Source organism: Streptomyces humidus (assembly GCF_014649655.1).
Taxonomy (GTDB): Bacteria; Actinomycetota; Actinomycetes; order Streptomycetales; family Streptomycetaceae; genus Streptomyces; species Streptomyces humidus.
This window is the reverse complement of record NZ_BMTL01000019.1, coordinates 57672-170918: the sequence shown is the minus strand read 5'-3', so window position 1 is coordinate 170918 and position 113247 is coordinate 57672. Positions and strand designations below refer to the sequence as shown.

Below are 113247 nucleotides of genomic sequence, written 5' to 3'. Positions count from 1 at the left end.
AGCGGAACGCCAGGACCCAGCTGACCGACTTCACCGACCGGGCCCTGACCCGCATGGGCGGCTCCGCTCCCGCGAGCTGGGACTCCGCCCACCCCGGCGCGATGATCTCGACCTCCGCGCTGATCGCCGTGGGCGTCGTGCTGGTGGCCGGCGGGGCGGGGGCCTACACCGTGGTGCGGCGGAGCCGCAGGCGCCGGGCCGAGGAGCGGCGGGCCGCGCTGGACCGGCTGCGGGTCGTCGTGGACGAGGACATCACGGCCTTCGGCGAGGAACTCGACCGGCTCGACTTCCATCCCGCCGAGGCGGGCGCCGACGACATCATGCGCGCCGACTACGAGCGCGCCCTGGACGCCTACGAGCAGGCGAAGACGGCCATGGCAGCGGCGGCCCGGCCGGAGGACGTCCGCGCCGTCACCGAGGCGCTGGAGGACGGCCGCTTCTCGCTCGCCTCCCTGGCCGCCCGCCGGGAGGGAAGGCCGCTGCCCGAGCGCCGTCCGCCCTGCTTCTTCGACCCCCGCCACGGCCCCTCGGTCGCCGACGCCACCTGGACGCCGCCCGGCGGGGCCACCCGTGAGGTCCCGGTCTGCGCGGCGGACGCGACCCGGCTGGCCGACGGCCGCGACCCCGTGATCCGTGAGGTCGACAGCGACTACGGCCGCCGTCCGTACTGGGAGGCCGGCCCCGCCTACGGCCCCTGGGCGGGCGGCTACTTCGGCGGGGGCATCCTGCCCGGCCTCCTCGTCGGCACGATGCTCGGCTCGATGATGGCCACCCCCTCCTACGCGGCGGACTACGGCAGCGGCTACGGCGACTTCGGCGGGTACGAAGGCGGCGACGTCTCCGGCGCCGACTTCGACCCCGGGGACTTCGGCGGCGGCTTCGGCGACGCGGGAGGCGGGGACTTCGGCGGAGGCGGAGGCGGCGGCGACTTCGGCGGGGGGTTCTGACCGGGCGGCCCCGGCGCGCCGGGGCGAGCCGTCAGTCCTGGGCGGCGGCCTTGGCGAAGCCGAGCAGGGCCTCGAAGTCGATCGCCCCCGGGTCTCCGTGGGTGTTCTCGGGCACGTGCATATGGCCGCACACGCCCTTGAACCCGTTCCACCGCTCGCCGCTCATCCGCTGCCCGCCCCCGTTCCCCCAGGACTTCGGGTACGCGGGCCACAGCGTCGGTCCGCGCAGCGGCACGTCGTGGTGGATGTGCATCCAGGCCAGGTACTGGGCGACGGCGCGCAGCGCCCACTCCGGGGCTTTGGGCCAGTAGACGTGGGCCTGGTCGTGGGTCTTCCACTTGGTGTGCAGCTCGGGGTCGCAGGTGCCGACGAGCTCCACCTGGCAGACGTTGAGCGTGTTCGTCTCGACGCCCCCGCGCCGGTTGACCAGCGCGCGCGAGGAGACGTCGATCTGGAAGTGCTGGTACCACTTCAGCCGCTTGGCCGCGAAGTCCGGCACGGCCGTCAGGTTGGGCGCGACCGAGCCGCCCTGGTAGTCGGGCAGCGAGCGGCCCTCCGTGGTGTGCAGGACGACGACGTTGACCTCCATGCGGTCGCCGCCGAAGTCGTCCTGGTACCAGTGGTCGCGGTTGGCTCCGGGGTAGTACTGGGGTCCGGTCTTGGTGCTCATGCTTCGCGACTGTGACACAGGACACACCAAGGGGCCGGAAGTTCTTCGCTTCCGGCCCCTTTCTGCCGGTATTCGCCGTATTCGGCCACGCGCTTACGCGTTCTTGATCGCCGAGATGTCGAAGTTCAGCCGGATCTTGTCGGAGACCAGGACGCCGCCCGTCTCCAGCGCCGCGTTCCAGGTCAGGCCCCAGTCCGAGCGCAGGATCTCGGCCTTGCCCTCGAAGCCCACCCGCTCGTTGCCGAACGGGTCCTTGGCGGAGCCGTTGAACTCCAGGTCGATGCTGAGGGGCTTGGTCACGCCGAGGATGCTCAGCTCGCCGGAGATGCGGTAGTCGTCGCCCCCCAGGGCCTCGGCGGAGGTGGAGCGGAAGGTCATCGTCGGGAACTCGTCGGTCTTGAAGAAGTCGGCGCTCTTCAGGTGGCCGTCGCGGTCGGCGGACCCGGTGTCGATGCTCTCCATCGTGACGTCGATGGAGGCGGTCGACCGGGACGGCTCGGTGCCGTCCAGCACCAGGGAGCCGGTGAAGTCGGTGAACCGGCCCTTGACGTTGGTGACCATCGCGTGGCGGGCGGTGAAGCCGATCGTCGAGTGGGCCGGATCGATCGTGTACTCGCCGGTCAGGGCGGCGAGCTCCGGGTTCACGCCGGCGGCGGAGGCGGTCTCGTCGGTGTTCTTGCGGCCGAAGATGCCCATGACGTGCTCCTTGGGGAACTTGGGGGAGGGGAGTCGAAGATGTTTAATCTTCAATGGATCGACATGGACGACAGTAGCCCCATTCCGTTCAACTTTCAACTTAATCGGGGGAGGGATTTCCGGCCGTCCGCCGCGAGGGAATCATGGCCCCGGACGCGTCGTCGAGGCTTCCGCAGGCCGCCGTCCGGCGCTGCCGGTTCACCCCGGGGAGGGCAGGCGTGGCGCGAAATGTGAGCCGGGTCTCAGTAGTCGGGTTTGTGTGACATCTACAACCCGCCAGTCCTTTGAGCAGTCGGAACGGCCGCATTCCGGCCCGGTTCTGTTCAGGGGTACCAGGAAAACGCTCCGAGGACTGTACGGAGTCGACGTCACTCTTTCCTTGGCGCGCTTCGTAAGGTCACTACATGACCGTTTTGGAAGAGACGACCGGCGAGCCGACCGCGGCGCCCTCGGAGCCCACGGACGCGCGCGGCCGCGTGGCCGAGCTGCACGAGATCCGCGCCCAGGCGCTGGCCGGCCCGAGCGAGAAGGCGACCCAGGCGCAGCACGCCAAGGGCAAGCTGACCGCCCGGGAGCGGATCGAGCTGCTGGTGGACCCGGGATCCTTCCAGGAGGTCGAGCAACTGCGCCGGCACCGGGCGACCGGGTTCGGCCTGGAGGCCAAGAAGCCCTTCACCGACGGCGTCATCACCGGCTGGGGCACGGTCGAGGGCCGGACGGTCTTCGTCTACGCCCATGACTTCCGCATCTTCGGCGGCGCGCTGGGCGAGGCCCACGCCACCAAGATCCACAAGATCATGGACATGGCCATCGCGGCCGGCGCCCCGCTGGTCTCCCTCAACGACGGCGCCGGCGCCCGCATCCAGGAGGGCGTCTCGGCGCTCGCCGGTTACGGCGGCATCTTCCAGCGCAACACCCGGGCGTCCGGCGTCATCCCGCAGATCAGCGTGATGCTGGGCCCCTGTGCGGGCGGCGCGGCCTACAGCCCCGCCCTCACCGACTTCGTCTTCATGGTCCGCGAGACCTCGCAGATGTTCATCACCGGGCCGGACGTGGTCAAGGCCGTCACCGGCGAGGAGATCACCCAGAACGGCCTCGGCGGCGCGGACGTGCACGCCGAGACCTCCGGCGTCTGCCACTTCGCCTACGACGACGAGGAGACCTGCATCGCGGAGGTGCGCTACCTCCTGTCGCTGCTGCCGCAGAACAACCGTGAGAACCCGCCGCGCGTCGACTCCGCCGACCCGGCCGAGCGGCGCGGCGACGTCCTGCTCGACCTGGTCCCGGCCGACGGCAACCGCCCGTACGACATGACCAAGGTCATCGAGGAGATCGTCGACGACGGCGAGTACCTGGAGGTCCACGAGCGCTGGGCGCGCAACATCATCTGCGCCCTGGCCCGGCTCGGCGGCCAGGTCGTCGGCATCGTGGCCAACCAGCCGCAGTCCCTCGCCGGCGTGCTGGACATCGAGGCCAGCGAGAAGGCCGCCCGCTTCGTGCAGATGTGCGACGCCTTCAACATCCCGATCATCACTCTTCTGGACGTCCCCGGCTTCCTGCCCGGCGTCGACCAGGAGCACGGTGGAATCATCCGCCACGGCGCGAAGCTGCTGTACGCCTACTGCAACGCGACCGTGCCCCGGATCTCGCTGATCCTGCGCAAGGCGTACGGAGGTGCCTACATCGTCATGGACAGCCAGTCCATCGGAGCCGACCTCACCTACGCCTGGCCGACGAACGAGATCGCCGTGATGGGCGCCGAGGGCGCAGCCAACGTCATCTTCCGCCGTCAGATCGCCGAGGCGCAGGACCCCGAGGCCATGCGGGCCCGCATGGTCAAGGAGTACAAGTCCGAGCTGATGCACCCGTACTACGCGGCCGAGCGCGGCCTGGTCGACGACGTCATCGACCCCGCCGAGACCCGCGAGGTCCTCGTCAGGTCCCTGGCGATGCTGCAGTCCAAGCACGCGGACCTGCCCTCGCGCAAGCACGGCAACCCCCCGCAGTAACCCGACGGACCCCACGGGTAACCCGGCGGATTCCCTGCGGAAACCTCATCCACGGAGACTGACACCCATGAACGCTCCCGACATCCGAGTCGAGAAGGGCCATGCCGAGCCCGAGGAAGTCGCCGCCATCACGGCGGTCCTCCTGGCTTGCGCGGCCGCCCGCCCCTCCGAGCCCACCGCGCACCGCTCCCGTCCCAGGGCAGGCTGGCGCCGCCTGGAACGCGAGGGCGGTTTCCGCGCCCCGCACAGCTGGCGCTGAACCCTCCTGCGTGTCCCTGAAGGGGCCCACCCGTCCGGGTGGGCCCCTTCGGCGTGGGCGGGCGTGGGCGGAGGCCTCCTCGGCGCGGGCGGAAGCGGGGCGAGCGCCGCCACACGAAAGGCCCCCTCGTCGCCGAGGGGGCCTTCGGTGTCGCGGGGGAGGGCGGCGCTACCGCAGGCGTGCCATCAATGCGTGCTCCACCAGGGTGATCAGCGCGGACTTGGCGTCGGCGCGATGGCGGGCGTCCGTCGTGATGATCGGGGTGTCCGGGCCGATCTGCAGCGCCTCCCGCACCTCGTCGGGGTTGTACGGCTGGTTGCCGTCGAAGCCGTTCAACGCGATGACGAAGGGGAGGCCGCTGTTCTCGAAGTAGTCGACCGCGGGGAAGCAGTCGGCGAGACGGCGGGTGTCGACGAGCACGATCGCGCCGATGGCGCCGCGCACCAGGTCGTCCCACATGAACCAGAAACGGTCCTGGCCCGGCGTGCCGAAGAGGTAGAGGATCAGGTCCTGATCCAGGGTGATGCGGCCGAAGTCCATCGCGACCGTGGTGGTCGTCTTGTCCCCGGTGTGGGTGAGGTCGTCGATGCCCGCCGACGCGGACGTCATGACGGCCTCGGTGCGCAGCGGATTGATCTCCGAAACAGCCCCGACGAACGTGGTCTTGCCCACGCCGAAGCCGCCCGCCACCACGATCTTCGCGGAAGTGGTGGAGCGGGAGGGACCCCCGCTAGAGCTTGCGAAGTCCACTGAGCACCCTTTCGAGCAGTGTCACGTCTGGCTGGCCGCCGGCGGTCTCGTCGCCGCCGGGCTGATGGATGGCGACCAGGCCCGCCTCCGCCAAGTCGGCGACGAGGATCCTGGCCACGCCGAGAGGGATGGTCAGCAGCGCCGAGATCTCGGCGACCGACTTGATCTCCCGGCAGAGGTTGCAGATCCGCTGATGCTCGGGCAGCTGGCCCTGCATCTGGTGCGGCTGCGCGGTGGTGTGCACCAGCGCCTCGATGGCGAGCTGGTAACGCGGGCGGGTCCGGCCACCGGTCATGGCGTACGGACGCACCAGCGGGTTGTTCGCCGCCCCGGCGGGAGCCGCCTCGGGGCTGCGGCGATGCGGCTGCACGGGCTGGATGCGCGGCGCCTGCGGCTGATCGTAGGGGGACGGTCCGGGGCCCTGGGGGGAGTAGGGCCGCTGCTGGCCGGGCGCGGAGGGGAAGCTGTAACGGTTCGGGTTCTGGGAACCGTCGCCCTGGCCCTGGGCGGGCCCGTACGACCAGTTGCCCGAATTGGAACCGCCTGGTGGTGTTGCCACTCTCTCTCCTCCTCCGACTGTGCCTGGCGCTCATCACGTGGAAGCCGCGTCCCGAAACCCTACGGCCTCGGGACGCCAAAACGCACCGTCCCGCTGTTAGTTGAGAAGGCTCCCTTGGAGCTCCGCACGAAGGTCGGGCGTCAGGACCGAGCCCGCCCGGTCCACCAGAAGGGCCATCTCGTACCCAATGAGGCCGATGTCCGCCTCGGGATGAGCGAGAACCGCGAGCGAGGAACCGTCCGAGATGGACATGAGGAAGAGGAATCCCCGCTCCATCTCCACAACCGTCTGGTTCACGCTGCCTCCCTCGAAGATCCGGGAAGCGCCTGCCGTCAAGGACGTCAGGCCGGAGGCGACGGCCGCGAGCTGGTCGGCACGGTCGCGGGGAAAGCCTTCGGACATCGCCAGAAGGAGTCCGTCGGCGGAGACCACCACCGTGTGGGACACCCCCGGGGTGTTGTCCACGAAGTTGGTGATCAACCAGTTCAGGTTCTGTGCCGCCTGGCTCATCGGGCTCACACTAACGCTCCTGGTTGTAGGTGCTGTCAGGACCACCGTGCTGGTTCCTGGTGGCCTGGCCGTTCGTTTCACTGCTGCCTGCGTTGCGCCCGCGCTCGACGCCCCGACGCAGGTTGCTCAACCTGCCGCGGACGTCCTCGGGGGCGCGGGAGACCTGTGGGCCGCCCTGGGGGGTGTTCTCGGCGGCGCCCTCGATCAGGTTGGCCTTGGGCACCCGCCGCGGCAGGCCGGAGGAGGTGACCCCGCCCGCCTTGGGCTTCTTCAGAGCGGAGGCCTGGTGCCAGCGCTCGTCGTTCGCCGATCGCCAGACGTCGCTGCCGCCGCCGTTCTCGGAGGAGGCCGGCGCTTCCTGCCTCGCGGGCCGAGTGCCGTTCGCACCGCTTGCGGTGGATCCGCGGCGAGGCAGACCGGCTTCGGTCAGCGCGTGGGGGGCGGAGGGAGCCGGTCCCGGACGGTCGAAGCCTACGCGGTTCTGCTCATCCGCGTCAGCGGCCTGCGCTGATTCCGCTTCCGGAGCGTACTGGTCCGGATAGCCGTTCTGGTAGCCGTTCGTGTGACCGTTCTGCTGAGGCCAGTCGTCCTGGTAGGACTGCTGCTCCTCGTAGGGGCGGAAGCCCTCGGAGGCGCCGGCGGAGGCCGCCGGCCGCTCCTCCTGGACGGGCTCGGTGTACGCGGGGTCCGGGTAACCGGCGTTCGGCGGGAACGCGTCGCCCTGCGGCAGGCCCCCGTTCGCGGAGAAACCGTCGCCCTGCGGCAGGCCGCCGTTCGACGGGAACGCGTCCCCCTGCGGCAGGCCGCCGTTCTGGGCGTAGTACTGGTCGTCGTACGCCGGGCGCTGCTGCTCCTCGTACGCCGTCTGCTGGTCGAACGTCCCGGGCAGGTCGGCATAGCCGGTGGCGCCGGCGTCGTAACCGCTCTGGGCGCCGTTCTGCGCGGGGTCGTAGCCGTTCTGCCCGGCGTCGTACTCCGGGGTGCGGGCGGCGTCGAAGTCCTCGCCGTAGGAAGGGGTCCCGGCCGGCTGCTGCTGCCCGGGCTGTCCGGACTGGTCGGGCTGTCCGGGCTGCAGGCCGTGCTGGTCCGACTGGTCCGAAGGGCCCTCCAGCGCCGACGCGCGCCGTTCCTCACGCATCAGGGAGCGGCCCACCGGGTCCAGCTCGCGGATGTCGTCGGGGACCTCGTAGCGGCTGTCGTCGAAGCCGAGTTCGGCGGCCGTGCGCATCGGCAGCCCGGTGCTGAAGTCCTCGCCGCCGTAGTTCTGCTGCTCGGGAATGATCTGCGAGACCGTGAAGTCGTCGCGCGACTGCTGCTGCTCGCCGCCGCCACCGTGGGTGATGGCGTCCGGCAGCATGACCAGCGAGGTGGTGCCGGCCTGCTCGCCCGAGGGGCGCAGCTGGACGCGGATGCCGTGCCGGTCGGACAGCCGGCCGACCACGAACAGACCCATGCGCTGCGAGATCGCGGCGTCCACGGTCGGGGGGTTGGCCAGCTTGTGGTTGATGTCCGCGAAGTCCTCGGCGGTGAGACCGATGCCCTTGTCGTGGATCTCGATCATGACGCGACCGTCGGGGAGACGGGTGGCGGTGACGCGAACCTTGGTCTGCGGGGAGGAGAACGTCGTGGCGTTCTCCAGCAGCTCGGCCAGCAGGTGCACGAGGTCGGTCACGGCGCGGCCGTGGATCTCGGCCTCCGGGACGCCCGACAGCTCGATGCGCTCGTACTGCTCCACCTCGGAGGAGGCGGCACGCAGGACGTCGACCAGCGGGACCGGCTGGTCCCAGCGGCGGCCCGGCTCCTCGCCGGCGAGGACCAGGAGGTTCTCGCCGTTGCGGCGCATACGGGTCGCGAGGTGGTCCAGACGGAACAGGTTCTCCAGCTGGTCCGGGTCGGCCTCGTTGTTCTCCAGGTCGGTGATCAGGGTCAGCTGGCCCTCGATCAGCGACTGGTTGCGGCGCGAGAGGTTGGTGAAGATCGCGTTGATGTTGCCCCGCAGCAGCGCCTGCTCGGCGGCGAGCCGGACGGCCTCGCGGTGGACCTGGTCGAAGGCGCGGGCGACCTCGCCGATCTCGTCCGTGGTGGTGATCGGGATGGCCTGGACACGGGTGTCCACGCGCCCGGGGTCCGTGCGCGACAACTGGTCGACCAGCATCGGCAGCCGCTGCTCGGCGATGCCGAAGGCGGCGTTGCGCAGCTGGCGCATCGAGCGGCTCATCTGACGGGCCACGGCGCCGGCGAGGATGAACGCAAGGAGCAGGGCGACGACGACGGCGGCACCGGTGATGATCGCGGAGGTCTTGGCGTCGGCGGCGATGTCCGAGGCGTCGGCCACCGCGCGGTCGATGAGTTCCGTCTCGACCTGGCTGTAGGCCTCGAACTTCGTGGTCGCGGCGGACATCCACGTCGTGGCGGTGATGCCCTGCGTGGCGAGCTGGGAGGGGGTCCGCCCGCTGCTGATCGCCTGGACCATCTTGTCCATCGCGGGCGGAGCGACGAAGTCCTGGTTCGCGGCCTCCGCCTTGGCCTTCGCGTCGGCGATCTGCTTCTGACCCGCCGCGTTCTTCTCCTGCATGACCTGCGTCAGCCGTGCCGAGTCCTGGACGGTGCCGCCGGAGACGTACTCCTGCTGGGCGATGCCCTCGAGATAGGCGTAGGAGGTGAAGGCGGTGACTTGTTGCGCGTAGACCTTCTCGTCGGGGCTCGGCCGGACCAGCAGGTGCATGCCGATGGCGCGTTGCAGGGACTCGGCGCCCTTGGCGAGGGCGATCGCGTAGACGGTGCGTCCGTAGGCGGTGATGTTGCCGGTGCCCAGACCGAGCTCGTTGGAGAACTCCATCAGGAGGTGCTCGACGGCGACGTAACCCTCTTCGGTCTTCACCGGGTCCAGCGCCTTGGTGTAGGCGGCGGCGCGGATCTGCTTCAGTGCCGGCTCTGCCTGCTCCACGAGCTTGAGGCGCCGATTGAGGCCCTCCTTGTCCGGCATCCCGACGACCTGGTCATGGAAGGCGGCGGCGGCGGTGTCGGTGGCGCTGCGGGCCTGCTGGACGATCGGATCGTTCTTCTTGTTCTGCAGCAGCGGCTGGGCGGTGACGTCGCGTTCGTTGAGCAGCGCCTCGGCGTACTCGCCGGAGGCGGCCACGATCCTGGCCACCTTCTCCGCGTCCTCGGCCTCCTGCCAGGTGTCGATCGAGCTCTTCACCTGGAAGCCGCCCATGACCAGGCCGACCACCACGGGTATGAGCAGGATCGCGTTCAGCCGGGTCGGCACCCGCCAGTTGCGCGGCGAGAGACGGCCGCCGCTCTTCGCGGGCGCGGCCGTCGGCTCCGAGCCGGGCACAGGGGCGGTCGCCGCTCCGCGCGGCGGCGGGGTGAAGTTGCCCCGCGCCGCCGGCTCGGGACTTTTCTTGCTTCGCCTCACTCGACCAACAACCTCTCGGCGGTCGGCACCTTCGTCGTGCCGCAGTGTCTCAGAGCCCGGTCAGCCATCGACCATGAGTACGTCATTGACTATTGGGCAGTTCAGGCATTCCAGCACGACGACCAGTCCTCTTCCAAACATGGGAAAGAGAGGGTTCGGCGTGATGTAAACCCCAGATAAAACGGTCAAAAAGAACGAGCCCCGCCAAATGACGGGGCTTTCGTGCGCACAGCGAGACCGAGCGACCGCGACGCGTGGCGGCATCGGTCGATTCCTCTGCCGAAACGTTATGAACACCGGAGCCGGCCGTGTCAAAGGCCACAGCCGGCTCCGAAGCGTCTACGACAACTGCCGTAGGGCACGGGGTTTTTGAAAGCTACCGCAGTCGTGCCATGAGCGCGTGCTCGACCAGTGTGATCAGCGCGCTCTTGGCGTCCGAGCGGTGCCGGGCGTCCGTCGTGATGATCGGGGTGTCCGGGCCGATCTGCAGCGCCTCGCGCACCTCTTCGGGCTGGTACGGCTGCTGGCCGTCGAATCCGTTGAGGGCGACGACGAACGGCAGACCGCTGTTCTCGAAGTAGTCGACCGCGGGGAAGCAGTCGGCCAGCCGCCGCGTGTCCACCAGCACCACGGCGCCGATCGCGCCGCGCACCAGGTCGTCCCACATGAACCAGAAGCGGTCCTGGCCCGGCGTGCCGAACAGGTAGAGGATCAGGTCCTGGTCGAGCGTGATACGGCCGAAGTCCATGGCCACCGTGGTGGTGGTCTTGTCCCCGGTGTGGGTGAGGTCGTCGATGCCCGCGCTCGCGGACGTCATCACGGCCTCCGTGCGCAGCGGGTTGATCTCGGAGACGGCGCCCACGAACGTGGTCTTGCCCACGCCGAAGCCGCCCGCCACCACGATCTTCGCGGAGGTGGTGGCCCGCCCTCCGTCAGAGCTTGCGAAGTCCACTGAGCACCCTTTCGAGCAGCGTCACGTCAGGTGCGCCGCCGTTGTTCTCGTCGCCGCCCGGCTGGTGGATGGCCACCAGGCCGGCCTCGGCGAGGTCCGCGACGAGGATCCGAGCCACACCCAGCGGCATGGCCAGCAGCGCCGAGACCTCGGCGACCGACTTCACCTCACGGCACAGGTGGCAGATGCGCTGGTGCTCGGGAAGCAGCCCCATGAGCGCTGCCGGGTCGGCCGTGGTGCTGATCAGCGCCTCGATGGCGAGCTGATAGCGCGGCCGGGTCCGGCCACCGGTCATCGCGTACGGACGCACCAGCGGCTGGTCGCCCTCATCCCCGTACGGCTCCGCGTACGGGTCATGATGGGCGGTGGGCGGGGTCATGGATCCTCCGGGCGGGACAGCATTCTCGGATTGTCGTGCCGTCCGTCTGGGCCGGTGGGGGGATTGTGTCGGCCGGACGGTGATTTCGTGAGGTGGGTGGTACGCGGGCGGGTCAGTGGAGCAGACTGCCCTGGAGCTCGGCGCGCAGATCGGGTGTGAGCACCGCGCCCGCACGATCGACGAGGAGCGCCATCTCGTAACCGACGAGGCCGATGTCGCACTCGGGGTGCGCGAGCACCGCGAGCGACGAGCCGTCCGAGACGGACATGAGGAAGAGGAACCCTCGCTCCATCTCGACGACGGTCTGCGCCACGCTGCCGCCCTCGAAGATCCGGGACGCGCCGGCGGTCAGCGAGGTGAGTCCCGACGCGACGGCCGCCAGCTGGTCGGCGCGGTCACGCGGGAAGCCCTCGGACATGGCGAGCAGGAGCCCGTCGGCGGAGACCACGACGGTGTGGGACACCCCTGGGGTGTTGTCCACGAAGTTGGTGATCAACCAGTTCAGGTTCTGTGCTGCCTGGCTCATCTGGCTCAACTAACGCTCCTGCTGGTGAGTGGGGCTGGGGAAACTGCCGGTCTGCGGGCCTGTACCGGCCTGTCGACCCTGTGCGATGCCCCGACGGAGATTGGTCAGCCGGCCGCGTACGTCGTCAGGCGAACGCGAGACCTGCGGACCGCTTTGGTGCTGTTGCTGCTGAGCTGTGCCCGGGACGAGGTTCGCCCTGGGCACCCGGCGCGGCAGACCGGAGGTGGTGACGCCGCCCGCGGCCGGCTGCCTGACGCGCTCGGCCTGCCGGACGAGTTCGTCGTTCGGCGAGGTGCGCCAGGAGGCACTGGCGGCAGCGGGACGCTGGGGAGCGGCCGGAGCCTGCTGCGGCTGCTGCTCGTGCTGCTGCGGCTCCGGAGCCGTGCCGCCCGCCTGCTGACCGTGGAACCAGTTGGTCTCCAACGTGTCGTACAGCGGAGTGCGACCGTCGCCGGGGCCTGCCGGCGGCAGGGCCTCCGGCCGGTCCGGAGCGCCGTAGCCGTTGGGCTGCGGCGCGGCGAACCGGTTGCCGGCCGAGGGGTCCTGGCGGTCGGGCAGCGCGTACTGCCCGGTGCCGGAGCCGTCGTAGCCCGGAGCGGCGAACTGGCCGGTGGAGCCGTTGTCGTAGGCCTGCGGCGCGAACTGGTTCGGGTTCGACGGGGCGTTCTGCCCGCCGGGAGCGCCGAAGACGTCGGAGCGGGTGAAGTTGTTGTCGTCCGGACGGCCGGCCGGGCCGGGCCGCTCGAACCGGCCGGTGTCCTGCCGCCCGTTGACGCCGTTCAGGCCCGGGCGCTGGAACTGGCCCGTGTCCTGCTGTCCGTCGTAGCCGCCCTGGGGGTTGCCCACGACCGGGAACTGGCCCGTGCCGTGCAGACCGCCCGCCACCGGGCGGCCGAAGTCGGCGGGACCCGACGGGCCCTGGCGCTCGTCCATCCGCGGGATCGCGGGTATCTCGGCCGTGGCGCCCGGACCCTGCCGGTCGTCGATGCGCGGCAGACGCGACGTCTGGGCGACGTCCGGCTCCTCGTGGCCGCGCGGGGCGTCCAGCGGGGTGCGCGGCACCGGCGGCTGGGCGTTCTCGTCGCCCCAGCTGGTCACGCGCGGCTGCGGGTTGCCGCCGGGCAGCTCGGCCCGCGGACCCCCGCGCGGCGGCAGCTGCGGCTGACGGCCGCGGCCGCCCTGTTCGTTCTTGCCGCCCCGCTGCTGCGGCGGGCGTCCGCCGCCGAACATGTCCGGGCCCTGCGAGCCGGTGCCGGCGGCCTGCAGACCCTGCGGCGCGCCCGGCGTCTGGCCGCCGAAGCCGGCCTGAGCCGGCCGGCCCTGCTGGGGGGAGAGCGGAGGCTGCTGCGGCCCGCGCGGAGGCTGGCCGCCGGGACGGCCACCGCCGTCACGGCCGGGCAGCGCGGCCCGGGGACCCTGGCCCCCGCCGAGCAGGCCGCCCCCTGCGGAGCCGGCGCCGAGAGCGCCGCCGCCGTTCGGGGCGCCCGCGCCGAGGGAACCGCCCTGCGAGCCGCTCTGGCGTCGCGCGGCGGCGACGCCCGCGGCGGCCTGCGCGGCGGCGGGGCCACCGGCCGTGCCGCCCTGACCCGGCTTGGGCTGGGGCTTCTTGCCGCCCTGGGCGACGTCCACGGGCAGCATGACCAGCGCGGTCGTGCCACCGGAGTCGGACGGGCGGAGCTGGATGCGGATGCCGTGACGCTGCGACAGCCGGCCGACCACGAACAGACCCATGCGGCGGGAGACCGACACGTCCACGGTCGGCGGCGAGGCGAGCCGCTCGTTGATCGCGGCGAGGTCCTCGGGGGAGAGGCCGATGCCGGTGTCGTGGATCTCGATCAGCACCCGGCCGTCGGGCAGCGCGTGGCCGGTGACCTTGACCTTGGTCTGCGGAGAGGAGAACGAGGTGGCGTTCTCCAGCAGCTCGGCGAGCAGGTGCACGAGGTCGTTGACGACCCGGCCGGCCACTTCGGTCGTGGGCACGGAGGACAGCTCGATGCGCTCGTACTGCTCCACCTCGGAGGCCGCGGCGCGCAGGACGTCGACCAGCGGGACCGGACGGGTCCAGCGCCGGCCGGGCTCCTCACCGGCGAGGACGAGGAGGTTCTCGCCGTTACGGCGCATGCGGGTCGCGAGGTGGTCGAGCTTGAAGAGCGAGGACAGCTGGTCCGGGTCGGCCTCGCGGGACTCCAGTTCGGAGATGAGCGAGAGCTGACGCTGGATGAGGCCCTGGGAGCGGCGCGAGAGGTTGGTGAACATCGCGTTGACGTTGCCCCGCAGAAGGGCCTGCTCGGCGGCGAGGCGGACCGCCTCGCGGTGCACGTCGTCGAAGGCCGCGGCCACCTGGCCGATCTCGTCCCGGGAGTGCACACCGACCGACTCCACGGACGTGTCGACGTCCTGCGGGTCGGATTCGGACAGCTGCTTGACCAGCTCGGGCAGCCGGTCCTGGGCGACCTTGGTGGCGGTCTCCTGCAGGCGGCGCAGCGAGCGGATCATGGAACGGGCGACGACGAACGCGCCGACCAGCGACACGCCCAGCACGAGCAGGATGAGCGCACCGGAGATGATCGCCTCGCGCTCGGACGCGGCGCGCAGCTCACGCGCCTTCTGCTCCATGTCCTCGAGCAGCGTGTGCTCGATGTTGTTCATCTGCGCGATCTTGGTCGAGCTGTCGTCGATCCAGTCCTGGTACGACCGCTTGTCCAGCGACTGCAGACCGGTCCCGGAGCTGAGCGCACGGGTGGCGTAGGTGTCGGCTTCCTCGATGACCGGGTTGCCCTGCTCGACGGGCTTCAGCAGTTCCTCGGCGCCGTCGTCGCCGTAGATGCTGCGGAAGCTCGCGAGCTCGGAGTCCTGGTTCTCGAGCGCGGCCTGGGCGTACTGCCGGTCGTTCTCGGAGATCTTGCCGTAGACCCGGGCGTTGTCCGGCAGTGCGGCGGACAGGACCGCGCGCTGGACCGAGGCGTACTCCTTGGCGGAGGAGAAGGCGGCCAGGGCACGGGTGCGCTGGATCATCTCCGGGTTGCTCGTGGCCTGGGCCATGTCCTGGGACAGGTCGAGCAGGCTGGTGATCAGACGGTGGTAGGCCTCGACCGTCTGGGTGGAGTTGCCCTTCTCCGTGTACGCCGTGTTGCGGATCTTGGCGAGGTTGCCGAGGTCGCTGAGGAGGCCCACGAGGCTGTCCCGGACGCCCTGCAGGTTGCCGTCCGTGCTGGCGGTGTCGATCTCTTCCGAGGCGTCCTGGAAGGCGATCAGCGCCTTGTCCGTCTTGTCCCGGTAGCCCTTGACGCCGAAGTCGGAGGCCTTGCCGTCGTGCGCCAGCGGACCGGCGGAGCGGTCGCGCTCGTTCTGCAGCTGCACGGCCAGTTCGGTGGCCTGCTTGGTCATGTCCGTCAGCAGCTTCATGTTGTCGAGCTGCTGGATGTCGTCCATCGACTGGTTGATGCGCACCGCGCCGAGCGTGGTGGCCGCGACCACCGGCAGGGTCAGCAGCGCCACCAGACGCGTGGAGATGCGCCAGTTGCGCAGCGCCGCGCGCGAGCCCGTACCGGGGGGACCGGTCGGCGGCTTGACCGTCGGAGGCGGGGGAGGAGAGCCCGGCGGCGTGGACGCGCCGGGTCGCCCGGGGCGCTCACCGCCGTCGCCGGACGCGGCCGTGCCCGGGTTCTGGGCGTGCTGGGGCGAGGAGCCGACTGCCATCGGGCCGGTCCCGCCGTGCGGCTCCGGCTCGGCCGAAGCGCTGCCATCCCTCTTGAAACGTCCCTGCACTAGCGTCGCAACCTCTGGACCAGGCGCCCCTCCGCGTGAACGGAAGGACGGTGTCGGCGTGTTGAAGGGCGTCCTGAATTACGCCCCCCGGAGTCGTGAGTACCGGCGCCGGCTCCCCCAGACCTCGCCGCCGCCGGGCGCTCTGGCGCGCCCTTTGTGCGCCGGCTCGATCCCGCGGCGGTCCGAGGAATTCCAGCACAGTGCAGGATCTCCAACAAGGCCCGTTGTCCAGGCTGTGACATCCGTGACATGAAGTGAGGGTGTTGTCACGGGATGTAGAAACCGATCCCACATAAGGCGGACATAAGCGGGCGAAGCCGCAGGGTGCAGAGGGTGTCCCAGTCGCCATGATCAGGAGCGGAATATATAGTTCAGTCAGTCAATGTCCGCTTCGTCACGTTCGATTGACGGCCCGAATTGACCGTTTCGCCTCTTGATTCGTGAGCAAACTCACACGTCGATCATGTGACCTTCACGCGTTCGGCGGGATTCGCGTGTTTAGCCTGACGTTTTACAGGGATGGCAAATCCGACAAGCCGCGTCCGCGCAGGGTCCCTCGAAGGGCCTTTCCGGCGCCCGGAAACGACAGGGTCGAGTTCGACAGTGAAGACGACGACGATGTTCCACAAGATCGCCAACCCGCGGCGCACGACGCTGGCGCACCTCGCGGGCGCCGACGAACTGCGGCTCCCCGAGCAGCCGGAGCACTCCGTCGACCTCCCGGCCCAGACTGCCAACCCCAAGCGCACCATCCTGATGGAGATTCCGGTCGCGGCGTCCGTCGTGCAGTAGTTCCACCCCGTTGATCCACACGATCCTCACCGATCTTCGTGGAGGGATACGGACACCGGCCGCCGAATGCTCAAGGCGACCTCCACCGATGTCAAGGGCGTCCCCGGCCGGGGACGCCCTTCCGCGTTAGCCTGGAGCGTCACACTCCAGCCAGCTCAGTCAAGGGGCCAACCAACCCGTGCGCATCGCCAGGTTCTCCATCGACGGGAACGTCGCCTTCGGCGCGGTCGAGGGCGACGAGCCGGACGGGCTCGTCCTCGACATCATCAAGGGCATCCCGTTCACGGACTTCGAGCTCTCCGGCACCAAGGTGCCGCTGAGCAAGGTCCGGCTGCTCCCGCCCGTGCTGCCCAACAAGGTCGTGGCCTTCGGCCGCAACTACGCCGAACACGCGCGCGAGCTGGGCAACGAGGTCCCGGACGCCCCGTTCGCCTTCTTCAAGCCGTCCACCTCGGTGATCGGCGACGGCGACGCCATCCAGTACCCGTCCTTCTCCGCCGAGGTCCACCACGAGGCCGAGCTCGCCGTGGTCATCGGCCGGCTGTGCCGCGAGGTCCCCCGCGAGCGCGTCAAGGACGTGATCTTCGGCTACACCTGCGCCAACGACGTCACCGCCCGCGACGTGCAGAAGCGCGAGAAGCAGTGGGCCCGGGCCAAGGGCTTCGACACCTCCTGCCCGCTGGGCCCCTGGGTGGAGACCGGCCTGGACCTGAAGACCGCGGGCGACCTCACCGTCCAGCTCACGGTCAACGGCGGGCAACGGCAGCTCGGCCGCACCAGCGAGATGATCCACTCCATCGAGGATCTGATCGTCAACATCACCGAGGCCATGACGCTGCTCCCCGGCGACGTGATCCTCACGGGCACCCCGGCAGGGGTCGGCCCCCTGGTCGTCGGCGACGAGGTCGCCGTCACCATCGAAGGCATCGGCACTCTCACCAACAAGGTCGTCAAGCGTGGCTAGCGCATCCGCCCCAGCAGTCCGTGTCCGTTTCTGCCCCTCGCCCACCGGCAACCCCCATGTGGGCCTGGTCCGCACCGCCCTGTTCAACTGGGCGTTCGCCAAGCACCACCAGGGCACGCTGGTCTTCCGCATCGAGGACACCGACGCCGCCCGCGACTCGGAGGAGTCCTACACCCAGCTGCTGGACTCGATGCGCTGGCTGGGCTTCGACTGGGACGAGGGCCCCGAGGTCGGCGGCCCGCACGCGCCGTACCGCCAGTCGCAGCGCATGGACATCTACAAGGACGTCGCGGCCAGGCTCCTCGACGCCGGCCACGCCTACCGCTGCTACTGCTCGCAGGAGGAGCTGGACACCCGTCGCGACGCCGCCCGCGCCGCCGGCAAGCCGTCCGGCTACGACGGCCACTGCCGCGACCTGAGCGCCGAGCAGGTCGAGGAGTACACCGCCCGGGGCCGCACCCCGATCGTCCGCTTCCGGATGCCCGACGAGACGATCACGTTCACGGACCTGGTCCGCGGTGAGCTGACGTTCACCCCGGAGAACGTCCCCGACTACGGCATCGTCCGCGCGAACGGCGCACCGCTGTACACGCTGGTCAACCCGGTCGACGACGCGCTGATGGAGATCACGCACGTCCTGCGCGGCGAGGACCTGCTGTCGTCCACCCCCCGCCAGATCGCCCTCTACAAGGCGCTGACCGAGCTGGGCGTCGCGAAGTCCGTGCCCGCCTTCGGGCACCTGCCGTACGTGATGGGCGAGGGCAACAAGAAGCTGTCGAAGCGGGACCCGCAGTCCTCGCTCAACCTCTACCGCGAGCGCGGGTTCCTCCCCGAGGGCCTGCTCAACTACCTCTCCCTCCTGGGCTGGTCGCTCTCGGCCGACCAGGACATCTTCACGATGGACGAGATGGTCGCGGCCTTCGACGTGACCGACGTCAACCCCAACCCGGCGCGCTTCGACCTGAAGAAGTGCGAGGCGATCAACGCCGACCACATCCGTCTGCTGGACGTGAAGGACTTCACCGAGCGCTGCGCCCCCTGGCTGAAGGCCCCGGTCGCCCCCTGGGCGCCGGAGGACTTCGACGAGGCCAAGTGGCAGGCGATCGCCCCGCACGCCCAGACCCGGCTGAAGGTCCTCTCCGAGATCACCGACAACGTCGACTTCCTCTTCCTGCCGGAGCCGGTCCTCGACGAGGCGTCCTGGGCGAAGGCGATGAAGGAGGGCAGCGACGCCCTGCTGACCACGGCGAGGGAGAAGCTGGAGTCGGCCGACTGGAGTTCGGCCGAGTCCCTGAAGGAGGCCGTCCTGGCCGCCGGCGAGACCCACGGCCTCAAGCTCGGCAAGGCCCAGGCCCCGGTCCGGGTCGCCGTCACCGGCCGCACCGTCGGCCTGCCCCTCTTCGAGTCCCTGGAGATCCTGGGCAAGGAGAAGACGCTGGCCCGCATCGACGCGGCGCTGGCGAAGCTCGCGGCGTAACGCCGGAACGCGCGTGAGGGGCGGCTCCCGGACTTCCGGGAGCCGCCCCTCACACAGTCGCCTCAGACGGCGTCGCTCTCGTCGATCAGGTAGGCGAACTCGTCGAAGATCTCCAGCACGACGACGACGAGCACGGCTGCCGCCACCATGTACTCCAGCACGACGCCCGGGGCGACGTACGCCTTGCGCAGGTGCTCGTCGGGGCCGAGCTGTGCGGTCGCGACCTTGCGGAACGGATCGCGCGCCAGTATCCGCACGGCCTTGTCCAACTGAGCTCGACGCTCGCCGGGCAGGCCGTCGTACGCCGCCCGGGCCTCGACGGTGAACTGAACTCGGTACTCGCTCATGTCCTCAGTGTGCCAGCCCGCGATACGGTCGGGGCATGAGCATCCGTGCCGTTGTCTGGGACGTCGACGACACCCTCTTCGACTACACGACCGCCGACCGCGAGGGCATGCGGTCGTACCTCACCACCGAGCGGCTGCTCGACCGCTTCGGCACCGCGGAGGAGGCCCTCGCGCGCTGGCGGGAGGTGACCGACCAGCAGTGGGCGCGGTTCTCCGCGGGCGGGATCACCTTCGAGGACCAGCGCCGCGACCGGGTGCGGGCGTTCCTGGAACGGCCGGAGCTGACCGACGCGGAGACGGACGCCTGGTTCCGGCGGTACATCACCCACTACGAGGCCGCCTGGTCGCTCTTCCCGGACGTCCTGCCCGTGCTCGACGCCCTCGCCGCCAGTCACCGCCACGCGGTGCTCTCCAACTCCAGCATCCACGTCCAGGACCACAAGCTGCGCGTCCTCGGCGTCCATGACCGCTTCGAGGTCATCCTGTGCGCCGCGGAGCTCGGCGTCTCCAAGCCGGAGGCCGGCGCTTTCCTCGCGGCCTGCGAGGCCCTTTCCCTGCCCCCGCACCAGGTGGCCTACGTCGGCGACCACCCGGAGATCGACGGGCGGGGCGCCGCAGACGCCGGACTTCTCTCGGTGTGGATCGACCGCTACGGAGGCGGGGCCACCGTCGAGCTCCCGTCCGGCCGGCACCGCATCGTCAGCCTCGCCGAACTTCCCGCGCTCCTCGGCCCGGATACCCGTTTTGGAGCGCAGTCCACCTTCGGGTAATGTTCTTCCTGCGCCGCCGGAGAGCGGGCCGAAAGGCCGGAACCGGGGGAGCGAAACTAGAACGAGATCCCTTACGGGGCTTGCGTTCCAGTGGCCTATGGTGTAATTGGCAGCACGACTGATTCTGGTTCAGTTAGTCTTGGTTCGAGTCCAGGTAGGCCAGCTCGCAGAGCTCATCTGCGCACGTGGAGTTCGCCTCCACAAAGCCCCCGTTGTGTAGCGGCCTAGCACGCCGCCCTCTCAAGGCGGTAGCGCCGGTTCGAATCCGGTCGGGGGTACAGATCCTTCCCGCGGGGGGAGTTCGGGTAGCTCCCGCTCGCCTCGATGCAGGATCGCTAGGGCCCCCGTTGTGTAGCGGCCTAGCACGCCGCCCTCTCAAGGCGGTAGCGCCGGTTCGAATCCGGTCGGGGGTACAAACTGGTCTAAACCACATTGGTCTATGGTGTAATTGGCAGCACGACTGATTCTGGTTCAGTTAGTCTAGGTTCGAGTCCTGGTAGACCAGCTCGGATCTGCGGAAACGCAAGATCCTCGCCCCCGTTGTGTAGCGGCCTAGCACGCCGCCCTCTCAAGGCGGTAGCGCCGGTTCGAATCCGGTCGGGGGTACGCATCAAGGAAGGCCCTCCACTTCGGTGGGGGGCCTTCGCCGTGCTTCCTCAGGCGGCTCCTGCCCTGTCTCGTCGTGTGTCGGCTCCGGTGCGTCCACCCGGACCGGCCCCGTTCCGCGCGCTCACCGGAAGCCGTGCCGCCGGGCCGACTCCGTTTCCTGAGCCGCCCGGTTGCGGCCGCGGCAGCGGTTCGAACGGGGACCGCGCCGATCGCGGCAGTCCCGGTCCGCTCCGCCTTCGACTGCCGCGCCTCCGTGAAGCGCAGGTCGGGCGAGACCGCCCGGTGCGACAACCAGGCCCAGGACACGAGCAGTTCGGCGTCCCACTCGTAGCCGGCGCAGGTGCTGGACCGGTTAGCGTGCAGGTCGGCGCTCCGGGAGTTCTCTCGTGTGCCGGGCGCGGGCCGCCGCGCGGCCGGTCGCGCCCGCGCGGCGGAGCCGCACGGGGACACGGTCGCGCACCCTGGACAGGCTGTCCTGCCGTGGGGGAGGAGCGTGCCGCGGCGTTGAGGCCCGCTCTTCCCCCCTCACGGTGTCAGCCCGTCCGGCGCAGGGCCTCCGACAGGCGGCCCGCCGCGTCGATCACGGCCTGGGCGTGCATACGGCCCGGATGACGGCTCAGGCGCTCGATGGGGCCGGAGACGGAGACGGCGGCCACCACGCGGTTGGAGGGGCCGCGCACGGGAGCCGACACCGAGGCGACGCCCGGCTCGCGCTCGCCGATCGACTGGGCCCAGCCGCGGCGCCGTACGCCCGACAGGGCCGTCGCCGTGAAGCGGGCGCCCTGCAGGCCGCGGTGCAGCCGCTCGGGCTCCTCCCAGGCCATCAGGATCTGCGCCGACGAGCCGGCCTTCATCGTCAGCGTGGAGCCCACCGGGACCGTGTCCCGCAGCCCGGACAGGCGTTCCGCCGCGGCCACGCAGATGCGCATGTCGCCCTGGCGGCGGTAGAGCTGCGCGCTCTCGCCCGTGATGTCGCGCAGGTGGGTGAGCACCGGGCCGGCGGTGGCCAGCAGGCGGTCCTCGCCGGCGGCCGCGGCCAGCTCGGCGAGCCGGGGGCCCAGGATGAACCGCCCCTGCATGTCCCGCGCGACCATACGGTGGTGTTCCAGTGCCACGGCCAGACGGTGGGCCGTGGGTCGTGCGAGTCCGGTGGCAGCGACCAAGCCTGCGAGGGTGGCCGGGCCGGACTCCAGGGCGCTCAGGACAAGGGCTGCCTTGTCCAGGACGCCGACGCCGCTACTGTTGTCCATGAAACGATACTCCCGTCTCACTCTGTGAAACGCAAGTTCAATTTTCCGTGAGACGCGCAACCCTTGGACACATGGCGGCCCGCAGACCAACGGGCCTGGCGGCGGGTGCCCGGGAACGCGGAGAACACGACCGAGGGCGTCGCCTCCACAAGATCTCTAGTTGGGCCGGTGCGTCTTCGCCGGCCGGAGGGAAAGCGATGGGTAGGACACTCGCGGAGAAGGTCTGGGACGACCATGTCGTCCGGCGCGCCGAGGGCGAGCCCGACCTCCTCTTCATCGATCTGCACCTGCTGCACGAGGTGACCAGCCCCCAGGCCTTCGACGGCCTCCGTCAGAACGGCCGCCCCGTGCGCCGTCTCGACCTCACCATCGCGACCGAGGACCACAACACCCCGACCCTCGACATCGACAAGCCGATCGCCGACCCGGTGTCCCGCGCCCAGCTGGAGACGCTGCGCAGGAACTGTGCCGAGTTCGGTGTGCGGCTGCACCCGCTCGGCGACGTCGAGCAGGGTGTGGTGCACGTCGTGGGCCCGCAGTTGGGTCTGACCCAGCCCGGCATGACCGTCGTCTGCGGCGACTCTCACACCTCCACGCACGGAGCCTTCGGCGCCCTGGCCTTCGGCATCGGCACCTCGCAGGTCGAGCACGTGCTGGCCACCCAGACGCTGCCGCTGGCCCGCCCCAGGACCATGGCGATCACGGTCGAGGGCGAGCTGCCCGACGGCGTCACGGCCAAGGACCTGATCCTGGCGATCATCGCGAAGATCGGCACCGGCGGCGGCCAGGGCTACATCCTGGAGTACCGCGGCTCAGCCATCGAGAAGCTCTCGATGGAGGCCCGGATGACCATCTGCAACATGTCGATCGAGGCCGGCGCCCGCGCGGGCATGATCGCCCCCGACGAGACCACCTTCGCGTACCTCCAGGGCCGCGCCCACGCGCCCGAGGGCGAGGACTGGGACGCGGCCGTCGCGTACTGGAAGACGCTGAGGACGGACGACGACGCCGAGTTCGACGCCGAGGTCGTCATCGACGCCGCCGCGCTGTCGCCGTTCGTCACCTGGGGCACCAACCCGGGCCAGGGCGCGCCGCTTTCGGCCGACGTCCCCGACCCCGCTTCGTACGAAGACGCCTCGGAGCGCCTCGCCGCCGAAAAGGCCCTGGAATACATGGGGTTGGAGGCCGGACAGCCGCTGCGCTCCATCAACGTGGACACCGTCTTCGTAGGTTCGTGCACCAACGGCCGCATCGAGGACCTGCGGGCCGCCGCCGCGATCGTCGAGGGCCGCAAAGTCGCCGACGGCGTGAGGATGCTGGTCGTTCCCGGCTCCGCGCGGGTCGGTCTGCAGGCCGTTTCCGAGGGCCTGGACGTCGTCTTCAAGGAGGCCGGCGCCGAATGGCGGCACGCGGGCTGCTCGATGTGCCTCGGCATGAACCCCGACCAGCTGGCGCCGGGCGAGCGCTCCGCGTCCACCTCCAACCGCAACTTCGAGGGCCGGCAGGGCAAGGGCGGCCGCACCCACCTGGTGTCGCCGCAGGTCGCGGCCGCCACGGCCGTCCTGGGCCACCTGGCATCCCCGGCCGACCTGTCCGACGCCGAGACCCGTACGCCCGCTGGAGTCTGATCAGTCATGGAAGCATTCACCACGCACACCGGCCGGGCCGTCCCGCTGCGCCGTTCCAACGTCGACACCGACCAGATCATCCCTGCTCACTGGCTCAAGAAGGTCACGCGGGACGGTTTCGAGGACGGTCTGTTCGAGGCCTGGCGCAAGGACGCGGACTTCATCCTCAACCGTCCCGAGCGGCAGGGCGCGAGCGTTCTGATCGCCGGCCCCGACTTCGGCACCGGCTCCTCCCGTGAGCACGCCGTCTGGGCGCTGCAGAACTACGGCTTCAAGACCGTGATCTCCTCCCGGTTCGCCGACATCTTCCGCGGCAACTCGCTCAAGAACGGCCTGCTCACGGTCGTTCTGGACCAGAAGACCGTGGAGGCGCTGCAGGAGCTGAGCGAGAAGGACCCGCAGGCCGAGATCACGGTCGACCTCGAGGCGCGCGAGGTGCGCGCCGAGGGGATCACCGCCGCCTTCGAGCTGGACGAGAACTCCCGCTGGCGGCTGCTGAACGGCCTGGACGACATCTCCATCACCCTCCGGAACGAGGGCGACATCGCCGCCTACGAGGCCAAGCGCCCGTCGTACAAGCCGAGGACGCTCCAGGTCTGATCCAAAGGCCCCGGGAAGCCCCGGGCAGGTCGAGTTTCGGCCACCGCGACACCCCCGCCGTACCCCCGATCCCACCGATCGGGGGTACGGCTGCGTCTGCACCCGTTCGGCCCTGCGGGCCTTCGTCGCCGCTGTCAACTGCCCACGTTAGGGGCGCTGTTGCCGGGGTATGCGGCTGGTGAGGACGTGACCGCCGGAAGCGCCCGGACGGCCGTCCGAGGCGGCAGTTGCCCCCTGGACGGGCGACAACTCGCCCCAGATGGCACAATCTGTGCATGGAACACGACGGCCAACTCGAGCTCTATACGGCGGTCGCGAACCAGCTCAAGGAAGCGCACGCGAGAGTGCGCGCACTGCAAGTCCCGGAGGGCGTACGGATGGCGCTGACCCGGAAGCTGCTGGTCATTACGGCCGCGGCCAAGCACGATCTCGCCGATGCGACAAGGCGTCTGGAGCGGTTCATGGTGGACCTCGACGAGGGGCGAACGCCCGAAGAGGACCGTTGACCGCCTCCGGAACAGCCGATTTCGTTGCGGCACAAGGGTGATTAGCCCGTTTCGTGTTTGATTTGCGGTATATATCTGCCTAACGTGCGAAAAAGCTTGAACAGTATCGTTCCGGCTAATGTCTCCGAAGGGGAAGACGTGAACAAGGCGCAGCTCGTAGAAGCGATTGCCGACAAGGTGGGCGGCCGCCAGCAGGCCGCCGACGCGGTCGACGCGGTCCTGGACGCCATCGTCCGCGCTACGGTCGCCGGCGACCGGGTCTCGGTCACCGGTTTCGGTTCGTTCGAGAAGGTCGACCGGCCGGCCCGCTACGCTCGCAACCCCCAGACGGGCGAGCGCGTGCGGGTCAAGAAGACGTCCGTGCCGCGTTTCCGCGCGGGCCAGGGCTTCAAGGACCTGGTGAGCGGGTCGAAGAAGCTCCCGCGCGGCGGTGAGGTCGCCGTCAAGAAGGCCCCCAAGGGCAGCCTGACCGGCGGCGCTTCCGCCACGGTCAAGAAGGCCGCCGCGAAGAAGGCCACCCCCTCGACGAGGGCCGCCGCCGCGAAGAAGACCACGGCCACGGCGAAGAAGACCACGGCCAAGAAGACGACGGCGGCCGCGAAGAAGACCACCGCGAAGAAGACCACGGCCAAGAAGACGACGGCGGCTGCGAAGAAGACCACCGCCGCGAAGTCGGCCACCGCCAAGAAGACGACGGCCAAGAAGGCCCCGGCCGCGAAGAAGGCGACGGCCACCAAGGCCCCCGCCAAGAAGTCGACCGCGCGCAAGACCACCGCCAAGAAGGCCACCGCCCGCAAGGCGTAGGGCACCTGGGGCACTCACACGCCGGGCCGGACTCCCTCTCGGAGCCCGGCCCGCGGCGTGTGCGGAGCCCGCTCAGAAGGTCTGCAGCGTCACCAGGGTGATCCGGGGGCCGGAGCCGTCGCCGCGCTCCTCCGTCTCGATGCGCACCCGCTGTCCGGGCCGCAGCAGCCTCAGCCCGCCCGCGTCGAACGCCGGGGCGTCGAACGGCACCGGTGTGCCGTCGTCCAGCAGCACCTGTCCGCTGCGCGTGGCGGGGTCGTACGTGTATGCGGTCGCCTGCATGGCGGCAGCCTACTGCCCCGGGATGAGCAGCCGCGCGGCCGCCGCGGCCGTCCGGGGCCCCACTCCCAGGACCAGGGCGGCGCGAAGATCCTCGCCGGTGTCCACGTCCTGGCGCACCGAATCCACCGCGTCGAGACGGAGTTCCTCGGCTCCGGACGCGCGATGCCGGGCGCGTGAGTCCGCGCCGAACGCGGGCCGCAACGCCCGGCCGGGAGCGGCGGTGAGAAGCGTGGTGCCGATCGCGGCCGCGTCCGGGAGGAATGCGCGGGGGAATTCGGCGGCCGCGTCCAGCACGCGCGCCAATTCCGGCGGGCGCAGCGCCGGCAGGTCGGCGTTGAGGGCCGCGAGCGGGGAATCGGGACGCAAAGCCCGTACGGCGGCCGCCCCGTGCGCCAGGGCGGCGTTGAGGCCCGCGCGCGGCTCGTCCGGCACGATCCGCACCCCCGGCGCCGCCAGGGTGCGTGCGGCCAGGGCGTCGTCCGTGACCACGGCCACATCCCGCACCGCCGACGAGGCCAGCGCGGCGGCCACGGTGTCCGCGGCGAACGCCAGGGCGAGCCCGGGGCGCAGCCCGTCGGCGGCGGTGTCCGCGAGCCTGCTCTTGGCCAGCGCCAAGGGCTTCAGGGGTATGACCAAGGTCCACTGCACCGGCGTACCGTCTCTCTCTCGTCGCGGCCATTGTCACCCGGCTCGTCCGCAGGTCGGAGGGGCGGGCGTACGGTGTTCTCGACAGACCAGCGGCCCGGGGCGACACTTGTGCGGCCCCGGGTCCAGGAGCAGGCCTTGGGAAGTCCTAGAGGAAGGTGTCCGCGTGCCCCGCCGCAGAATCGGCTTCTGGTACCGCTTCGCAGCGGTCCTCTGCAAACCCTGGCTGGTGGTTCTGATCAAGCGGGACTGGCGCGGAATGGAGCACATTCCGGCCGAGGGCGGATTTATCACCGCGGTGAACCACAATTCACATGTCGACCCGTTCGCGTACGCCCATTTCCAGTACAACAGCGGGCGGGTACCGCGATTTCTCGCGAAGAGCGGGCTTTTCACGCACGGATTCGTCGGGGCCGCGATGCGGGGCACCGGACAGATCCCCGTCTACCGCGAGAGCACGGACGCGTTGAGCGCCTTCCGGGCCGCGATCGACGCCGTGGAGCGCGGTGAGTGCGTCGCCTTCTACCCCGAGGGCACCCTCACCCGCGACCCCGACGGCTGGCCCATGACCGCCAAGACCGGCGCGGCGCGTGTGGCCCTGCAGACCAGGTGCCCGGTGATCCCCGTCGCCCAGTGGGGCGCCAACGAACTGCTGCCGCCCTACGCCAGGAAGCCCCGCCTCCTTCCGCGCAAGACCCACCATGTGCTCGCGGGCCCGCCCGTGGACCTCGCCCGGTTCTACGGCCACGAGATGACCCCCGAGCTCCTGAAGGAGGCGACGGAGGTCATCATGGCGGCCGTGACCGCCCAGCTGGAGGAGATCCGCGGCGAGAAGGCGCCCGACAGGCCCTACGACCCGCGCCGGGAGCGGATCGAGCAGCGCCGTCGTACCCAGGCGGAGACCGGCGCGGAGACCGGCGTCGAGATCAGTCACGAGGGAGAGAACAGCAAGTGAGCAAGTCCGTGAAGGCAGCGGTGTTCAGCGCCGGTTCGTGGGGGACGGCCTTCGGCATGGTGCTCGCCGACGCGGGATGCGACGTCACCCTGTGGGCGCGTCGCCCTGAGGTGGCCGAAGCGATCAACACCACGCGGGCCAACCCCGACTACCTCCCCGGCATCGAGCTCCCGGGGAATCTGCGGGCCACGACGGACCCCGCCGAGGCCGCCGCCGACGCCGACTACACGGTCCTGTCGGTGCCCTCGCAGACGCTGCGCGCCAACCTCGCCGACTGGACCTCCCTGCTCGCCCCGGACACCGTCCTGGTGTCCTTGATGAAGGGCGTCGAGCTGGGCACGACCATGCGGATGAGCGAGGTGATCGAGGACGTCGCCAAGGTGGGCCGGGACCGCATCGCCGTGGTCACCGGACCGAACCTCGCCAGGGAGATCGCCTCCCGCATGCCCGCCGCGGCCGTGGTCGCCTGCACCGACGAGGCCGTCGCCCAGCGGCTCCAGGCCGCCTCCCACACGCCGTACTTCCGTCCCTACACCAACACCGACGTGGTGGGCTGCGAGCTGGGCGGCGCGGTGAAGAACGTCATCGGCCTCGCGGTCGGCATCGCCGACGGCATGGGCCTGGGCGACAACGCCAAGGGCTCGCTGATCACCCGCGGGCTCGCCGAGACCACCCGACTGGGCCTGGCGATGGGTGCGGACCCGCTCACCTTCGCCGGACTCGCCGGACTGGGCGACCTGGTGGCGACCTGTTCCTCGCCCCTGTCCCGCAACCACACCTTCGGCACCAACCTCGGCAAGGGCATGACCCTCCAGGAGACCATCGCGGTCACCCGGCAGACCGCGGAGGGCGTCAAGTCCTGTGAGTCGGTGCTGGATCTGGCCCGCCGGCACGGCGTCGACATGCCGATCACCGAGACGGTCGTCGGCATCGTGCACGAGGGCAAGCCTCCGGTGGTCGCCCTCAAGGAGCTGATGTCGCGCAGCGCGAAGTCCGAACGACGCTGAGCGAACCCGGTGGGCGGACGCTGACTCCTTGCTCTACCACCGGGTACTCTCAAGCCGATATGAGCACCGAGAACCTCCCCCAGAGCCTTCAGCAGCCCGTCCGCAAGCCGCGGGTGGCCGTCGTCTTCGGCGGCCGCAGCTCCGAGCACGGGATCTCCGTGGTCACCGCCGGCGCGGTCCTGCGGGCCATCGACCGGACCAAGTACGAGGTCCTGCCGATCGGCATCACCCGCGAGGGCCGCTGGTTCCTCACCGCCGACGAACCCGAGCGCATGGCGATCACGGACCGCCGTACGCCCGACGTCGACGAGCTCGCCGAGTCGCGGGACGGCGGAGTGGTGCTCCCCGTCGACCCCGCCAACCGCGAAGTCGTGTACCACGAGCCGGGATCGGTGCCGAAGGCGCTCGGCGAGGTCGACGTCGTCTTCCCGGTGCTGCACGGTCCCTACGGCGAGGACGGCACCGTGCAGGGTCTGCTGGAGCTCTCCGGCGTCCCGTACGTGGGCTCGGGTGTGCTCGCCTCGGCCGTCGGCCAGGACAAGGAGTACATGAAGCGGGTGTTCACCTCGTTCGGGCTCAAGGTCGGCCCGTACGTGGTGATCCGCCCCCGCGAGTGGGAGCAGGACGAGCCGGGCGCCCGCAAGAAGATCATCGACTTCGCGGGCGAGCACGGCTGGCCGCTCTTCGTGAAGCCCGCGCGCGCGGGCTCGTCCATCGGCATCACCAAGGTCGACGATCTCTCCGGGCTCGACGAGGCGATCGCCGAGGCCCAGCGCCACGACCCGAAGATCCTCGTCGAGGCGGCGCTGCGGGGCCGCGAGATCGAGTGCGGCGTCCTGGAGTTCGAGGACGGCCCCCGGGCCTCCCTCCCGGCCGAGATCCCGCCGCCGGACGCGCACGCCTACTACGACTTCGACGCCAAGTACATCGACTCCACCCCGGGGATCGTCCCGGCGCCGCTGACCGACGAGGAGACGGCGCGGGTCCGCGAGCTCGCGGTGGACGCCTTCGAGGCGGCGTCCTGCGAGGGCCTGGTCCGCGCGGACTTCTTCCTCACGGAGGACGGCGAGTTCGTCATCAACGAGATCAACACGATGCCGGGCTTCACGCCTATCTCGATGTACCCCAAGATGTGGCAGGAGACCGGGATCGGCTATCCCGAGCTGGTGGACCGCCTGGTGCAGGCGGCGCTGCGCAGGTCCACGGGCCTGCGGTGATCCGGGGCTGACCGGTCCGGAACCGGTCCCGGACAGGTCAGCCGCGGACCGGTCGGACGTCTAGTCGGCGATCCCCTCGGGGATCGCCTTCTTGATGGCCGGCGCCAGATCGATCAGGGCCGCGGAATCGTCCGAACCCTCCGGCACCGTCACCTCGACGTACACGAGCCGGTTGGCCGTGGTGAAGCGGTTGCCCCCGCCGTCGCGCTTCTCCATCAGCCAGCCGACGCCGTTCACCTCGCCCGCCACCGCGTCCGGGTCGGCCCCCTCGGGGACCTTCGGATCGGTCATCTTCGGCGGCCGCGTGACACCGCAGCGCAGTATGATCGCGGAGCCTCCCCAGCCCGCGGTCAGCGCGGAGGCGGGCTCGGGATCGTGGCGGCTCTCACCGTCCACCCTTGACGGCAGCGCCTTGTCCAGGTTCCGGCACAGTTTCGTGGCGTTCGCGCCAGGGCTGGGAACCGCCGTCGGCGCGCTGTCGTCTGCCGAGGAGCAGCCTGCGGCCGCGATCAGCAGGACGAGGGCGGACAGCCCGAGGACAGGGCGACACCGGTGACGGAAAAGGTTCACCGGCCAAGGTTAGACGGGGGCTACAGATGGACCACCGGGCAGGTCAGGGTGCGGGTGATCCCGTCCACCTGCTGGACCCTGGCCACCACCATGCGGCCGAGGTCGTCCACCGTGTCGGCCTGGGCCCGCACGATCACGTCATAGGGTCCCGTCACGTCCTCGGCCTGGACCACGCCAGGGATTTTGCCGATCTCCTCGGCGACGGTCGACGCTTTGCCGACGTCCGTCTGGATCAGGATGTACGCCTGTACCACGGAACCTCCAGGGCGGCCACGAGGATCATGTGGGGAAAAGGAACGCCACGGTATCGCGTCGCCGCGCGCCGCGGGGAGACCTACGCGGACCACGGCTCGCGCGCCGGGGTACGGGGGCAGGACAGAAGTCGACGGCCGTCTCGACCGTATCGAGGACACTGGGTATGCGCGACCGGGCACGGACAGGCACAGAAGGGGCCGAAGGGTAGATGAAGGGCACTGTCGGTGAACTCGGCGAGTTCGGGCTCATCAGGGAGCTCACCTCCCGTCTCACCACCACCAGCGCGGTCCGGGTCGGCCCCGGTGACGACGCCGCGGTGGTCGCCGCGCCCGACCGCCGGGTGGTGGCCAGCACCGACATCCTGCTGGAGGGCCGGCACTTCCGCCGCGACTGGTCGACGGCCTACGACGTGGGCCGCAAGGCCGCCGCGCAGAACCTCGCCGACATCGCAGCCATGGGCGCGGTGCCGACGGCCCTGCTGCTCGGCCTCGTGGTGCCCGCCGAACTGCCCGTGACCTGGCCGTCGGAGATGATGGACGGCCTGCGCGACGAGTGCCAGGTGGCGGGCGCCTCCGTGGTCGGCGGCGACGTCGTGCGGGGCGACACGATCATGGTGTCGATCACCGCGCTCGGCGATCTGCGCAACCAGGAGCCCGTCACCCGGGGCGGCGCCCAGCCCGGCGACCTCGTCGCGGTGACCGGCTGGCTCGGCTGGTCCGCCGCCGGGTACGCGGTCCTCTCCCGAGGGTTCCGCTCGCCCCGCGCCTTCGTGGAGGCCCACCGCCGCCCCGAGCCGCCTTACCATGCGGGTCCGGCGGCCGCCGGGCTCGGCGCGACGGCGATGTGCGACGTGAGCGACGGGCTGATCGCCGACCTCGGGCACATCGCCGAGGCCAGCAAGGTCCGCATCGACATCCGGTCGGGCGCCATAGACATCCCCACCCAGATGAACGACATCGGGCAGGCTGTCGGCGTCGACCCCATCCAGTGGGTGCTCACCGGGGGAGAGGACCACGCCATCGTGGCCACCTTCCCGCCCGACGTGAAACTCCCCGCCCGCTGGAAGGTGATCGGCGAGGTGCTCAACCCCTCCGCGCTGCCCCAGGTGACGGTCGACGGCGCGCCCTGGACCAGCAAGGGCGGCTGGGACCACTTCGGGGAGCTGGAGTCATGACCGTCCACGGGACCCCGCCCCGGGTGCTGACCGTGGCAGGCTCCGACTCCGGCGGCGGGGCCGGGATCCAGGCCGACCTGAAGACGATGCTCGCCCTCGGCGTGCACGGCATGAGCGTCGTCACGGCCGTCACCGCGCAGAACTCCCTTGGCGTGCAAGGGGCTTGGGAGCTGCCGGTGGAGGCGGTCCGCGCCCAGTACCGCAGCGTCGTCGACGACGTCGGGGTCCAGGCGGTCAAGACGGGGATGCTCTCCTCCGCCGAACTCGTCGAGACGGTCGCCGAGTTGCTGGCCGGGACGGACGCCCCCGTCGTCGTCGACCCGGTCGGTGTCTCCAAGCACGGCGACCCGCTGCTGGCCGCCTCCGCGCTGGACTCCGTGCGGACGAAGCTGCTGCCCCTCGCCACCGTCGCCACCCCGAACCTCGACGAGGTGACCCGGCTGACCGGCGTGCGGGTCGAGTCGGAGGAACAGCTCAGGGACGCGGCGGCCGCGGTGCTGGCGTACGGGCCGCGCTGGGCGCTGGTCAAGGGCGGCCATCTGCCCGGCGATGCCCTGGACCTGCTGACGGACGGCGTCGAGGAGCACTGGCTGCGCGCCCCCCGGCACGACAACCGGCACACGCACGGCACCGGCTGCACCCTGGCGTCGGCGATCGCCGCGCAGCTCGCGAAAGGGGGGTCCGTGCCGGAGGCGGTGGCGGCTGCGAAGCGCTACGTCACCGGGGCGATCGCCGCCGGGTTCGCCCTGGGCGCGGGCATCGGCCCCGTGGACCACGGCTGGGCCCTCGTCCGGGACGCCGGGGACGCCTCGGGTGCTCCGGCGGCTTGACGTCCGTCGCCCCGGCCGCGGGCCGGGCGGGAGCGGTTCGGGCGGGCACAGCAAGAAGCCGGCCCACACTTGGTGGACCGGCTCGATGCAGCGAACCAGCAGTGGCCGCGCGCGATGGGGTTCCCCCCGGCTCGAACGGAGTCGAGAGCAGGGGGACGTGCGTCAGCGCGAGACCTTGCCGGCCTTGATGCACGAGGTGCAAGCGTTCACGCGCTTCGGCGTCCCGCCGACCACGGTACGGACGCGCTGGATGTTCGGGTTCCAGCGACGGGACGTACGGCGGTGCGAGTGCGAGATGTTGTTGCCGAAGCTCGGCCCCTTGCCACAGACGTCGCAGTTGGCAGCCACGGGTCACTCCAAAGACTTCAGATGCACTTACGGATGATCCCGGCATGCCGGGATCAGGATCTAGGATCTGAGTGGCGCTGCCAGGGGGATGGCCCGATGCGGATCGGGCAACCGGAGCAGCATACAACGGCTGCGCCGGTACAACGAAACTACCATGGCTGCTCAGGGGCCCGGCCCCCGCCCGGTCGGCCCCCGTCCGCTCCGGCCCGGCCCGCTTTCCACCGGACACCCGCCCGGGGTCTACGCTGCGTCCAGTCCAGCAGCCGGGGAGGCGCAGGTGGCGCAGGTGCCGCAGACATTCTTCGATGCTCTCGCGGTGCGCACCTGGTGCGGCCTCGCCCTCACCGCGCTGGGGCAGGCGCGTGAGGAGATCGACGCGATCAACGTGTACCCGGTCGCGGACGGGGACACCGGCACCAACCTGTACCTGACCGTCGAGTCGGCGGCGACCGCCGTCGAGGCGGTGTTCGCCGGGTACGAGGCCGGGTCCGGCGCCGGTTCCGCGCCCGCCGGGAAGCCGTCCCTCGCCGACGCCGTCCGCGCGATGGCGCACGGCGCGCTCATCGGGGCGCGCGGGAACTCGGGGACGATCCTCGCGCAGCTGCTGCGCGGCATGGCCCAGGTCCTCGCCGCCGAAGGCGAGGCCCCGCACACCGACGGACGGGGGCTGCGGACGGCCCTGCGGCGCGCGGCCGACTCCGCCCGTCAGGCCGTCGCCCACCCCGTGGAGGGCACGGTGCTGTCGGTCGCCTCGGCCGCCGCGGACGCCGCCGCGACGGCGGCGGGAGCACAGGACGCGGAGGGCGACTGCGGGATCGTCGCCCGCGCCGCCTACCAGGGAGCCTGCGCGGCGCTCGCCGCGACCCCGGGGCAGCTGGCCGTCCTGGAGCACGCCGGTGTCGTCGACGCGGGCGGCCGGGGTCTGGTCGCGGTGCTCGCGGCGCTGGTGGAGACGTTCACCGGCGAGGCGCCCGGGTACTCCGCGGTCGCTTCCGGGGGTCCCACGCGCGAGGGGCGCGCGGAGCCGGTCCGGGAGGACGACGGCGCCGGGCGTGCGCAGGACTGCGGCGACGGGCCGGAGGGCGGGGGCGGTCCCGCCTTCGAGGTGATCTACCTGCTGGAGGCCGAGGACGTCGCGGTGGGGCGGCTGCGCCGGCGGCTGGACGCCCTGGGCGACTCGCTCGTCGTGGTCGGCGGCGACGGCCTGTGGAACGTCCACGTGCACGTCGACGACGCCGGCGCCGCCGTGGAGGCCGGCGTCGACGCGGGCCGGCCCTACCGGATCCGGATCACGCACTTCGGCGTCGGCGACGCGCACACGCGCGGGAGCGAGCGTCCGCCCCGCGAGCGCGTCCAGCGGGCGGTAGTCGCCGTCGTGCCCGGTGAGGGACTGGCCGGGCTCTACGCCGAGGCCGGCGCGACCACCGTGCTCGCGCGCCCCGGGGAGCCGCCCGCCAGCGGCGAGCTCGTCGAGGCCGTGCGACGGGCCCACGCGCGCGAGGTCGTGCTGCTGCCCAATGACGCCGACCTGCGCCACACCGCCGCCGCGGCCGCCGAGCAGGCCCGCACGGAGGGCATCCGGGTCGCCCTGATCCCGACCCGCTCCGCGGTCCAGGGGATCGCCGCCCTCGCCGTCCACGAACCGGACCGCCGCTTCGACGAGGACGTCGTCTCGATGACCTCGGCGGCCGGCGCGACCCGCCACGCCGAGGTCGTCGTGGCCGAACGCCAGTCGTGGACCATGGCCGGCATCTGCCAGGCCGGAGACGTCCTGGGGCTCGTCGACGGCGACGTGGCCGTCATCGGCTCCGACGTGACCGCCACCGCCGAGACCGTCCTGAACCGCATGCTGTCGGCCGGCGGCGAACTCGTCACCCTCGTGCTGGGCGACGACGCCCCCGAGGGCGTCGCCGAGCACCTGGAGGCACGGGTGCGGGAGGCGTACCTCGCGGTGGACACGGTGGTGTACCGGGGCGGCCGGCAGGGAGCCCTGCTGCTGATCGGCGTGGAGTAGCCCCGGTCCCGGATCGGTCAGCGGCCCTTCTGCTCCTCCGCCACCTGCAACAACTGCTCCGCCTCGGCCCGCCGGGCCCGCACCGTCTCGTCCTCGCCCTGTTCACCCGCTTCGCCGCCGTGCTCGCCGTGCCCGCCGTGTACGGCGTCGGCGGCCGTCCCCGCGCGCGTCCCGGCGTCGGCGTAGGAGCGCAGCACCGCACGCGCGCGTGCCGCGGCGGCCGCCGGGCGCCCCAGGTCGCTCTCCAGCCAGCCGGCCGCCAGCTCCGCGCTGGTCCGGGCGTGCAGGGCGCTGTCGCCCAGGGCCACGAACACCGCGACGGCCTCGGCCATCTGGGAGAGCGCCTCGTCCAGGGCGGTCCGGATCGAGTCGTCGTCGGCGTCCTCGGCGGCGGAGCGGGCCAGCAGGTCTCCGAACTGGCGGTGGGTGTCGCCCAGTTCGGCGACGAGCCGGCCGCGCACCTCGTCGTCCCGCGCCGCGTCGAACGCGTCCGCGCACTCCTCCAGCGCGGCAGCCATCAGCTCGCGCGCCGTCTCCGTGCCGTCCTCGGTGCGCAACGCCAGCCATGCACGGGCCCGCAGCGAGCGGACCAGGCCATGGACGTTGCCGAGGTCGCGCCACAGTGCGCCCGCGCGCGCGTAAGCCCGGTCCGCCTCGGCGTGCAGGCCGGCCTGGCCGAGCGACTCGGCGGCCAGGTGCGCCAGGGTCGCGTGGTCGTGCTGTTCGGGCCAGTGCCGGGCCAGCTCGGCGGCCTGCAGCCGCCGCTCGGCGGCGTCGCGGTGGTCCCCGAGCTCGCTGAGGCAGTCGCCCAGCCACCACAACGTCTGGACGACCGCGCCGTCGCCGTGCGTCTCGGCGCTCAGGTCCGCGAGCGCCGACTCCAGCACCTCCGCGGCCTCGGCCCAGCGGCCCTGCCGGACCAGGTAACCGCCGAGCTGGTGCCGCGCCCACGCGCCGAACGTCGGTCCCAGACCGGCCTCGTCGGCCCAGTGCGCCGCCTCCAGGGCGTGCTCCGCCGCCTCGGCGGCCTCCCCCCGGCCCCCGACCACCTCGGCGAGCTGCAGATGCAGCTGAGCCCGCCCCACCGCTTCCAGGAACGGTCCGCCGTGCTCCAGCGCCGCCCGCAGCGCCCGCTCCGCCTCCACCATGTCGTCCAGCTGGTGGGCGAGACCGGCCAGCCGGGCCTCGTACTCCACGGCGAACCACGGCAGACCCGCCGCGACGAACTCGCCCGCCGCCCGCGCGAACAACTCCACGCCGCCGTGCGGATCCCCGGACCGCACCGCCACTTCGGCGAGCATCGCGCGGCCCTCGGCGACCCGTGCGGCGAGCCGTACGTCGTCGCCCGCCCGGCCCTCCACCAGCGCCAGCAGTTCCCGCACGGCTGCTTCCGCCGCCGTCAGGACGGCTTCCTCGACCGGTCCCTCGGCCTCGTGGACGCGCCGCATCAGGATCCGGGCCCGCGCCATCAGCACGCCTGCCGCCTGCGGCACCTGCGTGCCGCCGTCGGCGTACAGCGCGAGGACGCGGTCGTAGGGGTCCGCCACCGCCGCGAGCGCCTCGTCGACCTCGCCGGCGAGGGCACGGACGTAGGCCGCACGCGCGCGTGCCGCCAGCGCCTCCCCGGGGTCGCCCGCCCGCGCGTACAGCTCGGCCGCCCGCTCGAACCTCTCGGCGCCCTCGGGGCCCAGGCCTATCGCCTCGTGGTCGGCGATCTCCGCGCGGTCACGCGCCTCCAGCTCCCCGCCCTCCGAGCCCGCGGCCGCGGCCGCCTCGGCCACCCGCGCCCACGCCTCGACGGCATGCGGCTGGAGGGTGTCCGACAGCCGCCGGGCCTCGACCAGCAGAGCCGCCAGGTCCGGCTCGCCGGACTCCCCGGCCGGAGCCTGCGCCCGCGCCGGGGGCGTCGGCGCGGCCGCGGCGGACACCGGTCGCGCGGCCCGTACGCCCAGGGGCAGCCGCTCCGCCAAGGGCCGCTGCGCCATCCGCGCGCGTGCCCGCTCGCCGACGTGCCGCGTGCCGTTGCGCTCGTCGAAGCGCGCGGCCAGCGCGAGCGCCTGTTCGCGCGCATGGTCCGCGAGTTCGACGGCGGTCCACTCCCGGCCGGCCGGCCCGGGCACCCGCCGGCCGCCGAGCCCGAGCCCGGACAGCCGCTCCATGAGCAGCGCCACCACGCTCAGGAACTCCAGCTTGCTGCGGGGATGCCCCTCGTCGGTGAAGTACGCGGGCCGCTCCGCGAGCAGCTCCAGACCGCGCGCCTCGTTGCCGGTCAGCGCGCAGAACTCGACGTGGTCGGCGTAGGCGCCCCGCATCGACTCCATGGGCCGCACCAGCCGCAACCCGCGCAGATGGTGGGCGCGGGCCTCGTCGGTGCGGCCCAGCCGCAGCAGCGGCAGCAGCGAGGAGGCGAGCACGGTGTGCGGCTCGTGCGCGCACGCGTACTCGCCCTCCAGGACCGGCGCCCACACCCGCAGGGCTTCGGCGTCCCGGCCGCGCTCCGCCTGCCACCAGCCCTGCCCGTGCAGCTCGCACGCGTGACAGTCGGCCATGGTGTCCCGGTCCGCGGCCAGCCAGGCGGCGAACGCCCGCTCGGCCCGCTCCACGTCCCCCACGTGCGCGGCGACGCTGAACTCGGCGCTGCGCACCGCCCGCTCGGAGTGCCCGGCGAGGCGGTAGCGGTGCTCCATCTCGCCGAGCCACTTCTCCACCGACGCCAACGGCACGTGCGGCTGGTCGAGCATGCCCGCCGACATCCACTTGAAGACCCAGTGCAGCGAGTGCGTCTCGTACGCGTCGAAGTCCTCGGGCCGCTCGTCCCACATGCGCAGCAGCCGCGCGAACGGGACGAACATCTTCGCCTTCTCGGAGCTGTAGTTGTAGACCTTCAGCTGGTGCCCGAGCGCCTCGATCACGGCCAGCGGGATCTTCAGCTTCTCGGCCTCCAGCAGCAGCTGCTCCGCGCGCGCGTTGCGGGCCGGCCCCTCCGGCTGCTCGCCGTTCTCCGCCATCGCCCGGCGCAGGGAGTCGAAGTCCGTGATCTCACTCATCGTCGGCCGCCCGTCCCTCCGTCGGCGCTCCGTGGGCCGACTCCCCGTGTGTGGCCCATTCCAGAAGGCCGATGAACGCCCGGTTCAGCAGCGCCGAGTCCGCCGGCCGCAGGGGCCGTTGCGCCATCAGCAGCGCCTGCCCGTACAGGGACTCCGTGGCCGTGCCGATCAGCTCGGGATCGTGCAGCGAACCGATCCGCCGGACCAGCGGGTTGAGATGGTTGAGCACCAGACGCGCGCGGGGGGCGCTTCCCCGCAGTGAGCCCAGGATGCCCGCCCACAGGTCGTCGGCCTGCTCCTCGGCGTCGGCGCGCGCCTGCTCGTGCCGGGCCGCCCGGTCGTCGAGATGCAGCGCGGGCACCGACAGCGGGTGGAAGGCCCGCAGGACGACATCGCAGCCCAGCGCGTCCAGCTTCGCCCGCGCGGCCGCCAGGAAGCCCGCCAGCGCCAGCTCCTCGGCCGGGTCGACGCCGTCCAGGTGGGCGGTCACGGTGTCCGCGTCCAGCTCGGCGACCACGGTCCCCGGCCGCACCGAGGGCAGCGCCTCCACCAGCTCGCTGTCGTACGTGTAACCGCCGTTGACCACCCCGACGCCCTGCGCGGACGCGATCGGCGCGACCTGCCGGTACTCCTCCACGGTCCGGGTGAAGTGCACCACCGGGTGGCGCTGCGCGAACTCCTCCAGCGACAGCCGTCCGTCGGTCGTCTCGAAGGGCAGCCACGGCAGCATCGTGCGCAGCATCTCCCGGTCGTGCCGGGCCAGGGACTTCACGCCCAGGTGGTGCACCGCCAGGAAGGCCGCGAGCCGCTCCGGATCGCCTGCGGCCAGTCCCGTCAGCCAGGTCCGGATCCGCCCGCCCAGGGCCTCGCGCACCGCGGCCAGCGTCTCGTCCTCGTACAGCGATTCCCGCGAGGCCGTCGGACGCAGGCTGTCGGTGTCCAGGACGCAGCGCACGAAGAACGCCCAGTCGGGCAGCAGCTGTTCGCCGCGCTCGGTCAGCAGCATGCCCTTGAGGTGCACCCGGTGACCGCCGCGCTGCGCCGGGCTGACCGCCGACGGCAGCACGTACGCCACCCCGCGGATCCCCGCCAGCGGCACGTCCAGCTCGATCGCGTCCAGCGGGGTGAAGCCGAACAGCTCGTGACAGTGACGGGCCAGCGCGACCCGCCGGCCGGCGGGGGAGGGGTACGCGCGGTCCCAGGGTGCGGGCCGGTCGGTCACCGGCTCGTCGCCGACCCGGACGTCGTACGGCAGCAGCGACCCGAAGTCCCGGGCCAGCGCCAGCACCCGCGACTCGGCGAGCCACTCCCCGGCCCCGGCCCGCGCCACGAGATGCACGGTGGTGCCCGGCTCGGGACGCTCCTCGTGGGGCAGCGTCCGCACGGTGTACGAGCCGTCGTCGCGCGCCGTCCACTCCACGGGCGGCGCCTGCGGCGTACGGGCGCTGCGGCTGACCACCCGGATCCGCTCGGCCACCACGAAACAGGCCAGCAGCCCGATGCCGAACTGCCCGAGGAAGTCCGAACGGACGTCCTGCAGGCCCTCGGCGCGCTTGGAACTGCGCCCGATCGTGGCCAGCAGGCTGTGCACGTCGGCCTCGGTCAGCCCGACGCCGGAGTCCTCCACGCGCAGCCGGCCGTCAGCCGCGAACAGCCGCACCCGCGCCGGGGCGTCGGGCTCCTCGGCCCGTCGGGCCGTGACGGCGTCCACCGCGTTCTGCAGCAGCTCGCGCAGGTAGACCCTGGGACTCGAGTAGAGGTGATGGGACAGCAGGTCCACCAGGCCGCGCAGGTCGACCTGGAACGTATGAGGGGGCTGGGGCGCCTGGGATGACTGTGAGGTCTGGGAGTCCATCGCTGCAGCGCCGCGGGCTGGGGAGGAGCACGGCGCGGGGTCGGGCGGTCCCGGTGGGGCGGTGACCGCGGATGATGGCCGGAGCGGGTCATCCTAGGGCCCGAACGAGCCGTCTGACCAGGGGTTTCGGGACACCTCTACGGCAATGTCAGTGCCGTGGTGTGCAATGGATCCCGTGCCCGCGCTGAAAGAACCACTGCAACGACCGCTGAAGTCGGTGCTCGGCCCAGCCACCGCGAAGGTGATGGCCGAGCACCTCGGCCTGCACACCGTCGGCGACCTTCTGCACCACTACCCCCGCAGATACGAGGAGCGCGGCCAGCTCACCCACCTCGCCGACCTCCCCATGGACGAGCACGTCACCGTGGTCGCCCAGGTCGCCGACGCCCGGCTGCACAGCTTCGCCTCCGCCAAGACCCCCCGGGGGAAGGGACAGCGCCTGGAGGTGACCATCACCGACGGCAGCGGCCGGCTCCAGCTGGTCTTCTTCGGCAGCGGCGTGCACAAGCCCCACAAGGACCTCCTGCCCGGCACGCGCGCGATGTTCTCGGGCAAGGTCTCGGTCTTCAACCGCCGCCTCCAACTGGCCCACCCGGCCTACGAGCTGCTGCGCGCCGACACCGAGGAGTCCGTCGAGAGCTGGGCAGGCGCCCTCATCCCGCTCTACCCGGCCACCGCCAGACTGGAGTCCTGGAAGATCGGCAAGGCGATCCAGACCGTCCTGCCCGACGCCCGCGACGCCGTCGACCCCCTCCCGGAGTCCCTGCGCGAGGGCCGCGGCCTGGTCTCCCTCCCCGAGGCCCTGCTGAAGATCCACCGCCCGCAGACCAAGGCCGACATCGCCGACGCCCGCGCCCGCCTGAAGTGGGACGAGGCGTTCGTCCTCCAGGTCGCCCTGGCCCGCCGCTGGCACGCCGACGCCCTGCTCCCGGCCGTCCCCCGCAGGCCCGCCCCCGACGGCCTCCTCAGCGCCTTCGACGCCCGCCTCCCCTTCACCCTCACCGAGGGCCAGCAAAAAGTCTCCAAGGAGATCTTCGACGACCTGGCCACGGACCACCCGATGCACCGGCTGCTCCAGGGAGAGGTGGGTTCGGGCAAGACCCTGGTCGCCCTGCGCGCCATGCTCGCCGTGGTCGACGCCGGCGGCCAGGCCGCCCTGCTCGCGCCCACCGAGGTCCTCGCCCAGCAGCACCACCGGTCCGTCGTCGAGATGATGGGCGACCTGGCCGAGGGGGGCATGCTCGGCGGGTCCGAGCAGGCCACCAAGGTCGTGCTGCTGACCGGCTCGATGGGCGTGCCGGCCCGCCGGCAGGCCCTGCTCGACCTGGTCACCGGGGAGGCCGGCATCGTGATCGGCACGCACGCCCTGATCGAGGACAAGGTCCAGTTCCACGACCTCGGCCTGGTCGTGGTCGACGAGCAGCACCGCTTCGGCGTCGAACAGCGCGACGCCCTGCGCGGCAAGGGGAAACAGCCCCCGCACCTGCTCGTCATGACGGCCACGCCCATCCCGCGTACCGTCGCCATGACCGTCTTCGGCGACCTGGAGACCTCGGTCCTCGACCAGCTCCCGGCCGGCCGCTCGCCGATCGCCACTCATGTCGTCCCGGCCGCCGACAAACCCCACTTCCTGGCGCGCGCGTGGGAGCGCGTGCGCGAGGAGGTGGCGAACGGCCACCAGGCCTACGTCGTCTGCCCGCGCATCGGCGACGACGGCGACGAGCCGGACGCCCCGAAGAAGGCCGGCCGGCAGGAGTCCGCGCAGGACGAGGCGGAGAAGCGGCCGCCGCTCGCGGTCCTGGAGGTGGCCGAGCAGCTGGCGAAGGGCCCGTTGAGCGGACTGAGCGTGGAAGTGCTGCACGGCAGGATGCACCCCGACGACAAGGACGCCGTGATGCGGCGCTTCACCGCCGGGGACACCGACGTCCTGGTGGCGACGACCGTCATCGAGGTCGGCGTCAACGTCCCCAACGCCACCGCGATGGTGATCATGGACGCCGACCGCTTCGGCGTCTCCCAGCTCCACCAGCTGCGCGGCCGGGTGGGCCGTGGCTCGGCCCCTGGCCTGTGCCTGCTGGTCAGCGAGATGCCGGAGGCGAGCGCGGCCCGGCAGCGGCTCACCGCCGTCGCCACCACCCTCGACGGCTTCGAGCTCTCCCGCATCGACCTCGAACAGCGCCGCGAGGGCGATGTCCTCGGCCAGGCCCAGTCCGGCGCCCGCACCTCCCTGCGCGTCCTCGCCGTGATCGAGGACGAGGAGGTCATCGCGGAGGCGAGGCAGGAGGCGGTGGCGCTGGTCGCGGCGGACCCCGAGCTCAGCGGCTGTCCGGGCCTGCGGACGGCCCTGGACGCCCTCCTGGACGAGGAGCGGGAGCAGTACCTGGAGAAGGGCTGAGCGGCGGCGGCCGGCCTTCGAGGAGCCCGGGGCCGTCCTCCCCCGGACGGCCCGCGCCACCCGTGCGCGGCCGCCCGGGCCCGACCGCTGCCGCACACGTCCCCACCGCGGTCGCGCGCACCTCCCGGCCGCTGCCGCAAGCGCCGCCGCGGCCCCGAAGGAACCGCTGCCGCACGCGCCGCACCGCGGTCGCGACCGTGCTCGCGTACGACCGGCACGGCTTCCCTCGCCTCCGCCTGCCAGACTGGACCCCGTAACCGCTGCCGAACAAGGACCCGAGATGACCCGCGTGATCGCTGGCGCAGCAGGCGGACGTCGCCTGGCCGTCCCGCCGGGGACCGGCACCCGCCCCACCTCCGACCGCGCCCGCGAAGGTCTCTTCTCCACCTGGCAGTCGCTCCTCGGCGGTCCCCTGGACGGCGAACGCGTCCTCGACCTGTACGCGGGGTCCGGCGCAGTCGGCCTGGAGGCGCTCTCCCGCGGCGCGCACCACACCCTCCTGGTCGAGGCCGACGCCCGCGCGGCCCGCACGATCCGGGAGAACGTGAAGGCCCTCGGCCTGCCCGGCGCCGAGGTCCGCGCGGGCAAGGCCCGGCAGGTCGTCCAGGAGGAGCCCGCCGCGCCGTACGACCTCGTCTTCCTCGACCCTCCGTACGCCGTCACCGACGACGATCTTCGCGAGATTCTGCTCACACTCCGCTCGGGGGGCTGGCTAGCGGCCGACGCCCTCGTCACCGTGGAGCGCAGCACCAGAGGCGGGGAGTTCCACTGGCCGGACGGATTCGAGGCGCTTCGGGCCCGTCGCTACGGCGAGGGAACGTTTTGGTACGGTCGCGCCGCCTCTACGTGCGAAGACACGCGATGACCGGACCGGAGAGCGAGGGAACACAAGTGCGCCGTGCCGTCTGTCCCGGGTCGTTCGACCCGATCACCAACGGACACCTCGACATCATTTCCCGCGCCTCCCGTCTGTACGACGAGGTCTATGTCGCGGTCATGATCAACAAGTCGAAGAAGGGCCTGTTCGACGTCGACGAGCGGATCGACCTGATCCGCCAGGTCACCGCCGAGTACGGCAACGTCCGGGTCGAGGCCTTCCACGGTCTCCTCGTCGACTTCTGCAAGCAGCGCGAGATCCCGGCCATCGTCAAGGGACTGCGCGCGGTCAGCGACTTCGACTACGAGCTGCAGATGGCCCAGATGAACAACGGCCTCTCGGGCGTCGAGACGCTGTTCGTGCCGACCAACCCCACCTACAGCTTCCTCTCCTCCTCCCTGGTCAAGGAGGTCGCCACCTGGGGCGGCGACGTCTCCCACCTGGTGCCTGCGCAGGTCCTCGCGGCGCTAGGCGAGCGCCTCCGGCGGGACTGACGCCGAACGGGGACTCCTGACGGCCCGTCATCCGGTGTCCGGCGGACATCCCCTGGCCGTACAGTCGTTCCGTCCGTCTCCAACACAGCTGTAGAGAGTGGCGAGCAACCGGTGGACGTGCAGAAGAAGCTCGACGAGATCGTCACGGCGGTCTCCAGTGCCCGGTCGATGCCGATGTCGGCCTCGTGCGTGGTCAACCGCGCGGACCTGCTCGCCCTGCTCGAAGAGGTGCGCGCGGCCCTGCCCGACTCGCTGGCCCAGGCCGAGGAGCTGATCGGCGGCCGTGAGCAGATGGTCGAGTCGGCCCGTCAGGAGGCCGAGCGGATCATCTCCACCGCGCACGCCGAACGCGGCTCCCTGATCTCCGACACCGAGATCGCCCGCCGCTCACAGGCCGAGGCCGACCGCATCCTCGCCGAGGCCCGCAAGGAGGCCGAGGAGGTCCGCGCCGAGGCCGACGACTACGTCGACTCCAAGCTCGCGAACTTCGAGGTCGTCCTCACCAAGACGCTCGGCTCCGTCGGCCGAGGCCGCGAGAAGCTCCTCGGCACCGGTCCGGGCGTCGACGAGAACGGCTACGAGGACGAGGACGCCCCCGAGCGCAGTCACGACCCCGAGACCCTGCGCCGTGACGCCGACGCCTACGTCGACACCAAGCTGGGCGCCTTCGAGGCGGTCCTCGCCAAGACCCTGGAGGCGGTCGGCCGCGGCCGCCAGAAGCTGCACGGCCGCATCGCCACGGACGACCTCGGCGCCCTCGCCGGCGACACGACGACGTTCCAGCACTCCTCCGACGCCGACTACCTTGCCGATCTTGCCGCCCTGGCGCAGCAGGACGCGAACGCCGGACAGCCCGTCCAGCAGTCGTACGAACAGCAGGAAGCGCAGCCGGCCTACGGCTACCAGCAGGCGGCGGACGGCTACCCGCAGCCTGCGGACCCCTACGGCGGCTACCAGCAGCAGGAGCAGCAGGTCTACGGTCAGCAGGACGCCTACGGCTACCAGCAGGCGGACCCCTACGCGTACGGCTACGACGGCGGGCAGGCCCCCTACGACACCCACCAGGCCGCCCAGCAGCCGCAGCAGCAGGCCCAGCAGTCGCAGCAGCAGCCCCAGGCGGGGTACGCCCTGGACGAGACCAGCCTCTTCGACACCGGCATGATCAGTGCCGAACAGCTGCACGCGTACGAGCAGGAGCGCGGCCTGTAGGGACGTCGTCGCGCCCACCCGATTGGGCTGTGGCCGAAAGCTCCAGTATCCTGGCTCTTCGGTCGCGTGTGCGTTCACTGACTTCGTATACGCCCGCGATCACCGCTGCCCGCAGCACCGAGGGCAGCGGCCCTCATCGAGTTCGAAGATCGAAAGCAGGAATGGCCCTGAACGCCCGCCTCGACCACCGCAACCCTCTTGTGTTCGACACACACGAGCTGGGGCGGCGTCCTGGCGCGCTGCAGCGCCTGACCCGCGAGATCGACGCTCCCAAGGATCTCGGGATCCAGGAAGTCGTCGGGGTGCCGGAAGGCGCCCCGGTGGAGCTCGAACTCCGACTCGAGTCGGTCATGGAAGGGGTGCTCGTCACAGGCACCGCCCGTGCGCAGGCCGAGGGAGAGTGCGTAAGGTGTCTGGAGCCGCTCGAGCTTGATCTCGAAGCGGAGTTCCAGGAGATGTTCTCGTACCCTGACGCCGACGACCGGGGCCGTGTGAAAGCGGAGCCGGCCGACGACGCCGAGGAAGACGAGGACAGGCTCTTTCTCGAGGACGGCCTGTTCGACCTCGAACCCGTGCTGCGTGATGCGGTGGTGCTCGCACTGCCGATGCAGCCGGTGTGCCAGGAAGACTGTCTGGGTCTGTGCTCCGAGTGCGGAGCACGGCTCACGGACGACCCGGACCACCACCACGACGCCACCGACATCCGTTGGGCGGCACTGCAGGGACTCGCCGGTTCACTCGGAGACGGCGAGAAGGACGAGATGAGCGGCGGCGTGCCTCGATCAGCGCCCGCCGACGAGAAGCAGGAGAAGTAGCCGTGGCTGTTCCGAAGCGGAAGATGTCGCGCAGCAACACGCGCCACCGCCGGTCGCAGTGGAAGGCTGCGGTCCCCACCCTGGTTGCGTGCGAGCGCTGCCACGAGCCCAAGCTGCAGCACATCGCGTGCCCGTCTTGCGGCACCTACAACAAGCGCCAGGTCCTCGAGGTCTGAGCGGCTGGTGAGAGGCTTCATGTCTGACGCCAAGGCGGACACGACCGCCAAGAAAAAGGCGGACACCACAGCCTCGTCCCACACGCTTCTGGAAGGGCGGCTCGGCTACCGGCTCGAGTCCGCCCTTCTGGTGCGTGCGCTGACCCACCGTTCCTACGCATACGAGAACGGCGGTCTGCCGACGAACGAGCGGCTGGAGTTCCTCGGGGACTCCGTGCTCGGCCTCGTCGTCACGGACACGCTGTACCGCACCCACCCCGACCTGCCCGAAGGCCAACTGGCCAAGCTCCGGGCCGCGGTGGTCAACTCGCGTGCGCTGGCGGAGGTCGGCCGCGGCCTCGACCTGGGCTCCTTCATCCGGCTGGGCCGGGGCGAAGAGGGCACGGGCGGCCGGGACAAGGCTTCCATCCTCGCCGACACCCTGGAAGCGGTGATCGGCGCGGTCTATCTCGACCAGGGCCTCGAAGCGGCCTCCGAACTGGTGCACCGCCTGTTCGACCCGCTGATCGAGAAGTCCTCGAACCTCGGCGCCGGCCTGGACTGGAAGACCAGTCTCCAGGAGCTCACCGCGACCGAAGGGCTCGGAGTCCCCGAGTACCTGGTCACGGAGACCGGCCCCGACCACGAGAAGACCTTCACTGCTGCCGCCCGCGTCGGAGGCGTCTCGTACGGCACCGGCACCGGCCGCAGCAAGAAGGAGGCGGAGCAGCAGGCCGCCGAGTCCGCGTGGCGGTCCATCCGGGCCGCGGCGGACGAGCGCGCCGAGGCGGAGCAGACGGCCCAGGCCGTCCAGGCCGCCGAGGGCAGCACCCCGGACCCCGAGTCGGCCTCCGCCTGACGAACACCGCAGCAGTGACAACGTAGAACAGCAGTACGAGACGAGCGCCCGCCCCCGTAGGGAGGCGGGCGTTCCGTACGGGGGATCACATGCCCGAGTTGCCCGAGGTCGAGGTCGTCCGGCGCGGTCTGGAGCGGTGGGTCGCCCATCGCACGATCGCCGACGCCGAGGTGCTGCACCCGCGCGCCGTACGCCGGCATCTCGCCGGGGCCGAGGACTTCGCGCACCGGCTCCAGGGTCATCGCGTCGGAACCCCGGGCCGGCGCGGCAAGTACCTGTGGCTGCCGCTGGAGGACACCCGCCTGGCGGTCCTGGCCCACCTCGGCATGAGCGGTCAGCTCCTGGTCCAGCCGCACGAAGCCGCCGACGAGAAGCACCTGCGCCTCCGGGTGCGCTTCGCCGACGAGGTGGACACCGAACTGCGCTTCGTGGACCAGCGCACCTTCGGCGGCCTGTCCCTGCACGACACCACCCCCGACGGCCTGCCGGACGTCATCGCGCACATCGCCCGCGACCCCCTCGACCCGCTGTTCGACGACGAGGCGTTCCACCAGGCCCTGCGACGCAGGCGCACCACCGTCAAGCGCGCCCTGCTCGACCAGTCGCTGATCAGCGGCGTCGGCAACATCTACGCGGACGAGGCGCTGTGGCGTGCCCGACTGCACTACGACCGTCCCACCGGCAGCCTGACCCGTCCGCGCACGCGCGAACTCCTGGGGCACGTCCGGGACGTGATGAACGCGGCGCTGGCCGTCGGCGGCACCAGCTTCGACAGCCTGTACGTCAACGTCAACGGCGAATCGGGCTACTTCGACCGGTCGCTGGACGCCTACGGGCGTGAAGGGCTGCCCTGCAAGCGGTGCGGCACGCCCATGCGCCGCCGCCCGTGGATGAACCGGTCCAGCTACTTCTGCCCGAAGTGTCAGACTCCGCCGCGCATCTCGTCGTAACGCTCGCGGGCGGCGAGGACGTCGTCCATCCGCCCTTCGAGGTGGTGGATCAGGCCGAGCAGGCGTTCCGCCACCTCGCGCCCCAGCGGGGTCAGCTCGTAGTCCACGCGGGGCGGGTTGGTGGGCTGCGCCTCGCGGTGCACCAGACCGTCGCGCTCCAGGGCGTGCAGCGTCTGGGACAGCATCTTCTCGCTCACGCCGTCGACCCGGCGACGCAGCTCGTTGAACCGCAGCGAGCCCTCGTACAGCGCGCCGAGCGTGAGTCCGCCCCAACGGCCGGTGATGTGCTCCAGCGTGCCGCGCGAGGGGCAGGCCTTGGCGAACACGTTGAACGGGAGGGCGTGGTCCTCCTCGCTCGCCTGGGTGATGTTCATACCCGCGAGCGTACTCCAAGGCAGCGCGAACCGGCAGATTGCACTAACCAGAAGTTAGTGCTTTCCTTTGGTTATTGCCCTTGAGCTGTATTGCAGCTCTCTCCACGAGGAGTGACCATGTCGACCCCCGTTGTCCCCGTTGTGCCCGCTGCCCCCGTCGTCTCCGTCGCCTACCACTCCGGCTACGGCCACACCGCCGTCCTCGCCGAGGCGGTGCGCGCGGGAGCCGTTGACGCCGGTGCCGACGTGCACCTGATCAAGGTCGACGAGATCACCGAGGAGCAGTGGGCGCTGCTCGACGGCTCCGACGCGATCGTCTTCGGCTCGCCCACCTACATGGGCACCGCGTCCGGCGCCTTCCACGCCTTCGCCGAGGCGACCTCCGCCCGCTGGGCCACCCAGGCCTGGAAGGACAAGCTGGCCGCCGGCTTCACCAACTCCGGCTCCAAGAGCGGCGACAAGCTGCACACGCTGCAGTTCTTCCAGATCCTGGCCGCGCAGCTCGGCATGCACTGGGTCAACCTCGGTCTGCTGCCCGGCTGGAACAGCTCCACCGGCTCCGAGAACGACCTCAACCGCCTCGGCGTGTTCCTCGGCGCGGCCGCACAGACCAACGTGGACGAGGGGCCGGACGCCGTGCACAAGGCCGACGTGGCGACGGCGGAACACCTGGGCCGCAGGGTCGCCGAGACGGCGAGGGTCTTCCTGGACGGCCGCGCACAGGTTGCCTGACCTGTTTGCGGGCGCGGCCTTCGGGCCGCTCGCGAACGTCTCAGTGGCCGAAGACGAAGAGGGCGCCGGTTCCGCGGCCTGCCACCGTGCCGTCGAACAACGCTGCGAGCTGCGACTCCGCTGTCGACGGCGTCAGTGCCAGCGGTCGTGAAGCGCCGACCGTGGGTGCCCCTGCGACGGACCGGGGCGCGTCATGCCCCGGTCGAGGGCCGCCGCTCGTGAGTCCCGGTGACGCCCGCCCGCGAGTGATCGTGGATGCTGTGCGGAGAGGGGCCACGGCATGGTCCGTGGCTGATCACGGTTACCGACGAGGGGGATTCCGAGGTATGAGCGGCAGAGTGACGGCGGTCAGCAGCAACGGGGAGTACTCGTTCACCAAACCGAACCGGGACAGCGTCAGACTGCTCGCCGGGCTCGGCGTGGAGGGCGACGTGCACGCCGGTGTGACGGTCAAGCACCGTTCGCGGATCGCGCAGGATCCCACCCAGCCGAATCTGCGCCAGGTCCACCTCATCCATGAGGAGCTCTTCGCCGAGGTCGCCGAAGGAGGGTTCGAGGTGGCGCCCGGCGAACTCGGCGAGAACATCACCACGCGCGGCATCGATCTGCTCGGTCTGCCGGTCGGCACCCTGCTGCGCATCGGCGACTCCGCGGTCCTGGAGGTCACCGGTCTGCGCAACCCCTGCCTGCAGATCGACCACTTCCAGGACGGGCTGCTGAAGCGCGTCGTCGGCCGCGACGAGGCGGGGAACATCGTGCGCAGAGCCGGAATCATGAGCATCGTGAGGGAGGGCGGCGTGGTTCGCCCCGGCGACGCGGTCGAAACGGAACTTCCCAGCGGTCCGCACCGGCCTCTGGACCGGGTCTGACCACCTTCCCCGCAGGCAGTGACACGGAGCATCACCCCGTCGTGCGGGTCGCCCTGCCGCGGAGGCGCTCGACCTTCCTCCGGTCACGGCGTCGCCGACCGGCGAAACCGGGAACCGGGCCACCGTGCGCAGCGCCTTCCCCGACGGCCCCCGCCCCGGGAGAACGGCCCAGGAGCAGGAGCAGGAGCAGGAGCAGGATTTCGGCCCGCGGGTGTCTCAGTAGCCGAAGTCCTGGGTCCACCAGGGGCCGCCCGGGCCGAAGTGGACGCCGACACCGAGGGTCGTGAAGTCGCAGTTCAGGATGTTCGCCCTGTGGCCGGGGCTGTTCATCCAGGCCGCCATGACCGCGGCCGCGTCGGCCTGACCGCGGGCTATGTTCTCACCGCCGAGACCGGATATGCCGGCCTCGGCCGCCCGGTCCCAGGGGCTCGCCCCGTCCGGGTCGGTGTGGTCGAAGAAGCCGCGCGCGGCCATGTCGTCGCTGAACTTCTCCGCGAGGTCCGACAGTGAGCTGTTCGCCGCGACGGCGCTGCACCCGGCCTTGGCCCGCTCCTCGTTGACGAGGCTCAGCACCTCGGCCGCGGCCTGCGCCGCGGCCGAGACCGTCACCGGCGTCTCGACCCGCTGCGGGGCCTTGGCGGCCGGCTTCGAACTGGACGGCGTGCTCTGCGGCTTCCGCGCCGGCTTCGAGGGCGTGGCCTGCGGGTTCTCGGTGGCCGTCCTGCTCGGCGAGGCCGACGGCGCGGAACGCGAGGGCGCGGAGGCGGAGGCGGATGGGGACGTTGACGGGGAGGCCGAGGAGGCGGACGGCGAGGCTGCCCGGCCGGCGTCACGACCGGTCGACGCCGCGCCGCGGTCGGACTCGGCCGGACCGGAGGCGCCGCCCTGCTCGGCGGCCGAGTTGGTCGGCGATCCCGCGGCCTGCACCTTGTCGGCGGGGCCGTTGCCGCCGCCGAGCCGGTAGCTGTCGAGACCCGGCACCACGCCCGTGGCCACCGCGACGGTGCCCAGGGCGACCGCCGCGGAGACGCCGAGCAGGCCCGTCTTCACCGGCGTGACGACCCTCTTCCTGCGGCGATGGCCCGAGCCGTTCCGGGCCGGGCCCGGCCCGGGGCCCCTGCCGCCGGGGGTGAAACCGCCGAAAGCGGCACCGTCGGCCGGGAACACGGCGGTGTCGGCGCGCCCGTGCTCGTCGTCCAGGGCGTACAGGTACTCCTGGCTCCGGGCCACGGTGTCGGCGTAGGCCTCGGGGTTCAGATACGGGGCGATGCCCGCCGTGGGCCGGCCGGCGCCGTACCTGTCCAGCAGGGTGTGACTGTCCGCGTGCGAGCCGTGCGTCTGTGTGACCCCCGTGGCGCGGCTCGTGGCGGCGCGGCCGGCGGCGGAGCGTCGGTGGCGTCCCATGTCCTTGCCTCTCGTCCAAGCGGTGTTCCCACAGCCGGCCGGGGTGCGGGGCGTCGCGCGCCTCCTGATCCCCCTGGCCGACCGGAACTCACTCGATCGAGTGAGTTTCATATGCGAATCATTGGATCGGGACGGTACCGCATGGCGCCGGGGGTGGAAGTGCCCCGAGAGACTTCGCCCGGTTAGGTTGCACACATGAGCGAGGACGTACGGCTGGTCGCCTGGGTGCGTGGACACGTCCAGGGCGTGGGATTTCGCTGGTTCACGCGGGCCAAGGCCCTGGAGATCGGCGGCCTGAGTGGTTTTGCTCTCAATTTGGCCGACGGCAGGGTCCAGGTGGTCGCCGAGGGCGGCCGAGACGGCTGCGAGGACCTCCTCGGCTGGCTCCTCGGCGACGACACGCCCGGGCGCGTCGACGGCGTCACAGAGATATGGGACACACCGCGCGGCGGCTACGACGGCTTCGCGATCCGCTGAGGAAGGTGCGTGAGCCGGGGCCGCGAAGGCCGGGGGACGTGCCGTCGGCAGCCGCCGGAAGCGGAAAGGGGCAGGTGGTTGCCAAGAATCGCTTGCGGTGGGAAGCTCCGCACGCAAGGATGATCGCCACGCCTTCAGGGCCCCGCAGAATTCGCAGCGCCGCCGTAACGGCCGCGCGCCACCGGGTTGCCCGCCAATACGGGGCGTGATCGTGTTGACCGTCAAACTTTTTGGTGAGACGCTGAAAGCACCCCGCGCACCTCAGCTGTTCGGCATGGATGAACGGCAGTAAGAACACCATCCCGCCGGACATCGCGGGTGCGAAATCCCTCACGACCCACACCGCTTCGGTCGGTCACTCATTGTGGAGGACCATCCATCATGGCAAAGGCGCTTCTCGGTTACGTCGGCGGCTCCGACCCGCGACTCCTCGCCGAGATGCGACGGCTGCAGCAGCGTGTACAGGATCTGGAATCCGAGCTCGGACGGATCCAGGCCGAGAACGACGCGCTGACGGCTGCCGCTTCTCACGAATCGCTTCTGGAGAGCATCGACGCACGCCAGGCGGAGCCTGCGCTCACCTGATCGCTGCACCGCTGCACAACGGCATCGCAGTGGTCGGGCGGCACACACCAACCGCGTCGGACCGCTAAGTTGTCAGAGTTTGCAAGGGACGCCTCCTCGGCGTCCCTTCTTTCTTTCCCGCCGCTCCTGTGGCCCCCGCCGTTGCTTCCCCCACGCACCCTTTCAGTCTCTTAACGTTTGGTGTGCCCTGCGCGTTCACGGGTGAAACCGCGGGTTCATGGAGTGAGACATTCCCGGAAGGTAGAGTCCAGCGCCGTGCACCTCAAGGCCCTGACCCTCCGGGGGTTCAAGTCGTTCGCCTCGGCCACCACGCTCCGGTTCGAACCGGGCATCACCTGCGTCGTCGGTCCGAACGGTTCGGGCAAGTCCAATGTGGTGGACGCCCTCAGCTGGGTCATGGGGGAGCAGGGCGCCAAGTCGCTGCGCGGCGGCAAGATGGAGGACGTCATCTTCGCCGGTACCACCGGCCGCCCCCCGCTGGGCCGTGCCGAGGTGTCCCTGACCATCGACAACTCCGACGGGGCGCTGCCCATCGAGTACGCCGAGGTCACCATCACGCGGATCATGTTCCGCAACGGCGGCAGCGAGTACCAGATCAACGGCGACACCTGCCGCCTGCTCGACATCCAGGACCTGTTGTCCGACTCCGGCATCGGCCGCGAGATGCACGTCATCGTCGGCCAGGGCCAGCTCGACTCCGTCCTGCACGCCGACCCGACGGGCCGCCGCGCCTTCATCGAGGAGGCCGCGGGCGTCCTCAAGCACCGCAAGCGCAAGGAGAAGGCGCTGCGCAAGCTGGACGCGATGCAGGCCAACCTCGCGCGCGTGCAGGACCTCACCGACGAACTGCGCCGTCAGCTCAAGCCCCTCGGCCGCCAGGCAGCCGTCGCCCGCCGCGCCGCGGTCATCCAGGCCGACCTGCGCGACGCCCGGCTGCGCCTCCTCGCCGACGATCTCGTACGGCTGCGGGAGGCCCTGCGCAGCGAGGTCGCCGACGAGGCCGCCCTCAAGGAACGCAAGGAGGCCGCCGAGCAGGAGCTGCGCAAGGCCCTGCAGCGCGAGGCCCTCCTGGAGGACGAGGTCCGCCGGCTGACACCACGACTGCAGGGCGCCCAGCAGACCTGGTACGAGCTGTCCCAGCTCGCCGAACGCGTCCGCGGCACGATCTCGCTCGCCGACGCGCGCGTGAAGAGCGCCACCTCGGCGCCCCCCGAGGAGCGGCGCGGCCGTGATCCCGAGGACATGGAGCGCGAGGCCGCCCGGGTCCGTGAGCAGGAGGCCGAGCTGGAGGCCGCCCTCGAAGCGGCCCGGCACGCCCTGGAGGACACCGTCGCCCACCGCGCCGACCTGGAACGGGAGCTCGCCGCCGAGGAACGTCGGCTGAAGGACGTGGCCCGGGCCATCGCCGACCGCCGCGAGGGACTCGCCAGGCTGAACGGGCAGGTCAACGCGGCCCGCTCGCGTGCCGCCTCCGCCCAGGCCGAGATCGACCGGCTGGCCGCCGCGCGAGACGAGGCACAAGAACGCGCCGTCGGCGCGCAGGAGGAGTACGAGACGCTGAAGGCGGAGGTCGACGGCCTGGACGCCGGCGACCACGAGCTGGGGGAGCGGCACGAGGCGGCCAGGCGGCGGCTCGCCGAGGCGGAGGCCGCCCTCACCGCGGCCCGCGAGGCGGCCACGGGGGCCGAGCGCAGCCGCGCCGCGACCCAGGCCCGGCGCGACGCCCTGGCGCTCGGGCTGCGGCGCAAGGACGGCACCGGCGCGCTGCTCGGCGCGGAGGACCGCCTGAGCGGTCTGCTCGGTCCGGCCGCCGAACTGCTCACCGTGACGCCGGGTCACGAGGCCGCCCTCGCGGCGGCCTTCGGGGCGGCGGCGGACGCGATCGCGGTGACGACGCCCGCGTCGGCGGCGGACGCGATCCGCCTGCTCCGCAAGCAGGACGCGGGCCGCGCCGCGCTGCTGCTGAGCGGCGCTCCGGACGAGCCGCCCGGGGAGCGGCGCGGCGACGGGCCGCCCTGCGCCGCCGACCTGGTCCGGGGTCCCGCGGAGCTGATGCCCGCCGTGCGCAGGCTGCTGCGCGGGATCGTCGTCGTCGGCACCCTGGAGGACGCCGAGGAACTCGTCCGCGGCCGTCCCGATCTCGTCGCGGTCACGGCCGAGGGCGATCTGCTGGGGGCGCACTTCGCGCACGGCGGGTCGGCCGGGGCGCCCAGTCTGCTGGAGGTGCAGGCCTCGGTCGACGAGGCCGCCGTCGAGCTCGAGGATCTGGCCGTGCGGTGCGAGGAGCTGGCGCGGACGCAGAGCGAGGCCGGGGAACGGCGCAGGGAGTGCGCCGCGCTCGTCGAGGAGCTGGGGGAGCGGCGGCGGGCCGCCGACCGGGAGAAGTCGGCCGTGGCCCAGCAGCTCGGGCGGCTGGCGGGTCAGGCCCGGGGCGCCGCGGGCGAGGCCGAGCGGTCCGCGGCGGCGGCGGCGCGGGCGCAGGACGCGTCGGACAGGGCCGTCGAGGAGGCCGAGGAACTGGCCGAACGGCTCGCCGTGGCCGAGGAGATGCCGGTCGAGGAGGAGCCCGACACCTCCGTGCGGGACCGGCTCGCCGCGGACGGGGCGAACGCCCGGCAGACCGAGATGGAGGCGCGGCTGCAGGTCCGCACCCACGAGGAGCGGGTCAAGGGGCTGTCCGGACGGGCCGACTCCCTGGACCGGGCCGCGCGCACGGAGCGTGAGGCACGCGCGCGTGCCGAGCAGCGACGGGCGCGGCTGCGGCACGAGGCCGCCGTCGCGGAAGCCGTCGCCTCCGGCGCCCGGCAGCTGCTCTCCCACGTCGAGGTGTCCGTCGGGCGGGCCGAGCAGGAGCGCGTGGCGGCGGACGCGGCGAAGGCGCGCCGGGAGCAGGAGCTCGCCGCCGCCCGCGCCGCGGGGCGCGATCTGAAGGCGGAACTCGACAAGTTGACGGATTCGGTTCACCGGGGCGAGGTACTGGGAGCGGAGAAGCGGCTGCGGATCGAGCAGCTGGAGACCAAGGCATTGGAGGAGCTCGGTGTCGAACCGGCGGGGCTCGTGTCGGAGTACGGTCCGCACCAGCCGGTGCCGCCCTCGCCCCCCGCCGAGGGCGAGGAGCTGCCGGAGGATCCGGAGCACCCGCGCAACCGGCCCAGGCCGTTCGTCCGGGCGGAGCAGGACAAGCGGCTCAGGGCCGCCGAGCGCGCGTACCAGCAGCTCGGCAAGGTCAACCCGCTCGCCCTCGAGGAGTTCTCCGCGCTGGAGGAGCGGCATCAGTTCCTCAGCGAGCAGCTGGAGGACCTGAAGAAGACCCGGATCGACCTGCTGCAGGTGGTCAGGGAGGTCGACGAGCGGGTCGAGCAGGTCTTCACCGAGGCCTTCCGGGACACCGCGCGCGAGTTCGAGGGCGTGTTCGGCCGGCTCTTCCCGGGCGGGGAGGGACGGTTGATCCTGACCGACCCCGACAACATGCTCACCACGGGCGTCGACGTCGAGGCGCGGCCTCCCGGCAAGAAGGTCAAGCGGCTGAGCCTGCTGTCCGGCGGCGAGCGCTCGCTGACCGCCGTCGCCATGCTGGTGGCGATCTTCAAGGCGCGGCCCAGTCCGTTCTACGTCATGGACGAGGTCGAGGCGGCCCTCGACGACACCAACCTGCAGCGGCTGATCCGGATCATGCAGGAGCTGCAGGAAGCGTCGCAGCTGATCGTGATCACCCATCAGAAGCGCACGATGGAGGTCGCCGACGCGCTGTACGGCGTGTCCATGCAGGGCGACGGCGTGTCGAAGGTGATCAGTCAGCGGCTGCGCTGACGGGCGGCCACCCGGGCCTCGGTGCCGACGCCGCGACCTGCACTGTCTTCAAGAAGTGAACGTATGTGGCCGAATCCTGTCTCGGTTCTCACAATTTCCCGCGTTTGATTTGGAAACTTGAAGACATAAGGTCAGGAACGTTGGATTTACCTTCAGGTACCACCTACCTGGAGGCTGACCGCGCCGGCAGCGTTGCCGGTGGCCCGAGGAGTGCACGTGACCAGCACAGCGCAGACATCCCAGACAGGAGCCGGGACGGCTCACCCCGATCATCTCGGGCATGTCATCTTCATCGCTGCGGCGGCCGCGATGGGCGGCTTCCTGTTCGGCTACGACAGCTCCGTGATCAACGGCGCCGTCGAGGCCATCCGGGACCGCTACGACGTGGGCTCCGCCGCCCTCGCCCAGGTCATCGCCATCGCCCTGATCGGCTGCGCGGTCGGCGCCGCGACCGCCGGCCGCATGGCCGACCGCATCGGCCGCATCAGGGTGATGCAGATCGCCGCCGTGCTGTTCACGGTCAGCGCCGTCGGCTCGGCCCTGCCCTTCGCACTGTGGGACTTCGCCCTGTGGCGGGTCGTCGGCGGCTTCGCCATCGGCATGGCCTCCGTGATCGGCCCCGCCTACATCGCCGAGGTCGCCCCGCCCGCCTACCGCGGCCGGCTCGGCTCCTTCCAGCAGGCTGCGATCGTCATCGGCATCGCGATATCGCAGCTGGTCAACTGGGGTCTGCTCAACGCCGCCGGCGGCGACCAGCGCGGCAGGCTCATGGGCCTGGAGGCCTGGCAGGTCATGCTCGGCGTGATGGTCGTCCCGGCCGTTCTGTACGGCCTGCTCTCCTTCGCCATCCCCGAGTCCCCGCGCTTCCTGATCTCCGTCGGCAAGCGCGAGCGGGCCCGCGGCATCCTGGAAGAGGTCGAGGGCGACAGGATCGACCTGGACGCCCGCGTCGCCGAGATCGAGCACGCGATGAAGAGCGAGCACAAGTCCACCTTCAAGGACCTGCTCGGCGGCTCCTTCTTCTTCAAGCCGATCGTCTGGATCGGCATCGGCCTGTCGGTCTTCCAGCAGTTCGTCGGCATCAACGTCGCGTTCTACTACTCCTCGACGCTGTGGCAGTCGGTCGGCGTCGACCCGACGGACTCGTTCTTCTACTCCTTCACGACGTCGATCATCAACATCATCGGCACCGTGATCGCCATGATCTTCGTGGACCGCGTCGGCCGCAGGCCGCTCGCCCTCATCGGCTCCGTCGGCATGGCCGTCGGCCTTGCCCTGGAGGCCTGGGCCTTCTCCTTCGACCTCGTCGACGGCAAGCTGCCCGCGACGCAGGGCTGGATCGCCCTGATCGCCGCCCATGTGTTCGTCCTCTTCTTCGCCCTGTCCTGGGGCGTCGTCGTGTGGGTCTTCCTCGGCGAGATGTTCCCCAACCGGATCCGCGCCGCCGCCCTCGGCGTGGCCGCCTCCGCGCAGTGGATCGCCAACTGGGCCATCACCGCGAGCTTCCCGTCGCTGGCCGACTGGAACCTCTCCGCGACCTACGTGATCTACACGGCCTTCGCCGCGCTCTCCATCCCGTTCGTCCTGAAGTACGTCAAGGAGACGAAGGGCAAGGCGCTGGAGGAGATGGGCTGAGCCCCGTCACGAGGCCGTCGAGCCCCCTGGACCCGTCACGAGGCCCTTCGAGCCCCCTGGACCCGTCACGAGGCCCTTCGAGCCCCCTGGACCCGTCACGAGGCCCTTCGAGCCCCCTGGACTCGAGGAGCCGGGCCGAGTCCCCCCGCTGCCCGCTCCTCGACACCCGTGCGTCGTGCTGCCCCGGCTCACTCCCCGAGCCGGGGCAGCACGCGTTCGCAGAACAGCCGCAGACTCCGCCGGCCCTCCTCCACCGGCATCCCGCCCGCCAGCGGGTGCAGGACGAGGTTGTCGAGCCCCTGCGCCACGCACGCGTCCGGCGTGAGGATCCGGTACACGCCCTCGTCCCGGAGCTCGTCGACCGTGCGCGCCCCCGACCGCACCGCCGACCGGATGTCCCCGGACTGCCACGAGGCGTAGGTCCGGGCCTCGTGCAGGAAGTGCCCGCCGTACAGCGCCCAGGCCCGGTCCGGATCCTCGGAGATGTGCAGCAGCGGGGTCTCGGCGCCGGGCATCATCGTCCAGCCCTCCGTCCCGTACTCCACCAGCCGCTCCTTGTAGTAGGCCTCCAGCTCCGGCAGGTGCGCGCTGGGGAAGAAGGGCAGACCGAGCCGGGCGGCCCGGCGGGCGGCGGCCCGCGAGGAGCCGCCGACCAGCAGCAGGGGATGCGGCGCGGTGGCCGGGCGCGGGGTCACCCGCACCGTGCGGCCGCGGTACTCGAACTCCTCGCCGGTCCAGGCCCGCAGCACGGTCTCCAGCAACTCGTCCTGGAGCCGGCCCCGGCGCGTCCACTCCACGCCCGCCCGCGCGTACTCCTCGGGCCGGTAACCGATCCCGGCGACCGTGACCAGCCGGCCGCCGCTCAGCAGATCGAGGACCGCGATGTCCTCGGCGAGCCGCAGCGGGTCGTGCAGCGGACCGATGACGGCGGAGACGGTCACCGCCAGCCGCCGGGTCGCCCCGAGCACCGCGCCCGCGAAGACGAACGGCGACGGCAGCCAGTTGTTCTCGACGCCGTGATGCTCCTCGGTCTGCAGGGTCGTGACGCCCTGCTCGTCCGCGTACGCGGCCATCTCCAACGCGGCCTGATAGCGGACGCTCAGCTCGGCGGGGGTCGCACCGGGCGCGACGAGATTGAAACGGACGACGGTGACGGGCATGGGGACCCCCTTCGGCGGATGTCGGGGACGGTAGCTGACGATACGTCAGATAGCCATGGCCGTGGCCGGGGCCCTGGAGGGCGTTCACCCGCTCGCGGCCCTCGTTCCTCGAACGCCCCGCCCCGCCCCGCCGCGGCTCGGTCGGTCGAGGGAGCGCGTTCCCGGTCAGCGAGCTCGACCTGGCGTCCGGGGCGCGCGACGTCGAAAGTCTCGTCCTCACCGGCATCGCGACGAGCAACGTGGCGCCGTCCGACCTACGGCACGCCGTCGATCCGGACTTCGGCCTCACCGTGCCGGCGGACGCCCGACTCGGCACCGACCCCGAGGCGCACCGGATCCTCACCGGGAAACCGTCCCGCGGTGGGCGGACGTCGTCATCGTCGAGGACCGGCTCGAAGCCGTCGCCGCGCAGCAGCCCGGCGCGGCGGCCCGCCCGTGGACCGGAGCGCGGTCCGGCCCGATGTGCCGACCGTCCCGGCGGGGAGGGGTCGCGCATACTGGGTGCGTTATGGAAACCGTCATCCTTGCTGTAGTCATCGCCGTGGTCGTGCTCGCGGTGCTCGGCGGGCTCGTCGTCGGCAGCCGACGGCAGAAGTCGCTGCCCCCGCCGCCCCCCACCGCGCCCGACATCACCGCCCCGCCGGCCGAACCGCACGTCGGCGACGAGGCCGAGACGCCGCGCGACGAACCGCGCCGCACGATCGAGGAGGTGGACCTCCCCGGCGGCGGCGCGACCGGCACCGTCGTCGAGGAGCCGCCCGTCGGCCCCGCCCTCGAGGTTCCCGAACTCGAGATCCCGGAGCCCACCGAGGGACGGCTGATCCGGCTCCGCGCCCGGCTCTCCCGTTCGCAGAACGCCCTCGGCAAGGGGCTGCTCACGCTGCTCTCGCGCGAGCACCTCGACGAGGACACCTGGGAGGAGATCGAGGACACCCTGCTCACCGCCGACGTCGGCGTGCAGCCCACCCAGGAGCTGGTCGAGCGGCTGCGCGAGCGCGTGCGGGTGCTCGGCACCCGCACCCCGGAGGAACTGCGCGCCCTGCTGCGCGACGAGCTCCTCAAACTGGTCGGCACGGACGTCGACCGCACCGTGAGGACCGAGCCGGCGGACCGCAAGCCGGGCATCGTGATGGTCGTCGGCGTCAACGGCACCGGCAAGACCACCACCACCGGCAAGCTCGCGCGCGTCCTCGTGGCCGACGGGCGCACCGTCGTGCTGGGCGCCGCCGACACCTTCCGCGCCGCCGCCGCCGACCAGCTCCAGACCTGGGGAGAGCGCGTCGGCGCCCACACCGTGCGCGGCCCCGAGGCCGGCGATCCCGCCTCCGTCGCGTTCGACGCGGTGAAGGAGGGCAAGGAGATGGGGGTCGACGTCGTCCTCATCGACACCGCCGGCCGGCTGCACACCAAGACCGGCCTCATGGACGAGCTCGGCAAGGTCAAGCGGGTCGTCGAGAAGCACGCCCCGCTGGACGAGGTGCTGCTGGTCCTCGACGCCACCACGGGGCAGAACGGGCTCGTCCAGGCCCGAGTCTTCGCCGAGGTCGTGGACATCACCGGCATCGTGCTGACCAAGCTGGACGGCACGGCCAAGGGCGGCATCGTGGTCGCGGTCCAGCGCGAGCTCGGGGTCCCGGTCAAGCTGGTGGGACTCGGCGAGGGCGCGGACGACCTGGCGCCGTTCGAGCCGGAGGCGTTCGTCGACGCCCTCATCGGAGACTGAGCGCACCGAGCGCACCGAGTACACCGAGAAGCGCGGGGTCCGGGCGAGCGTCGGCCGCCCCCCGCCGGACTGCGAGAAGCGCCCGCCTCCCAGGAGTGGGAGCGGGCGCTTCGCCGTGTGCGCCGCCGCAGGCGCCGCACCCGTAGTGCGCGCACGTGGCGTGTCCGGTCGTGCGGCCGTCCCGGCTCAGGCGCGGGAGCGGTGCGCCAGGTAGGCCAGGGTGCCCAGCAGCAGCCGTGCCTCCGGCGGACGGGTGGCCGAGTCCAGCGCGGGCGGGCGCAGCCAGCGCGCCGGGCCGAGGCCGCCGCGGTCGGAGGGCGGGGCCGTGATGTGCGAGCCGGGGCCGAGACCGCGCAGGTCGAGGGCGGTCGGATCGTCCCAGCCCATGCGGTAGAGCAGGCCGGGCAGCTCCGCGGCGGCACCGGGGGCGACGAAGAACTGGGTGCGTCCCTGCGGGGTGGCGACGACCGGGCCGAGAGGCAGGCCCATGCGCTCCAGGCGGACCAGGGCGCGCCGGCCGGCGGACTCGGCGACGTCGATCACATCGAAGGCGCGCCCGACGGGCAGCATGATCGCAGCGCCCGGGAACTCCGACCAGGTCCTGCTCACGTCGTCGAGGGTGGCTCCGGCGGGGACCCGGGGAGCGAACTCCAGCGGGTGCGCGCCCGGGGAGCGGCAGTCGGGGCGCCCGCACGAGCAGACGCCCGCCGCGGCCCGCGCGCCCGGCACGGCGTCCCAGCCCCACAGTCCCGTGAATTCGGCGACGGCGATGCACTCGGATCCGCGACCTCGCCTGCGCACGCCGGATCGGATCTCGCGAATGCCGCCGATCGTGAAGCCCATGCCCCCTCCAACGGGTCCGACTGCCCCCTTCAACGGGGCCGCCGCGACAGTGGTTACGCAGTGGTCCCGAGTTGTGACTCTGTGTGGTTTCGCTTCCCGCGGGCCGGGTGTTCCAGGCAGCGCCCGGAAGCGCCCTCGGTGGTGTGCTCGGCCGCGCGCGCCCCTGAGTGCTTCGCTCCGCTCGCTCTCGGCCGTCCCGAGTCAAGTCAATCGCGTGCGGGCCACCGAGAGTTCATTCGAAGGGGTGGCGAATGGTGGCGTTTCCGGGATCGCCGTGGCTGAGGGCGTGATCGTAGGACTACGTTGAGTGTGCGGGTCATGGAGGCGCATGCGCTTGTGGGTATGCCGGAGGCAAGTCGCCCGTCCGTTCGCAGGGTGACAAGCGCCGTACGGCGGGCCGTATTTACCGGCATTCTGATAGGGCTTGGCGCACTCGGTGACAAGTGGTCTGAGGAATGGGGGCGTTCCAGTGAGCGGCAACGGCGGAAGCGGAACCAACGCTGCGGGCGCGGACAAGCGCCCGAACGAGCTGCTCACTTCGTGGTTCGCGCGCAGCGGCTGGTCGAAGGGCGAACTCGCGCGCCAAGTCAACCGCCGAGCACGGCAGTTGGGTGCCAGTCACATCTCCACGGACACCTCCCGGGTGCGCCGCTGGCTGGACGGCGAGAACCCCCGCGAGCCCATCCCCAGGATCCTGTCCGAGCTGTTCTCCGAACGGTTCGGCTGCGTCGTCTCCGTCGAGGATCTCGGACTGCGCGCCGCGCGCCAGGTGCCCTCCGTGACCGGCGTCGACCTGCCGTGGACGGCCCCGCAGACGGTGGCCCAGCTCAGCGAGTTCTCGCGCAGCGACCTGATGCTGGCCCGGCGCGGCTTCCTCGGGACCTCGCTCGCCCTGTGCGCGGGGCCGTCCCTCATCGAGCCCATGCAGCGCTGGCTGGTCCCCTCGCCGCCCGCCCAGCTCGCGGAACCGGACTCGATGCCGACCAGCCGGGCCCGCGGCCGGCTCTCCCGGCCCGAACTGGAGCTGCTGGAGTCCACCACCGTGATGTTCCGCCAGTGGGACGCCCAGTGCGGCGGCGGTCTGCGCCGCAAGGCGGTCGTCGGACAGCTGCACGAGGTGACCGACCTGCTCCAGGAACCCCAGCCCGAGGCCACCTCGAAGAAGCTGTTCAAGGTCGCCGCCGAACTGGCCGAGCTGGCCGGCTGGATGTCGTACGACGTGGGTCTGCAGCCCACCGCGCAGAAGTACTTCGTCCTCGCGCTGCACGCGGCCAAGGAGGCCGGTGACCGGCCGCTCGGCAGCTACGTGCTGTCCAGCATGAGCCGCCAGATGATCCACCTGGGCCGGCCCGAGGACGCGCTGGAACTGATCCACCTCGCGCAGTACGGCAGCCGGGACTGCGCCGGTCCGCGCACCCAGTCCATGCTGTATGCGATGGAGGCCCGCGCCTACGCCAACATGGGACAGCCCGGCCGGTGCAAGCGGGCCGTGCGGATGGCCGAGGACACCTTCGCCGAGGCCGACGAGTGGGACGAGCCCGACCCCGACTGGATCCGCTTCTTCTCCGAGGCCGAGCTGTACGGCGAGAACAGCCACTCCTTCCGCGACCTCGCCTATGTCGCCGGCCGCAGCCCCACGTACGCCTCGCTGGCCGAGCCCTTGATGCGCAGGGCCGTCGAGCTGTTCGCGGGCGACGACGACCACCAGCGGTCCTATGTGCTGAACCTGATCGGCATGGCCACGGTCCATCTCCTGCAGCGTGAGCCCGGGCAGAGCGCCGCCCTCGCCACCCAGGCCATGAAGGAGGCGACGAAGGTGCGCTCGGAGCGGGTCAACACGCGTATCCGGAAGACCGTCGACAGCGCTGTACGCGATTTCGGGGAGCTCTCCGAGGTCGTGGACCTCACCGAGCGGCTCACCGTCGAACTCCCGGAGACCGCCGAAGCGGTCTGACCCGCTCCGCATAACCTCAGAGCCCCGGCCGCGGCCGGCCCTCCCGAACAGCCCGACTCGGCTCCCCCGTGCCAGGTCATCGGAAGGCCGACCGCGGCCGGTTTCACTTCCTCCACCGAAGATTGCGCCACGATAACGATCCACTCGCCGGACATCAGGCAGTTCATCGAGGCGTAACGCGGCAGGTGTCTTCGTCACGGCGGCGAAACAACGAGGGGCTTCCACCGAAACGGCACTGCGCGAATCTCATGGCGCATAACCGGCCCACCCCTCACGAACCCGCTCTGGCTTCGCCCGCACGGGGCCGTACCTACGACGAGGAGACGCCGATGGCAGCAGCCATCACGCTTGCCGCGGAGGCACCCAAGCTGTCCTCCGCGAACACAGGCTTCATGCTCATCTGTTCCGCCCTGGTGCTGATCATGACCCCGGGCCTCGCCTTCTTCTACGGCGGCATGGTCCGCGTCAAGAGCACGCTGAACATGCTGATGATGAGCTTCATCAGCATGGGGATCGTCACCATCCTGTGGGTGCTGTACGGCTTCTCCCTCGCTTTCGGGACGGACTCCGGCAGTCTCATCGGATGGAACTCCGACTGGGTCGGCCTCAGCGACATCGGCCTGACGCAGCTGTGGGACGGCTACACCATCCCGATCTTCGTGTTCATGGTCTTCCAGATGATGTTCGCGATCATCACCCCCGCCCTGATCAGCGGCGCGCTCGCCGACCGCGTGAAGTTCTCCGCGTGGGCGCTGTTCGTCGCCCTGTGGGCCACGGTCGTCTACTTCCCGGTCGCGCACTGGGTCTGGGGCGCCGGCGGCTGGGCCTTCGAGCTGGGCGTCATCGACTTCGCGGGCGGTACGGCGGTGCACATCAACGCCGGCGCCGCGGCCCTCGGGGTGATCCTCGTGATCGGCAAGCGCATAGGGTTCAAGAAGGACCCGATGCGCCCGCACAGCCTGCCGCTGGTCATGCTCGGCGCCGGTCTGCTGTGGTTCGGCTGGTTCGGCTTCAACGCCGGCTCGTGGCTCGGCAACGACGACGGCGTCGGCGCGCTGATGTTCGTCAACACGCAGGTCGCCACCGCCGCCGCGATGCTGGCCTGGCTCGCCTACGAGAAGATCCGCCACGGCGCGTTCACCACGCTGGGCGCCGCCTCCGGCGCGGTCGCCGGTCTGGTCGCCATCACCCCCTCGGGCGGTGCGGTCTCCCCGCTCGGCGCGATCGCCGTCGGCGCCATCGCCGGTGTGCTCTGCGCCATGGCCGTCGGTCTGAAGTACAAGTTCGGCTACGACGACTCGCTCGACGTCGTCGGCGTCCACCTCGTCGGCGGTGTCGCCGGCTCCCTGCTGATCGGCTTCTTCGCCACCGGCAAGGGCCAGTCCGACGCGACCGGCGTCTTCTACGGCGACCACTCCTTCGACCAGCTGTGGAAGCAGTGCGCCGGCGTCTTCGCGGTCCTCGCCTACTCGCTGGTGGTCTCCGCGGTCCTCGCCTTCCTCCTCGACAAGACCATCGGCATGCGGGTCCCCGAGGACGACGAGGTGGCCGGTATCGACCAGGCCGAGCACGCCGAGACCGCATACGACTTCAGCGGGGCCGGCGGCGGCGCCGCCCGCACGACCGCCCTCCCGACCGCGGTCGCCGACGCGAGCAAGAAGGTGGACGCATGAAGCTCATCACCGCCGTCGTCAAGCCCCACCGGCTCGACGAGATCAAGGAAGCCCTGCAGGCCTTCGGCGTGCACGGTCTGACGGTCACCGAGGCCAGCGGCTACGGTCGTCAGCGGGGCCACACCGAGGTCTACCGTGGTGCCGAGTACACCGTCGACCTGGTGCCCAAGATCCGCATCGAGGTGCTGGCCGAGGACGACGACGCCGAGCAGCTGATCGACGTCATCGTCAAGGCGGCCCGCACCGGCAAGATCGGTGACGGCAAGGTCTGGTCCCTCCCGGTCGAGACGGCCGTACGGGTCCGCACCGGCGAGCGCGGCCCGGACGCGCTCTGACGGCAGAACAGAACAGGAGTCGCTGGGTGACGGGTACGAACGTGCACAAGGACGCAGAGGACTCAGGACCCAGCGGCTACGCGGCGGCCCGGCTGCGCCTCCTCACCGAGGGGGTGCGGTCCGGGCCGCCGCGCCGTGCGGCCCTCGCCGAACTGACCGACGAGTGGCTGGCGGGCCTTTTCGCCGCCGGCGCCGAGGACCTGAAGGGGGTGTCCCTGGTCGCCGTCGGCGGTTACGGCCGCGGAGAGCTGTCCCCGCGCAGCGACCTCGACCTGCTGCTGCTGCACGACGGCGCCGACGGCAAGGCGGTCGCGGCCCTCGCCGACCGCCTCTGGTACCCCGTCTGGGACCTGGGCCTCGCCCTCGACCACTCCGTCCGCACCCCGGCGGAGGCCCGCAGGACCGCCGGGGAGGACCTCAAGGTGCAGCTCGGCCTGCTGGACGCCCGCCACCTCGCCGGCGACCTCGGCCTGACCGCCGGGCTGCGGACGTCGGTCCTCGCCGACTGGCGCAACCAGGCGCCCAAACGGCTCCCCGAGCTCCAGGAACTCTGCGCCGAGCGCGCCGAACGCCAGGGGGAGCTGCAGTACCTGCTGGAGCCGGACCTGAAGGAGGCGCGGGGCGGCCTGCGGGACGCCACCGCGCTGCGCGCCGTCGCCGCCTCCTGGCTGGCGGACGCCCCCCGCGAGGGCCTCGACGACGCCCGCCGCCGGCTCCTCGACGTCCGCGACGCCCTCCACCTGGCCACCGGCCGCGCCACCGACCGGCTCGCCCTCCAGGAACAGGACCAGGTCGCCGCCGAGCTGGGCCTGCTGGACGCCGACACGCTGCTGCGGCAGGTGTACGAGGCGGCCCGCGTCATCTCGTACGCGAGCGACGTCACCTGGCGTGAGGTGGGCCGCGTGCTGCGGTCGCGCGCCGTCAGGCCGCGGCTGCGCGCCATGCTCGGCGGCGGAAAGCCGGTCGCCGAGCGGTCTCCGCTGGCCGAGGGCGTCGTCGAGCAGGACGGCGAAGTGGTGCTCGCCCGTGCCGCACGCCCCGAACGCGACCCCGTGCTCCCGCTGCGTGCCGCGGCCGCCGCCGCACAGGCCGGCCTCCCGCTCTCCCTGCACGCCGTACGGCGCCTCGCCGCGACCGTGCGCCCGCTGCCCACGCCCTGGCCCGCCGAGGCCCGCGAACAGCTGGTCACCCTGCTCGGCTCCGGCCGGCCCACCGTCGAGGTCTGGGAGGCGCTGGAGGCCGAGGGCCTGATCACACAGCTGCTGCCCGACTGGGAGCGGGTGCGCTGCCGGCCGCAGCGCAACGCCGTGCACATCTGGACCGTCGACCGGCACCTCATCGAGACCGCCGTGCGCGCCTCCGAGTTCACCCGCCGCGTCAGCCGCCCCGACCTCCTCCTGGTCGCCGCCCTGCTGCACGACATCGGCAAAGGCTGGCCCGGCGACCACTCCGTGGCGGGCGAGATCATCGCCAAGGACGTCGCCGCCCGCGTCGGCTTCGACCGGGCGGACGTGACGGTGCTGTCCTGCCTCGTCCGCCACCACCTGCTGCTGATCGAGACGGCCACCCGGCGCGACCTGGAGGACCCGGCCACCGTCCGCTCGGTCGCCGACGCGGTCGGTTCACAGAGCACCCTCGAGCTGCTGCACGCGCTGACCGAGGCGGACGCGCTCGCCACCGGGCCCGCCGCATGGTCCTCCTGGCGGGGTTCGCTCGTGGCGGACCTGGTCAAGCGGGTCGCGGCGGTCCTCGCCGGGGACGAGCCCGAGGAGCCCGCCGCCGCCGCGCCCACCGCCGAACAGGAGCGGCTCGCCATCGAGGCGATCGCGACCGGCAGTCCGGTGCTGTCCCTGCACGCGCAGACCGAGCCGCCCGCCGAGGACCGGCCCGCCGACGACCCCGAGCCGCTCGGGGTGGAGCTGCTCATCGCGGTGCCCGACCAGGCCGGCGTGCTGCCCGCGGTGGCCGGCGTGCTCGCCGTGCACCGGCTGACCGTCCGCACGGCCGAGCTGCGCGCCCTGGAGCTGCCGGCCGGGGTCGAGGGCTCCGTCCTGCTGCTGAACTGGCGGGTCGCCGCCGAGTACGGCTCCCTGCCCCAGGCCGCCCGGCTCCGCGCCGACCTCGTGCGCGCTCTCGACGGCTCGCTGGACATCGGCGGACGGCTCGCGGAACGGGACGCCGCCTACCCGCGCCGCCGGGGCGTGGTGGCGCCCCCCTCGCGGGTGACGGTGGCCTCCGCGGCCTCCCGCCACGCCACGGTGATCGAGGTGCGCGCCCAGGACGCGCCGGGCCTGCTGTTCCGGATCGGACAGGCCCTGGAGGACGAGGGACTGCACGTGCGCAGCATGCACGTCTCCACTCTCGGCGCGAACGCGGTGGACGCCTTCTACGTCACCGGAGCCGACGGCGCGCCCCTCCCCGCCGACGAGGCCGCCTCCGTCACCCGCAAGCTGGAGGAGACGCTGCGGGCGTGAGTCCGGCCGCGCGGGTCGTCCCCGTCCGCTGAACACAGACAGGCGGGGACGAATGTCTTGCGCGGCCGGATACCCTGGAAGACGCTCAGACTGCCCCCGACTCCGAGGACCGACGCCGCCGTGTTCGATACTCTCTCCGATCGCCTTTCAGCGACCTTCAAGAACTTGCGCGGCAAGGGGCGCCTGAGCGAAGCGGACATCGACGCCACGGCGCGCGAGATCCGCATCGCGCTCCTCGAGGCCGACGTCGCGCTGCCTGTCGTCCGCACGTTCATCAAGAACGTCAAGGAGCGGGCCCTCGGCGCCGAGGTCTCCAAGGCGCTGAACCCCGCCCAGCAGGTCCTGAAGATCGTCAACGACGAACTCGTCACGATCCTCGGCGGCGAGACCCGCCGGCTGCGTTTCGCCAAGCAGCCGCCCACCGTGATCATGCTCGCGGGTCTGCAGGGCGCCGGCAAGACCACCCTCGCGGGCAAGCTCGGCCGCTGGCTGAAGGAGCAGGGCCACTCGCCGCTGCTCGTCGCCTGCGACCTCCAGCGCCCCAACGCCGTCAACCAGCTCAGCGTCGTCGCCGACCGCGCCGGCGTGGCGGTGTACGCCCCGCAGCCGGGCAACGGCGTGGGCGACCCGGTGCAGGTCGCCAGGGACTCCGTCGAGTTCGCCAAGTCCAAGATCCACGACATCGTGATCGTGGACACCGCCGGCCGGCTCGGCATCGATGCCGAGCTGATGCGGCAGGCCGCGGACATCCGCGACGCCGTCTCGCCCGACGAGATCCTCTTCGTCGTCGACGCGATGATCGGTCAGGACGCGGTCAACACCGCCGAGGCCTTCCGCGACGGCGTCGGCTTCGACGGCGTGGTGCTCTCGAAGCTCGACGGCGACGCCCGCGGCGGCGCGGCCCTGTCGATCGCCTCGGTGACCGGCAAGCCGATCATGTTCGCGTCGAACGGCGAGAAGCTCGACGAGTTCGACGCCTTCCACCCTGACCGGATGGCCTCCCGCATCCTCGACATGGGTGACCTGCTCACCCTGATCGAGCAGGCGGAGAAGACGTTCAGCCAGGAAGAGGCCGAGAAGATGGCCTCCAAGCTGGCGTCCAAGAAGGGCCAGGACTTCACCCTGGACGACTTCCTGGCCCAGATGGAGCAGGTCAGGAAGATGGGCAGCATCTCCAAGCTGCTCGGCATGCTGCCCGGCATGGGCCAGATCAAGGACCAGATCGCCAACCTCGACGAGCGGGACGTCGACCGCACGGCCGCGATCATCAAGTCGATGACCCCGGGCGAGCGCCAGGACCCGACGATCATCAACGGCTCGCGCCGCGCTCGTATCGCCAAGGGTTCCGGCGTCGAGGTCAGCGCCGTGAAGGGCCTGGTCGAGCGGTTCTTCGAGGCCCGCAAGATGATGTCCCGCATGGCCCAGGGCGGCGGCATGCCCGGAATGCCGGGGATGCCGGGCATGGGTGGCGGCGCCGGGCGGACGAAGAAGCAGCCGAAGCAGGCCAAGGGCAAGCAGCGCTCCGGCAACCCGATGAAGCGCAAGCAGCAGGAGCTGGAGGCGGCGCAGCGGCGCGAGGCCCAGGCCCAGGGCGGCAACGCGCTCGGGCTGCCGCAGCAGGGCGCCAAGGACTTCGAGCTGCCGGACGAGTTCAAGAAGTTCATGGGCTGAGTCCCGACACCGCCGAGGGCGCTCTCCGAGCCGGAGGGCGCCCTCAGCGCATGCCGTGACCGGGGCTCTGTCGTAACGTCCAGATATGAGCAATGCCGCTCCGGCGCGCAAGACTCCGGAACAGCCATGGCGTACCGAGGGCACCCCGGACGACGGAACGCGCCCCCCGGACGGCAGGAGGATGCGCGGCCGCTGGTGGGGGCTGGCCGTCACCGCGGTGGTCGTCTTCCTGCTGGTGTACATCGGGCTGAACTACCTCGGCGGCGGAAACGAGCCGACGATCTCCTACACGGAGTTCAGCAGACAGGTCGACGCGGGCAACGTCGACAAGATCTACTCCAAGGGCGACGCCATCCAGGGCCGGCTCAAGAAGGCCCGCCAAGATCCCGAGGGCGGCGGCGAGTACACCACGTTCAGGACGCAGCGCCCGGCCTTCGCGGACGACGAGCTGTGGAAGAGCCTGGAGCGTCAGCACGTGACGGTGACCGCGCGGCCGGTCGTGCAGCAGCGCAGCCTGCTGTCCAACGTGCTGATCTCGCTGGCGCCGATCGTGCTGCTGGTGGCCCTGTGGATCTTCTTCGCCCGGCGCCTCGGCGGCGGCACGGGCGGCATGGGCGGCGGCATGCTCGGACGCAAGACGCCGCCCAGACCGGTGGGGCTGCGGCCCGGCGCCCGGCGCACCACGTTCGCCGACGTCGCCGGCATCGACGAGGTCAAGGGCGAGCTGGACGATGTCGTCGACTTCCTCGAACACCCCGAGCTGTACCGCCGGATGGGCGCGAAGATGCCCCGCGGCGTCCTGCTCGCCGGCTCGCCGGGCACCGGCAAGACCCTGCTGGCGCGCGCGGTGGCGGGCGAGGCCGGCGTGCCGTTCTTCTCCGCGTCGGCCTCCGAGTTCATCGAGATGATCGTCGGCGTCGGCGCGTCCCGGGTCCGTGAGCTGTTCGCCGAGGCCCGCAAGGTGGCGCCGTCGATCATCTTCATCGACGAGATCGACACCATCGGCCGGGCCCGCGGAGGCGGCGCCTCGGTGAGCGGTCACGACGAGCGCGAGCAGACCCTGAACCAGATCCTCACCGAGATGGACGGCTTCACGGGCTCCGAGGGCGTCATCGTCATCGCGGCGACCAACCGCGCCGACATCCTCGACCCGGCGCTGACCCGGCCCGGCCGTTTCGACCGGGTGGTCAGCGTCTCCCCGCCGGACCGCGCCGGACGCGAGGCGATCCTCGGCATCCACACCCGCGAGATCCCGCTCGCGCCCGATGTGGACCTGGCCCGGGTGGCCCGGACGACCCCCGGCATGACGGGAGCGGATCTGGCCAATCTCGCCAACGAGGCCGCGCTGCTCGCCGTGAAGCGCAAACAGGAGCAGGTGACCCGGGCAGACCTGTCCGAAGCGCTGGAGAAGGTCCAGCTCGGAGCCGAGCGCACGCTGGTCATGCCCGAGGAGGACCGCCGGCGCACCGCGTTCCACGAGAGCGGCCACGCCCTCCTCGGCATGCTGCAGCCCGGCGCCGACCCGGTCCGCAAGGTCACCATCGTGCCGCGCGGCCGCGCACTCGGGGTGACCATGTCGACGCCCGAGGTCGAGCGGTACGCCCTCTCCGAGGAGTATCTGCGCGGCCGGATCATCGGAGCCCTCGGCGGCATGGCGGCCGAGCACGTCGTCTACGGCGTCGTGACGACCGGCGCCGAGAACGACCTGGAGCAGGTCACCAACATCGCGCGCGGGATGGTCGCGCGGTGGGGCATGAGCGAACGGGTGGGCCGTCTCTCCGCCCTCCCCAGCGACGCCCAGCAGGCCTACGGCCTCGCCGCCGCCCCGGCGACCCTCGACGCCATCGACCACGAGATGCGGCGGATCGTCGACGACTGCTACGACGAGGCCTGCCGCAAACTCCGCGACCACCGGGGGCAGCTGGACGACCTGGCCCTGGCGCTGCTGGAACACGAGACGCTCGAGGAGGCGGACGCGTACCGGATCGCGGGCGTCACCAGGCTGACCAAGACCGACGAGGAGACCTGACGGGCGCGGCTCAGGCGGGCGCGGGGCACGGGTGCGTCAGGGATCCGGGGAGACGCACGCACGGGTGCGTCAGGGCGTGCGGGCGATCAGGTACTGGAAGACGTTGGGCATCCACACCGTCCCGTCCGACCGCCGGTACGGTTGCAGCGCCTCCGAGACCTCCTTGTCGACCTGCGCCTGGTCCGTAGCCGTCACCGCCGCGTCGAAAAGGCCCGTGGAGAGCAGCCCTCTGAGGGCGCTGTCCAGGTCGGCGTACCCGAACGGACAGGCCACCCGGCCCGATCCGTCCGGCCGCAGTCCGGCCCGCCGGGCGACGTCCTCCAGGTCGTCGCGGAGCCCCGGACGTAACCGGACCGTGCCGCGGTCCTGGTCCGCCAGCCTGGCCGCGACCCGGAGAACCGCCGTGGTGGCGCAGCGCTCGGGCGGACCCCAGCCCACCAGCACCACGGGCGCGCCGCGCCGGGCGAGCGGGGCCGCCGCCGCCAGCAGTGCGGTCAGCGCCTCCGTGTCGCCCGCCACCCGTCCGATCGGCTCGAAGGCCGTCACCACGGTGTACGCGGACGCCCGAGCGGCCGGCCCGTCCGTGGGCAGCCGGTCGACGAGCCGGACGTCCGCACGCGCGCGTGCGCCCCCGTTCTCCCGGAGCAGCCGCTCGCGGGCGAGGGCCAGCCGCGCGGGGGAGGAGGACTCGACGCCGGTGAGCGCCGCGCCCCTGGAGGCCGCCATCAGCAGGGCCAGCCCGGAGCCGCAGCCGAGGGACAGGAGCCGGGTGCCCGGCCCCACGTCCAGTCGCTCGTGGACGGCCTCGTAGAGCGGAACCAGCATCCGTTCCTGGATCTCGGACCAGTCACGCGCGCGTGCACCCAGATCCACGCGGGACGCCGGCCCCGCGTGAGGCGGGTGCTGTCGCACGAGCACAGGTGTCATGGAAAAGCGCCCCAATCCGCCGAGAGTCTGCCGCTTGTGAGTGTGCCGCTCGACTCGATCAGTCGGGCCCCCGTGCGGTGCCCTGGCACCGCTCCCGTATGCCAGGTAACTCCCCGTCTGCGGCCGCGTCCAGGGGTTGAGGAGCCCTGGTTGGGGACGGCATGTGCCGGTGGCGAGAATTCACATTCCGGCAACTCGGGGCGCTACCGTCGCGCCATGGCCGCGGCGCCCGTTCTCCCCTCGCGGGTGGACGGGGCACGGTGACCGGACGACGGGGGGGCGGGCCGGTGCCGGACGCCGGGGACGCTCCCGGTAACGTCGCGGTGCCCGCGCGCGCTTACTCAGACAGCGTCCCGTGTAGGTGACGGCGGCCGAAACGCCTCTTGCGCCCCGGCGGAACTTCCGCACCCCGGCGCGCGGACCCGGTCCACGCGCCCGGTCGTAGTGAGGACTACGCACCAGCTTGGTATGAGCTGCGAGGCTTCTCCGCAGATCAGCGCACCCGCCCTCGTCCGGACGCATGAGTGCCAACTGACGGGTACGTGCAAATTATTTGGGATGCCCCGGAATAGGAACACAGGGGCACCCCCGCTCGTTGTCATTACGTGAGCACGACACAGACACCACCAGTTCTCGCCGCAGAACTGGCAGAGGCGTGGGCCGACATTCAGCGGTACCACCCCGAGCTGCCGGATCTCGCCGCGCCAGAGTCCCTGATCGGGGAGTCGTCGTCCGCCTGCGGTCACGAGCTCTCCTTCGAGCGACTGCTTCATGAGGCAGTCCATGGCATCGCCGCCGCCCGAGGCGTCCGGGACACCTCCCGTGCCGGCCGCTACCACAACCGCAGATTCCTCGCGATCGCCGAGGAGCTGGGTCTTGACCATCCCGATGAGCCCCATCCCAGCAGCGGGTTCTCCCTGGTGACGCTCAACCCCGAGGCCAAGCGTCGCTACCGGCCCACCATCGAGCGCCTCCAGCGGGCCCTCAAGGCCCACACGGCGGCCACCTCGGCCGACACCGCCCGCACCTTCCGCGGCCCGGCGGCCCGGCACGGCTCCTCGGGCGGAGGCGTCCGGGTCAAGGCGGTCTGCGACTGCGGTCGCAACGTACGGGTCGTGCCCTCGGTCCTCGCCCAGGCGCCGATCGTCTGCGGGGGCTGCGGCAAACCGTTCCGGATCCCGGAGATCGCCGGCGCGGCGTAACCCGGGCGGCCCCGTACCGGCATCTCGTGGCTGCCGGTCGAAGGCCAGAAGGCACGGGTGGGCGCGGCCGGAGCCCCGTGGCGCCGGTCGCGCACCCGACGCGCGCCCGCGACGCCGGGCGCCGAAGCGGTGTGCCCCGTCGCCGGCGGCCCCTCGGCCCGAGGCGACCCGCGGGGTGTGGCACAATGGCTAGCTGTACTCGACAGTCGCACAGGACCCCTCTCTCCTCCGGCTGACGCGTCCATCGGGCACTCGGGTACCGCAACCCCACGCGGCAACTTCGCCGTGCCCAATCACGTCAAAACCAGGAGAACCCACTCCCGTGGCAGTCAAGATCAAGCTGAAGCGTCTGGGCAAGATCCGTTCGCCTCACTACCGCATCGTCGTCGCCGACTCCCGTACCCGTCGTGACGGTCGTGCGATCGAGGAGATCGGCAAGTACCAGCCGACGTACCACCCCTCGGTCATCGAGGTGGACGCCGACCGCGTGGCGTACTGGCTGGGTGTCGGCGCGCAGCCGACCGAGCCCGTCCTCGCCATCCTGAAGAAGACCGGCGACTGGCAGAAGTTCAAGGGCGAGCCCGCCCCGGCGCCGCTGCTCGTCGCCGAGCCGAAGAAGGCTCGCCCGCTGTTCGAGGCCCTCGGTGGCGACGACTCGGGCAAGGGTGAGGCGATCACCCAGAAGAAGAAGGCCGAGAAGAAGGACGAGGCCGCCGCCGAGTCCTCTGAGTCGACCGAGGCCTGAGCACCATGCTCGAAGAGGCGCTTGAGCACCTCGTGAAGGGCATCGTCGACAACCCCGATGATGTGCAGGTCGCCTCGCGCAACCTGCGCCGCGGGCGCGTGCTCGAGGTCCGGGTCCACCCGGACGACCTCGGCAAGGTGATCGGTCGCAACGGCCGCACCGCGCGCGCTCTGCGCACCGTCGTGGGCGCCATCGGCGGCCGGGGCGTCCGCGTCGACCTCGTCGACGTGGATCACGTCCGCTGACGCGTTTCGCAGCACCGGCTCGGGCCGGGGAGGGCCACTGGGCCGTCCCCGGCCCGTAGTCGTTCCGGCACTCGTGACCACCGGCATGACGCACTCGTCACCAGGCATGACAGGGCACGGAAGGGCGCGAGAGGGCATGACAGGCACGGCAGGCATGACAGGCACGACAGGAGATCTTGAGAAGTGCAGCTCGTAGTCGCACGGATCGGCCGCGCCCACGGCATCAAGGGCGAGGTCACCGTCGAGGTACGCACCGACGAGCCGGAGCTGCGGCTCGCGCCCGGCGCCGTCCTGTCCACGGACCCGGCCTCGACCGGCCCGCTGACCATCGAGACCGGCCGGGTGCACAGCGGCCGTCTCCTCCTGCGCTTCGAGGGCGTGCGCGACCGCAACGCGGCCGAGGCCCTGCGCAACACGCTCCTGATCGCCGAGGTCGATCCCGAGGAGCTGCCCGAGGAGGAGGACGAGTACTACGACCACCAGCTGATGGACCTGGACGTGGTCACCAAGGACGGCGAGGAGGTCGGCCGGATCACCGAGATCTCCCACCTCCCCTCCCAGGACCTCTTCATCGTCGAGCGGCCCGACGGCAGCGAGGTGATGATCCCGTTCGTCGAGTCGATCGTCACCGAGATCGATCTGGAGGAACAGCGTGCGGTCATCGACCCGCCGCCCGGTCTGATCGACGACCGCGCCGAGACCGTCTCCTCCCGCGACCCGGACGGGGACGGGTCCTGATGCGCCTCGACGTCGTCACGATCTTCCCCGAGTACCTCGACCCGCTGAACGTCTCCCTCGTGGGCAAGGCCCGCGCGCGTGGCCGGCTGGACGTGCGCGTGCACGATCTGCGGGAGTGGACCCACGACCGGCACAACACGGTCGACGACACCCCCTACGGCGGCGGACCGGGCATGGTCATGAAGACCGACCCCTGGGGCGACGCCCTCGACTCCGTCCTCGCCGACGGCTACGAGACGGGCGCGCACGCCCCGGCGATCGTCGTCCCGACGCCCAGCGGTCGCCCCTTCACCCAGGAACTGGCCGTCGAGCTCTCCGAGCGCCCCTGGCTGATCTTCACGCCGGCCCGCTACGAGGGCATCGACCGGCGGGTCGTCGACGAGTACGCCACCCGGGTCCCCGTCTACGAGGTCTCCATCGGCGACTACGTGCTGGCCGGCGGAGAGGCCGCCGTGCTGGTCGTCACCGAGGCGGTGGCCCGTCTGCTGCCCGGCGTGCTCGGCAACGCCGAGTCCCACCGCGACGACTCCTTCGCTCCCGGCGCCATGGCCAACCTGCTGGAAGGCCCCGTGTACACCAAGCCGCCCGCCTGGCGCGGCCGGGAGATCCCGGAGGTGCTGCTCAGCGGACACCACGGCAGGATCGCCCGCTGGCGACGCGACGAGGCGCTGCGCCGCACGACCGCCAACCGGCCCGACCTGATAGAGCGCTGCCCGCCGAAGGCCTTCGACAAGAAGGACCGCGAGATGCTCTCCATCCTGGGCTGGGCGCCCGACCCCGAGGGCGAGCCCTACGGGCGATTTTGGCGCAGGACCGAGGGCGTGGAAGAATAGGCCGCTGTTGTGCGCCGTCCGGTGTGCGCCCCTGCCGCAGGGGGACACGACGCCCGCCTCGACGGGCACACGGCACTCAATCCTCGAACATCTAGTTCCGTTGATGACCTGTGGCATCAGCGAAGAAAGCAGACGAAATGTCTCACCTGCTCGAATCTCTCGACGCCGCGTCGCTGCGCACCGACGTCCCGGCCTTCCGCCCGGGTGACACCGTCAACGTCCACGTCCGCGTCATCGAGGGCAACCGCTCCCGTGTGCAGCAGTTCAAGGGCGTCGTCATCCGCCGCCAGGGCGCCGGTGTCCGCGAGACCTTCACGGTCCGCAAGGTCTCCTTCTCGGTCGGCGTGGAGCGCACCTTCCCGGTGCACACCCCCATCGTCGAGAAGATCGAGCTCGTGACCCGCGGCGACGTGCGTCGCGCCAAGCTCTACTACCTCCGTGAGCTGCGCGGCAAGGCCGCGAAGATCAAGGAGAAGCGCGACAACTGAGCACCTTCCGGGGTTCACAGAGGGGCCGGATAGCATCTGGCCCCGATGGACACCGAAGCTCAGCCGGCGAAAGAGCGCGACCGCGCCTCCCGCCCTTCCGCCCCCGAGGACGTCTCCCAGGAGACCCCGGGGCCGGAGGGACCGGAGGACCGGTCGCGTTTCGCGTTCGCGGGCCGGATCGCCCAGCGGCTCCCGGGCGGCAGGGTCGGTCCGACCCTGCTGGCCTGCCTGGTGTTCCTGCTGGTCCTCAACGCATTCGTGGCACAGCCGTTCCAGATTCCCAGCGGATCCATGGAGAACGGATTGAGGATCGGAGACCGGGTTCTCGTAAATAAGTTGGCGTACCGTTTCGGTGCCGAGCCGCGGCGCGGCGACGTCGTCGTGTTCGACGGCACCGGGTACTTCGGGAACTCCGACTACGTCAAGCGCGTCGTGGGGGTAGGTGGAGACCACGTGGTCTGCTGCGACAAGGAGGGGAGGATCCAGGTGAACGGCCGGTCGGTCGACGAGTCGACCTTCCTGTATCCCGGCGACAGCCCGTCCACGGTCGACTTCGACGTGGTCGTGCCCGACGGCGCCCTGTTCGTCCTCGGCGACCATCGCAGCCGCTCCAGCGACTCGCGGGACCACCTCGGCTCACCGGGCGGCGGCATGATCCCCGTCGACGACGTGATCGGCCGCGCCGACTGGATCGTCTGGCCCTATGCGCATCTCACCCGGCTGTCCCGCCCCGGCGCCTACGCGCGCGTGCCCGCCGCGGAGGGCGCCCATGGGTAACCGCGGCAGGCCGCGCGGCGTGCCCGCGTCCCCGGCGGACAACCTGCTGCCCACGGGCTCGCGACGCACCTCCGGGCCGAGCAGCGGGCGCTCGCGCGCGGAGCGGCGCAAACTGCAGCGCAAGGTCAAGCGCAAGCGCAGGCGGTCGGCCGTCCGGGAGATCCCGCTGCTGGTCGGCGTCGCCGTCCTGATCGCCCTCGTCCTGAAGACGTTCCTCGTCCAGGCCTTCGTGATCCCGTCCGGCTCGATGGAGCAGACGATCCAGATCGGCGACCGCGTCCTGGTCGACAAGTTCACCCCGTGGTTCGGCTCCAGACCCGAGCGCGGGGACGTCGTCGTGTTCAAGGACCCCGGGGGCTGGCTCAACGACGAGCAGCCCACCGCGAAGAAGAAGGACCCGGTGGTCGTCAAGCAGGTCAAGGAAGGGCTCACCTTCATCGGTCTGCTGCCGTCCGACAACGAGAAGGACCTCATCAAGCGGGTCGTCGGAGTGGGCGGCGACCGCGTCGTGTGCTGCGACACCCAGGGGCGGGTGACCGTCAACGGCGCTCCCCTGGAGGAGGGGTCGTATCTGTATCCCGGCAACGCGCCCTCCAACACCCCGTTCGACATCACCGTCCCCCAGGGCCGACTCTGGGTGATGGGCGACCACCGGGCCAACTCGGCCGACTCCCGGTTCCACATGAACACCGACTACCGCGGCACCGTCTCGGAGGACGAGGTGGTGGGCCGGGCCATGGTCATCGCCTGGCCGCTGGGTCACTGGGTGCATCTCAAGGAACCGCAAACTTTCTCCTCCGTGACCGGCTCGGCTCCTGCGGCGACCGCGGCCGCCCGGCTGTCGCATAGTGTTGCTCCCGGCGATCCGAACGGATCGGTCCGACAACTCCCGAGCCCTGCGGAACTCCCGCTCGTTATGGGAGTGGTGGGCCTGCGTCGTATGTGGGGCAGGCAGCGGCACAGAGTGAGGAGTTGGCGTGGGGGATGTGGCGGTTGGCGCACGGTCCGGGCACGACGGCGAGGATCACCGCGGACACCCCGTGGAGGCCGCCGACCGGGCGCCGGACGACGGCGTGACCTCCGGGAGTGACCCTGCGGCGGGAGGCGACGGCCCGCCGCCGGGCGAGCCGCCCCGGACCGGCGGCGAGGGATCCGGCGGCCCGGCGCCGAAAGCGAAGAAGCCCCGCTCCTTCTGGAAGGAGCTGCCGATCCTGATCGGCATCGCGCTCGTCCTGGCGCTGTTGATCAAGACGTTCCTGGTGCAGGCGTTCTCCATCCCGTCCGCGTCGATGGAGAACACCCTGAGGATCGGCGACCGGGTTCTCGTGGACAAGCTGACCCCGTGGTTCGGCTCCGAGCCGGAGCGCGGCGAGGTCGTCGTCTTCCACGACCCCGACGACTGGCTGGCAGGCGAGAACCCGGCCGAGCCGAACGCGTTCCAGACCGTCCTCAGCTGGATCGGCCTGATGCCGTCCGCGGAGGAGAAGGACCTGATCAAGCGGGTCATCGGCGTCGGCGGCGACACGGTTTCCTGCAAGGGCACGGGCCCGCTCACGGTCAACGGCAAGGCGCTGAACGAGCCGTACGTCTACCCCGGCAACACCCCGTGCAGCCAGGACGACCAGGGCGGCCAGTTCACCGTGAAGGTCCCCAAGGGCTTCGTCTGGGTGATGGGCGATCACCGGCAGAACTCGCGCGACTCGCGCTACAACCAGTCGGACAGGAACCACGGCATGGTGCCCGTCGACCAGGTCGTCGGACGCGCCATCGTCAAGGCCTGGCCGATCAGCCACTGGGGCACGCTGCCGGTGCCGGACACCTTCGACCAGACCGGCCTGAACGACCGGTCGGCGGCCTCCGCGGCGCTGACGGTCGCTCCGCAGGGCCTCGCCCTGGTCGGCGCCGTGCCGGTCGTCCTGTGGCGTCGTCGGCGTGCCCAGGACGCCGAGACCCGCTGACCTGACCCTCTCCGCCGTGCGACCCCCTTCCCGAGCCTGTGACCGAGGCCCGGGGAAGACCGGGGGCGAAGGGCTGACCCGGCTCGGTACCGCCGGGTAGGGTGCGGATCCATGGGTGGCGAGAGCACGACGCGTACGGCCCCGCACAGCGGCGGCGGCACCAGCAGTGGCCCGGTGGGCAGCCGGACCGGACAGCGACTGTCCGGCCTGGCCGTCGCACTGGGCCTCGTGTTGTTCCTCGGCGGATTCGGCTGGGCAGCCCTGGCCTACCGGCCGTACACCGTGCCCACCAGCTCCATGAGCCCGACGATCGCCGCCGGCGACCGGGTGCTGGCCGAGCGGGTCGACGGCGGCGAGGTGCGGCGCGGAGACGTGGTCGTCTTCACCGACAAGACCTGGGTCAGCAACGCGCCCGTGGTCAAGAGGGTGGTCGCCGTCGGCGGCGACACGGTCTCCTGCTGCACGGACGGCAAACTGACCGTCAACGGTAAGCAGATCGACGAACCGTATCTGCCCCCGGGCAGCCTGGCCGAGAACAAGAACATCCCGACCGTGAAGGTCCCCGACGGCAGGCTGTTCCTGCTCGGCGACGAGCGGGAGGGCTCCCTGGACTCCACCGCCCACCTCACCGACGCCGCCCAGGGCACGGTCGCGCGCAGTGCCGTCAAGGCCCGCGTGGACGCCGTCGTCTGGCCCATGAACGGCATGCTGAAGCGGCCCACGGGCTTCGAGGCACTCGGCGCCCTCTCCGAGCCCGGCCCGCTGGGCACGATCGGCTGGCTGATCGTCGCCGGGGCGGTGCTGGTCCTCGGCGGCGGGGCCTACGGCCCGATCGCCAAGCGGACCGCGGGGGGCCGTGACCGCGCCCGGCCGGAGCCTGCCGGTGTCCGCTGACCCGGCCGGCGAACCGGCGGCCACGGACGTCGGCTCCTTCGGGGGCGGGCTGCGCAAGGTCGCCCGGGTCGTCCTCCTCGACCCGCAGGACCGCATCCTGCTGCTGCACGGCCACGAGCCGGACGATCCCGCCGACGACTGGTGGTTCACGCCCGGCGGCGGTGTGGAGGGCGACGAGACCCGTGAAGAGGCCGCTCTGCGAGAACTCGTCGAGGAGACCGGCATCACCGAGGTCGAGCTGGGCCCGGTGCTGTGGCGGCGGGTGTGCTCGTTCCCCTTCGCGGGCCGGCGCTGGGACCAGGACGAGTGGTACTACCTGGCCCGCACGACCGAGACGGTGATCCGGGCGACGGCCCTGACCGAGCTGGAGCGGCGCAGCGTCGCCGGATCGCGTTGGTGGACGTGTCGGGAACTGACCCGGGCACATGAGACGGTGTATCCGACCAGACTCGCCGAGCTGCTGCGCACGCTGCTCGACGACGGTCTCCCGGCCGGGCCCGTAACCCTTGACACGGAAATCGTCTAGGGGCACGCGGGACTGGCGCACAATGGGGAGATCGCACGGCTGAAGGGGAACATGCCATGAGCGCCGAGGACCTCGAGAAGTACGAGACCGAGATGGAGCTGAAGCTCTACCGGGAGTACCGCGATGTCGTCGGTCTGTTCAAATACGTGATCGAGACCGAGCGGCGTTTCTACCTCACCAACGACTACGAGATGCAGGTGCACTCGGTCCAGGGTGAGGTGTTCTTCGAGGTGTCGATGGCCGACGCCTGGGTGTGGGACATGTACCGGCCGGCCCGGTTCGTGAAGCAGGTGCGAGTGCTCACGTTCAAGGACGTGAACATCGAGGAGCTGAACAAGAGCGATCTGGAGCTCCCGGGCAGCTGAGTCCTGCGAGGCGCCTTCCAGCCCTCCTCGTTCGCCACCCGTGTGGGTGACGGAGTTTTCCACAGCCGTCGGGTTGTCCACCAAGATCCTTTTCGTGGCGGCGGATGCCTGAGCGTGGGTGCCGGAGGTGGTGCCCACATGAGCACGAACACGGATCTGGCCCGAGGAGCACTCGGCAGGTACGGCGAGGACCTCGCCGCGCGGCGGCTCGCCGAGGCCGGCATGACGGTCCTGGAGCGCAACTGGCGCTGCGGCAGGACCGGCGAGATCGACATCGTCGCCCGGGACGGCGACGTTCTGGTCGTCTGCGAGGTGAAGACCCGCAGGGGCGGCCGGTTCCAGCACCCGATGGCCGCGGTGACGCCCGAGAAGGCCGAGCGGCTGCGCGTCCTCGCCGCGCGATGGATCCAGGCGCACGGGGGAGCCCCGCCGGGCGGAGTCCGCATCGACCTCGTCGGCGTGGTCCTGCCCGGCCGCGGAGCGCCCGTCCTCGAGCACGCGCGGGGGGTGGCCTGAGATGGGGTTCGCGCGTACGTGCTCGGTGGCACTGGTCGGCGTCGAGGGAGTCGTCGTCGAGGTCCAGGCCGACCTGGAACCCGGGGTGGCTGCGTTCACCCTGGTGGGGCTGCCGGACAAGAGCCTGAGCGAGAGCCGGGACCGGGTCCGGGCGGCGGTGGTGAACTCCGGCGCCGAGTGGCCGCAGAAGAAGCTCACGGTGGGCCTCAGCCCGGCCTCCGTGCCCAAAGGAGGGTCGGGCTTCGACCTCGCCGTCGCCTGCGCTGTGCTCGGCGCGGCCGAGCGGATCGACCCGAGGGTGCTCGCCGACATCGTGATGATCGGGGAGCTGGGTCTGGACGGGCGGGTGCGCCCGGTCCGGGGCATCCTTCCCGCGGTGCTGGCCGCGGCCGACGCCGGGTACGAACAGGTGGTCGTGCCCGAGTGCGCCGCCGCCGAGGCGTCGCTGGTGCCGGGCGTCTCCGTGCTCGGCGTGCGCAGTCTGCGCCAGCTGATCGCCGTCCTCGCGGACGAGCCGGTGCCCGAGGAGGAGCCCGACGAGACGGGCCGCCCGGATCCTCTCCTCGCCGGTCTGCGGATGCCCGGCGCCGGCGCGGTCACCGGCATGCACGGCATGGGCGCCGCCCAGCAGGACCAGGGGCACGACCTCGCGGACGTGGTCGGACAGCGCTCCGCGCGCACCGCCGTGGAGGTGGCCGCGGCGGGCGGACACCATCTCCACCTGGAAGGGCCGCCGGGAGCGGGCAAGACCATGCTCGCGGAGCGCCTGCCGGCGGTGCTGCCCCGGTTGAGCAGGCAGGAGTCGCTGGAGGTCACGGCGGTGCACTCGGTGGCCGGCCTGCTGCCGCCGGGCAAGCCCCTCATCGACGTGCCCCCGTACTGCGCGCCGCACCACTCGGCCACGATGCAGTCGCTGGTCGGCGGCGGCCCCGGGGTCGCCCGCCCCGGCGCGGTGTCGCTGGCCCACCGCGGGGTGCTCTTCCTCGACGAGACCCCGGAATTCGGCAGCCACGCCCTCGACGCCCTGCGGCAGCCGCTGGAGGCGGGCCATGTGGTGATCGCGCGCAGCGCGGGCGTGGTGCGGTTCCCGGCGCGGTTCCTGATGGTCCTCGCGGCCAACCCGTGTCCCTGTGGCCGCTTCTCGCAGCGTGACTCCCTGTGCGAGTGCTCGCCCTCCGCGATCCGCCGCTATCAGGGACGGCTGTCCGGCCCGTTGCTCGACCGGGTCGACCTGCGCGTCGAGGTCGAACCGGTCAGCCGGGCCGAGCTCGCCCACCGCGGTCCCGGCGGCGAGTCCACCCGGACCGTCGCCGACCGGGTCCGGGCCGCCCGCGACCGAGCCACGGCCCGGCTGGCGGGCACTCCGTGGCGCACCAACAGCGAAGTGCCGGGCCGTGAACTGCGCAACCGCTGGCACGCCGCGACCGGGGCCATGGACGAGGCGGAGCGCAGCCTGGAGCGCGGGGTGCTGACCGCGCGGGGGCTCGACCGTGTGCTGCGCGTCGCCTGGACCGTCGCCGACCTCGTCGGTCACGACCGGCCGGACGCGATGGACGTGGCCCTGGCCCTGCAGTTGCGCACGGGGGTTCCCCGGGGAGTCCCGATGGCCCTCGGGGCGCTGACGTGAACGCCGCCGCCCCCGCCGACGACCGGCTCGCCCGGATCTTCCTCGGACGGGTCGTCGAGCCCGGGGACGAGGTGAGCGGCCGGTGGGTGCGGGAACGGGGCGTGCCGGAGGTGGTACGCCGGTTGTGCGGCGACGGGGAGCCCCTGCCCGGGGTGACCGCGCGACGGTGGGCCGGGCTGCGGGCACGGGCCGGACAGGCCGACCCGGAGCAGGATCTCGCCGTCGCGCGGGAAGCCGGGGTCCGTTACGTCTGCCCCGGCGACGCCGAGTGGCCGGGCACGCTGGACGAGCTCGGGGACGCCCGACCGCTGGGGCTGTGGGTGCGAGGACGGCCCAGCCTGCGCATGTGGGCGCTGCGGTCGGTCGCCGTGGTCGGCGCCCGCGCGTGCACCCAGTACGGCGCCCACATGGCGGCCACCCTGGCCTGCGGCCTCGCCGAACGAGGATGGGTGGTCGTGTCCGGCGGGGCCTACGGAGTCGACGGCGCCGCCCACCGGGGCGCCCTCGGCGCGGGCGGCGCCACCGTCGCCGTCCTCGCCTGCGGGGTCGACCGGCCCTATCCGAGCGGCCACACGGAGTTGATCGGCCGGATCGCGGAGCAGGGTCTGGTGGTGGGGGAGTTGCCGCCCGGCGACCATCCCACGCCGAGCAGGTTCATCCAGCGCAACCGGGTGATCGCCGCGCTCACCCGGGGCACCGTCGTCGTCGAGGCCGCCTATCGCAGCGGCTCGCTGGTCACCGCGAGGGCGGCGCAGCGGCTGGGCCGGCACACCATGGGCGTCCCGGGCCCGGCCACCAGCGGACTGTCCGCAGGGGTGCACGAACTGCTGCGGGGAGAGGCGGTGCTGGTCACCGACGCCGCGGAGGTCGTCGAACTGGTCGGGGACATGGGGGAGCTGGCCCCGGACCGGCGCGGCCCGGCGCTGCCGCGCGATCTGCTGGAGCCGGGCGCCCGGCGGGTCCTGGCCGCCCTCCCCGCCAGGCGGCCCGCCGCGCCGAAGGAGATCGCCCGGGAGGCCGGCACCACACCGGACGACGCGATCGCCCGGCTGTACGAACTCAGAGCGCTCGGCTACGTCGAACGACACGGCGACGGCTGGAAGTTGACACGCCAGGCGATGGTCTCCGTTCGAGGGGGTGGGCCCCGATGCTGACTCTCGGGGTTCGGCCGTCCGGGGGAACGCCGAAAGCCTTGGGAATTCCGGCAGTTGACCCGCTCGGCCGTCACACGCAGCGACCGCCGTGACCCTGGAGTGCGGTCAGCGGAACGTATCTGCGTACCGGTCCGGGCTCGCTCTTCGCTCACCGCGACACCCCAGTCACGCTACGCTCACGTGGATTCCGGCACAGACCGGATTACTGCACCACGCGGTATCGACATCACGCACTTCACGGCAGAACGGCACAAGGCGACGAATGCCCCAGCACACCTCCGGGTCCGACCGGGCGGCGATCCCCCCAGCCGCCCGTGACGGTGGCAGCGTGCGGCCGCCCGCTCCCTCGACGCTCGACGAGCTGTGGCGGTCGTACAAGGCGACAGGGGACGAGCGGCTGCGCGAACAGCTGATCCTGCACTACTCACCGCTGGTGAAGTACGTGGCGGGGCGGGTGAGCGTCGGTCTGCCGCCCAACGTGGAGCAGGCCGACTTCGTCTCCTCCGGGGTCTTCGGGCTGATCGACGCGATCGAGAAGTTCGACGTCGACCGGGAGATCAAGTTCGAGACCTACGCGATCACCCGGATCCGGGGCGCGATGATCGACGAGCTCCGGGCGCTGGACTGGATCCCGAGGTCGGTGCGGCAGAAGGCGCGCAACGTGGAGCGGGCCTACGCGACGCTGGAGGCGCGGCTGCGGCGGACGCCCACGGAGTGCGAGGTGGCCGCCGAGCTGGGCATCGCCGTCGAGGAACTGCACGCCGTGTTCAGCCAGTTGTCGCTGGCCAACGTGGTGGCCCTGGAGGAACTGCTGCACGTCGGGGGGGAGGACGGCGACGGCCTCAGCTTCATGGACACGCTGGAGGACACCGCCGCCGACAACCCGGTGGAAGTGGTCGAGGACCGGGAGCTGCGGCGGTTTCTGGCCCGGGCGATCAACACGCTGCCCGACCGGGAGAAGACGGTCGTCACGCTCTACTACTACGAAGGCCTGACGCTCGCGGAGATCGGGAACGTGCTGGGCGTGACCGAGAGCAGGGTCAGTCAGATCCACACCAAGTCCGTGCTCCAGTTGCGCGCGAAACTGGCGAGCTTCGGCCGCTGACACGGAGGGGCGACACGAACGCGGTCGGCGTCCCTCCCCACGGGGGCGGTGCGTCCGTAAAGTGGTCGGCGTGCCAAGGATTCGAGCGGCCTCCGTGGCCGAGCACCGGTCGATGCAGCGTGCCGCCCTCCTGGACGCGGCCCGCACCCTGTTGTCCGAGGGCGGGACGGAAGCGCTGACCTTCCCGGCCCTCGCCGAGCGGACGGGCCTCGCGCGTTCGTCCGTGTACGAGTACTTCCGGTCGCGGGCCGCCGTGGTCGAGGAGCTGTGCGAGGTCGACTTCCCCGTGTGGGCGGCCGAGGTCGAGGCGTCGATGGCCGCGGCCGACGGGGCGGATGCCAAGGTCGAGGCGTATGTGCGGCGGCAGCTCGCGCTGGTCGGGGACCGGCGGCACCGGGCCGTCGTGGCGATCTCGGCGAGCGAGCTGGACGCGGGCGCCCGGGAGAAGATCCGGGCGGCGCACGGTGCTCTCGTGGCGATGATCGGCGAGGCGCTGGCCGACCTCGGGCACACGGAGCCCCGGCTGGCGGCCATGCTCCTGCAGGGCGTCGTCGACGCGGCCGTGCGGCGCATCGAACTCGGGGCCGCCGAGGATCCCGCGGCGATCACGGACGCGGCGGTGGCGATGGCGCTGCGCGGGGTCCGCGGCTGAGGAGCCGACGGTCGGGATCACGGCTGGGGTGCTGCTCCGGGAGCCGGGGTGCGGTGTGCGGGGCAGGGCGGGAGCCCGTGGCCGAGAAGTCGATGTGCCGTTGCCGGCCGGACCCCACGGCCGGACCCCACGGCCGGACCCCACGGCCGGACCCCACCGCCGGCCGCCGCCGGCCGGCTGGTGTGCCGGGACAGGACAGGGGTCTGCGACCGGGGGCTGCTGTCCCGGGACGCGGCACCGGTCCGGGTCGAGGGTCGATGTGCTGGATCTGGGCACGGTTACCCGACCGGGGGCTGCTGTGCCGGATCCGGGCACGGTTATCCGGTCGAGGGCTGACGGTGCTTGATCTGGGCACGGTTATCCGGTCGAGGGCTGACGGTGCTTGATCTGGGCACGGTCACCCGACCGGGGGCTGACGGTGCTTGATCTGGGCACGGTCACCCGACCGGGGGCTGCTGTGCTTGATCTGGGCATGGTTGCCCGGTCGGGGGTCGATGTGCCGGGTCACGGCAGGGGGATTCCGAGGACCGGCAGGAGCCGGGCCGGGAGCCTTCGCATCAGCCATGGTGGCAGCAGTGACAGCGGGTCCAGATAGGTCTCGCCTCTCAGCAGCCCCCAGTGCACGCAGCCGCCGGGGCAGTGCGAGCCCGCCGGCTCGACCGCGCCGACGACCTGGCCCGCGACCACCCGGTCGCCCTGGCGCACCGACGCCCGTACCGGCTCGTACGTCGTCCGCAGGGGCGGCTCGCCCGTCGCCGCGAGTTCCACCGCGACGACGCCTCTGCCCGCCACCCGTCCAGCGAAGGACACCCGCCCGGCGGCCACCGCCCGCACCGGCACGCCCGGCGCCGCCGCCAGGTCGACCCCGCGGTGGCCGCGCGCGTACGGCGTCGTCGGCGGTTCCCAGCCGCGGATCACCGGCGGGCGCGAGCCCACCGGCCAGACTCGGGCCACCGCCGGGACTGGCGGGTCGGGCGGGTCAGCCAGGTCGGGCGGGACGGGCGGGACGGGCGGGACGGGCGGGGAGGACGACGCGGGTGGGGCGGGAGGGGGCGCCGCGTCCCGCGGCGGGGGCAGGGTGGCGGCCCGTCCCGCGGACGCCAGCATCATGATCGTCAGCAGCGGCGCCAGGCCGCCGAGAAGTCGCTTCGCGTGCATGCGAGAACCGTTGTGCATCCCGTCCGTCACCGGCCCGGGCCTGTGGACCGCCCGGCGGTTGTGGACAGCGGCGTCACCCGGTGCCCCGCCGGTCCCGTACACTCCTTATGGCGATCCGGGTCACCGGGTCGACTTCGCACGCCCCGGTAACGGGGACCGGCCCCGGTCGGTCCTCCGGTACTCGCGCCCCTCGGTCCTCAGCGGCTCGGCGCATCGCGGGGCGTCAGGCGCGGGAGCCGTCCGGCACCCGCGGCACAACCGAGAAAAACAAGGAGAACGGCCATGGCCGTCGTCACGATGCGGGAGCTGCTGGAAAGCGGCGTCCACTTCGGTCACCAGACCCGTCGCTGGAACCCGAAGATGAAGCGCTTCATCTTCACCGAGCGCAACGGCATCTACATCATCGACCTGCTCCAGTCGCTGTCGTACATCGACCGCGCCTACGAGTTCGTCAAGGAGACCGTCGCCCACGGCGGCACGGTCATGTTCGTCGGCACGAAGAAGCAGGCGCAGGAGGCCATCGCCGAGCAGGCCACCCGCGTCGGCATGCCCTACGTCAACCAGCGCTGGCTGGGCGGCATGCTCACCAACTTCTCGACCGTCTACAAGCGCCTTCAGCGCCTCAAGGAGCTCGAGCTCATCGACTTCGAGGACGTCGCCGCCTCGGGTCTGACGAAGAAGGAGCTCCTGGTCCTCTCGCGTGAGAAGGCCAAGCTCGAGAAGACCCTCGGTGGTATCCGCGAGATGTCCAAGGTGCCCAGCGCCGTCTGGATCGTGGACACCAAGAAGGAGCACATCGCGGTCGGCGAGGCCCGGAAGCTCAACATCCCGGTCGTCGCCATCCTCGACACCAACTGCGACCCCGACGAGGTCGACTACAAGATCCCGGGCAACGACGACGCGATCCGCTCCGTCACCCTGCTCACCCGCGTGATCGCCGACGCCGTCGCCGAGGGCCTCATCTCCCGTTCCCGCGTCGCCACCGGCGACAAGGGCGAGAAGGCCGCGGGCGAGCCGCTGGCCGAGTGGGAGCGCGACCTGCTCGAGGGCGACAAGAAGGCCGACGCCGAGAACGCGGACGCCGCCGAGAAGCCCGCCGAGGCCGCTGCCGAGGCCGCCGCCGAGGCTCCCGCCGCTGAGGCGCCGGCCGCCGAGGCCGAGGCCCCTGCCGCCGAGGCCGCTCCGGCCGCCGAGGGCGAGCAGGCCTGACGCAGGCCGTGAGCCGTGCGGTCGCCGTCGTGTCCGCACGGCCCCGGGGAGGAAGTGACGGCGGGGGCGCCGAGTGCGCCGCCCGCCGTTCACCCACAGCCCCCAGATCTTCGTAGATCTTCGAGACTTCGAACTCCGAGAGAGATTCACAGATCATGGCGAACTACACCGCCGCTGACGTCAAGAAGCTCCGTGAGCTCACCGGCGCCGGCATGATGGACTGCAAGAAGGCGCTGGACGAGGCCGAGGGCCAGGTCGACAAGGCCGTCGAGGCGCTCCGCATCAAGGGCCAGAAGGGCGTCGCCAAGCGCGAGGGCCGCTCCGCCGAGAACGGCGCCGTGGTCTCGATCATCGCCGACGACAACTCCTCCGGCGTCCTCGTCGAGCTGAAGTGCGAGACGGACTTCGTCGCCAAGGGTGACAAGTTCCAGGCCGTCGCCACCGCGATCGCCGAGCACGTCGCCAAGACCTCCCCGGCCGACATCCAGGCGCTGCTCGCGTCCGAGATCGAAGCCGGCAAGACCGTCCAGGCGTTCGTGGACGAGGCCAACGCCAACCTCGGCGAGAAGATCGTGCTGGACCGCTTCGCGCAGTTCACCGACGGCTACGTCACCGCCTACATGCACCGCACGATGCCCGACCTGCCCCCGCAGATCGGTGTCCTCGTCGAGCTGGACAAGCCGAATGCGGAGATCGCCAAGGGCGTCGCCCAGCACATCGCCGCCTTCGCGCCGAAGTACCTCTCCAAGGAGGACGTGCCGGCCGAGGTCGTCGAGTCCGAGCGCCGCGTCGCCGAGGAGACCACCCGCGCCGAGGGCAAGCCCGAGGCCGCCCTGCCGAAGATCGTCGAGGGACGCCTCAACGGCTTCTTCAAGGACGCCACGCTGCTCGGTCAGCCGTACGCGCTCGACAACAAGAAGTCCGTCCAGAAGGTCCTGGACGAGGCCGGTGTCACCCTGAAGCGCTTCACGCGCATCAAGGTCGGCATCTGAGTCCGTACCGCGATCGACGCGTCGGCCCGATAGGGTCGGGTGCAGTCGTCCGGTACGCCGTCACGCGCACGTGTGACGGACGACAGCAGATCTGACAAGGAGGCCATTGCCGCGCATGGGTTGCCCACCACACCCCACCGGCAATGGCCTTCTTCGTATGTGCACCACGCGAAAGAGGCGGGATCTCCCATGACCACCAAGGCCCAGAAGAGCGAAGACGGCAAACTGCACGGCCGGTTTCTGCTGAAGCTGTCCGGTGAGGCATTCTCCGGCGGCGGAGGCCTGGGCGTGGACCCCGACGTGGTGCACAAGATCGCCCGGGAGATCGCGGCGGTCGTCCGTGACGGCGCGGAGATCGCGGTCGTCATCGGCGGCGGCAACTTCTTCCGCGGCGCCGAGCTCCAGGTACGCGGCATGGACCGGGCCCGCTCGGACTACATGGGCATGCTCGGCACCGTCATGAACTGCCTCGCCCTCCAGGACTTCCTGGAGAAGGAGGGCATCGACAGCCGCGTGCAGACCGCCATCACCATGGGCCAGGTCGCCGAGCCGTACATCCCGCTGCGGGCCGTGCGGCACCTGGAGAAGGGCCGCGTGGTGATCTTCGGCGCGGGAATGGGCATGCCCTACTTCTCGACCGACACCACCGCCGCCCAGCGGGCCCTGGAGATCGACGCCGAGGCGCTGCTCATGGGCAAGAACGGCGTGGACGGCGTCTACGACTCCGACCCGAAGACCAACCCGTCCGCCGTCAAGTTCGACGCCCTCGGCTACGGCGAGGTCATCACCCGCGATCTGAAGGTCGCCGACATGACCGCGATCACGCTGTGCCGCGACAACAAGCTGCCGATCCTCGTCTTCGAGCTTCTCGCCGAGGGCAATATCGCCCGCGCCGTCAAGGGTGAGAAGATCGGCACGCTCGTGGGTGAGCAGGGCAGCCGGTCCTGACCGGCGCCCTCCCGGTTTTCCACGACAACGTTCGACCGGGGGACGGACCCTGGTCGGAGGATGGACAATGTCCTGCCGGTCGGTGACCGTGCAGGAAGAAGACGCGACGCAGCCGGCCGCCGCCTCGCAAGGATCCGCAGCCGGGCCTACTCAAGACACGCAGGAGCAAGTGGTGATCGAAGAGACCCTCCTCGAGGCCGAGGAGAAGATGGAGAAGGCCGTCGTGGTCGCCAAGGAGGACTTCGCCGCGATCCGCACCGGCCGTGCGCACCCGGCGATGTTCAACAAGATCGTTGCCGACTACTACGGCGCGCCGACGCCGATCAACCAGCTGGCTTCGTTCTCCGTGCCGGAGCCGCGCATGGCGGTCGTGACCCCGTTCGACAAGACCGCGCTGCGCAACATCGAGCAGGCGATCCGCGACTCCGATCTGGGCGTCAACCCGAGCAACGACGGCAACATCATCCGCGTGGTGTTCCCCGAGCTGACCGAGGAGCGCCGCCGCGACTACATCAAGGTCGCCAAGGGCAAGGGCGAGGACGCCAAGGTGTCCATCCGCGCGGTCCGCCGCAAGGCCAAGGACGCGATCGACAAGCTGATCAAGGACGGCGAGGTCGGCGAGGACGAGGGCCGCCGCGCCGAGAAGGAACTCGACGACACCACCGCGAAGTACGTCGCCCAGGTGGACGAGCTCCTGAAGCACAAGGAAGCGGAGCTGCTCGAGGTCTGATGAACGACTCTTCCTGGGGCTCACCGCCACACGCCGGGTCGCGGGCCGGGTACTGGGGGCCCGTCGACCAGGGGCCTGTCCAGAGGGCCGCCCCGGCGGGTCCCGCGTACGATGCGCCTGAGGCGCAGCAGACTCGCCCCATGCCCATCGTCCCCGACGTACCCGCGCACGGCGGAAACCAGGATGACGACCGGGGGGCCGCTCGGCTGGGCGGCCCTTTGTTCCACGACGAGAACTACGGCAACGCGCCCTACGGCGGCGAGCCCCACGGCCTCGCCGTCCACGGCGACGACACCCCGACGGCACGGCCCCCTGCGGCGGCGCCGCAGAATCCGGAGCCCATGCCCGACGCCCCTCACCCGGTGCCCGCGCCGCAGAAGAAGAGCGCGGGCCGAGACCTGGGCGCGGCCATAGGCGTCGGGGTCGGGCTCGGCGCGGTCATCGTCGCGTCGCTGTTCGTCGTCAAGGCCGTGTTCGTCGGCGTGGTCGCGGTCGCCGTCGTCGTCGGCCTGTGGGAGCTGACCAGCAGGCTGCAGGAGCGCAAGGGCATCAGGGCGCCGCTCGTGCCGCTCGCGGTCGGCGGGGCCGCGATGGTGGTCGCCGGATACGTCCGGGGGACCGAGGGCGCCTGGGTCGCCATGGCCCTCACCGCGCTCGCGGTGCTGGTCTGGCGGATGACGGAACCGCCCGAGGGCTACCTCAAGGACGTCACCGCCGGCGTCTTCGCTGCCTTCTACGTTCCGTTCCTGGCCACGTTCGTCGCCCTGATGCTCACCGCCGACGACGGGGCGTTCCGGGTCATGACCTTCCTGGTCCTGACGGTCGTCAGCGACACCGGCGCGTACGCCGTGGGCTGGCGTTTCGGCAAGAACAAGCTCGCCCCGCGCATCAGCCCGGGCAAGACCCGCGAGGGTCTGCTCGGCGCCGTCGCGTTCGCGATGGTCGCCGGTGCGCTGTGCATGCAGTTCCTCATCGATGACGGCAGCTGGTGGCAGGGGCTGGTGCTCGGGTTCGCCGTCGCGGCCAGCGCCACGCTCGGCGACCTCGGCGAGTCCATGATCAAGCGGGACCTGGGCATCAAGGACATGGGCACGCTGCTCCCGGGGCACGGCGGCATCATGGACCGGCTGGACTCCCTGCTGCCGACGGCTCCCGTCGTCTGGATGCTGTTCGTGCTGTTCGTGGGCTCGGGCTGATCAGCGCGCACGCCGGCTCCCGCGGGCCCTCGTCCTGATCGTCCGGGACGGGGGCCCGCTGCCGTGGTCGAGAGGCCGGGCCGGTGGGACGATTCTCGTGAAGGCCCGCACAGGGGGGATCGTCCTGAAAGGGGGCGGACCGTATGTCCGGCTTCCATGAATCGATCGACGTCGACGCCACTCCCGATGACGTATGGGCCTATGTCATCGACCCTTCCCACCTGCCCGAATGGCAGGCGAGCGCGGTCTCGGCGGAGGCTGTCGACCCCGGGCCGCCCGATGTCGGCTCCCGGGTGCGGGTCACGCGGCACGTCGGCAGCCGGGAAATGCCGATGACCATGGAGTACACCGAGTACGACCCGCCGCACGCCTGGTCGCTGCAGGGCATCGACGGCCCGGTGCGCGGCCGCTTCCACGGCGAGATCCTGCCGATCGACGAGGGCCGCCGGTCCCGTGTGATCATGGATCTCGACTTCGAGGGCAAGGGGATGGGCAGGATCCTCGTGCCCCTGGTCGTCCGCCGCCAGGCCCGCAAGGAGTTCCCGGTGAACGAGCGGCTGCTGAAGAGCCACCTGGAGCACGGTCCGGCGTAGGCGGGCTTCGCCTCGTTCGCGTCCCGGCCCCGCGGACCGCACCACTCGCCCACGGTCGCCGTGCGGCCGGCACGGCCGACGACGCGGCGGGGTGCAAGGCGGCAAGAAAGTCGAAAAGGCGGTCGAATTCGGCAAATACCTCCCCGCTCCACGCTCTTGCTGGTTCTGGGCGACGTCGCGAAGTTAACGCCTTCCTCGACGGGATCGGATCGGAGGCGGAGCCGGGAGTATTCGGCCTCGGATTTCCTGCCGGTGTGCACGCGGAATCGAGGATCTCTCGCCGTCGGCGGGCCGCCCGATGGACGCCCGGTGTGACCCGATGAGCACCCTTCCCCCGGACGTCCCCCCTGGACGTCTCCTCGGGACGTCGTTCCCTGTGCCTGAAGTGGTGTACCCGGCGCGGCAGTTGAAGCTGACGGGTGGTGCGAGCCGTGCGATGTCGCTCTGATCCCGACTCGGGGCGACCGTGGGGATATATGGTGCGCAAAAGCGCTTGGCCATGGTGAATGCGGTGTGAGAGCGTACGTGCGGACCCCGGGTCCTGCGCAATGCGTCGGATATCGGTGCTTGCGCCCGTTCGCTCTTTGTCTCCTCCAGATCGGAAATGACTGCCGAGATGAAAGCCATATCCCTGCGCCGCTGTTCCGCTGTCGCCGCCGCCACGGCATGTCTGGTCATCGGAACCGCGACTTCCGCCAGCGCCGGAACCAATTCGCCTGTGTCGGACGCGAGCAACGGCGACGGCTACGCGTACTTCGTGGCTGACGGCGACAAATTCCTCATCCATGACAACCAGTGCGACAACGGGACCGTCTGGGCGCAGCTGACCTGGTACAAGTCCGGCCAGGGATGGCACTTCAGGACGATCCACAACACGTCCGGATGCAACACCACGGACGAGCGGCACCCGTGGAACATCCCCGAGGGCGCGGACGTCTGGGTGAGGGCCTGCGGCAGCATGTCCGACGGCTACTCCAACACCGGCGACGGCGTGCTCAGCGCCGGTCACGACTGCGACTTCACCCAGGGCGGCCAGCACGGCGTCGCCTGAGCCGTCGGCACGCCGTCCCCCGCGCGCGGCACCGCGTCCGGGGGACGGCCTGCCCGCCGGCCTCAGGGCCCGGGCCACGGGAATCGATCTGCGACACTGGTACAGCCATGCCTAAGCCCGGAGAACTGATCACCCCCGGGCATGAAGAAGCCCCCTACCAGCGGTTTTATCGCCAGTAGGGGGCCGTCTTGTGCCCAGTGGGCCGTCGGTGGGCCGTCAGGGCTCCTGGGCCGTGCCGAAGACGTCGTCCAGGGCCCGGCGAGCCCGCTCGCGGCTGCTCGGCATCAGGTGCGCGTACACCCGCAGCGTCATTGCCGGATCGGCATGGCCGAGGTACTCGCTCACGGCCTTGATGCTCTCGCCCGCGTCCAGGAGGACCGAGGCGTAGAAGTGGCGAAGGGCATGCATCCCGTGCTGCCGGGCGGAGGCGTACGGCTTCCCGGCTTCCGGCGTCGGGATGAGGCCGGCCGCAGCGAGGGCGCGCTTCCACTCGTAGAAGTTGAAGTTGCTTCGCCAGACGATGCCGCCGACCGTGTTCGTGAAGATCAGACGCCGCTCGGTGAGCGGGCCGTCCGGCCGGCCCCACGGCAGCTTGATGCCCACGGGCGGGTGATTCTTCATGTGCTGCCGTAGGGCGGAGGCCACCGAGGTCGGCAGCGGTACGTCCCGCTCCTTGTTGCCCTTGGGCGGAGCGAACACTGCGACGCCCCGGATCAGCTTGACCTGAGTGGTGACCCGCAGCGTGTCGCCGTCGAGGTGCACGGCGTCCTCCGACAGACCGATGATCTCGCCCTGACGGAGACCGCAGCCGCTGCCCACGGAGACCATGGCCTGGTACCGCTCGGGCAGAGCGTCGCGGACCGCGTGCACTTGGGACGGGAGCCAAGGCACGACCCGGGCGGCTGAGACGGCCGGCGGGCGGACGGATGCGGCCGAGCACGGATTCCGGGCGAGGTGGCCGTCATCCACGGCGGCCGACAGCACCGCGCGGACGTTGGCGTATATGTTGCGGGCGTAGCTGCCGCCTATCGCCGGGTCGTTCTCCAGGTCGCGCACGAACTCGCGGATGTGGACCGGCCGGAAGGACCCGAGCGGGCGCGCCCCCACGCGAGGGAAGGCGTGCAGCCGAAGCCGGGTCTCCACCCCGATGCGCGTGTTCAGGTCGGTCGTCTGGCCCGTGATCCAGCGCTCCGCGTACTGCTGGAAGGTCATGCGGGCGGCCTTGGGGTCGACGTACTGACCACGAGACATGTCGGCCGCCGTCTCGGCCAGCCACTCTTCAGCCTTGCGCTTCTGGCGGTCGGGGAAGGACCGGCTTTTCTCGGTGCCGTCGGGACCGACGTATCGGGCCCGGTAGCGCAGGCCGCCGCCGTAGCGGTCGGTCTTCACCTTCACCGGCTTGCCGTCCGGACCCGTCTCTGTCTTGTACCAGCGATCCTGCACGTGACCGGGCATCAGGCGGCCACCTCCGTCAGACCGTCGACCCACTCGCGAAGCCGGACGGGGTCGTAGCGAAGGTGCCGGCCGACGCGGAAGGCCGGAGGACCTGAGCGCTTCCGCCGCCACTGGTACAGCGTCTCTACCGGAACGCCGAGCAGCTCGGCGACGTCGGCCGGGGTCAGGTAGCGGTCGGGAAGCGTATGGACGGTCACGCGGCGGCTCCTTCCATGGCGAGCTGGTCGCGTAGTGCTTCGCGGGCGGTTTCGCGGTTGGCCTGGAGGCCGCGGGCGATGGTGGCGGCGAGGGCTGATTCCCCGGGGGTGTGGCCATGTCCGGCGTACTGCCAGTCGGCCAGGACGAGGACTGTGTCCGGCTCGACGTCCTCGAGGCCGAGGGCGGCGTGTTCCTGTGCGGCGCGGTAGTCGGCGCGGGCCTGGCGGAGTTCGCCGAGAGTGGTCGAGTAGCGGCGGGACTTGGAGGAGAAGTGCCCCCGGAAGCCGAGCATGTGAGCCCAGGCCCAGAGGCGGCGGTCGGGGTAGAGCGGGTCGAGTTCCTTGCACGCGGTGATGAGGCGGCGGGCGTGGTCGGGGACCTGGTGACGGTCGAGTTCGGCGAGTTCGCCGATGCGGCGGTCGAGGGTGCCGGTGTTCTCGGCCGCCTTGGTGGCGTACTTGGCGACGTAGGAGGCAACGGCCTGTTCGGTGATGTCGGAGCCGTCTCCGAAGGCCTTGATGGGGCGGACGTCGAGCTGGGTGCCCCAGCCGAAGGTCCGGGCGGGCTCGTCCCCGGCCGCGGGCACCGAGACGGACGTGTAGGAGTGGACGGCGGCGGCCTGGATGGCGTCAGCGAGGAGTCCGACGGTGGCCCAGGCCGGGGGCGTGGTGTCCGGTCCGTCGGGGCCGTCGATCCGGATGACGGCGTGGAAGTGCAGGGCCCCGCGCTTCTGGAACTCGGCGACCTTGCCGTAGGAGACCCGGGCGGCTTCCTTCAGCTCCCGTTGGGAGAGGCCGGCGCGGGCGGCGATCTCGCGACGGAGCCGGTTGGTGAAGCGCTGCCACAGCTGTCCGGCGTGGTTGTTGAACAGGACGGCGCCCGCGTAGTCGTAGGTGGCCGGGGCGAGGGCGGTGCCGAGTGCGGGGTCATCGGCTGGGTGGACGGTGCCGCAGCGGCAGACGCCGTGATCGGGGCGGTTGTGGACGCGGCCGAAGGACGGGGCCGTGAGGGTGGCGAAGACCCGGGGGTGATCGCGGACCGTGGCAGGGACGTCTCGACGATCGTCCCCGGCGAGGCCTGCGCGGATCAGGTGGTAGGTGTCGCCCGCGTACGTCCAGGCGCAGGAGGGGCAGCGGGAGGCGCGGCGGTTGCCGCAGGCGAGACGCAGGCGTCCGCCTGGTTCATTCTCGGTGGAGTAGTGGTGCAGGGTCTCGCCGGTGGTCTTGTCTTTGGTGAGGGTCCAGCCGGTGAGGTGGATGGGGTCGGAGCAGCCGCCGGTGCGGCGGATCTGGTCTTCCCAGCGGTCGTAGTCGGACGCCGAAGCCACCCTCAGCAGGTCGCCGAGGGTGGTCGGGTCGAGCAGGGTGTCAGGCACGGGCGCCCTCGCGGTTGCGGCGGGTGCGGGCGGTGCCGGTGCCCTGGCAGGCCGGGCAGTGCGCGGTGATGGTGCGGAGGTGGCCACGGTGGTCGCGGCCGCCGAGAGTGATAGCGGCGGCGAAGCCGTCGCAGGCCGGGCAGATCCTCGGCGGGCGGGGAGCCTGGTGGGCCATGATGGTGGTTCCTTTCGATTGCGGTTGGAAGGAACGGCCCCGGGTGGCGGCGTGCTTGGCGGCTTGTGCGCCACCCGGTGGCCTCTCAGCGAGTGGTGCGGGAGCCCCGACGGCCACGGCCCTTGGCGGCGTACATGGCCGCGTCGGCGGCGGCGAGCGCATCGGGCAGGACGGGCATCGGCAGCTCGGAGATGCGGCAGGCCCCGACCGAGGCGGCCAGCGGCAGCGACATCCCGTCGTAGTGCAGCGGCCGGTGGAGTGCGGCGGTGAGCGCGTCGAGGTCGGCGGCGGCCAGGTCCCGGACGACGGCGACGAATTCGTCTCCGCCCAGGCGGCCGGCGGTGCCGCTGCGTCCGCACCAGGTGCGCAGCCGGTCGGCGGTGGCGATGAGGGCGGCGTCCCCGGCGGCGTGGCCGTGGGTGTCGTTGAGGGTCTTGAAGTGGTCGAGGTCGACCAGGAGGACGGCGGCGTTCGAGTGCCGGCGGATGAGGTGGTCGGCGCGGTCGGTCCATCCGGCGCGGGTGTGCAGGCCGGTGAGCGGGTCGCGGCGGGCGCAGGCGAGGCGGCGGGCGAGGATGCCGCCGTGCACGGCCCAGCCGAGTAACGGCAGGATGCTCGCGGTGGTGTGCGGGTCCATGGCGTTCTCCTTGGCGATGCGGTTGGCGTACCGGAACGCGGTCCCAGAGGCGGCGGCGTGCTTGGCGGCTTGTGCGTCGCCCCGGGGACCTTTCAGCGGTGGTGCTGGGAGGAGACGAGTGAGCGGATGACCAGGGCGCAGACGGCGACCGAGGCGGCGGTGACAGCGACCGCCAGGAGCATCGAGACGAGGACCGTGCCGACGACCAGGACGACGGCGGTGCCGCCGCCGACGAGGGCGAGCACGGAGCCCGGGGTGAGCTGCACGGTGGGTCGCGAGGACGCCGGGGCCTGAGCGGCCGGGGCCGGGGCGGGCGTGACGGGGACGTGCTGGATGACGGCGGTCGGCTCGACGACGGCGGGCCGGGAGACGAGCCCGGTCGGGGTGGGCATGGTGGGGATCTTCGGGCGGAGCATGGCGGGTCTCCCTACTTGGTGATGGCGGTGTCGATGACGGGGGCGAGGAGGCTGTCGGCGATGAGGTAGCCGCCGAGGAGCAGCACCAGGACCAGCCAGAGCGGCGGGCGGAAGAGCTTGCAGCCGAGGTAGCCGACGACGGCGAGGGTGAACCAGAGCGGGACCTGCATGGCGGTGTCTCCTAGCGGACGCGGCAGCGGTGGGTGCGGGCGGCGAGTTGGGCGGCGGTGCCGCTGGAGTAGTCGGCGGACCAGCCGCAGCGGTCGGCGGTGCAGACGGCGGCATGCTTGGTCTGGCCGTTGCGGTCGCGGTGGGTGCCGATCTGCACGGGGCCGATCCGCATGACGGAGTGGAAGTTGTCGCGAGCGGGCATGACGGTGGTTCTCCCTTCGAGGTCAGGCGAGCTGGGCGGCGATGGCATCGGCGAGGTGGGGCGGGACGCCGAGGCGGGCGCGCAGGGTGTCGGTGTCGATCGGGCCGCCGGTCCGGTCGCGGTATTCGGCGGCGACCTTGCGGGCGTGGTCGACGAGAACGGCGGGAACCGCGGGCGTCGAGTCGGCGGGCGGAAGGGCCGGGGGCTCTTCCACCGGGGTGGGCGAGGGCTCCGGTTCGAGCACAGGCGCGAATTCGGGGAGCGGCTCAGGGGCGGGGACGGTGTCGGGTTCCGGGGCCGGTGCGGGTGCCGGCGGGGTGGGTGTGTGGTGGTCGGCGGAGTGGGCGAGGAGGGTGCCGCCGAGGAAGGCGAGGGCGGGCCATCCGGCGATGCCGAGGCGGAGCAGGGCGGGCGGGTCGGCCAGGTCGAGGAATCCGGCGGTGGCGATGTTCGCGCCGAGGGAGGCGAATAGGGCGATGAGGAACCAGCACCAGGCCAGCCGGGACGGGCCCTCGGAGCGCAGTCGTCGCCAGGCGGCGACCAGGAGCAGGTCCACGCTGATCGGGTAGGCCCACGCCTTCCAGCCGTCCTGCCCGGCAGCGGCGGCCAGGTCGTGCAGGTGGGCGAAGGACAGCGCTCCGGCGATGACAGCCTGGACCAGGACGGCGTCCACGCGCAGACCGTGGCGGGCGGCCATCAGGACCCCTCACCGGGCATGGCGGGCGGCTCGGGGAGCGAGGCGGCCAGGGCGGGGCTGACGGCGTCGACGAAGTCGAGGTCCGCGCCGGTGGTGTCGGCGTAGAGGGCGAGCTGGCCGAGGAGCAGGACGGTACGGGCGAAGTCCTCGCAGTCGGGGCACATGACGGGGGTTCTCCCTTCATCAGGCATGGCAGGGGTAGGGACCGGGCGCGAAGGCGGTCGCGCCGACCGTGGAGCGTGGAGCTCAGGCCGTAACGGGCGCGGCCTCGGCCAGCTGCTCGACCGCCGGGGCGGTGCCGGTCAGCTCGGGCCGGAAGGGAGCGAGTTCGGGCAGGTCCGGGGTCCGGTCGGCATGCCGGTTGCAGATGTTCACGGCCTGGCGCAGGGAGGTGTGCGGGGCGCGGATGCGGTGCCAGCCTCCGGTGGAGTCCCCGGCGATGGCGACGCCGCGCAGTTCGGCGGGGATCTGGATGGCGGCCAGCACGGCGTCCGGGGAGATGTCGCCGAAGGCCATCTTCGCGGAGGTTTCGTCGTTGACGCGGTGGGCGGTGCGGCCGGTGAGCTGGGCGCGGAGCATGGTGATGCCGTCGCCGAGTTCGGAGCCGAAGCGCTGGCCGCAGATCTCGAGGTAGATGCCGGCCGCGCGGCCGAGCTGGGCGAGGCGGACCAGGGCCTTGATGATCCGGTCGCGGCGTGGGTCGCTCTTCTTCGTGGCCAGCGCGAGTTCGGCGACCTCGTCGACCAGGACCACGACCGGCACGGGCCGCAGGTGTTCGGGCAGGTCCCAGATGTCGGCGGCTATCTCCGCGTCTGCGATGGCGGAGGTGATGCGCTGTTCGGCGCGGATGACCTGGTAGACGCCCTCCATCCGGGACACGAGCGCGTCCAGCAGCTCGGCGGCGGTGTCGGGGTTGTCGGCGAGGGCGGAGAAGCGGCGGGCGAGGGGGAACAGCTCGACGCCCTGCTTGCAGTCGATGCCGACCAGGGCGACGTCCATCGGCGCGAGCCCAGCGACCAGGTTGCGCTGATAGACCGACTTCCCCGACTCCGTCGCACCGAGGGTGAGGGCGTGCGGGACGGCCCGGTAGTCGCGGTAGTGGACGGACCCGTCCTCGCGCAGGGCGACCGGGACGAGCATCGGGCGGGTATCGACCGCAGCGGGCATCTGCACCCGCTTGAGGACGTCATAGCCGGTCATCCGCACTTCCACGACCCCGGAGCGCACCTCACGCGAGGTGACCCCGTACATCGAGAACGAGTGCCGGAGCCGGTCCGAGGAGGCGGCGACGTCGAAGGCATCCTGTCCGGGCCGAAGACCCAGCCGCAGCACCAGGCCGGTCCGGGTCGGGCGGACACGCAGGATGCGCGGCGGGCGGGACTGCGGGACGTCCCGGCCTGCGACCCGGGCCAGGGCCAGCCGCCAGCGCGAGGGCGGGACCGTCAGCCCGCAGGCGTCCATGACGGAGGCGTAGCGGACCAGGACCCGCAGCGTGGCGAGGGTGACGCCGAAGGTCATCCAGTACCAGGCGGGACGCCGCCACCGCAGGAGACCCGCAGGGGCGACGACCAGCACCAGAGCGACCGTTAAGGCGGTCATGATCAGGCCGCCTTGGACTGCGCGGCAGCGGCGACCAGAGAGGTCACGGCGACCGCACGGAAGGCGATCCCGTGCCGCTTCTGACCGTTGAAGTCGTTCTCCCACGGCCGGGCGACCAGGCCCGTGAGCGCGACCGGCGTGCCCATGGCCAGCTCACCGGAGATACCCGGCTCCGGGACCGCGATGGAAAGGATCTCCACCTCATCGTTCGCCGCGAACATCACGTCCACGGTCATCATCTTCGCGCCGGTCTCCACGTCGATGGCGATCTCACCGGTGCGGCGGTCCTTGACCTTGGGCTGCGGGGTCTTGGCGACCATCACGGTCGCGGCGGAGGTGTCCACGGGGATCTGACGCATCGTCTTGTCTCCTGTTGTAGCGGGCTGTTGACCGACTCCCGTCGGTGAGATCAGGAGACCGCGAGAGGGGGTGGACACATCACGGTCCGTCTGGACGTTTAGGGACGTCTGAGTTATCGTCAAAACGTCCCTGAAGCGTCCGAGGAAGGGTAAGCCATGGCGAACGAGCGTCTGCGCGCGGCGATTTCGGCGAAGGGCGAGACCATCCAGTCCGTGGCTCAGCACGTCGGGGTCGACCCCAAGAGCGTGGAGCGCTGGATCACGACCGATCGCACTCCGCACCGGGGGCACCGCTGGAAGGCCGCGAGCTACCTCGGCGTCGACGAGGTCTATCTCTGGCCTGCCGTCGAGAAGCAGGCCGAGACGGCGAGCACGTCCGAGCTGATCACTTACTACCCGCACCGGGGCGCGGTGCCGGCCGCGCTGTGGTCATCGCTCATCGAGAAGGCGGCGGACCAGGTCGACATCCTCGTGTACGCGGGGCTGTTCCTCTTCGACAACCACCCCGACCTGCCGTACGAGCTGGCCGAGAAAGCCAAGGCCGGGGCCCAGGTGCGCGTCCTTCTCGGCGACCCGGAGTCGGAGATGGTCCGGCAGCGCGGCGAAGAGGAAGGCATAGGAGACGACCTGGCCGCACGCGCCCGGATCACGCGGCGCTACCTCGAACCGGCGATGAAGACACCCGGCGTCGAGATCCGGCTGCACGACACGATCCTCTACAACTCGATCTACCGCTTCGACGACGACGTGTTGGTGAACCCGCACGTGCTCGGAGCTCCCGCCGGGCAGAACCCGGTACTGCACTTCCGCTACATCCCGGGCGCCCGCACCTTCCGGCACTACATGCGGAGCTTCGACTACACGTGGGAGCGAGGGCGGCCCGCGTAGTCCAACTGCGGTCCCATCGTGCGAGGCTGGAGTCATGGCCCGCGTCGACTACATCAACGATCCGAACGCCCCGAAGGCGAACAGCATCGTCCCCTCGGTCACCGCCGTTGCGTGCAACGAGGCTGGAGAGGTCCTGCTGATCCACAAGACCGACAACAACCTGTGGGCCCTGCCGGGTGGCGGCGTCGACGTCGGCGAGTCGGTCGCGGATGCAGCGGTGCGCGAGACCAAGGAGGAGACCGGCTTCGACGTCGAGGTGACGGGCCTGGTCGGGCTCTACACCGACCCCGGCCACGTCATGGCCTACGACGACGGCGAAGTGCGTCAGCAGTTCTCGATCTGCTTCATGGCCCGGATCACCGGGGGCGAGCTGCGCACCAGCAGCGAGAGCAAGGAAGTGGCGTTCGTCGACCCGAGCAGGCTGGACGAGCTGAACATCCACCCGTCCATGCGGATGCGGATCGAGCACGGGTTGGCCGACCGGGCAGAGCCCTACATCGGCTGAGGGTGTCGGTAGGGTCCACCCATGAAGGAAACCGACCCGTCAGCGGAAGCGGGCAAGGGGCGAGTGCCGCTCTGGCTGGACCCCGAAGACCTGCGTTGGCTGGCCGACCACTGCTGTTGTCCCGCGAACGCATCCGATGCGGACAAAGATCGCTGCGGACGGTTGCGATTCCGCGCCAGCGCCGCGCTGCACAAGCACGGACAGCCCCGTTGACCGAGTGATCAGGTGCTCACTCCAAGACGGTTCCGCGTCCGCTCAACAGCAGCGCCGAGGTACGGCCGCGCCTTGCTGATCGCGTTGTGCACTTCGCTGCCGGGCTCGTAGCGGACGAGGATCTCGTCGATGCGGGTGTCGAAGTCGAAGGACTGCCCCGCGGGGCCCGTCGTCATGTCGGCCATGATCAGGGCGTCCAGGACCGGCGAGTCTTCCCGCTCGTAGACGGCCAGCTCCGCCGAGAGGCCGCGTTGCTCCGCCTCGTACACGGCACCGGAGTGATGGGCGACCAGCCTTACGAGACGTGCCGGCGCACCCAGCGTTTCCAGATGGCGCGCGCCATCGATGGGGTGGAAGCCGGTGTCACGCAGTTCGGGGGCGTAGCCGATGTCGTGCAGCCACGCGGCAGCGACGAGGAGATCCCGGTCAGCCTCAGACACAGCCCCGGCGATCTCTTGCGCCCGAGCGGCCACGGCCTGAGTGTGCAGCCAGCGGTTCCCGAGCGGAGGCAGCAGGGACTCGGCGAGGTCCGCAGCCCCTTGGGGCGTGTCCAGTGCAGAAGGCATGGATGGAACGGTATCCGAGACGAGTACGGAGCCGACAGGCCTCGATCGAGCGGTTCGTGATCACGAGCGCGGTAGAACTTTCCCTACTTCATCAAGAGCCCGCGCACGGCGCGGGCGCGCGCCGCCTCTGCGGCGCGGCCTGCCTCCTGTCTGCGCCCCGGCTGGCCGCGCCCGGCGGCGCGCTCGCGGCTGCGGGCATGAAGCGGGAGACACCCTCTGTGGCTGGGGCGGTCGGCTCCACGGCTTTAGGCAGCCACTTTGGGGGGAGCCTCGAAGATCATGGCCCCAACGTCGTGCTTTACGGGCAGGTCCACTGACTGCCCGACTCGCCATCAGCTTACGGGGCCATGATCACTCCCCCCAAAGCAGCTCCAGCCCAAAGCCGCTCCACCGACCTAGTCTCGAAGTTCATCAAGGCTGGGATCGTTAGCAATCCACCATGAGGGAGGGTATCCCGGCAGAGGCGGTGCTCCTCCCAAATGGTTAGCCAAAAGCCAGCTTCCGTCAGAGTTGTGCATGAGGAAAGTCAATCCTCCAGGTACCGGAGTAGGGGAATTGACGAAGTAGCCACCGCTTTCACCCAGCGGCGCTACGATCACGAGGTCGTAGTCTCGGGCAACTCGTCGACGCCTGCTTGCCCCGCCTAGCTGATCGGGGTCAATTTCGCCCCATGCGTCTTGGAAGAACTCAACCTCAGCAGAGGAGAAGGCCTCCCAAAAGGCGTGACCACTTCGAGTGATCATCATGGCATCGGTTGTGGCCTGCATCTGTGCTTCATCATCTCCGGTGAAGGCTCGGGCATTCCATAGCCATGCCTGAATTCGACACCGGAGCCAGTTCTCATCAGCCAGGTTCACTGCATCGTCGAACTCTCCCGCCGTCATATGGCGTATGAAGCGGAATGCCACCCCGAGTTGCCCCTCATCTTCGAATCTCCCGTCCGAGCTCATAGCTGCCATGGCGACTGACGTCACTATTGATTCTGCGGGGGACTGAGAACCGAGAGGATGTGCACCCTCGGGCATTTCATTCTCTGCATCAGGGGGAATCTCCCTGTTGGTGGTCATTCCCAAGATGGAGATTGCCATTGAGGCAGCCAAAGCGCCTGTGACCAATGAGTACCAAACGAAACCGTCTCTGTTTAGCCAGTATGTCCAGCTCCCGAATGCGAGTAGGAGGATGGTGGCGAAAACGACGGAACCTTTAGGGATCGGCTTTTTGGGAGCGCCGATCGGTTGTCCGGAGAGTTTCGCAACGTCTAAGGCGATCTTTCCGTGCAGCCAAGCGACGGCAGGAGTGTGATCGCGCAAAATCGTGTTCTTTTGAAGTTCTTCTGCCAAGCTCAGGTTTTCTCTGATCTCATTGCGTCGCCGCCTGGTTCGGCTAGTTACACCAGCCAGTGTTCCTGCGGCGGCAAGCACCGAGACCACTGCGTTGGCGATCCCCTCCGGATTCATGTGCTGAGCGTACCTAGCAGGCGAGCCGCCTTCGCTGAAAGAGAGCAAGTGCTGCATGGGCAAGTCAACGTTCGCAAGCGACAGCCAGGCCACCCGGGCCGTCCCTGGGCCGTCCGAGGTCGACCAACGCTGACAGTCGGCACCCAGGGGTGACCACCCCCACCCCGCTCTGGCCTGGGGCCCCGCAGATGATCTGCCACACTGGACGTGTTATGCCTGCACCCGGAGAACTCACTTTCGTCGCCCCCCGCGGAGCCAAGAAGCCGCCGCGGCACCTCGCCGACCTCTCGCCCGCCGAGCGGAAGGAGGTCGTGGCGGAGATCGGGGAGAAGCCGTTCCGCGCCAAGCAGCTCTCGCAGCACTACTTCGCCCGGTACGCGCACGACCCGGCGGAGTGGACCGACATCCCCGCCGGCTCCCGCGAGAAGCTGCGTGAGGCGCTGCTGCCCGATCTGATGTCGGTCGTCCGGCATCTGTCGACGGACAAGGGGACCACCCGCAAGACGCTGTGGCGGCTGTTCGACGGCACGCTCGTGGAGTCGGTGCTGATGCGCTACCCGGACCGGGTGACCATGTGCATCAGCTCGCAGGCGGGGTGCGGGATGAACTGCCCGTTCTGCGCCACCGGGCAGGCCGGGCTGGACCGGAACCTGTCCACCGCAGAGATCGTGCACCAGATCGTCGACGGTATGCGGGCGCTGCGCGACGGCGAGGTGCCTGGCGGGCCCGCCAGGCTCTCCAACATCGTCTTCATGGGGATGGGCGAGCCGCTCGCCAACTACAAGCGGGTCGTCGGCGCCGTTCGCGCGCTGACCGACCCCGCCCCCGACGGGCTGGGGCTGTCGCAGCGCGGGATCACCGTGTCGACGGTCGGGCTGGTGCCGGCCATCCACCGGTTCTCCGAGGAGGGCTTCAAGTGCCGGCTGGCGATCTCCCTGCACGCCCCGGACGACGAGCTGCGGGACACCCTCGTCCCCGTGAACACACGGTGGAAGGTGCGTGAGGTGCTGGACGCCGGGTTCGAGTACACCGAGCGGTCCGGTCGCCGGCTCTCCATCGAGTACGCGTTGATCCGGGACATCAACGACCAGGCCTGGCGCGGCGACCGGCTGGGCCGGCTGCTGCGCGGCAAGCCCGTGCACGTCAACCTCATCCCGCTGAACCCGACTCCGGGCTCGAAGTGGACGGCCTCCCGGCCGGAGGACGAGAAGGCCTTCGTCGAGGCGATCGCCGCGCACGGGGTGCCGGTGACCGTCCGGGACACCCGTGGCCAGGAGATCGACGGGGCGTGCGGTCAGCTCGCGGCCACCGAGCGGTAGTCTGAGGACCGTACACATCTTCATATTCCGACAGGGGAGCGCCACAGCGCTGAGAGTGCGGCACCCAGGCCGCAGACCCTCTGAACCTCGCCCAGGTCATTCTGGGTAGGAAGTTCGGTCATCACTCGAGCTGTTGCGCCCTGCCCGGAGTCCCGTGCGGACCCGGGCGGGGCCGCGTCTCTTCCTGGTCAACCCCAGGAGGAAAACCAGTGCAGAACAAGACCTTCGTGGCCGTGGCCGTCGGGCTCGGCTTGGTCGCCCTGCCCGCGTTGTCCGCGTGCGGATCCACGGACGGCAAGGGGACGGCGTCCTCGACGGGCTCCAAGACGGTCACCCTCGTCAGCCACGACTCGTGGGCCGTCTCCAAGAGCGTCCTCGCCGGCTTCGAGAAGCAGTCCGGGTACAAGGTGAAGGTCCTCAAGGACGGCGACGCCGGGCAGGCCGTCAACAAGGCGATCCTCACCAAGGACCACCCGCAGGGCGACGTCTTCTTCGGCGTCGACAACACCCTTCTGTCCCGTGCTCTCGACAACGGGCTGTTCCAGTCGTACGAGGCCGCGGGGCTGGCGCAGGTGGGCAGCCAGTACCAGCTGGACGCGAAGAAGCACCGGGTCACGCCGGTCGACTTCGGCGACATCTGCGTCAACTACGACAAGGCGTACTTCACCGCGCACAAGCTGGCCCCGCCCGCCTCCTTCGACGACCTGGTGAAGCCCGCCTACAAGGACCTCCTCGTCACCGAGAACGCCTCCACCTCCTCGCCCGGCCTCGGCTTCCTGCTCGGCACGGCCGCGAAGTACGGCGATGGGGGCTGGGAGGGCTACTGGAAGAAGCTCAGGGCCAACGGCGTGAAGGTGGTCGACGGCTGGGAGCAGGCCTACAACGAGGAGTTCTCCGGCTCCGCCGGCGGCAGGAAGGCCAAGGCCGACCGGCCGCTCGTCGTCTCGTACGCCTCCTCGCCTCCGGCCGAGGTGATCTACGGCGACCCGAAGCCGTCCACCGCGCCGACCGGCGTCGCGTCCGGCACCTGCTTCCGCCAGATCGAGTTCGCGGGGCTCTTGAGCAACGCCTCCAACAGCGCGGGCGGCAAGGCGCTGATCGACTTCCTGATCGGCAGGAAGTTCCAGGAGGACATGCCGCTCAACATGTTCGTGTACCCGGTGGTGAAGGGCGCGGCCGTGCCCGCCGAGTTCACCCGGTTCGGGCCCGCCGCCAAGGAGCCCGAGACCATGGACCCGGCGAAGATCGCCGACCGTCGTGACCAGTGGGTCAGGTCGTGGACCTCGCTCGTGCTGAAGTGACCCCGGCCAAGGCCGCCGGGGGAGCCCGGGGCGCCCGGGGGAGCGCGGCTGCCCGGCTCGCTCTCCTGGCCGTGCCCGTCGCGTTCTTCGCGGTCTTCTTCGCCTACCCGGTCGCCGCGATCGTCGCCCGGGGACTCCACGTCGACGGGTCGTGGCGCTTCGGACGGCTGTGGGACGTGCTCGGGCAGTCCGACATCCGGCACGTGCTGTGGTTCACCACCTGGCAGGCGCTCGCCTCCACCGCGCTCACGCTGCTGGTGGCGCTGCCGGGCGCCTATGTCTTCGCGCGCCTCGACTTCCCGGGCAAGCAGACGCTGCGAGCCGTCGTCACCGTCCCGTTCGTGCTGCCGACGGTCGTCGTCGGCACGGCGTTCCTCGCGCTCGTCGGGCGTGGCGGGCTGCTCGACGACCTGTGGGGCGTACGCCTCGACACGACCGTGTGGGCGATCCTGCTGGCACACGTCTTCTTCAACTACGCGGTGGTCGTGCGGACGGTGGGCGGGCTGTGGGCGCAGCTCGACCCGCGGCAGGAGGAGGCGGCGCGGATGCTGGGCGCGTCCCGGGCGCGGGCCTGGCGCACGGTGACCCTGCCCGCGCTCGGGCCCGCCGTCGCCGCGGCCGCCCTGATGGTCTTCCTCTTCACCTTCACCTCCTTCGGCGTGGTGCAGATCCTCGGCGGCCCCGCCTTCTCCACCCTGGAGGTGGAGATCTACCGGCAGACCTCCGAGATCTTCGACCTGTCCACGGCCGCCGTCCTCACGATCGTCCAGTTCGCGGCCGTCGGCGCGGTCCTCGCCGTGCACGCCCGGACGGTGCGACGGCGGGAGACCGCGCTGCGGCTGGTGGACGCGGCGGGGACGGCGCGCCGGCCGCGCGGGGCCGGGCAGTGGGCGCTGCTGGCCGGGGTGCTCGCGAGCATCGCCGTCCTGCTGGTCCTGCCGCTCGCGGTGCTGGTGCAGCGCTCGCTGGACGCGCCCGGGTTCGCCTACTACCGGGCGCTGGTCCGCGACGACGGGAACGTCTTTCTGGTCCCGCCGATCGACGCGATCGGCAACTCGCTGCAGTACGCGGTCGCCGCGACCGTGATCGCCCTGGTCGTCGGCGGTCTCGCCGCGGCCGCGCTCACCCGGAGGGACGCCGGACGGCTGGTCCGGGGCTTCGACGCGCTGCTGATGCTGCCGCTGGGCGTCTCCGCGGTGACCGTGGGTTTCGGGTTCCTGATCGCGCTCGACGAGCCGCCGCTGGATCTGCGCGCCACGTGGATCCTGGTGCCGCTGGCCCAGGCGCTGGTCGGCGTGCCCTTCGTGGTGCGGACCATGCTGCCGGTGCTGCGGGCGGTGGACCAGCGGTTGCGGGAGGCGGCGGCCGTGCTCGGGGCGTCGCCGTGGCGGGTGTGGCGCGAGGTCGACCTGCCGATGGTGCGACGGGCGCTGCTGGTCGCGGCCGGGTTCGCCTTCGCGGTGTCGCTCGGGGAGTTCGGGGCGACGGTCTTCATCGCACGGCCCGACAACCCGACGCTGCCGGTGGCCGTGGCGCGTCTGCTCGGCCGGGCCGGAGAACTCAACTACGGCCAGGCGATGGCCCTTTCGACGATTCTGATGGTGGTGTGCGCGGTGGCCCTGCTGGTGCTGGAGCGGCTGCGGACCGACCGGGCGGGAGAGTTCTGATGCGAGCGCTCGAACTGGATCGGGCCACCGTGCGGTTCGGTGGGCGGGCCGTGCTGGACGCCGTCGATCTCGTGGTCGCCGAGCACGAGGTGGTGTGCGTGCTCGGGCCCAGCGGCAGCGGCAAGTCGACGTTGCTGCGGGCCGTGGCCGGTCTGCAGCCCCTGGACTCCGGCCGCGTCGCGCTCGACGGGCGCGACCAGGCGGGGGTGCCCGCGCACCGGCGCGAGCTGGGGCTGATGTTCCAGGACCACCAGCTGTTCCCGCAGCGGGACGTCGGCGGCAACGTGGCCTTCGGCCTGCGGATGCACGGCATGCCGAGGGACCGGCAGGGCGAGCGGGTGAGGGAGTTGCTCGAACTCGTCGGGCTGCCGGGCGCGGCCGGACGGGCCGTGGCCTCGCTCTCCGGCGGTGAGCAGCAGCGGGTGGCGCTGGCCAGGGCCCTCGCGCCGCGGCCCCGGCTGCTGATGCTCGACGAGCCGCTCGGTCAGCTCGACCGTTCGCTGCGGGAACGGCTGGTCGTCGAACTGCGGGAGCTGTTCGGCCGGTTGGGGACCACGGTGCTGGCCGTCACCCATGACCAGGGCGAGGCGTTCGCGCTGGCCGACCGGGTCGTGGTGATGAGGGACGGCCGAATCGCCCAGTCCGGTTCGCCGCTGGAGGTGTGGCAGCGGCCGGCGGACGCGTTCGTGGCACGCTTCCTCGGCTTCGACAACGTGGTGGAGGCCACCGTCACGGGCGAGGTCGCGGTCACGCCGTGGGGCAAGGCGCCGGTGCCGGCCGGTTCCGGTCAGGGGGCGCGCACACTGCTCGTCCGGCCCGCGGGCGTGCGTCTGGGGGACGCGGACGACGGGCTGCGCTGCACGGTCGCCGCCCGCACCTTCCGGGGCACGCATGTCGCCCTGCACCTCCAGCCGGAGGGCGCACCGAGGCTGGAGGCGGCGTGCGCACTGCGCGACGCGCCGGAGGTGGGGAGCACGGTGGGGGTGTCCTTCGACCCGGCCGAGATCGTGGTGCTGGACTGAGCCCCCGGCGCCTAGGGTGCTCGCCATGACTGTTCTCACGCATGACCGGTATTGTGACGAAATCGCCCATCAGGTCGGTGAGTTGAGGACGGTGGTGACTTCCGGGGCGGATCTGGCGGCGACCGTGCCGACCTGCCCCGACTGGACGCTGGAGCAGCTCGTGCGGCACATGGGTGGCGCCCTGCGCTGGGTGGACGCGCTGGTGCGGACCCGGGCACGGGAGAACGTCCCGGACGAGCGGATCCCGCTGCTCGGCGGACCGGAGGGCGAGGGCGACCCGGCCGCGCTCGACGCCTGGCTCGCGCAGAGCGGCGAACTGGTCGTCGGCGCGCTGCGCGAGGCCGGCCCGGACACGAAGGTGTGGAGCTGGGCCGGAGTGCCCGACAGCGGTTTCTGGGCGCGCCGGATGACCCATGAGATCACCGTGCACCGCGCCGACGCCGCGCTCGCCGCTGGACTGTCCTACGAGGTCGCGCCGGACGTGGCCGCCGACGCCGTGGACGAGTGGCTGCAGCTCGTGCGGTGGGTGCAGCGCAACGAGCCGCACGCGGCGGCCCGGGAACTGCTCGTCGCGGGCCGCACCCTCCAGCTGCACGCCACCGACGCCCCCGCCGAGCCGGGCGCGGTGCCGGATGCGACGGCGCTCTCGCCGGCCGGGGAGTGGGGGAGGGTGATCGAACTCACCGAGCAGGGCGTCGAATGGCGTCCCGGCCACGGGGAGACGACGGTCGCCCTGCGCGGCCCGCTCACCCGCGTGCTGCTCGCGTTCTACGGTCGGCTGCCGCTGGACAGCCCCGGCCTGGAGGTGCTCGGCGAGCGCGAGGTCCTGGAGTTCTGGCTGGAGAAGGCGACGTTCGGCTGAGCCGGACCGACGGACGGCCCGCTCTCGGATCGGGGGCGGGCCGTTCGTGTTCGGTTCGTGGGGGGCGCCGTGCGGTCAGCGTTCGCCGGCTCCACGGCGGCGCATTCCGAAGAACACCGCGCCGCCGCCGACGACGACCAGGACGGCCGCGATGCCGACGATCAGGCCGGTGTTGGAGTTGGCGCCGGTCTCGGCGAGGTTGGACTCCTGGACCGCGGGCGACGGGGCGTTGCTCGCGGGGGGCGGGGGCGCGGCGGTGTCGCCCGTCGCATCCGAGGGGGACGGGGCCGGGGTGACGGTCCCGGCCGACGGCGAGGCGGTCCGGGACGGCGTCGAGGACGGCGTCGCGGACGGGGTGGTGGTCGCGGGCGGAGTGTCCTCGGCCGCGCATGCCCTGGAGGGGGTGGTCACGTTCGGCGCGATGTCGGCCCCGCTCGCAGGGATGCCGGTCGCGGCGAGTTTCTTCTTGGCGGCCGCGACCGGTACGACGTGGATCCGGTATTCGGCGTTCGGCTCCCAGGCCTCGGCGAAGGAGACGGTGACAGCGCCCTTCTTGGAGCCCTTGACGGTCTGGGCCGCGCCGACCTGCCTCAGGTCGGCGCCGTTGTTCTCCAGGAAGACGGTGATCTCGGCCGGGGCGTCCAGAGGGCCCTTGGCGGTGACGGTGATGACGCCCCTCGTGCCGTCACAGGCGGCAGCGGCGGAGAAGTCGCCGATCTCGGTGGCCGGCGCGGTGCCGGCGGCGCTGAGCGCAAGGGCCGCGGACGCGGCGGTGACACCGAGGATGCGCACCGAACGGGCGGCGGTACGGCGGGAAAGGGACACGTTTGTCCTTTACGGGAAGCGCAACTGCAGGGGGTGGAGGGGGAGATGGCGCCCCCGGTGAGCCGAGTGCGTCACCATCCCCAGCAGGCTCACAGGTCTATAAGCGTTTCATAAGCAGTGTCAATGCGGCCACCCCTCTGAGGGGTTGGCTTTGCCTGCTTATTAACCACCGAGACGTTTCAGCGCCTCCGGCGCCTCCTCGATCCGGTCGACCAGGGCGATACGGGACTCCATGGACCGCTCCCGCGCCAGGGACCGCAACAGCGGCCAGGCCGGCAGCCGTTCCGTCCAGTGCGCACGGTCCACCAGCACCATCGGCGTCGGCTCGCCACGCGACTCGTAGTAGTTGGGCGTCGCGTCGTCGAAGATCTCCTGGACGGTCCCGGCGGCGCCCGGCAGGAACACCACGCCCGCGTTGCAGCGGGCCAACAGGCCGTCCTCCCGGACGGCATTGGAGAAGTACTTGGCGATGTGCGCGGCGAACGGGTTCGGCGGCTCGTGGCCGTAGAACCAGGTGGGCACGGCGACCGAAGGCCCGCCGCCGGGCCACTTCGCGCGGACCTCGAAGGCGGCCCGCGCCCAGTCGGTGACCGAGGGCGTGAACGCGGGCGCCTTGGCGAGGATCCGCAGGGCCTCGGGGAGCATCCCGGCGCCGAAGGGCGCCGCGTACGCGCCGAGGTTGGCCGCCTCCATGGCGCCGGGTCCGCCGCCCGTGGCCACCGTCAGTCCGGCGCGGGCGAGTTCACGGCCGAGCCGGGCGGCGCCGGCGTACTCCTCGGTGCCGCGCGCCATCGCGTGACCGCCCATCACGCCCACCACGCGCGCGCCGACGAGCAGTTCGTCCAGGGCGTCCGAGACGGCTTCGTCGTGGATCGAGCGGAGCATCGAGCCGAAGATGTCGCCGTCCGCCTTCGTGCGCTGGAACCACGCGTAGGTCCGGGCGTCCGGGGTCGCCTCGTACCCCTCGTCGAGGGACGCGAACAACTCGTCCGGCGAGTAGACGCAGCCACGGTACGGGTCGAAGGCCAGCCCCGGCACGGGCGGGAGGACCAGGGCGCCGCAGGCACGCGTGCGGGCGGCGGCCGCCGGGTCCATCGGGCAGCCGAGGAAGACCGCGCCCGAGGTGTCGAGCGAGAGCAGGGCGTCCGTACGGTCCGTCAGGTCGACGGACTGGACGCGGAAGTGGCTGAGCGTGCCGTGAGCGGCGACCACCTCGTCGAACTCGGCGAGGGACTCGATCTCACGGTCGTGGGAACCGTCGAACGGCTGGGCGGGTGTCGTCGGATGCACCCGCCCATGCTAGGCACCGGCCGTGCCGGCGCTCGAGGCCGTCCCCGGTTTCGTTCCCGGCTCGGCCCCGCCTCGGTCCCGGTTCGCTTCCGGCTCGGCCTCGGCGCCGGTCAGCTCTGGACGGCCGACGGGTCCATCCAGACGATCTCCCAGGTGTGGCCGTCGAGGTCGTCGAAGGAACGGCCGTACATGAAGCCGTGGTCCTGGGTCTCGCCGCTCGGCGAGCCGCCCAGCGCGAGCGCCCTGTCGACCAGTTCGTCGACCTTCTCGCGGCTCTGCGCGCTCAGCGCGATCAGCACCTCGCTGGTGGTCGCGGAGTCCGCGATCTCCTTCTTGGTGAAGGTCGAGTAGAACGGCTTGGTGAGGAGCATCGCGACGATCGTGTCGCTGATCACCACGGAGGCGGCATTGTCGTCGCTGAACTGGGGGTTGATCGAGTAGCCGAGGTCCGTGAAGAACTTCTTCGAGGCGTCCAGGTCGTTCACGGGCAGGTTCACGAAGATCATCTGCTGGTGGGCGGAGGTG

112 protein-coding genes and 5 tRNA genes (2 of these 117 running past the window's edge) are annotated in these 113247 nt (G+C 71.3%); 75 read left to right on the top strand and 42 right to left on the bottom strand.

The features are described 5' to 3' along the window. Positions 1-947, top strand: the 3' portion of a protein-coding gene (locus tag IE239_RS22860) for a hypothetical protein (RefSeq protein ID WP_190151231.1). Its footprint begins 433 nt before the window's first position; only the last 947 of its 1380 coding nucleotides appear in the window; its start codon lies beyond the left edge, outside the window; it ends in the stop codon at positions 945-947. Between the two features lie 31 nt (positions 948-978). On the opposite strand, the gene IE239_RS22855 is transcribed toward IE239_RS22860, so the two are convergent. After that, complete coding sequence (locus IE239_RS22855; RefSeq protein WP_190151230.1) at positions 979-1617, bottom strand: hypothetical protein; 639 nt, start codon at positions 1615-1617, stop codon at positions 979-981. A 93-nt stretch (positions 1618-1710) separates the two neighbouring features. After that, a complete protein-coding gene (locus tag IE239_RS22850; RefSeq protein WP_190151229.1) occupies positions 1711-2313 on the bottom strand; it encodes a YceI family protein in 603 nt (200 codons plus the stop codon). 404 nt (positions 2314-2717) lie between these two features. Here IE239_RS22850 and IE239_RS22845 point away from each other — a divergent pair, with 404 nt between their 5' ends. Beyond that, the gene (locus IE239_RS22845; RefSeq protein WP_190151228.1) at positions 2718-4322 is read left to right on the top strand and encodes an acyl-CoA carboxylase subunit beta; all 1605 of its coding nucleotides are present in this window, start codon (positions 2718-2720) and stop codon (positions 4320-4322) included. A 67-nt stretch (positions 4323-4389) separates the two neighbouring features. Further along, on the top strand, positions 4390-4581 hold the full coding sequence (locus IE239_RS22840; protein WP_190151227.1) for an acyl-CoA carboxylase subunit epsilon: 192 nt from the start codon (positions 4390-4392) through the stop codon (positions 4579-4581). A gap of 168 nt (positions 4582-4749) precedes the next feature. Here the strand turns inward: IE239_RS22840 and IE239_RS22835 are convergent, their stop codons facing one another. The 8 genes from IE239_RS22835 to IE239_RS22800 all read right to left on the bottom strand — a co-directional run bounded on the left by IE239_RS22835 (position 4750) and on the right by IE239_RS22800 (position 15446). Beyond that, positions 4750-5331 carry a GTP-binding protein gene (locus IE239_RS22835; RefSeq protein WP_026248371.1) on the bottom strand — a complete coding sequence of 194 codons (582 nt, stop codon included), beginning with the start codon at positions 5329-5331 and terminating at the stop codon, positions 4750-4752. Further along, complete coding sequence (locus IE239_RS22830; protein ID WP_190151226.1) at positions 5312-5890, bottom strand: DUF742 domain-containing protein; 579 nt, start codon at positions 5888-5890, stop codon at positions 5312-5314. Before IE239_RS22830 ends, IE239_RS22835 begins: the two co-directional genes overlap by 20 nt. A 96-nt stretch (positions 5891-5986) precedes the next feature. Beyond that, positions 5987-6400, bottom strand: a complete 414-nt coding sequence (locus tag IE239_RS22825; RefSeq protein WP_190151225.1) for a roadblock/LC7 domain-containing protein — start codon at positions 6398-6400, stop codon at positions 5987-5989. A 10-nt stretch (positions 6401-6410) separates the two neighbouring features. Next, positions 6411-9821 carry a sensor histidine kinase gene (locus IE239_RS22820; protein WP_190151224.1) on the bottom strand — a complete coding sequence of 1137 codons (3411 nt, stop codon included), beginning with the start codon at positions 9819-9821 and terminating at the stop codon, positions 6411-6413. Positions 9822-10197: 376 nt separating this feature from the next. Continuing rightward, positions 10198-10773, bottom strand: a complete 576-nt coding sequence (locus IE239_RS22815; RefSeq protein WP_030793795.1) for a GTP-binding protein — start codon at positions 10771-10773, stop codon at positions 10198-10200. After that, on the bottom strand, positions 10754-11152 hold the full coding sequence (locus IE239_RS22810) for a DUF742 domain-containing protein (protein ID WP_009190816.1): 399 nt from the start codon (positions 11150-11152) through the stop codon (positions 10754-10756). The genes IE239_RS22815 and IE239_RS22810 overlap by 20 nt, the downstream gene beginning before the upstream one ends. A gap of 112 nt (positions 11153-11264) precedes the next feature. Then, positions 11265-11678: a roadblock/LC7 domain-containing protein gene (locus IE239_RS22805; protein ID WP_003993189.1), complete on the bottom strand. Its 414-nt coding sequence runs from the start codon at positions 11676-11678 to the stop codon at positions 11265-11267. A 9-nt stretch (positions 11679-11687) separates the two neighbouring features. Next, positions 11688-15446 carry a nitrate- and nitrite sensing domain-containing protein gene (locus IE239_RS22800; RefSeq protein ID WP_190151223.1) on the bottom strand — a complete coding sequence of 1253 codons (3759 nt, stop codon included), beginning with the start codon at positions 15444-15446 and terminating at the stop codon, positions 11688-11690. A gap of 603 nt (positions 15447-16049) precedes the next feature. Between IE239_RS22800 and IE239_RS22795 the strand changes: the two genes are divergently transcribed. From IE239_RS22795 to gltX, 3 genes are all read left to right on the top strand, one after another. After that, entirely contained in the window at positions 16050-16238 is a 189-nt protein-coding gene (locus IE239_RS22795; RefSeq protein WP_190151222.1) for a hypothetical protein, read from the top strand. A 178-nt stretch (positions 16239-16416) separates the two neighbouring features. Next, on the top strand, positions 16417-17202 hold the full coding sequence (locus IE239_RS22790) for a fumarylacetoacetate hydrolase family protein (RefSeq protein ID WP_190151221.1): 786 nt from the start codon (positions 16417-16419) through the stop codon (positions 17200-17202). Next, complete coding sequence (gene gltX / locus IE239_RS22785) at positions 17195-18679, top strand: glutamate--tRNA ligase (protein WP_190151220.1); 1485 nt, start codon at positions 17195-17197, stop codon at positions 18677-18679. The genes IE239_RS22790 and gltX overlap by 8 nt, the downstream gene beginning before the upstream one ends. A 62-nt stretch (positions 18680-18741) precedes the next feature. Here the strand turns inward: gltX and IE239_RS22780 are convergent, their stop codons facing one another. Next, on the bottom strand, positions 18742-19026 hold the full coding sequence (locus IE239_RS22780; protein WP_190151219.1) for a hypothetical protein: 285 nt from the start codon (positions 19024-19026) through the stop codon (positions 18742-18744). A gap of 35 nt (positions 19027-19061) precedes the next feature. Between IE239_RS22780 and IE239_RS22775 the strand changes: the two genes are divergently transcribed. From IE239_RS22775 to IE239_RS22750, 6 genes are all read left to right on the top strand, one after another. Next, positions 19062-19796, top strand: a complete 735-nt coding sequence (locus tag IE239_RS22775) for an HAD family hydrolase (protein WP_190151218.1) — start codon at positions 19062-19064, stop codon at positions 19794-19796. 91 nt (positions 19797-19887) lie between these two features. Continuing rightward, a tRNA-Gln gene (locus IE239_RS22770) sits at positions 19888-19959 on the top strand. A 42-nt stretch (positions 19960-20001) separates the two neighbouring features. Next, positions 20002-20074, top strand: a tRNA-Glu gene (locus IE239_RS22765). Between the two features lie 62 nt (positions 20075-20136). Then, positions 20137-20209: transfer RNA gene (locus tag IE239_RS22760), tRNA-Glu, on the top strand. A gap of 20 nt (positions 20210-20229) precedes the next feature. Further along, positions 20230-20301 (top strand) — tRNA-Gln (locus tag IE239_RS22755). Positions 20302-20329: 28 nt separating this feature from the next. After that, positions 20330-20402 (top strand) — tRNA-Glu (locus tag IE239_RS22750). Positions 20403-20938: 536 nt separating this feature from the next. Here IE239_RS22750 and ndgR read toward each other — a convergent pair. Then, positions 20939-21655: an IclR family transcriptional regulator NdgR gene (ndgR, locus tag IE239_RS22745; protein WP_081219617.1), complete on the bottom strand. Its 717-nt coding sequence runs from the start codon at positions 21653-21655 to the stop codon at positions 20939-20941. Positions 21656-21852: 197 nt separating this feature from the next. On the opposite strand from ndgR, the gene leuC reads away from it, so the two are divergent. The 4 genes from leuC to IE239_RS22725 all read left to right on the top strand — a co-directional run bounded on the left by leuC (position 21853) and on the right by IE239_RS22725 (position 25193). Continuing rightward, positions 21853-23283, top strand: a complete 1431-nt coding sequence (gene leuC, locus IE239_RS22740) for a 3-isopropylmalate dehydratase large subunit (RefSeq protein WP_190151217.1) — start codon at positions 21853-21855, stop codon at positions 23281-23283. Between the two features lie 6 nt (positions 23284-23289). After that, positions 23290-23883, top strand: a complete 594-nt coding sequence (leuD, locus tag IE239_RS22735; protein WP_190151216.1) for a 3-isopropylmalate dehydratase small subunit — start codon at positions 23290-23292, stop codon at positions 23881-23883. 275 nt (positions 23884-24158) lie between these two features. Then, positions 24159-24389: an SCO5555 family protein gene (locus IE239_RS22730; protein ID WP_190151215.1), complete on the top strand. Its 231-nt coding sequence runs from the start codon at positions 24159-24161 to the stop codon at positions 24387-24389. A 138-nt stretch (positions 24390-24527) separates the two neighbouring features. Continuing rightward, entirely contained in the window at positions 24528-25193 is a 666-nt protein-coding gene (locus IE239_RS22725; protein WP_190151214.1) for an HU family DNA-binding protein, read from the top strand. A 72-nt stretch (positions 25194-25265) separates the two neighbouring features. Here the strand turns inward: IE239_RS22725 and IE239_RS22720 are convergent, their stop codons facing one another. Next, positions 25266-25475, bottom strand: coding sequence for a hypothetical protein (locus tag IE239_RS22720; protein WP_190151213.1), 210 nt, complete (start codon positions 25473-25475; stop codon positions 25266-25268). A 9-nt stretch (positions 25476-25484) separates the two neighbouring features. After that, positions 25485-26123, bottom strand: coding sequence for a 2-phospho-L-lactate guanylyltransferase (cofC, locus tag IE239_RS22715; protein WP_190151212.1), 639 nt, complete (start codon positions 26121-26123; stop codon positions 25485-25487). Positions 26124-26286: 163 nt separating this feature from the next. On the opposite strand from cofC, the gene IE239_RS22710 reads away from it, so the two are divergent. From IE239_RS22710 to IE239_RS22700, 3 genes are read left to right on the top strand one after another with little or no spacing between them, the layout of a single operon-like run. Further along, on the top strand, positions 26287-27075 hold the full coding sequence (locus IE239_RS22710; protein WP_190151211.1) for a lysophospholipid acyltransferase family protein: 789 nt from the start codon (positions 26287-26289) through the stop codon (positions 27073-27075). Beyond that, positions 27072-28082 (top strand): NAD(P)H-dependent glycerol-3-phosphate dehydrogenase, encoded by a 1011-nt coding sequence (locus IE239_RS22705; protein ID WP_190151210.1) that lies wholly within the window; start codon positions 27072-27074, stop codon positions 28080-28082. The genes IE239_RS22710 and IE239_RS22705 overlap by 4 nt, the downstream gene beginning before the upstream one ends. Before the next feature lie 59 nt (positions 28083-28141). After that, positions 28142-29299 carry a D-alanine--D-alanine ligase family protein gene (locus IE239_RS22700; protein WP_190151209.1) on the top strand — a complete coding sequence of 386 codons (1158 nt, stop codon included), beginning with the start codon at positions 28142-28144 and terminating at the stop codon, positions 29297-29299. Positions 29300-29359: 60 nt separating this feature from the next. Here the strand turns inward: IE239_RS22700 and IE239_RS22695 are convergent, their stop codons facing one another. Both IE239_RS22695 and IE239_RS22690 read right to left on the bottom strand, forming a co-directional pair. Then, positions 29360-29869 (bottom strand): DUF3515 domain-containing protein, encoded by a 510-nt coding sequence (locus IE239_RS22695; RefSeq protein ID WP_190151208.1) that lies wholly within the window; start codon positions 29867-29869, stop codon positions 29360-29362. A 20-nt stretch (positions 29870-29889) separates the two neighbouring features. Continuing rightward, the gene (locus tag IE239_RS22690) at positions 29890-30123 is read right to left on the bottom strand and encodes an Lrp/AsnC family transcriptional regulator (RefSeq protein ID WP_190151207.1); all 234 of its coding nucleotides are present in this window, start codon (positions 30121-30123) and stop codon (positions 29890-29892) included. Positions 30124-30332: 209 nt separating this feature from the next. Here IE239_RS22690 and IE239_RS22685 point away from each other — a divergent pair, with 209 nt between their 5' ends. Both IE239_RS22685 and thiD read left to right on the top strand, forming a co-directional pair. Further along, positions 30333-31298 (top strand): thiamine-phosphate kinase, encoded by a 966-nt coding sequence (locus tag IE239_RS22685; RefSeq protein WP_190151206.1) that lies wholly within the window; start codon positions 30333-30335, stop codon positions 31296-31298. Beyond that, on the top strand, positions 31295-32128 hold the full coding sequence (thiD, locus tag IE239_RS22680) for a bifunctional hydroxymethylpyrimidine kinase/phosphomethylpyrimidine kinase (RefSeq protein ID WP_190151205.1): 834 nt from the start codon (positions 31295-31297) through the stop codon (positions 32126-32128). The genes IE239_RS22685 and thiD overlap by 4 nt, the downstream gene beginning before the upstream one ends. Before the next feature lie 162 nt (positions 32129-32290). On the opposite strand, the gene rpmB is transcribed toward thiD, so the two are convergent. Continuing rightward, entirely contained in the window at positions 32291-32476 is a 186-nt protein-coding gene (rpmB, locus tag IE239_RS22675; RefSeq protein WP_013000438.1) for a 50S ribosomal protein L28, read from the bottom strand. Positions 32477-32753: 277 nt separating this feature from the next. On the opposite strand from rpmB, the gene fakA reads away from it, so the two are divergent. After that, entirely contained in the window at positions 32754-34490 is a 1737-nt protein-coding gene (fakA, locus tag IE239_RS22670; protein ID WP_190151204.1) for a DAK2 domain-containing protein, read from the top strand. Between the two features lie 17 nt (positions 34491-34507). Here the strand turns inward: fakA and IE239_RS22665 are convergent, their stop codons facing one another. Together IE239_RS22665 and IE239_RS22660 are read right to left on the bottom strand one after the other, a co-directional pair. Further along, a complete protein-coding gene (locus IE239_RS22665) occupies positions 34508-37537 on the bottom strand; it encodes a tetratricopeptide repeat protein (RefSeq protein ID WP_190151203.1) in 3030 nt (1009 codons plus the stop codon). Then, positions 37530-39392, bottom strand: coding sequence for an HSP90 family protein (locus IE239_RS22660; protein ID WP_190151202.1), 1863 nt, complete (start codon positions 39390-39392; stop codon positions 37530-37532). The genes IE239_RS22665 and IE239_RS22660 overlap by 8 nt, the downstream gene beginning before the upstream one ends. 166 nt (positions 39393-39558) lie before the next feature. On the opposite strand from IE239_RS22660, the gene recG reads away from it, so the two are divergent. The 8 genes from recG to mutM all read left to right on the top strand — a co-directional run bounded on the left by recG (position 39559) and on the right by mutM (position 47146). Next, a complete protein-coding gene (recG, locus tag IE239_RS22655; protein WP_190151201.1) occupies positions 39559-41787 on the top strand; it encodes an ATP-dependent DNA helicase RecG in 2229 nt (742 codons plus the stop codon). Positions 41788-42067: 280 nt separating this feature from the next. After that, on the top strand, positions 42068-42652 hold the full coding sequence (rsmD, locus tag IE239_RS22650; RefSeq protein ID WP_190151200.1) for a 16S rRNA (guanine(966)-N(2))-methyltransferase RsmD: 585 nt from the start codon (positions 42068-42070) through the stop codon (positions 42650-42652). A 26-nt stretch (positions 42653-42678) separates the two neighbouring features. Further along, a complete protein-coding gene (gene coaD, locus IE239_RS22645; protein ID WP_190151199.1) occupies positions 42679-43158 on the top strand; it encodes a pantetheine-phosphate adenylyltransferase in 480 nt (159 codons plus the stop codon). A gap of 111 nt (positions 43159-43269) precedes the next feature. Continuing rightward, the gene (locus tag IE239_RS22640) at positions 43270-44367 is read left to right on the top strand and encodes a F0F1 ATP synthase subunit B (RefSeq protein WP_190151198.1); all 1098 of its coding nucleotides are present in this window, start codon (positions 43270-43272) and stop codon (positions 44365-44367) included. A gap of 161 nt (positions 44368-44528) precedes the next feature. After that, the gene (locus tag IE239_RS22635) at positions 44529-45182 is read left to right on the top strand and encodes a YceD family protein (RefSeq protein WP_190151197.1); all 654 of its coding nucleotides are present in this window, start codon (positions 44529-44531) and stop codon (positions 45180-45182) included. Between the two features lie 2 nt (positions 45183-45184). Then, positions 45185-45358 (top strand): 50S ribosomal protein L32, encoded by a 174-nt coding sequence (gene rpmF, locus IE239_RS22630; RefSeq protein ID WP_007493396.1) that lies wholly within the window; start codon positions 45185-45187, stop codon positions 45356-45358. 19 nt (positions 45359-45377) lie between these two features. Then, the gene (rnc, locus tag IE239_RS22625) at positions 45378-46196 is read left to right on the top strand and encodes a ribonuclease III (RefSeq protein WP_190151196.1); all 819 of its coding nucleotides are present in this window, start codon (positions 45378-45380) and stop codon (positions 46194-46196) included. Positions 46197-46285: 89 nt separating this feature from the next. Then, positions 46286-47146 (top strand): bifunctional DNA-formamidopyrimidine glycosylase/DNA-(apurinic or apyrimidinic site) lyase, encoded by an 861-nt coding sequence (gene mutM, locus IE239_RS22620; protein WP_190151195.1) that lies wholly within the window; start codon positions 46286-46288, stop codon positions 47144-47146. Here the strand turns inward: mutM and IE239_RS22615 are convergent. Then, positions 47119-47520: a winged helix-turn-helix transcriptional regulator gene (locus tag IE239_RS22615; protein WP_190151194.1), complete on the bottom strand. Its 402-nt coding sequence runs from the start codon at positions 47518-47520 to the stop codon at positions 47119-47121. The genes mutM and IE239_RS22615 overlap by 28 nt on opposite strands. 117 nt (positions 47521-47637) lie before the next feature. On the opposite strand from IE239_RS22615, the gene IE239_RS22610 reads away from it, so the two are divergent. After that, positions 47638-48252: a flavodoxin family protein gene (locus IE239_RS22610; RefSeq protein ID WP_190151193.1), complete on the top strand. Its 615-nt coding sequence runs from the start codon at positions 47638-47640 to the stop codon at positions 48250-48252. Positions 48253-48578: 326 nt separating this feature from the next. Next, a complete protein-coding gene (locus tag IE239_RS22605; RefSeq protein WP_190151192.1) occupies positions 48579-49121 on the top strand; it encodes an MOSC domain-containing protein in 543 nt (180 codons plus the stop codon). Between the two features lie 216 nt (positions 49122-49337). Here IE239_RS22605 and IE239_RS22600 read toward each other — a convergent pair whose 3' ends face one another. Continuing rightward, complete coding sequence (locus IE239_RS22600; protein WP_190151191.1) at positions 49338-50525, bottom strand: CAP domain-containing protein; 1188 nt, start codon at positions 50523-50525, stop codon at positions 49338-49340. A 195-nt stretch (positions 50526-50720) separates the two neighbouring features. Between IE239_RS22600 and IE239_RS22595 the strand changes: the two genes are divergently transcribed. The 4 genes from IE239_RS22595 to IE239_RS22580 all read left to right on the top strand — a co-directional run bounded on the left by IE239_RS22595 (position 50721) and on the right by IE239_RS22580 (position 57032). Then, the gene (locus tag IE239_RS22595; protein ID WP_190151190.1) at positions 50721-51002 is read left to right on the top strand and encodes an acylphosphatase; all 282 of its coding nucleotides are present in this window, start codon (positions 50721-50723) and stop codon (positions 51000-51002) included. A 381-nt stretch (positions 51003-51383) separates the two neighbouring features. Beyond that, positions 51384-51587 (top strand): hypothetical protein, encoded by a 204-nt coding sequence (locus IE239_RS22590; RefSeq protein WP_020128723.1) that lies wholly within the window; start codon positions 51384-51386, stop codon positions 51585-51587. A gap of 255 nt (positions 51588-51842) precedes the next feature. Continuing rightward, positions 51843-55397, top strand: coding sequence for a chromosome segregation protein SMC (gene smc / locus IE239_RS22585; protein ID WP_190151189.1), 3555 nt, complete (start codon positions 51843-51845; stop codon positions 55395-55397). Positions 55398-55613: 216 nt separating this feature from the next. Continuing rightward, positions 55614-57032 (top strand): sugar porter family MFS transporter, encoded by a 1419-nt coding sequence (locus IE239_RS22580; protein ID WP_190151188.1) that lies wholly within the window; start codon positions 55614-55616, stop codon positions 57030-57032. A 188-nt stretch (positions 57033-57220) separates the two neighbouring features. On the opposite strand, the gene IE239_RS22575 is transcribed toward IE239_RS22580, so the two are convergent. Next, positions 57221-58192: an LLM class flavin-dependent oxidoreductase gene (locus tag IE239_RS22575; protein ID WP_190151187.1), complete on the bottom strand. Its 972-nt coding sequence runs from the start codon at positions 58190-58192 to the stop codon at positions 57221-57223. Between the two features lie 508 nt (positions 58193-58700). On the opposite strand from IE239_RS22575, the gene ftsY reads away from it, so the two are divergent. After that, the gene (gene ftsY, locus IE239_RS22570; RefSeq protein WP_190151186.1) at positions 58701-59915 is read left to right on the top strand and encodes a signal recognition particle-docking protein FtsY; all 1215 of its coding nucleotides are present in this window, start codon (positions 58701-58703) and stop codon (positions 59913-59915) included. 186 nt (positions 59916-60101) lie between these two features. Here the strand turns inward: ftsY and IE239_RS22565 are convergent, their stop codons facing one another. Continuing rightward, the gene (locus IE239_RS22565; protein WP_190151185.1) at positions 60102-60758 is read right to left on the bottom strand and encodes a bifunctional DNA primase/polymerase; all 657 of its coding nucleotides are present in this window, start codon (positions 60756-60758) and stop codon (positions 60102-60104) included. 469 nt (positions 60759-61227) lie between these two features. Between IE239_RS22565 and nsdA the strand changes: the two genes are divergently transcribed. The 6 genes from nsdA (at position 61228) to ftsH (ending at position 70894) form a co-directional block, all read left to right on the top strand. Next, positions 61228-62712 carry a transcriptional repressor NsdA gene (gene nsdA / locus IE239_RS22560; RefSeq protein WP_190151184.1) on the top strand — a complete coding sequence of 495 codons (1485 nt, stop codon included), beginning with the start codon at positions 61228-61230 and terminating at the stop codon, positions 62710-62712. A gap of 329 nt (positions 62713-63041) precedes the next feature. Beyond that, positions 63042-64385, top strand: a complete 1344-nt coding sequence (locus tag IE239_RS22555; protein WP_190151183.1) for an ammonium transporter — start codon at positions 63042-63044, stop codon at positions 64383-64385. Further along, positions 64382-64720: a P-II family nitrogen regulator gene (locus tag IE239_RS22550; RefSeq protein WP_003997576.1), complete on the top strand. Its 339-nt coding sequence runs from the start codon at positions 64382-64384 to the stop codon at positions 64718-64720. Before IE239_RS22555 ends, IE239_RS22550 begins: the two co-directional genes overlap by 4 nt. Positions 64721-64746: 26 nt before the next feature. Further along, entirely contained in the window at positions 64747-67194 is a 2448-nt protein-coding gene (locus IE239_RS22545; protein ID WP_190151182.1) for a [protein-PII] uridylyltransferase, read from the top strand. A gap of 120 nt (positions 67195-67314) precedes the next feature. Then, complete coding sequence (gene ffh / locus IE239_RS22540) at positions 67315-68865, top strand: signal recognition particle protein (RefSeq protein ID WP_190151181.1); 1551 nt, start codon at positions 67315-67317, stop codon at positions 68863-68865. 85 nt (positions 68866-68950) lie between these two features. Further along, positions 68951-70894 (top strand): ATP-dependent zinc metalloprotease FtsH, encoded by a 1944-nt coding sequence (ftsH, locus tag IE239_RS22535; RefSeq protein WP_190151180.1) that lies wholly within the window; start codon positions 68951-68953, stop codon positions 70892-70894. 69 nt (positions 70895-70963) lie between these two features. Here the strand turns inward: ftsH and IE239_RS22530 are convergent, their stop codons facing one another. Continuing rightward, positions 70964-71821: an SAM-dependent methyltransferase gene (locus tag IE239_RS22530; RefSeq protein ID WP_190151179.1), complete on the bottom strand. Its 858-nt coding sequence runs from the start codon at positions 71819-71821 to the stop codon at positions 70964-70966. A 605-nt stretch (positions 71822-72426) separates the two neighbouring features. Between IE239_RS22530 and IE239_RS22525 the strand changes: the two genes are divergently transcribed. The 17 genes from IE239_RS22525 (at position 72427) to IE239_RS22445 (ending at position 85646) form a co-directional block, all read left to right on the top strand. Continuing rightward, positions 72427-73023: a hypothetical protein gene (locus IE239_RS22525; RefSeq protein ID WP_190151178.1), complete on the top strand. Its 597-nt coding sequence runs from the start codon at positions 72427-72429 to the stop codon at positions 73021-73023. Positions 73024-73345: 322 nt separating this feature from the next. Beyond that, the gene (gene rpsP, locus IE239_RS22520) at positions 73346-73768 is read left to right on the top strand and encodes a 30S ribosomal protein S16 (RefSeq protein ID WP_190151177.1); all 423 of its coding nucleotides are present in this window, start codon (positions 73346-73348) and stop codon (positions 73766-73768) included. A 5-nt stretch (positions 73769-73773) separates the two neighbouring features. Beyond that, a complete protein-coding gene (locus IE239_RS22515) occupies positions 73774-74013 on the top strand; it encodes an RNA-binding protein (RefSeq protein WP_003973401.1) in 240 nt (79 codons plus the stop codon). A 183-nt stretch (positions 74014-74196) separates the two neighbouring features. Beyond that, positions 74197-74751, top strand: coding sequence for a ribosome maturation factor RimM (gene rimM, locus IE239_RS22510; protein ID WP_190151176.1), 555 nt, complete (start codon positions 74197-74199; stop codon positions 74749-74751). Then, entirely contained in the window at positions 74751-75584 is an 834-nt protein-coding gene (gene trmD / locus IE239_RS22505; protein ID WP_190151175.1) for a tRNA (guanosine(37)-N1)-methyltransferase TrmD, read from the top strand. The genes rimM and trmD overlap by 1 nt, the downstream gene beginning before the upstream one ends. Positions 75585-75721: 137 nt before the next feature. Next, a complete protein-coding gene (gene rplS, locus IE239_RS22500) occupies positions 75722-76072 on the top strand; it encodes a 50S ribosomal protein L19 (RefSeq protein ID WP_190151174.1) in 351 nt (116 codons plus the stop codon). Between the two features lie 45 nt (positions 76073-76117). Next, positions 76118-76849: a signal peptidase I gene (lepB, locus tag IE239_RS22495; RefSeq protein WP_190151173.1), complete on the top strand. Its 732-nt coding sequence runs from the start codon at positions 76118-76120 to the stop codon at positions 76847-76849. Next, a complete protein-coding gene (lepB, locus tag IE239_RS22490; RefSeq protein ID WP_190151172.1) occupies positions 76842-77939 on the top strand; it encodes a signal peptidase I in 1098 nt (365 codons plus the stop codon). Before lepB (IE239_RS22495) ends, lepB (IE239_RS22490) begins: the two co-directional genes overlap by 8 nt. Continuing rightward, complete coding sequence (gene lepB / locus IE239_RS22485) at positions 77827-78807, top strand: signal peptidase I (protein ID WP_190151171.1); 981 nt, start codon at positions 77827-77829, stop codon at positions 78805-78807. Before lepB (IE239_RS22490) ends, lepB (IE239_RS22485) begins: the two co-directional genes overlap by 113 nt. A 111-nt stretch (positions 78808-78918) precedes the next feature. Next, on the top strand, positions 78919-79701 hold the full coding sequence (gene lepB, locus IE239_RS22480; RefSeq protein WP_190151170.1) for a signal peptidase I: 783 nt from the start codon (positions 78919-78921) through the stop codon (positions 79699-79701). Then, entirely contained in the window at positions 79691-80227 is a 537-nt protein-coding gene (locus tag IE239_RS22475) for an NUDIX hydrolase (RefSeq protein WP_190151169.1), read from the top strand. The genes lepB (IE239_RS22480) and IE239_RS22475 overlap by 11 nt, the downstream gene beginning before the upstream one ends. Before the next feature lie 56 nt (positions 80228-80283). Further along, positions 80284-80592 carry a DUF2469 domain-containing protein gene (locus IE239_RS22470; protein ID WP_005311352.1) on the top strand — a complete coding sequence of 103 codons (309 nt, stop codon included), beginning with the start codon at positions 80284-80286 and terminating at the stop codon, positions 80590-80592. Positions 80593-80730: 138 nt separating this feature from the next. Beyond that, the gene (locus tag IE239_RS22465; protein ID WP_190151168.1) at positions 80731-81108 is read left to right on the top strand and encodes a YraN family protein; all 378 of its coding nucleotides are present in this window, start codon (positions 80731-80733) and stop codon (positions 81106-81108) included. Between the two features lies 1 nt (position 81109). Then, entirely contained in the window at positions 81110-82735 is a 1626-nt protein-coding gene (locus tag IE239_RS22460; protein ID WP_190151167.1) for a YifB family Mg chelatase-like AAA ATPase, read from the top strand. Further along, positions 82732-83889 carry a DNA-processing protein DprA gene (gene dprA / locus IE239_RS22455; RefSeq protein WP_190151166.1) on the top strand — a complete coding sequence of 386 codons (1158 nt, stop codon included), beginning with the start codon at positions 82732-82734 and terminating at the stop codon, positions 83887-83889. Before IE239_RS22460 ends, dprA begins: the two co-directional genes overlap by 4 nt. A 262-nt stretch (positions 83890-84151) precedes the next feature. Next, positions 84152-84994: an RNA polymerase sigma factor WhiG gene (whiG, locus tag IE239_RS22450; RefSeq protein WP_190151165.1), complete on the top strand. Its 843-nt coding sequence runs from the start codon at positions 84152-84154 to the stop codon at positions 84992-84994. A 94-nt stretch (positions 84995-85088) separates the two neighbouring features. After that, positions 85089-85646: a TetR/AcrR family transcriptional regulator gene (locus tag IE239_RS22445; protein ID WP_190151254.1), complete on the top strand. Its 558-nt coding sequence runs from the start codon at positions 85089-85091 to the stop codon at positions 85644-85646. A 504-nt stretch (positions 85647-86150) separates the two neighbouring features. On the opposite strand, the gene IE239_RS22440 is transcribed toward IE239_RS22445, so the two are convergent. Continuing rightward, positions 86151-86804, bottom strand: a complete 654-nt coding sequence (locus IE239_RS22440) for a M23 family metallopeptidase (RefSeq protein ID WP_229878250.1) — start codon at positions 86802-86804, stop codon at positions 86151-86153. Positions 86805-87086: 282 nt separating this feature from the next. On the opposite strand from IE239_RS22440, the gene rpsB reads away from it, so the two are divergent. From rpsB to IE239_RS22405, 7 genes are all read left to right on the top strand, one after another. Next, positions 87087-88013, top strand: coding sequence for a 30S ribosomal protein S2 (gene rpsB, locus IE239_RS22435; RefSeq protein ID WP_190151164.1), 927 nt, complete (start codon positions 87087-87089; stop codon positions 88011-88013). Positions 88014-88168: 155 nt separating this feature from the next. Beyond that, entirely contained in the window at positions 88169-89005 is an 837-nt protein-coding gene (gene tsf / locus IE239_RS22430) for a translation elongation factor Ts (protein ID WP_190151163.1), read from the top strand. Between the two features lie 189 nt (positions 89006-89194). Then, the gene (gene pyrH / locus IE239_RS22425) at positions 89195-89953 is read left to right on the top strand and encodes a UMP kinase (RefSeq protein WP_190151162.1); all 759 of its coding nucleotides are present in this window, start codon (positions 89195-89197) and stop codon (positions 89951-89953) included. Positions 89954-90125: 172 nt separating this feature from the next. Then, the gene (frr, locus tag IE239_RS22420; RefSeq protein ID WP_020128692.1) at positions 90126-90683 is read left to right on the top strand and encodes a ribosome recycling factor; all 558 of its coding nucleotides are present in this window, start codon (positions 90126-90128) and stop codon (positions 90681-90683) included. Next, complete coding sequence (locus tag IE239_RS22415; RefSeq protein WP_190151161.1) at positions 90683-91879, top strand: phosphatidate cytidylyltransferase; 1197 nt, start codon at positions 90683-90685, stop codon at positions 91877-91879. The genes frr and IE239_RS22415 overlap by 1 nt, the downstream gene beginning before the upstream one ends. A 143-nt stretch (positions 91880-92022) precedes the next feature. Then, a complete protein-coding gene (locus tag IE239_RS22410) occupies positions 92023-92472 on the top strand; it encodes an SRPBCC family protein (RefSeq protein ID WP_190151160.1) in 450 nt (149 codons plus the stop codon). A 718-nt stretch (positions 92473-93190) separates the two neighbouring features. Then, on the top strand, positions 93191-93523 hold the full coding sequence (locus IE239_RS22405) for a hypothetical protein (protein WP_190151159.1): 333 nt from the start codon (positions 93191-93193) through the stop codon (positions 93521-93523). 216 nt (positions 93524-93739) lie between these two features. Here the strand turns inward: IE239_RS22405 and IE239_RS22400 are convergent, their stop codons facing one another. From IE239_RS22400 to IE239_RS22345, 12 genes are all read right to left on the bottom strand, one after another. Then, positions 93740-94978 carry a tyrosine-type recombinase/integrase gene (locus tag IE239_RS22400; RefSeq protein ID WP_190151158.1) on the bottom strand — a complete coding sequence of 413 codons (1239 nt, stop codon included), beginning with the start codon at positions 94976-94978 and terminating at the stop codon, positions 93740-93742. Beyond that, entirely contained in the window at positions 94978-95175 is a 198-nt protein-coding gene (locus IE239_RS22395; RefSeq protein ID WP_190151157.1) for a helix-turn-helix domain-containing protein, read from the bottom strand. The genes IE239_RS22400 and IE239_RS22395 overlap by 1 nt, the downstream gene beginning before the upstream one ends. After that, complete coding sequence (repSA, locus tag IE239_RS22390) at positions 95172-96551, bottom strand: replication initiator protein RepSA (RefSeq protein ID WP_190151156.1); 1380 nt, start codon at positions 96549-96551, stop codon at positions 95172-95174. Before repSA ends, IE239_RS22395 begins: the two co-directional genes overlap by 4 nt. Beyond that, positions 96544-96726 carry a hypothetical protein gene (locus IE239_RS22385; RefSeq protein WP_190151155.1) on the bottom strand — a complete coding sequence of 61 codons (183 nt, stop codon included), beginning with the start codon at positions 96724-96726 and terminating at the stop codon, positions 96544-96546. Before IE239_RS22385 ends, repSA begins: the two co-directional genes overlap by 8 nt. 85 nt (positions 96727-96811) lie before the next feature. Next, a complete protein-coding gene (locus tag IE239_RS22380) occupies positions 96812-97363 on the bottom strand; it encodes a GGDEF domain-containing protein (RefSeq protein WP_190151154.1) in 552 nt (183 codons plus the stop codon). 92 nt (positions 97364-97455) lie between these two features. After that, positions 97456-97779 carry a SpdD-like protein gene (locus IE239_RS22375; protein ID WP_190151153.1) on the bottom strand — a complete coding sequence of 108 codons (324 nt, stop codon included), beginning with the start codon at positions 97777-97779 and terminating at the stop codon, positions 97456-97458. Between the two features lie 11 nt (positions 97780-97790). Then, entirely contained in the window at positions 97791-97949 is a 159-nt protein-coding gene (locus tag IE239_RS22370) for a hypothetical protein (protein ID WP_190151152.1), read from the bottom strand. Between the two features lie 11 nt (positions 97950-97960). After that, positions 97961-98152, bottom strand: a complete 192-nt coding sequence (locus IE239_RS22365) for a mobile element transfer protein (protein WP_190151151.1) — start codon at positions 98150-98152, stop codon at positions 97961-97963. A 22-nt stretch (positions 98153-98174) separates the two neighbouring features. Then, positions 98175-98849, bottom strand: a complete 675-nt coding sequence (locus IE239_RS22360; protein WP_190151150.1) for a DUF2637 domain-containing protein — start codon at positions 98847-98849, stop codon at positions 98175-98177. Next, a complete protein-coding gene (locus IE239_RS22355; protein ID WP_190151149.1) occupies positions 98849-99013 on the bottom strand; it encodes a hypothetical protein in 165 nt (54 codons plus the stop codon). The genes IE239_RS22360 and IE239_RS22355 overlap by 1 nt, the downstream gene beginning before the upstream one ends. An 82-nt stretch (positions 99014-99095) precedes the next feature. After that, positions 99096-100448, bottom strand: coding sequence for an FtsK/SpoIIIE domain-containing protein (locus IE239_RS22350; RefSeq protein WP_190151148.1), 1353 nt, complete (start codon positions 100446-100448; stop codon positions 99096-99098). Positions 100449-100450: 2 nt separating this feature from the next. Then, positions 100451-100807 carry an SCO3933 family regulatory protein gene (locus tag IE239_RS22345; protein ID WP_190151147.1) on the bottom strand — a complete coding sequence of 119 codons (357 nt, stop codon included), beginning with the start codon at positions 100805-100807 and terminating at the stop codon, positions 100451-100453. Between the two features lie 156 nt (positions 100808-100963). Between IE239_RS22345 and IE239_RS22340 the strand changes: the two genes are divergently transcribed. Genes IE239_RS22340 through IE239_RS22330 form a run of 3 tightly spaced genes read left to right on the top strand, consistent with a single transcriptional unit; the run spans position 100964 to position 102413 of the window. Next, complete coding sequence (locus tag IE239_RS22340) at positions 100964-101695, top strand: helix-turn-helix domain-containing protein (RefSeq protein WP_190151146.1); 732 nt, start codon at positions 100964-100966, stop codon at positions 101693-101695. Positions 101696-101729: 34 nt separating this feature from the next. Next, entirely contained in the window at positions 101730-102200 is a 471-nt protein-coding gene (locus IE239_RS22335; protein ID WP_190151145.1) for an NUDIX hydrolase, read from the top strand. A 21-nt stretch (positions 102201-102221) separates the two neighbouring features. Beyond that, a complete protein-coding gene (locus IE239_RS22330) occupies positions 102222-102413 on the top strand; it encodes a hypothetical protein (protein ID WP_190151144.1) in 192 nt (63 codons plus the stop codon). An 8-nt stretch (positions 102414-102421) separates the two neighbouring features. Here the strand turns inward: IE239_RS22330 and IE239_RS22325 are convergent, their stop codons facing one another. Beyond that, positions 102422-102979: an HD domain-containing protein gene (locus IE239_RS22325; RefSeq protein ID WP_190151143.1), complete on the bottom strand. Its 558-nt coding sequence runs from the start codon at positions 102977-102979 to the stop codon at positions 102422-102424. A gap of 395 nt (positions 102980-103374) precedes the next feature. Further along, the gene (locus tag IE239_RS22320) at positions 103375-104529 is read right to left on the bottom strand and encodes a hypothetical protein (RefSeq protein ID WP_190151142.1); all 1155 of its coding nucleotides are present in this window, start codon (positions 104527-104529) and stop codon (positions 103375-103377) included. Positions 104530-104648: 119 nt separating this feature from the next. Between IE239_RS22320 and rlmN the strand changes: the two genes are divergently transcribed. The 5 genes from rlmN to IE239_RS22295 all read left to right on the top strand — a co-directional run bounded on the left by rlmN (position 104649) and on the right by IE239_RS22295 (position 110607). Beyond that, positions 104649-105755 (top strand): dual-specificity RNA methyltransferase RlmN, encoded by a 1107-nt coding sequence (rlmN, locus tag IE239_RS22315; protein WP_190151141.1) that lies wholly within the window; start codon positions 104649-104651, stop codon positions 105753-105755. 209 nt (positions 105756-105964) lie between these two features. Then, entirely contained in the window at positions 105965-107056 is a 1092-nt protein-coding gene (locus tag IE239_RS22310) for a thiamine ABC transporter substrate-binding protein (protein WP_190151140.1), read from the top strand. Continuing rightward, positions 107032-108723 carry an ABC transporter permease gene (locus IE239_RS22305; protein WP_373308130.1) on the top strand — a complete coding sequence of 564 codons (1692 nt, stop codon included), beginning with the start codon at positions 107032-107034 and terminating at the stop codon, positions 108721-108723. The genes IE239_RS22310 and IE239_RS22305 overlap by 25 nt, the downstream gene beginning before the upstream one ends. After that, entirely contained in the window at positions 108723-109745 is a 1023-nt protein-coding gene (locus IE239_RS22300; RefSeq protein WP_190151139.1) for an ABC transporter ATP-binding protein, read from the top strand. The genes IE239_RS22305 and IE239_RS22300 overlap by 1 nt, the downstream gene beginning before the upstream one ends. A gap of 25 nt (positions 109746-109770) precedes the next feature. After that, on the top strand, positions 109771-110607 hold the full coding sequence (locus IE239_RS22295) for a maleylpyruvate isomerase family mycothiol-dependent enzyme (RefSeq protein ID WP_190151138.1): 837 nt from the start codon (positions 109771-109773) through the stop codon (positions 110605-110607). A gap of 75 nt (positions 110608-110682) precedes the next feature. On the opposite strand, the gene IE239_RS22290 is transcribed toward IE239_RS22295, so the two are convergent. From IE239_RS22290 to IE239_RS22280, 3 genes are all read right to left on the bottom strand, one after another. Continuing rightward, a complete protein-coding gene (locus IE239_RS22290) occupies positions 110683-111432 on the bottom strand; it encodes an LAETG motif-containing sortase-dependent surface protein (RefSeq protein WP_190151137.1) in 750 nt (249 codons plus the stop codon). 162 nt (positions 111433-111594) lie between these two features. Continuing rightward, a complete protein-coding gene (locus tag IE239_RS22285) occupies positions 111595-112722 on the bottom strand; it encodes an LOG family protein (protein ID WP_190151136.1) in 1128 nt (375 codons plus the stop codon). A gap of 110 nt (positions 112723-112832) precedes the next feature. Next, a protein-coding gene (locus IE239_RS22280) for a VOC family protein (protein ID WP_190151135.1) crosses the window boundary here: on the bottom strand, positions 112833-113247 show its 3' portion. It continues 5 nt past the right edge of the window; the window shows 415 of its 420 coding nt (coding positions 6-420); the start codon falls outside the window, past its right edge; its stop codon occupies positions 112833-112835.

What these genes read in the sequence shown, in the direction of transcription:
- IE239_RS22855 (WP_190151230.1), bottom strand. Translation starts at nt 1,617, where the DNA reads ATGAGCACCAAGACCGGACCCCAGTACTACCCCGGAGCCAACCGCGAC.
- IE239_RS22850 (WP_190151229.1), bottom strand. Translation starts at nt 2,313, where the DNA reads ATGGGCATCTTCGGCCGCAAGAACACCGACGAGACCGCCTCCGCCGCC.
- IE239_RS22845 (WP_190151228.1), top strand. Translation starts at nt 2,718, where the DNA reads ATGACCGTTTTGGAAGAGACGACCGGCGAGCCGACCGCGGCGCCCTCG.
- IE239_RS22840 (WP_190151227.1), top strand. Translation starts at nt 4,390, where the DNA reads ATGAACGCTCCCGACATCCGAGTCGAGAAGGGCCATGCCGAGCCCGAG.
- IE239_RS22825 (WP_190151225.1), bottom strand. Translation starts at nt 6,400, where the DNA reads ATGAGCCAGGCGGCACAGAACCTGAACTGGTTGATCACCAACTTCGTG.
- IE239_RS22810 (WP_009190816.1), bottom strand. Translation starts at nt 11,152, where the DNA reads ATGACCCCGCCCACCGCCCATCATGACCCGTACGCGGAGCCGTACGGG.
- IE239_RS22805 (WP_003993189.1), bottom strand. Translation starts at nt 11,678, where the DNA reads ATGAGCCAGGCAGCACAGAACCTGAACTGGTTGATCACCAACTTCGTG.
- IE239_RS22780 (WP_190151219.1), bottom strand. Translation starts at nt 19,026, where the DNA reads ATGAGCGAGTACCGAGTTCAGTTCACCGTCGAGGCCCGGGCGGCGTAC.
- IE239_RS22775 (WP_190151218.1), top strand. Translation starts at nt 19,062, where the DNA reads ATGAGCATCCGTGCCGTTGTCTGGGACGTCGACGACACCCTCTTCGAC.
- ndgR (WP_081219617.1), bottom strand. Translation starts at nt 21,655, where the DNA reads ATGGACAACAGTAGCGGCGTCGGCGTCCTGGACAAGGCAGCCCTTGTC.
- leuC (WP_190151217.1), top strand. Translation starts at nt 21,853, where the DNA reads ATGGGTAGGACACTCGCGGAGAAGGTCTGGGACGACCATGTCGTCCGG.
- leuD (WP_190151216.1), top strand. Translation starts at nt 23,290, where the DNA reads ATGGAAGCATTCACCACGCACACCGGCCGGGCCGTCCCGCTGCGCCGT.
- IE239_RS22730 (WP_190151215.1), top strand. Translation starts at nt 24,159, where the DNA reads ATGGAACACGACGGCCAACTCGAGCTCTATACGGCGGTCGCGAACCAG.
- IE239_RS22720 (WP_190151213.1), bottom strand. Translation starts at nt 25,475, where the DNA reads ATGCAGGCGACCGCATACACGTACGACCCCGCCACGCGCAGCGGACAG.
- IE239_RS22700 (WP_190151209.1), top strand. Translation starts at nt 28,142, where the DNA reads ATGAGCACCGAGAACCTCCCCCAGAGCCTTCAGCAGCCCGTCCGCAAG.
- IE239_RS22685 (WP_190151206.1), top strand. Translation starts at nt 30,333, where the DNA reads ATGAAGGGCACTGTCGGTGAACTCGGCGAGTTCGGGCTCATCAGGGAG.
- thiD (WP_190151205.1), top strand. Translation starts at nt 31,295, where the DNA reads ATGACCGTCCACGGGACCCCGCCCCGGGTGCTGACCGTGGCAGGCTCC.
- IE239_RS22665 (WP_190151203.1), bottom strand. Translation starts at nt 37,537, where the DNA reads ATGAGTGAGATCACGGACTTCGACTCCCTGCGCCGGGCGATGGCGGAG.
- IE239_RS22660 (WP_190151202.1), bottom strand. Translation starts at nt 39,392, where the DNA reads ATGGACTCCCAGACCTCACAGTCATCCCAGGCGCCCCAGCCCCCTCAT.
- recG (WP_190151201.1), top strand. Translation starts at nt 39,559, where the DNA reads ATGGATCCCGTGCCCGCGCTGAAAGAACCACTGCAACGACCGCTGAAG.
- rsmD (WP_190151200.1), top strand. Translation starts at nt 42,068, where the DNA reads ATGACCCGCGTGATCGCTGGCGCAGCAGGCGGACGTCGCCTGGCCGTC.
- IE239_RS22635 (WP_190151197.1), top strand. Translation starts at nt 44,529, where the DNA reads ATGGCCCTGAACGCCCGCCTCGACCACCGCAACCCTCTTGTGTTCGAC.
- rnc (WP_190151196.1), top strand. Translation starts at nt 45,378, where the DNA reads ATGTCTGACGCCAAGGCGGACACGACCGCCAAGAAAAAGGCGGACACC.
- mutM (WP_190151195.1), top strand. Translation starts at nt 46,286, where the DNA reads ATGCCCGAGTTGCCCGAGGTCGAGGTCGTCCGGCGCGGTCTGGAGCGG.
- IE239_RS22615 (WP_190151194.1), bottom strand. Translation starts at nt 47,520, where the DNA reads ATGAACATCACCCAGGCGAGCGAGGAGGACCACGCCCTCCCGTTCAAC.
- IE239_RS22610 (WP_190151193.1), top strand. Translation starts at nt 47,638, where the DNA reads ATGTCGACCCCCGTTGTCCCCGTTGTGCCCGCTGCCCCCGTCGTCTCC.
- IE239_RS22605 (WP_190151192.1), top strand. Translation starts at nt 48,579, where the DNA reads ATGAGCGGCAGAGTGACGGCGGTCAGCAGCAACGGGGAGTACTCGTTC.
- IE239_RS22600 (WP_190151191.1), bottom strand. Translation starts at nt 50,525, where the DNA reads ATGGGACGCCACCGACGCTCCGCCGCCGGCCGCGCCGCCACGAGCCGC.
- IE239_RS22595 (WP_190151190.1), top strand. Translation starts at nt 50,721, where the DNA reads ATGAGCGAGGACGTACGGCTGGTCGCCTGGGTGCGTGGACACGTCCAG.
- IE239_RS22590 (WP_020128723.1), top strand. Translation starts at nt 51,384, where the DNA reads ATGGCAAAGGCGCTTCTCGGTTACGTCGGCGGCTCCGACCCGCGACTC.
- IE239_RS22575 (WP_190151187.1), bottom strand. Translation starts at nt 58,192, where the DNA reads ATGCCCGTCACCGTCGTCCGTTTCAATCTCGTCGCGCCCGGTGCGACC.
- ftsY (WP_190151186.1), top strand. Translation starts at nt 58,701, where the DNA reads ATGGAAACCGTCATCCTTGCTGTAGTCATCGCCGTGGTCGTGCTCGCG.
- IE239_RS22565 (WP_190151185.1), bottom strand. Translation starts at nt 60,758, where the DNA reads ATGGGCTTCACGATCGGCGGCATTCGCGAGATCCGATCCGGCGTGCGC.
- IE239_RS22555 (WP_190151183.1), top strand. Translation starts at nt 63,042, where the DNA reads ATGGCAGCAGCCATCACGCTTGCCGCGGAGGCACCCAAGCTGTCCTCC.
- IE239_RS22550 (WP_003997576.1), top strand. Translation starts at nt 64,382, where the DNA reads ATGAAGCTCATCACCGCCGTCGTCAAGCCCCACCGGCTCGACGAGATC.
- ftsH (WP_190151180.1), top strand. Translation starts at nt 68,951, where the DNA reads ATGAGCAATGCCGCTCCGGCGCGCAAGACTCCGGAACAGCCATGGCGT.
- IE239_RS22530 (WP_190151179.1), bottom strand. Translation starts at nt 71,821, where the DNA reads ATGACACCTGTGCTCGTGCGACAGCACCCGCCTCACGCGGGGCCGGCG.
- IE239_RS22515 (WP_003973401.1), top strand. Translation starts at nt 73,774, where the DNA reads ATGCTCGAAGAGGCGCTTGAGCACCTCGTGAAGGGCATCGTCGACAAC.
- trmD (WP_190151175.1), top strand. Translation starts at nt 74,751, where the DNA reads ATGCGCCTCGACGTCGTCACGATCTTCCCCGAGTACCTCGACCCGCTG.
- rplS (WP_190151174.1), top strand. Translation starts at nt 75,722, where the DNA reads ATGTCTCACCTGCTCGAATCTCTCGACGCCGCGTCGCTGCGCACCGAC.
- lepB (WP_190151173.1), top strand. Translation starts at nt 76,118, where the DNA reads ATGGACACCGAAGCTCAGCCGGCGAAAGAGCGCGACCGCGCCTCCCGC.
- lepB (WP_190151172.1), top strand. Translation starts at nt 76,842, where the DNA reads ATGGGTAACCGCGGCAGGCCGCGCGGCGTGCCCGCGTCCCCGGCGGAC.
- lepB (WP_190151170.1), top strand. Translation starts at nt 78,919, where the DNA reads ATGGGTGGCGAGAGCACGACGCGTACGGCCCCGCACAGCGGCGGCGGC.
- IE239_RS22470 (WP_005311352.1), top strand. Translation starts at nt 80,284, where the DNA reads ATGAGCGCCGAGGACCTCGAGAAGTACGAGACCGAGATGGAGCTGAAG.
- IE239_RS22465 (WP_190151168.1), top strand. Translation starts at nt 80,731, where the DNA reads ATGAGCACGAACACGGATCTGGCCCGAGGAGCACTCGGCAGGTACGGC.
- IE239_RS22460 (WP_190151167.1), top strand. Translation starts at nt 81,110, where the DNA reads ATGGGGTTCGCGCGTACGTGCTCGGTGGCACTGGTCGGCGTCGAGGGA.
- whiG (WP_190151165.1), top strand. Translation starts at nt 84,152, where the DNA reads ATGCCCCAGCACACCTCCGGGTCCGACCGGGCGGCGATCCCCCCAGCC.
- IE239_RS22440 (WP_229878250.1), bottom strand. Translation starts at nt 86,804, where the DNA reads ATGCACGCGAAGCGACTTCTCGGCGGCCTGGCGCCGCTGCTGACGATC.
- rpsB (WP_190151164.1), top strand. Translation starts at nt 87,087, where the DNA reads ATGGCCGTCGTCACGATGCGGGAGCTGCTGGAAAGCGGCGTCCACTTC.
- tsf (WP_190151163.1), top strand. Translation starts at nt 88,169, where the DNA reads ATGGCGAACTACACCGCCGCTGACGTCAAGAAGCTCCGTGAGCTCACC.
- pyrH (WP_190151162.1), top strand. Translation starts at nt 89,195, where the DNA reads ATGACCACCAAGGCCCAGAAGAGCGAAGACGGCAAACTGCACGGCCGG.
- IE239_RS22415 (WP_190151161.1), top strand. Translation starts at nt 90,683, where the DNA reads ATGAACGACTCTTCCTGGGGCTCACCGCCACACGCCGGGTCGCGGGCC.
- IE239_RS22410 (WP_190151160.1), top strand. Translation starts at nt 92,023, where the DNA reads ATGTCCGGCTTCCATGAATCGATCGACGTCGACGCCACTCCCGATGAC.
- IE239_RS22400 (WP_190151158.1), bottom strand. Translation starts at nt 94,978, where the DNA reads ATGCCCGGTCACGTGCAGGATCGCTGGTACAAGACAGAGACGGGTCCG.
- IE239_RS22385 (WP_190151155.1), bottom strand. Translation starts at nt 96,726, where the DNA reads ATGGCCCACCAGGCTCCCCGCCCGCCGAGGATCTGCCCGGCCTGCGAC.
- IE239_RS22380 (WP_190151154.1), bottom strand. Translation starts at nt 97,363, where the DNA reads ATGGACCCGCACACCACCGCGAGCATCCTGCCGTTACTCGGCTGGGCC.
- IE239_RS22375 (WP_190151153.1), bottom strand. Translation starts at nt 97,779, where the DNA reads ATGCTCCGCCCGAAGATCCCCACCATGCCCACCCCGACCGGGCTCGTC.
- IE239_RS22370 (WP_190151152.1), bottom strand. Translation starts at nt 97,949, where the DNA reads ATGCAGGTCCCGCTCTGGTTCACCCTCGCCGTCGTCGGCTACCTCGGC.
- IE239_RS22365 (WP_190151151.1), bottom strand. Translation starts at nt 98,152, where the DNA reads ATGCCCGCTCGCGACAACTTCCACTCCGTCATGCGGATCGGCCCCGTG.
- IE239_RS22360 (WP_190151150.1), bottom strand. Translation starts at nt 98,849, where the DNA reads ATGGCCGCCCGCCACGGTCTGCGCGTGGACGCCGTCCTGGTCCAGGCT.
- IE239_RS22355 (WP_190151149.1), bottom strand. Translation starts at nt 99,013, where the DNA reads ATGTGCCCCGACTGCGAGGACTTCGCCCGTACCGTCCTGCTCCTCGGC.
- IE239_RS22350 (WP_190151148.1), bottom strand. Translation starts at nt 100,448, where the DNA reads ATGACCGCCTTAACGGTCGCTCTGGTGCTGGTCGTCGCCCCTGCGGGT.
- IE239_RS22345 (WP_190151147.1), bottom strand. Translation starts at nt 100,807, where the DNA reads ATGCGTCAGATCCCCGTGGACACCTCCGCCGCGACCGTGATGGTCGCC.
- IE239_RS22340 (WP_190151146.1), top strand. Translation starts at nt 100,964, where the DNA reads ATGGCGAACGAGCGTCTGCGCGCGGCGATTTCGGCGAAGGGCGAGACC.
- IE239_RS22335 (WP_190151145.1), top strand. Translation starts at nt 101,730, where the DNA reads ATGGCCCGCGTCGACTACATCAACGATCCGAACGCCCCGAAGGCGAAC.
- IE239_RS22330 (WP_190151144.1), top strand. Translation starts at nt 102,222, where the DNA reads ATGAAGGAAACCGACCCGTCAGCGGAAGCGGGCAAGGGGCGAGTGCCG.
- IE239_RS22325 (WP_190151143.1), bottom strand. Translation starts at nt 102,979, where the DNA reads ATGCCTTCTGCACTGGACACGCCCCAAGGGGCTGCGGACCTCGCCGAG.
- rlmN (WP_190151141.1), top strand. Translation starts at nt 104,649, where the DNA reads ATGCCTGCACCCGGAGAACTCACTTTCGTCGCCCCCCGCGGAGCCAAG.
- IE239_RS22300 (WP_190151139.1), top strand. Translation starts at nt 108,723, where the DNA reads ATGCGAGCGCTCGAACTGGATCGGGCCACCGTGCGGTTCGGTGGGCGG.
- IE239_RS22295 (WP_190151138.1), top strand. Translation starts at nt 109,771, where the DNA reads ATGACTGTTCTCACGCATGACCGGTATTGTGACGAAATCGCCCATCAG.